Source organism: Rhizobium glycinendophyticum, assembly GCF_006443685.1.
Taxonomy (GTDB): Bacteria; Pseudomonadota; Alphaproteobacteria; order Rhizobiales; family Rhizobiaceae; genus Allorhizobium; species Allorhizobium glycinendophyticum.
The window spans coordinates 1,461,195-1,574,108 of record NZ_VFYP01000001.1; the positions used below are offsets into that span (position 1 = coordinate 1,461,195).

General features: G+C 61.3%; 106 protein-coding genes, 1 tRNA gene and 1 riboswitch (2 of these 108 running past the window's edge). Of the genes, 55 read left to right on the plus strand and 52 right to left on the minus strand.

Features of this window, described 5'->3' with window-relative positions:
- Nucleotides 1-878, plus strand: partial view of a branched-chain amino acid ABC transporter permease gene (locus FJQ55_RS07115; protein WP_140826941.1) — the 3' portion only. Its footprint begins 19 nt before the window's first position; 878 of the gene's 897 nt are visible here — the last part of the coding sequence; the start codon falls outside the window, past its left edge; the stop codon is at nt 876-878.
- On the opposite strand, the gene FJQ55_RS07120 is transcribed toward FJQ55_RS07115, so the two are convergent.
- The 5 genes from FJQ55_RS07120 to FJQ55_RS07140 form a co-directional block, all read right to left on the minus strand.
- The gene (locus tag FJQ55_RS07120) at nt 868-1,341 is read right to left on the minus strand and encodes a molybdenum cofactor biosynthesis protein MoaE (RefSeq protein WP_140826942.1); all 474 of its coding nucleotides are present in this window, start codon (nt 1,339-1,341) and stop codon (nt 868-870) included. The two genes, FJQ55_RS07115 and FJQ55_RS07120, sit on opposite strands and share 11 nt — an antisense overlap.
- A gap of 36 nt (nt 1,342-1,377) precedes the next feature.
- Nucleotides 1,378-1,632 (minus strand): molybdopterin converting factor subunit 1, encoded by a 255-nt coding sequence (gene moaD, locus FJQ55_RS07125; RefSeq protein WP_140826943.1) that lies wholly within the window; start codon nt 1,630-1,632, stop codon nt 1,378-1,380.
- Between the two features lies 1 nt (nt 1,633).
- Complete coding sequence (gene pgsA / locus FJQ55_RS07130) at nt 1,634-2,215, minus strand: CDP-diacylglycerol--glycerol-3-phosphate 3-phosphatidyltransferase (RefSeq protein WP_140826944.1); 582 nt, start codon at nt 2,213-2,215, stop codon at nt 1,634-1,636.
- A 118-nt stretch (nt 2,216-2,333) separates the two neighbouring features.
- Complete coding sequence (uvrC, locus tag FJQ55_RS07135; RefSeq protein ID WP_140826945.1) at nt 2,334-4,361, minus strand: excinuclease ABC subunit UvrC; 2,028 nt, start codon at nt 4,359-4,361, stop codon at nt 2,334-2,336.
- Nucleotides 4,358-5,116: an SDR family oxidoreductase gene (locus tag FJQ55_RS07140; RefSeq protein ID WP_140826946.1), complete on the minus strand. Its 759-nt coding sequence runs from the start codon at nt 5,114-5,116 to the stop codon at nt 4,358-4,360. The genes uvrC and FJQ55_RS07140 overlap by 4 nt, the downstream gene beginning before the upstream one ends.
- A gap of 367 nt (nt 5,117-5,483) precedes the next feature.
- Here FJQ55_RS07140 and FJQ55_RS07145 point away from each other — a divergent pair, with 367 nt between their 5' ends.
- The gene (locus FJQ55_RS07145) at nt 5,484-6,146 is read left to right on the plus strand and encodes an outer membrane protein (RefSeq protein WP_140826947.1); all 663 of its coding nucleotides are present in this window, start codon (nt 5,484-5,486) and stop codon (nt 6,144-6,146) included.
- A gap of 74 nt (nt 6,147-6,220) precedes the next feature.
- Here FJQ55_RS07145 and FJQ55_RS07150 read toward each other — a convergent pair whose 3' ends face one another.
- A complete protein-coding gene (locus FJQ55_RS07150; RefSeq protein WP_140826948.1) occupies nt 6,221-6,817 on the minus strand; it encodes a glutathione S-transferase in 597 nt (198 codons plus the stop codon).
- A 28-nt stretch (nt 6,818-6,845) separates the two neighbouring features.
- Nucleotides 6,846-7,619 carry a ribonuclease T2 family protein gene (locus FJQ55_RS07155; RefSeq protein ID WP_246085046.1) on the minus strand — a complete coding sequence of 258 codons (774 nt, stop codon included), beginning with the start codon at nt 7,617-7,619 and terminating at the stop codon, nt 6,846-6,848.
- A gap of 204 nt (nt 7,620-7,823) precedes the next feature.
- Between FJQ55_RS07155 and FJQ55_RS07160 the strand changes: the two genes are divergently transcribed.
- Complete coding sequence (locus tag FJQ55_RS07160) at nt 7,824-8,762, plus strand: lysylphosphatidylglycerol synthase domain-containing protein (RefSeq protein ID WP_140826949.1); 939 nt, start codon at nt 7,824-7,826, stop codon at nt 8,760-8,762.
- Between the two features lie 30 nt (nt 8,763-8,792).
- Here the strand turns inward: FJQ55_RS07160 and FJQ55_RS07165 are convergent, their stop codons facing one another.
- Nucleotides 8,793-9,656 carry a 23S rRNA (adenine(2030)-N(6))-methyltransferase RlmJ gene (locus tag FJQ55_RS07165; RefSeq protein ID WP_140826950.1) on the minus strand — a complete coding sequence of 288 codons (864 nt, stop codon included), beginning with the start codon at nt 9,654-9,656 and terminating at the stop codon, nt 8,793-8,795.
- 75 nt (nt 9,657-9,731) lie between these two features.
- Here FJQ55_RS07165 and FJQ55_RS07170 point away from each other — a divergent pair, with 75 nt between their 5' ends.
- On the plus strand, nt 9,732-11,846 hold the full coding sequence (locus tag FJQ55_RS07170) for a molybdopterin-containing oxidoreductase family protein (RefSeq protein WP_246085047.1): 2,115 nt from the start codon (nt 9,732-9,734) through the stop codon (nt 11,844-11,846).
- 2 nt (nt 11,847-11,848) lie between these two features.
- Nucleotides 11,849-12,433: an NUDIX domain-containing protein gene (locus FJQ55_RS07175; protein ID WP_140826952.1), complete on the plus strand. Its 585-nt coding sequence runs from the start codon at nt 11,849-11,851 to the stop codon at nt 12,431-12,433.
- Here FJQ55_RS07175 and purN read toward each other — a convergent pair.
- Together purN and purM are read right to left on the minus strand one after the other, a co-directional pair.
- The gene (gene purN, locus FJQ55_RS07180; protein WP_140826953.1) at nt 12,430-13,086 is read right to left on the minus strand and encodes a phosphoribosylglycinamide formyltransferase; all 657 of its coding nucleotides are present in this window, start codon (nt 13,084-13,086) and stop codon (nt 12,430-12,432) included. The two genes, FJQ55_RS07175 and purN, sit on opposite strands and share 4 nt — an antisense overlap.
- A complete protein-coding gene (gene purM / locus FJQ55_RS07185; RefSeq protein WP_140826954.1) occupies nt 13,083-14,156 on the minus strand; it encodes a phosphoribosylformylglycinamidine cyclo-ligase in 1,074 nt (357 codons plus the stop codon). The genes purN and purM overlap by 4 nt, the downstream gene beginning before the upstream one ends.
- Nucleotides 14,157-14,373: 217 nt before the next feature.
- On the opposite strand from purM, the gene FJQ55_RS07190 reads away from it, so the two are divergent.
- The 4 genes from FJQ55_RS07190 to ppx all read left to right on the plus strand — a co-directional run bounded on the left by FJQ55_RS07190 (nt 14,374) and on the right by ppx (nt 20,032).
- Nucleotides 14,374-15,531 carry an AI-2E family transporter gene (locus FJQ55_RS07190; protein ID WP_140826955.1) on the plus strand — a complete coding sequence of 386 codons (1,158 nt, stop codon included), beginning with the start codon at nt 14,374-14,376 and terminating at the stop codon, nt 15,529-15,531.
- On the plus strand, nt 15,532-16,245 hold the full coding sequence (gene hdaA, locus FJQ55_RS07195; RefSeq protein WP_140826956.1) for a DnaA regulatory inactivator HdaA: 714 nt from the start codon (nt 15,532-15,534) through the stop codon (nt 16,243-16,245). It abuts the gene before it with no gap.
- A gap of 61 nt (nt 16,246-16,306) precedes the next feature.
- Nucleotides 16,307-18,499 (plus strand): RNA degradosome polyphosphate kinase, encoded by a 2,193-nt coding sequence (locus FJQ55_RS07200; protein ID WP_140826957.1) that lies wholly within the window; start codon nt 16,307-16,309, stop codon nt 18,497-18,499.
- A gap of 12 nt (nt 18,500-18,511) precedes the next feature.
- Nucleotides 18,512-20,032: an exopolyphosphatase gene (ppx, locus tag FJQ55_RS07205; protein ID WP_140826958.1), complete on the plus strand. Its 1,521-nt coding sequence runs from the start codon at nt 18,512-18,514 to the stop codon at nt 20,030-20,032.
- A gap of 70 nt (nt 20,033-20,102) precedes the next feature.
- Here the strand turns inward: ppx and FJQ55_RS07210 are convergent, their stop codons facing one another.
- From FJQ55_RS07210 to FJQ55_RS07265, 12 genes are all read right to left on the minus strand, one after another.
- Nucleotides 20,103-21,461, minus strand: a complete 1,359-nt coding sequence (locus tag FJQ55_RS07210) for an esterase-like activity of phytase family protein (RefSeq protein ID WP_140826959.1) — start codon at nt 21,459-21,461, stop codon at nt 20,103-20,105.
- Between the two features lie 113 nt (nt 21,462-21,574).
- Nucleotides 21,575-22,639, minus strand: coding sequence for an adenylate/guanylate cyclase domain-containing protein (locus tag FJQ55_RS07215; protein WP_140826960.1), 1,065 nt, complete (start codon nt 22,637-22,639; stop codon nt 21,575-21,577).
- A gap of 165 nt (nt 22,640-22,804) precedes the next feature.
- Nucleotides 22,805-24,487, minus strand: a complete 1,683-nt coding sequence (gene lhpI, locus FJQ55_RS07220; RefSeq protein WP_140826961.1) for a cis-3-hydroxy-L-proline dehydratase — start codon at nt 24,485-24,487, stop codon at nt 22,805-22,807.
- Nucleotides 24,477-25,499: a DUF2891 domain-containing protein gene (locus FJQ55_RS07225; protein WP_140826962.1), complete on the minus strand. Its 1,023-nt coding sequence runs from the start codon at nt 25,497-25,499 to the stop codon at nt 24,477-24,479. The genes lhpI and FJQ55_RS07225 overlap by 11 nt, the downstream gene beginning before the upstream one ends.
- A complete protein-coding gene (locus FJQ55_RS07230; protein WP_140826963.1) occupies nt 25,496-26,473 on the minus strand; it encodes a small ribosomal subunit Rsm22 family protein in 978 nt (325 codons plus the stop codon). Before FJQ55_RS07230 ends, FJQ55_RS07225 begins: the two co-directional genes overlap by 4 nt.
- A 9-nt stretch (nt 26,474-26,482) precedes the next feature.
- On the minus strand, nt 26,483-26,965 hold the full coding sequence (locus FJQ55_RS07235; RefSeq protein ID WP_140826964.1) for a GNAT family N-acetyltransferase: 483 nt from the start codon (nt 26,963-26,965) through the stop codon (nt 26,483-26,485).
- A 3-nt stretch (nt 26,966-26,968) separates the two neighbouring features.
- The gene (rnd, locus tag FJQ55_RS07240; RefSeq protein ID WP_140826965.1) at nt 26,969-28,114 is read right to left on the minus strand and encodes a ribonuclease D; all 1,146 of its coding nucleotides are present in this window, start codon (nt 28,112-28,114) and stop codon (nt 26,969-26,971) included.
- Between the two features lie 117 nt (nt 28,115-28,231).
- On the minus strand, nt 28,232-29,119 hold the full coding sequence (locus FJQ55_RS07245) for an MBL fold metallo-hydrolase (protein WP_140826966.1): 888 nt from the start codon (nt 29,117-29,119) through the stop codon (nt 28,232-28,234).
- Nucleotide 29,120: 1 nt separating this feature from the next.
- On the minus strand, nt 29,121-30,530 hold the full coding sequence (locus FJQ55_RS07250; RefSeq protein WP_140826967.1) for a multicopper oxidase family protein: 1,410 nt from the start codon (nt 30,528-30,530) through the stop codon (nt 29,121-29,123).
- A gap of 101 nt (nt 30,531-30,631) precedes the next feature.
- A complete protein-coding gene (locus FJQ55_RS07255) occupies nt 30,632-31,870 on the minus strand; it encodes an MFS transporter (protein ID WP_140826968.1) in 1,239 nt (412 codons plus the stop codon).
- Nucleotides 31,871-32,024: 154 nt separating this feature from the next.
- Nucleotides 32,025-32,873 (minus strand): hypothetical protein, encoded by an 849-nt coding sequence (locus tag FJQ55_RS07260; protein ID WP_140826969.1) that lies wholly within the window; start codon nt 32,871-32,873, stop codon nt 32,025-32,027.
- Nucleotides 32,874-32,876: 3 nt separating this feature from the next.
- Entirely contained in the window at nt 32,877-33,308 is a 432-nt protein-coding gene (locus tag FJQ55_RS07265) for an ABA4-like family protein (protein WP_140826970.1), read from the minus strand.
- Nucleotides 33,309-33,422: 114 nt separating this feature from the next.
- Between FJQ55_RS07265 and FJQ55_RS07270 the strand changes: the two genes are divergently transcribed.
- A complete protein-coding gene (locus FJQ55_RS07270; RefSeq protein WP_140826971.1) occupies nt 33,423-34,025 on the plus strand; it encodes a TetR/AcrR family transcriptional regulator in 603 nt (200 codons plus the stop codon).
- 108 nt (nt 34,026-34,133) lie between these two features.
- On the opposite strand, the gene FJQ55_RS07275 is transcribed toward FJQ55_RS07270, so the two are convergent.
- A complete protein-coding gene (locus tag FJQ55_RS07275; protein ID WP_140826972.1) occupies nt 34,134-34,871 on the minus strand; it encodes an SDR family oxidoreductase in 738 nt (245 codons plus the stop codon).
- Nucleotides 34,872-34,943: 72 nt separating this feature from the next.
- On the opposite strand from FJQ55_RS07275, the gene FJQ55_RS07280 reads away from it, so the two are divergent.
- Together FJQ55_RS07280 and aspS are read left to right on the plus strand one after the other, a co-directional pair.
- Nucleotides 34,944-35,861 carry an AraC family transcriptional regulator gene (locus FJQ55_RS07280; protein ID WP_281285494.1) on the plus strand — a complete coding sequence of 306 codons (918 nt, stop codon included), beginning with the start codon at nt 34,944-34,946 and terminating at the stop codon, nt 35,859-35,861.
- Nucleotides 35,862-36,186: 325 nt separating this feature from the next.
- Nucleotides 36,187-37,977 carry an aspartate--tRNA ligase gene (aspS, locus tag FJQ55_RS07285; protein WP_140826974.1) on the plus strand — a complete coding sequence of 597 codons (1,791 nt, stop codon included), beginning with the start codon at nt 36,187-36,189 and terminating at the stop codon, nt 37,975-37,977.
- A gap of 136 nt (nt 37,978-38,113) precedes the next feature.
- Here aspS and FJQ55_RS07290 read toward each other — a convergent pair whose 3' ends face one another.
- Nucleotides 38,114-39,310 (minus strand): hypothetical protein, encoded by a 1,197-nt coding sequence (locus tag FJQ55_RS07290; RefSeq protein WP_140826975.1) that lies wholly within the window; start codon nt 39,308-39,310, stop codon nt 38,114-38,116.
- Between the two features lie 209 nt (nt 39,311-39,519).
- Here FJQ55_RS07290 and parC point away from each other — a divergent pair, with 209 nt between their 5' ends.
- Nucleotides 39,520-41,796 carry a DNA topoisomerase IV subunit A gene (gene parC / locus FJQ55_RS07295; RefSeq protein WP_140826976.1) on the plus strand — a complete coding sequence of 759 codons (2,277 nt, stop codon included), beginning with the start codon at nt 39,520-39,522 and terminating at the stop codon, nt 41,794-41,796.
- A 62-nt stretch (nt 41,797-41,858) separates the two neighbouring features.
- Here the strand turns inward: parC and FJQ55_RS07300 are convergent, their stop codons facing one another.
- Both FJQ55_RS07300 and FJQ55_RS07305 read right to left on the minus strand, forming a co-directional pair.
- A complete protein-coding gene (locus tag FJQ55_RS07300) occupies nt 41,859-43,001 on the minus strand; it encodes a cyclic nucleotide-binding domain-containing protein (RefSeq protein WP_140826977.1) in 1,143 nt (380 codons plus the stop codon).
- A gap of 100 nt (nt 43,002-43,101) precedes the next feature.
- Complete coding sequence (locus FJQ55_RS07305; protein WP_246085049.1) at nt 43,102-45,120, minus strand: putative bifunctional diguanylate cyclase/phosphodiesterase; 2,019 nt, start codon at nt 45,118-45,120, stop codon at nt 43,102-43,104.
- Between the two features lie 210 nt (nt 45,121-45,330).
- On the opposite strand from FJQ55_RS07305, the gene FJQ55_RS07310 reads away from it, so the two are divergent.
- Complete coding sequence (locus tag FJQ55_RS07310; protein WP_140826978.1) at nt 45,331-46,374, plus strand: class I SAM-dependent methyltransferase; 1,044 nt, start codon at nt 45,331-45,333, stop codon at nt 46,372-46,374.
- An 89-nt stretch (nt 46,375-46,463) separates the two neighbouring features.
- On the opposite strand, the gene FJQ55_RS07315 is transcribed toward FJQ55_RS07310, so the two are convergent.
- The 3 genes from FJQ55_RS07315 to hemB form a co-directional block, all read right to left on the minus strand.
- Nucleotides 46,464-47,225: an arginyltransferase gene (locus FJQ55_RS07315; protein ID WP_140826979.1), complete on the minus strand. Its 762-nt coding sequence runs from the start codon at nt 47,223-47,225 to the stop codon at nt 46,464-46,466.
- Nucleotides 47,226-47,349: 124 nt separating this feature from the next.
- The gene (locus FJQ55_RS07320) at nt 47,350-47,808 is read right to left on the minus strand and encodes an RDD family protein (RefSeq protein ID WP_140826980.1); all 459 of its coding nucleotides are present in this window, start codon (nt 47,806-47,808) and stop codon (nt 47,350-47,352) included.
- Nucleotides 47,809-47,874: 66 nt separating this feature from the next.
- Nucleotides 47,875-48,891 carry a porphobilinogen synthase gene (hemB, locus tag FJQ55_RS07325; protein WP_140826981.1) on the minus strand — a complete coding sequence of 339 codons (1,017 nt, stop codon included), beginning with the start codon at nt 48,889-48,891 and terminating at the stop codon, nt 47,875-47,877.
- 147 nt (nt 48,892-49,038) lie between these two features.
- On the opposite strand from hemB, the gene FJQ55_RS07330 reads away from it, so the two are divergent.
- Nucleotides 49,039-49,476 (plus strand): DUF6163 family protein, encoded by a 438-nt coding sequence (locus tag FJQ55_RS07330; protein WP_140829155.1) that lies wholly within the window; start codon nt 49,039-49,041, stop codon nt 49,474-49,476.
- Nucleotides 49,477-49,608: 132 nt separating this feature from the next.
- Complete coding sequence (ldtR, locus tag FJQ55_RS07335) at nt 49,609-50,118, plus strand: transcriptional regulator LdtR (protein WP_140826982.1); 510 nt, start codon at nt 49,609-49,611, stop codon at nt 50,116-50,118.
- Nucleotides 50,119-50,997: 879 nt separating this feature from the next.
- Here ldtR and FJQ55_RS07340 read toward each other — a convergent pair.
- Entirely contained in the window at nt 50,998-52,071 is a 1,074-nt protein-coding gene (locus FJQ55_RS07340; RefSeq protein WP_140826983.1) for a DUF4062 domain-containing protein, read from the minus strand.
- Nucleotides 52,072-52,561: 490 nt separating this feature from the next.
- Between FJQ55_RS07340 and FJQ55_RS07345 the strand changes: the two genes are divergently transcribed.
- The 4 genes from FJQ55_RS07345 to ribD all read left to right on the plus strand — a co-directional run bounded on the left by FJQ55_RS07345 (nt 52,562) and on the right by ribD (nt 56,945).
- Nucleotides 52,562-53,890: a L,D-transpeptidase family protein gene (locus tag FJQ55_RS07345; protein ID WP_140826984.1), complete on the plus strand. Its 1,329-nt coding sequence runs from the start codon at nt 52,562-52,564 to the stop codon at nt 53,888-53,890.
- A 184-nt stretch (nt 53,891-54,074) separates the two neighbouring features.
- Complete coding sequence (glyA, locus tag FJQ55_RS07350; RefSeq protein ID WP_140826985.1) at nt 54,075-55,364, plus strand: serine hydroxymethyltransferase; 1,290 nt, start codon at nt 54,075-54,077, stop codon at nt 55,362-55,364.
- A gap of 12 nt (nt 55,365-55,376) precedes the next feature.
- On the plus strand, nt 55,377-55,853 hold the full coding sequence (gene nrdR, locus FJQ55_RS07355) for a transcriptional regulator NrdR (protein WP_062274768.1): 477 nt from the start codon (nt 55,377-55,379) through the stop codon (nt 55,851-55,853).
- A gap of 3 nt (nt 55,854-55,856) precedes the next feature.
- A complete protein-coding gene (ribD, locus tag FJQ55_RS07360) occupies nt 55,857-56,945 on the plus strand; it encodes a bifunctional diaminohydroxyphosphoribosylaminopyrimidine deaminase/5-amino-6-(5-phosphoribosylamino)uracil reductase RibD (RefSeq protein WP_140826986.1) in 1,089 nt (362 codons plus the stop codon).
- 225 nt (nt 56,946-57,170) lie between these two features.
- Here ribD and FJQ55_RS07370 read toward each other — a convergent pair whose 3' ends face one another.
- Complete coding sequence (locus FJQ55_RS07370; protein WP_140826988.1) at nt 57,171-57,530, minus strand: hypothetical protein; 360 nt, start codon at nt 57,528-57,530, stop codon at nt 57,171-57,173.
- A gap of 327 nt (nt 57,531-57,857) precedes the next feature.
- Here FJQ55_RS07370 and ribH point away from each other — a divergent pair, with 327 nt between their 5' ends.
- The 4 genes from ribH to FJQ55_RS07390 all read left to right on the plus strand — a co-directional run bounded on the left by ribH (nt 57,858) and on the right by FJQ55_RS07390 (nt 62,328).
- A complete protein-coding gene (gene ribH, locus FJQ55_RS07375) occupies nt 57,858-58,316 on the plus strand; it encodes a 6,7-dimethyl-8-ribityllumazine synthase (RefSeq protein WP_140826989.1) in 459 nt (152 codons plus the stop codon).
- Between the two features lie 3 nt (nt 58,317-58,319).
- Nucleotides 58,320-58,799 carry a transcription antitermination factor NusB gene (gene nusB / locus FJQ55_RS07380; protein WP_062274760.1) on the plus strand — a complete coding sequence of 160 codons (480 nt, stop codon included), beginning with the start codon at nt 58,320-58,322 and terminating at the stop codon, nt 58,797-58,799.
- 10 nt (nt 58,800-58,809) lie between these two features.
- On the plus strand, nt 58,810-60,036 hold the full coding sequence (locus tag FJQ55_RS07385) for an MFS transporter (RefSeq protein WP_140826990.1): 1,227 nt from the start codon (nt 58,810-58,812) through the stop codon (nt 60,034-60,036).
- A 153-nt stretch (nt 60,037-60,189) separates the two neighbouring features.
- A complete protein-coding gene (locus FJQ55_RS07390) occupies nt 60,190-62,328 on the plus strand; it encodes a sodium-translocating pyrophosphatase (RefSeq protein ID WP_140826991.1) in 2,139 nt (712 codons plus the stop codon).
- A 79-nt stretch (nt 62,329-62,407) separates the two neighbouring features.
- Here the strand turns inward: FJQ55_RS07390 and FJQ55_RS07395 are convergent, their stop codons facing one another.
- Entirely contained in the window at nt 62,408-62,926 is a 519-nt protein-coding gene (locus FJQ55_RS07395) for an outer membrane protein assembly factor BamE (protein ID WP_140829156.1), read from the minus strand.
- A 244-nt stretch (nt 62,927-63,170) separates the two neighbouring features.
- On the opposite strand from FJQ55_RS07395, the gene FJQ55_RS07400 reads away from it, so the two are divergent.
- The 9 genes from FJQ55_RS07400 to FJQ55_RS07440 all read left to right on the plus strand — a co-directional run bounded on the left by FJQ55_RS07400 (nt 63,171) and on the right by FJQ55_RS07440 (nt 69,416).
- A complete protein-coding gene (locus FJQ55_RS07400; protein WP_140826992.1) occupies nt 63,171-63,707 on the plus strand; it encodes a ubiquinol-cytochrome C chaperone family protein in 537 nt (178 codons plus the stop codon).
- A 66-nt stretch (nt 63,708-63,773) separates the two neighbouring features.
- Nucleotides 63,774-64,334: a YceD family protein gene (locus FJQ55_RS07405; RefSeq protein ID WP_140826993.1), complete on the plus strand. Its 561-nt coding sequence runs from the start codon at nt 63,774-63,776 to the stop codon at nt 64,332-64,334.
- A 100-nt stretch (nt 64,335-64,434) separates the two neighbouring features.
- Nucleotides 64,435-65,481, plus strand: coding sequence for a phosphate acyltransferase PlsX (gene plsX, locus FJQ55_RS07410; RefSeq protein WP_140826994.1), 1,047 nt, complete (start codon nt 64,435-64,437; stop codon nt 65,479-65,481).
- Between the two features lie 19 nt (nt 65,482-65,500).
- Complete coding sequence (locus FJQ55_RS07415; protein WP_140826995.1) at nt 65,501-66,472, plus strand: beta-ketoacyl-ACP synthase III; 972 nt, start codon at nt 65,501-65,503, stop codon at nt 66,470-66,472.
- Between the two features lie 108 nt (nt 66,473-66,580).
- Complete coding sequence (locus FJQ55_RS07420) at nt 66,581-66,919, plus strand: integration host factor subunit alpha (RefSeq protein ID WP_006727522.1); 339 nt, start codon at nt 66,581-66,583, stop codon at nt 66,917-66,919.
- A 128-nt stretch (nt 66,920-67,047) separates the two neighbouring features.
- On the plus strand, nt 67,048-67,578 hold the full coding sequence (locus FJQ55_RS07425; RefSeq protein WP_140829157.1) for a MerR family transcriptional regulator: 531 nt from the start codon (nt 67,048-67,050) through the stop codon (nt 67,576-67,578).
- Nucleotides 67,579-67,680: 102 nt separating this feature from the next.
- Nucleotides 67,681-68,088 (plus strand): hypothetical protein, encoded by a 408-nt coding sequence (locus FJQ55_RS07430; protein WP_140826996.1) that lies wholly within the window; start codon nt 67,681-67,683, stop codon nt 68,086-68,088.
- Between the two features lie 85 nt (nt 68,089-68,173).
- Nucleotides 68,174-68,250 (plus strand) — tRNA-Pro (locus FJQ55_RS07435).
- Nucleotides 68,251-68,384: 134 nt separating this feature from the next.
- Complete coding sequence (locus FJQ55_RS07440) at nt 68,385-69,416, plus strand: extracellular catalytic domain type 1 short-chain-length polyhydroxyalkanoate depolymerase (protein ID WP_140826997.1); 1,032 nt, start codon at nt 68,385-68,387, stop codon at nt 69,414-69,416.
- A gap of 13 nt (nt 69,417-69,429) precedes the next feature.
- On the opposite strand, the gene FJQ55_RS23415 is transcribed toward FJQ55_RS07440, so the two are convergent.
- From FJQ55_RS23415 to FJQ55_RS07465, 6 genes are all read right to left on the minus strand, one after another.
- The gene (locus tag FJQ55_RS23415) at nt 69,430-69,579 is read right to left on the minus strand and encodes a hypothetical protein (protein ID WP_167507693.1); all 150 of its coding nucleotides are present in this window, start codon (nt 69,577-69,579) and stop codon (nt 69,430-69,432) included.
- A 76-nt stretch (nt 69,580-69,655) separates the two neighbouring features.
- Nucleotides 69,656-69,949 (minus strand): helix-turn-helix domain-containing protein, encoded by a 294-nt coding sequence (locus FJQ55_RS07445; protein ID WP_140826998.1) that lies wholly within the window; start codon nt 69,947-69,949, stop codon nt 69,656-69,658.
- A gap of 64 nt (nt 69,950-70,013) precedes the next feature.
- On the minus strand, nt 70,014-71,294 hold the full coding sequence (locus FJQ55_RS07450; protein ID WP_425467508.1) for an O-antigen ligase family protein: 1,281 nt from the start codon (nt 71,292-71,294) through the stop codon (nt 70,014-70,016).
- Nucleotides 71,291-72,841: an undecaprenyl-phosphate glucose phosphotransferase gene (locus FJQ55_RS07455; RefSeq protein ID WP_140826999.1), complete on the minus strand. Its 1,551-nt coding sequence runs from the start codon at nt 72,839-72,841 to the stop codon at nt 71,291-71,293. The genes FJQ55_RS07450 and FJQ55_RS07455 overlap by 4 nt, the downstream gene beginning before the upstream one ends.
- A gap of 135 nt (nt 72,842-72,976) precedes the next feature.
- On the minus strand, nt 72,977-74,113 hold the full coding sequence (locus FJQ55_RS07460) for a glycosyltransferase family 4 protein (RefSeq protein ID WP_140827000.1): 1,137 nt from the start codon (nt 74,111-74,113) through the stop codon (nt 72,977-72,979).
- Between the two features lie 3 nt (nt 74,114-74,116).
- Nucleotides 74,117-74,692, minus strand: a complete 576-nt coding sequence (locus tag FJQ55_RS07465; RefSeq protein ID WP_140827001.1) for a polysaccharide biosynthesis/export family protein — start codon at nt 74,690-74,692, stop codon at nt 74,117-74,119.
- A gap of 196 nt (nt 74,693-74,888) precedes the next feature.
- On the opposite strand from FJQ55_RS07465, the gene FJQ55_RS07470 reads away from it, so the two are divergent.
- The gene (locus tag FJQ55_RS07470; protein WP_140827002.1) at nt 74,889-77,147 is read left to right on the plus strand and encodes an exopolysaccharide transport family protein; all 2,259 of its coding nucleotides are present in this window, start codon (nt 74,889-74,891) and stop codon (nt 77,145-77,147) included.
- A gap of 12 nt (nt 77,148-77,159) precedes the next feature.
- Here FJQ55_RS07470 and FJQ55_RS07475 read toward each other — a convergent pair whose 3' ends face one another.
- Together FJQ55_RS07475 and FJQ55_RS07480 are read right to left on the minus strand one after the other, a co-directional pair.
- Complete coding sequence (locus tag FJQ55_RS07475) at nt 77,160-78,443, minus strand: GNAT family N-acetyltransferase (RefSeq protein ID WP_246085050.1); 1,284 nt, start codon at nt 78,441-78,443, stop codon at nt 77,160-77,162.
- 127 nt (nt 78,444-78,570) lie between these two features.
- The gene (locus FJQ55_RS07480; RefSeq protein ID WP_140827003.1) at nt 78,571-78,780 is read right to left on the minus strand and encodes a DUF2842 domain-containing protein; all 210 of its coding nucleotides are present in this window, start codon (nt 78,778-78,780) and stop codon (nt 78,571-78,573) included.
- A 120-nt stretch (nt 78,781-78,900) separates the two neighbouring features.
- Between FJQ55_RS07480 and FJQ55_RS07485 the strand changes: the two genes are divergently transcribed.
- Nucleotides 78,901-80,004: a COX15/CtaA family protein gene (locus FJQ55_RS07485; protein WP_140827004.1), complete on the plus strand. Its 1,104-nt coding sequence runs from the start codon at nt 78,901-78,903 to the stop codon at nt 80,002-80,004.
- A gap of 1 nt (nt 80,005) precedes the next feature.
- Here the strand turns inward: FJQ55_RS07485 and FJQ55_RS07490 are convergent, their stop codons facing one another.
- The 6 genes from FJQ55_RS07490 to rplM form a co-directional block, all read right to left on the minus strand.
- Nucleotides 80,006-80,836 (minus strand): DODA-type extradiol aromatic ring-opening family dioxygenase, encoded by an 831-nt coding sequence (locus FJQ55_RS07490; RefSeq protein WP_140827005.1) that lies wholly within the window; start codon nt 80,834-80,836, stop codon nt 80,006-80,008.
- A 105-nt stretch (nt 80,837-80,941) separates the two neighbouring features.
- Nucleotides 80,942-81,331 carry a VOC family protein gene (locus FJQ55_RS07495; RefSeq protein ID WP_140827006.1) on the minus strand — a complete coding sequence of 130 codons (390 nt, stop codon included), beginning with the start codon at nt 81,329-81,331 and terminating at the stop codon, nt 80,942-80,944.
- A gap of 25 nt (nt 81,332-81,356) precedes the next feature.
- Nucleotides 81,357-82,289 (minus strand): N-acetyl-gamma-glutamyl-phosphate reductase, encoded by a 933-nt coding sequence (gene argC, locus FJQ55_RS07500; RefSeq protein ID WP_140827007.1) that lies wholly within the window; start codon nt 82,287-82,289, stop codon nt 81,357-81,359.
- Nucleotides 82,290-82,336: 47 nt separating this feature from the next.
- Entirely contained in the window at nt 82,337-83,314 is a 978-nt protein-coding gene (gene speB / locus FJQ55_RS07505) for an agmatinase (protein ID WP_140827008.1), read from the minus strand.
- Nucleotides 83,315-83,445: 131 nt separating this feature from the next.
- A complete protein-coding gene (gene rpsI, locus FJQ55_RS07510) occupies nt 83,446-83,910 on the minus strand; it encodes a 30S ribosomal protein S9 (RefSeq protein ID WP_113378149.1) in 465 nt (154 codons plus the stop codon).
- Nucleotides 83,911-83,912: 2 nt separating this feature from the next.
- The gene (gene rplM / locus FJQ55_RS07515; RefSeq protein WP_062274693.1) at nt 83,913-84,377 is read right to left on the minus strand and encodes a 50S ribosomal protein L13; all 465 of its coding nucleotides are present in this window, start codon (nt 84,375-84,377) and stop codon (nt 83,913-83,915) included.
- 444 nt (nt 84,378-84,821) lie between these two features.
- Between rplM and FJQ55_RS07520 the strand changes: the two genes are divergently transcribed.
- On the plus strand, nt 84,822-85,253 hold the full coding sequence (locus FJQ55_RS07520; RefSeq protein WP_140827009.1) for a VOC family protein: 432 nt from the start codon (nt 84,822-84,824) through the stop codon (nt 85,251-85,253).
- A gap of 111 nt (nt 85,254-85,364) precedes the next feature.
- Nucleotides 85,365-85,826 carry a CoA-binding protein gene (locus FJQ55_RS07525; RefSeq protein WP_140827010.1) on the plus strand — a complete coding sequence of 154 codons (462 nt, stop codon included), beginning with the start codon at nt 85,365-85,367 and terminating at the stop codon, nt 85,824-85,826.
- A 6-nt stretch (nt 85,827-85,832) separates the two neighbouring features.
- Here FJQ55_RS07525 and FJQ55_RS07530 read toward each other — a convergent pair whose 3' ends face one another.
- Nucleotides 85,833-86,168 (minus strand): hypothetical protein, encoded by a 336-nt coding sequence (locus tag FJQ55_RS07530; protein WP_140827011.1) that lies wholly within the window; start codon nt 86,166-86,168, stop codon nt 85,833-85,835.
- 163 nt (nt 86,169-86,331) lie between these two features.
- Between FJQ55_RS07530 and FJQ55_RS07535 the strand changes: the two genes are divergently transcribed.
- Nucleotides 86,332-86,763: a CoA-binding protein gene (locus tag FJQ55_RS07535; RefSeq protein ID WP_140827012.1), complete on the plus strand. Its 432-nt coding sequence runs from the start codon at nt 86,332-86,334 to the stop codon at nt 86,761-86,763.
- A 4-nt stretch (nt 86,764-86,767) separates the two neighbouring features.
- Here FJQ55_RS07535 and FJQ55_RS07540 read toward each other — a convergent pair whose 3' ends face one another.
- Nucleotides 86,768-87,199, minus strand: coding sequence for a DUF6455 family protein (locus FJQ55_RS07540; RefSeq protein WP_140827013.1), 432 nt, complete (start codon nt 87,197-87,199; stop codon nt 86,768-86,770).
- A 171-nt stretch (nt 87,200-87,370) separates the two neighbouring features.
- Between FJQ55_RS07540 and FJQ55_RS07545 the strand changes: the two genes are divergently transcribed.
- A complete protein-coding gene (locus FJQ55_RS07545) occupies nt 87,371-88,657 on the plus strand; it encodes an O-acetylhomoserine aminocarboxypropyltransferase (RefSeq protein ID WP_140827014.1) in 1,287 nt (428 codons plus the stop codon).
- Nucleotides 88,658-88,713: 56 nt separating this feature from the next.
- Nucleotides 88,714-89,058, plus strand: coding sequence for a cupin domain-containing protein (locus tag FJQ55_RS07550; protein WP_140827015.1), 345 nt, complete (start codon nt 88,714-88,716; stop codon nt 89,056-89,058).
- Here the strand turns inward: FJQ55_RS07550 and FJQ55_RS07555 are convergent.
- Nucleotides 89,055-89,714, minus strand: a complete 660-nt coding sequence (locus FJQ55_RS07555) for a glutathione S-transferase family protein (RefSeq protein WP_140827016.1) — start codon at nt 89,712-89,714, stop codon at nt 89,055-89,057. The two genes, FJQ55_RS07550 and FJQ55_RS07555, sit on opposite strands and share 4 nt — an antisense overlap.
- Nucleotides 89,715-89,830: 116 nt before the next feature.
- Here FJQ55_RS07555 and FJQ55_RS07560 point away from each other — a divergent pair, with 116 nt between their 5' ends.
- Nucleotides 89,831-90,814 (plus strand): helix-turn-helix transcriptional regulator, encoded by a 984-nt coding sequence (locus FJQ55_RS07560; RefSeq protein WP_140827017.1) that lies wholly within the window; start codon nt 89,831-89,833, stop codon nt 90,812-90,814.
- On the opposite strand, the gene FJQ55_RS07565 is transcribed toward FJQ55_RS07560, so the two are convergent.
- Nucleotides 90,804-92,048 (minus strand): cytochrome P450, encoded by a 1,245-nt coding sequence (locus FJQ55_RS07565; protein WP_140827018.1) that lies wholly within the window; start codon nt 92,046-92,048, stop codon nt 90,804-90,806. The two genes, FJQ55_RS07560 and FJQ55_RS07565, sit on opposite strands and share 11 nt — an antisense overlap.
- Before the next feature lie 50 nt (nt 92,049-92,098).
- On the minus strand, nt 92,099-93,352 hold the full coding sequence (locus FJQ55_RS07570; RefSeq protein WP_140827019.1) for a GGDEF domain-containing protein: 1,254 nt from the start codon (nt 93,350-93,352) through the stop codon (nt 92,099-92,101).
- A gap of 359 nt (nt 93,353-93,711) precedes the next feature.
- Here FJQ55_RS07570 and FJQ55_RS07575 point away from each other — a divergent pair, with 359 nt between their 5' ends.
- The 6 genes from FJQ55_RS07575 (at nt 93,712) to FJQ55_RS07600 (ending at nt 102,845) form a co-directional block, all read left to right on the plus strand.
- A complete protein-coding gene (locus tag FJQ55_RS07575) occupies nt 93,712-94,347 on the plus strand; it encodes an ATP-dependent Clp protease proteolytic subunit (protein ID WP_113378159.1) in 636 nt (211 codons plus the stop codon).
- 287 nt (nt 94,348-94,634) lie between these two features.
- On the plus strand, nt 94,635-95,912 hold the full coding sequence (clpX, locus tag FJQ55_RS07580) for an ATP-dependent Clp protease ATP-binding subunit ClpX (protein WP_062274658.1): 1,278 nt from the start codon (nt 94,635-94,637) through the stop codon (nt 95,910-95,912).
- Between the two features lie 426 nt (nt 95,913-96,338).
- Complete coding sequence (gene lon / locus FJQ55_RS07585; RefSeq protein ID WP_140827020.1) at nt 96,339-98,756, plus strand: endopeptidase La; 2,418 nt, start codon at nt 96,339-96,341, stop codon at nt 98,754-98,756.
- A gap of 206 nt (nt 98,757-98,962) precedes the next feature.
- Nucleotides 98,963-99,238 carry a DNA-binding protein HupB gene (gene hupB, locus FJQ55_RS07590; RefSeq protein WP_006727558.1) on the plus strand — a complete coding sequence of 92 codons (276 nt, stop codon included), beginning with the start codon at nt 98,963-98,965 and terminating at the stop codon, nt 99,236-99,238.
- Between the two features lie 135 nt (nt 99,239-99,373).
- Nucleotides 99,374-99,532, plus strand: a riboswitch (FMN riboswitch).
- 133 nt (nt 99,533-99,665) lie between these two features.
- Nucleotides 99,666-100,565, plus strand: a complete 900-nt coding sequence (locus tag FJQ55_RS07595) for a DMT family transporter (RefSeq protein ID WP_140827021.1) — start codon at nt 99,666-99,668, stop codon at nt 100,563-100,565.
- Nucleotides 100,566-100,646: 81 nt separating this feature from the next.
- On the plus strand, nt 100,647-102,845 hold the full coding sequence (locus FJQ55_RS07600) for an esterase-like activity of phytase family protein (protein WP_140827022.1): 2,199 nt from the start codon (nt 100,647-100,649) through the stop codon (nt 102,843-102,845).
- A gap of 78 nt (nt 102,846-102,923) precedes the next feature.
- On the opposite strand, the gene FJQ55_RS07605 is transcribed toward FJQ55_RS07600, so the two are convergent.
- On the minus strand, nt 102,924-103,910 hold the full coding sequence (locus FJQ55_RS07605) for an aldo/keto reductase (protein WP_140827023.1): 987 nt from the start codon (nt 103,908-103,910) through the stop codon (nt 102,924-102,926).
- A 140-nt stretch (nt 103,911-104,050) separates the two neighbouring features.
- Here FJQ55_RS07605 and FJQ55_RS07610 point away from each other — a divergent pair, with 140 nt between their 5' ends.
- The 8 genes from FJQ55_RS07610 to FJQ55_RS07645 all read left to right on the plus strand — a co-directional run.
- Complete coding sequence (locus tag FJQ55_RS07610) at nt 104,051-104,206, plus strand: DUF2256 domain-containing protein (protein ID WP_425467509.1); 156 nt, start codon at nt 104,051-104,053, stop codon at nt 104,204-104,206.
- Nucleotides 104,207-104,246: 40 nt separating this feature from the next.
- Nucleotides 104,247-105,575, plus strand: a complete 1,329-nt coding sequence (locus FJQ55_RS07615; RefSeq protein ID WP_140827025.1) for an MFS transporter — start codon at nt 104,247-104,249, stop codon at nt 105,573-105,575.
- Between the two features lie 215 nt (nt 105,576-105,790).
- Nucleotides 105,791-107,107, plus strand: a complete 1,317-nt coding sequence (locus FJQ55_RS07620) for a UDP-glucose dehydrogenase family protein (protein ID WP_140827026.1) — start codon at nt 105,791-105,793, stop codon at nt 107,105-107,107.
- A gap of 1 nt (nt 107,108) precedes the next feature.
- A complete protein-coding gene (locus tag FJQ55_RS07625; RefSeq protein WP_140827027.1) occupies nt 107,109-108,122 on the plus strand; it encodes an NAD-dependent epimerase/dehydratase family protein in 1,014 nt (337 codons plus the stop codon).
- Nucleotides 108,123-108,224: 102 nt separating this feature from the next.
- Nucleotides 108,225-108,941, plus strand: coding sequence for a GntR family transcriptional regulator (locus FJQ55_RS07630; protein ID WP_140827028.1), 717 nt, complete (start codon nt 108,225-108,227; stop codon nt 108,939-108,941).
- A gap of 69 nt (nt 108,942-109,010) precedes the next feature.
- Nucleotides 109,011-110,153 carry a M24 family metallopeptidase gene (locus FJQ55_RS07635; RefSeq protein WP_140827029.1) on the plus strand — a complete coding sequence of 381 codons (1,143 nt, stop codon included), beginning with the start codon at nt 109,011-109,013 and terminating at the stop codon, nt 110,151-110,153.
- A 119-nt stretch (nt 110,154-110,272) separates the two neighbouring features.
- The gene (locus FJQ55_RS07640; RefSeq protein WP_140827030.1) at nt 110,273-111,175 is read left to right on the plus strand and encodes a dihydrodipicolinate synthase family protein; all 903 of its coding nucleotides are present in this window, start codon (nt 110,273-110,275) and stop codon (nt 111,173-111,175) included.
- A 235-nt stretch (nt 111,176-111,410) separates the two neighbouring features.
- Nucleotides 111,411-112,914, plus strand: partial view of a CASTOR/POLLUX-related putative ion channel gene (locus FJQ55_RS07645; protein WP_140827031.1) — the 5' portion only. Its footprint extends 398 nt past the window's final position; the window shows 1,504 of its 1,902 coding nt (coding positions 1-1,504); its start codon is at nt 111,411-111,413; the stop codon falls past the right edge of the window.

Below are 112,914 nucleotides of genomic sequence, written 5' to 3' on the forward strand. Positions count from 1 at the left end.
AGATTCTGAACGCGGTGCCGGTGGCGAGCCTTTATGCCTGCCTCGCCTTCGGGTATGCTCTCGCCTTCGGAGTGACCCGCCGCCCGGACATCACTTTCGGTGCGCTGGTGGCGCTCGCCGGTCAGATGTGCCTGCTCTTTGTCGATTACGGTTGGAGCCGGCTCTATCTCATCTTGCCGGCAAGCCTTCTGCTCGGTTTCATTGGAGGCTGCGCCTATGCGCTTCTCGCCGGCTGGACGAGCGCCCGTTACATCATGCTGCCGTTACACCGACGTTCGGCCAACAGCGTCATCGTTGCCTCACTTGGCTTGGTAATCCTGCTCTCGGAGGGCGCGCGGCTGGCCCTCGATACCCGCAGCCTGTGGCTGCCACCGCTCGGGCAAAAGCAGATCGTGCTGGCCGAAATCGACGGGTTCACGGTGGGGCTGACGCCGGTTCAACTCGTCCATTCCACGCTGATGGTCGGGCTGATCTTGATGGGGCATCTCCTGCTGACGCGCAGCCGCGCTGGACGTCTCTGGCAGTCGGTCTGTCAGGATCCCTTCGCCGCACGGCTGCTCGGGGTAGACGCCGACCGGGTCTTTGCCTTGGCGCTCATGGCCTCCGCCACGCTCGCCGCCATTGCCGGCCTTTCGGCCACGGCGCTCTATGGCACCATGGATTTCGGGGCAGGCCTGATGTTCGGGCTGAAGGTGGTCCTGATCGCGGCCGCCGGCGGCTATTTTCGTCCGCTGCACTCCGCCATCGGGGCGGCCGGGATCGGCTTGGCCGAAACCCTGTGGAGTGCCTATGGCCCGATGATCTGGCGCGATGCGGTAATCATCGCCTCACTCGTCTTCCTGCTGGTGCTGAGCCGGCGGGAACGCGTTATTCCCTGATGCCGTCCTGCCAGCGCGCCTGGGCGGCATCGTCCGCATCCTTCGCGGCCACCCATTCCCTGACCTGGCCGTCCTTGCCATGCTCCTTCTTCCAGAAAGGGGCGGAGGTCTTGAGGAAATCCATCACGAAATTTGCCCCGTCGAAGGCGGCCTGCCGATGCGGCGCAGCAGCGATGACAAGCACAATCTGCCCTCCGGCTTCAATCCGGCCATGACGATGGATGGCGGTCAAGCCGATGAGTGAGAAGCGCTCGATGGCAAGCGAGGCGATCCTGGTCATCTCCGCCTCGGCCATACCCGGATAATGCTCGAGTTCGAGCGCCGCCAGCGTGCCGGCTTCGTCGCGGCACAAGCCGACGAAAGAGACTACGGCGCCGATATCGGCCCGTCCTGCGGTCAGTAATGCGCTTTCAGCAGCAGCGTCAAAATCATCGCGCTGGACCCGGATTGTGGGTTGGGGCATTGGCGGCATCCTCCGGCCAGCAGAAGGGAGGCGACATCAACCGCCGGTCATCGGCGGAAATATGCCGATCTCACGGGCGCCGGCAATCGATTCGTCATGCTCGACATGCTCCTGGTTCACCGCAACGCGGATCGCTTCCGGAAAGCGTAACGCTTCGGCATACTCGTCTCCCAGACTGGCGAGATGGGCGATGAGATCGCCCGCCGTCTTCACGTCGTCCGGCAGGGCGATGTCTTCCTCGCCTTTGCCGATCCGCTCGCGGACCCAGGCGAAATAGACGAGCTTGACCATCTCAATCCACCATGTGCTTCGCACCGGCGCGGAAGTAGTCGTAGCCGGTATAAATTGTCAGGATCGCGGCGATCCACAGCAGGGTGATGCCCATCTCGGTTGTATAGGGCAGGACCTTGTCGCCGGCCGGGCCGGCCAGCAGGAAGGCGAGCGCAAACATCTGTGCCGTCGTTTTCCACTTGGCGATCCGCGTCACCGGCACGCTGACTTTCAGGGCCGCCAGATATTCGCGCAGACCGGAAACGAGAATTTCGCGGCAGAGGATGGTGATGGCCGCCCAGAGCGACCAGCCGGCGATGGTGCCGTCGGCCGCCATCAACAGCAGCACCGAGGCGATCAGCAGTTTGTCGGCGATCGGGTCGAGCATCTTGCCAATATTCGATGTCTGGTTCCAGATGCGGGCCAGATAGCCGTCGAGATAGTCGGTGATCGAGGCGAGGATGAAGATCGCAAGTGCCGCCCAGCGGGCGAAGTCGGAGCTTTGCAGCTTCCCCTCGATGAAGAAGAATAGCACGATCAGCGGCACGGCCAGGATGCGGGCGTAAGTCAGGAGATTGGGTATGTTGTATGCGCGCGAAGCCATGATGCCCTGTCTTTGGATGGTATTGCGTCGACAGTTGAGGGCTTTCAACGAGAGCCGTCAACTCAAGATTTCTGAACGCCTTTTAACATGAAAGCGCCAGTGGGTACGTCGTTTCCGGTCAATCGCCGCCGCTTTCGTGAAAATGATTGTAGACCAGCCGCGCCACAGCCTCGGAAATGCCCTCGACCGCCATCAGGTCGCTGACCGCTGCCCGTGAAACCGCTTTCGCCGTGCCGAAATGTTGCAGCAGCGCCCGCTTGCGGGTAGGGCCGATACCGCCGATCTCGTCCAGCGGGTTCTTGACCATTTCCTTCTTGCGCCGCGCCCGGTGCGAGCCGATGGCGAAGCGGTGTGCCTCGTCACGCATGCGCTGGATGAAATAGAGGACCGGATCGCGCGGCGGCAGCGTGAAGTCCGGCTTGCCCTTCACGAAGAAGCGCTCGCGCCCCGCATCGCGGTCGACACCCTTGGCAACGCCGATGGCGATGACGCTCTCGGCAATATCGAGTTCGTCGAGGATTTTACGCACCGCCGTCATCTGCCCCTGGCCACCATCGATCAGGATCACGTCCGGCCAGGCGGGGAAGGGGGTGTCGGCGCTATCTTCGGGGGGAGTGCTCCGGTCCGGCTTGCCCTCTTCCTTAAGCAGCCGCGAGAAGCGCCGCGTCATCACCTCGCGCATCATGCCAAAGTCGTCGCCGGGCGTGATGTCGGTCGATTTGATGTTGAACTTGCGATACTGCCCCTTCACGAAGCCTTCCGGCCCCGCGACCACCATGCCGCCCACGGCATTGGTGCCCATGATGTGCGAATTGTCGTAGATCTCGATGCGGCGCGGCACGTATGGCAGCTGGAAGGTCTCGGCGAGCCCCGCCAACAGCCGCGACTGGGAGGCGGTCTCGGCCAATTTTCGGCCATGCGCTTCCCGCGCATTGGCGGCCACATGGTCGACCAGATCCTTTTTCTCCCCGCGCTGCGGAACCGAGATCGCCACCTTGTGACCGGCCCGCTCAGCAAGCGCTGTGGCCAGCAGTTCCTGTTCCTCAATCGTCTCGGACAAAAGCACGAGGCGCGGGCAGGGACGATCATCATAGAATTGCGCCAGGAAGGAATTGAGCACTTCGGCTCCGGTCAACTGTGGGTCGGCCTTGGGAAAATAGGCCTGGTTGCCCCAGTTCTGCCCGGCGCGGAAGAAGAAGACCTGGATGCAGGACAGCCCGCCCTCGTGATGGATGGCGAAGATGTCGGCCTCCTCGACGCCGGCCGGATTGATGCCTTGGTGGCTCTGCACGTGGCTTAGGCCTGCAAGTCGATCACGGAACACGGCGGCGCGCTCGAAATCCAGATCTTCGGCCGCTTCGTTCATCGCCCGCGCAATTGATTCCTTGACGTTCTGGCTGCGCCCGGAGAGGAAGTCCTTGGCCTGACGGACGAGCTCACCATAGCCCTCATCGCTGATCTCGTGCGTGCAGGGGCCGGAACAGCGCTTGATTTGATAGAGCAGGCAGGGGCGCGTCCGGCTCTCGAAGACGCTGTCGGTGCAGGTACGCAACAGGAAGGCACGCTGCAGCGAGTTGATCGTGCGGCCCACCGCGCTCGCCGAGGCGAAAGGGCCGAAATAGTCGCCCTTTCTGGCGCGGGCCCCGCGATGTTTGTAGAGCGCAGGCGCCCGGCTGTCGCCGGTGATCAGGATATAGGGAAAGCTCTTGTCGTCGCGCAGCAAGACGTTGAAGCGCGGCCGCAGGCGTTTGATCAGATTGGCTTCGAGCAGCAGCGCCTCGACCTCGGTGCGGGTCGTGACGAATTCCATATGCACGGTCTCGCGCACCATGCGGGTCAAGCGGTTTGAATGCAGACGGCCTTGCGCGTAATTGCTGACACGCTTCTTCAGACTGCGCGCCTTGCCGACATACATGACGTCGCCGTCCTTGTTGAGCATGCGGTAGACGCCGGGCGAATTGGGCAGACGCTTGACGAATTCGCCGATCAGGTCGGCGCCGGTCAGGCCCGTCTCGTCCAGGCCGTCGACATGCCAGTCGATTTCGATCCCGGCGCGCGCAGGTTCCGCCTCGACGACGATGCCTTCATCGTCGTCTTCCGTTCCATCATAGAGAACGCCGCCATCGGGCAGCTTTCCTCCACTCATTCATTGATCTCCGTGCCGTGCCAAATCAGATGTTGGCCCCCATCCAGGGCGATCATTTGGCCGGTGATGGACGGCGTGTCAAAAAGAAACCGGATGGTGCGGCCGAATTCGGTGAGGGAAGGGCCGCGCTTCAGCGGCAGGCTGTCGACCTGTGCCTGGAAATCCTCCGGCCGTTGCCGTTCCGAAATCAGTGTCGGCCCAGGGCCAATGGCGTTGACGCGGACCCGCGGGGCATAGGCCTGTGCCATGGTCTGCGTCGCGGTCCAAAGTGTCGCCTTGGACAGCGTGTAGGAAAAAAAGGTCGGCTTGAGTGCCAGCACGCGCTGGTCGATGATGTTGACGATCAGGCCTGACCGATTCTCGGGGAGGGCCTGGACCAGTGCCGCACTCAAAATGGCTGGTGCCCGCACGTGGAGGTCAAAGTGCCGGCTGAATGTCTCCGCCTTAAAGTCGAGAGCCGTGTCATCCTCGAAGATCGATGCATTGTTGACCAGCACGCCGATGGGCCCCAGCTTCGCTTCGGCGCGCTCCATCAGCGTGCTGCTCTCGGAAATGTTACCCAGATCCGCTTTCAGGGCGATCGCCTGTTTTCCCCCGGCGCGCAACGCGCTTGCAACTGCTTCCGCTTCGGCGAGTGACCCATTCGCATGCAACGCGACGGCAAAGCCTTGGGCCGCCAAGTCTTCCGCGATTGCCCTGCCAAGTCGTTTGGCCGATCCGGTGACGAGAGCGGTCCTGGGTATGCCGGTTTGCATGCGTTCTAACCTTGTTCAGCAGCGGTGACGCGCTGCATATATGGCGCCATCGTGATATTTAAACCGCCTCTTCTTGATTCAATGTCCTGCATCATTTTTGAATCGGCGAAGTAAAATCCGAGCGCAGACTCCATTATACTTATGCCTTTCGCGTAAACTATTTGTTATGGTTAACGAATCGTTTGTGTCATTCAAGCAACATCCCAATTATGCCGCCCAAGTGCCACAATAAATTCACATTTCGGCTCTTTCTATTCCTCAATTGATCGCCATTTGTACATTCGGAACGGGCAGGGAATACCCAATAACGTTCAGGCCGCCGTTGGTTCTGAGTGAAGCGCGGCCCGGAACTGTAAAGGAGACTAGTATGCGTAACCTCAAGATCATCCTTCTGGCATCTGCCACCACTTTCGCCGCTTTCCAGGCCGCCCAGGCTGCGGATGCGATCTACCAGGCTCCGGAAGCTCCGCCGATGGCAAACGACGTTGCTGCTCCCGGCGGCAACTGGGCTGGTGCCTATCTCGGTGGCGCAGCCACCTACGAATTCGGCAAGTTCACCGGCTCTAACGACGGCCGCGATGCAAACGGCCTCGGCGGTACGGTCTATGGCGGCTACAACATGCAGAGCGGCTCGATCGTGTACGGCGCTGAAGCCGACCTCAGCTACGCTGGTGAAGACGGCTCTGCTGGCTCGACCGGTGGCGGCGCCTCGCTCAAGGGCACCCAGGGCGTCAACGGCTCGGTTCGCGGCCGCGTCGGCTACGACCTGAACCCCTTCATGGTCTACGGCACCGCCGGTGTGGCTGTTGCCAATCATGAACTGAAGGGCGCAGGCGACAGCGATGAGCGTCTGGCTGCCGGTTACACGGTTGGCGCCGGTGTCGAAACCTTCGTCACCGACAACATCACCGCCCGCGTCGAATACCGCTACAGCGACTACCAGAAGCGTGACTTCGACATTGGTGGTACGACCGTCTCGCGCGGCTTCGACGACCATTCGGTTAAAGTCGGTATGGGCGTGAAGTTCTGATCCACCGATCAGTTGAAACAAGAAGAAGCCGGGTTCGCCCGGCTTTTTTTATTGTGCCAGTATGAAGCGGCCGATCACGCTTTCGGGCGCAGCGCCGGGTAAGGCTCGAACCGCTTGGCGAAAATGGCCGGCCATTCGGCCAGCGCCGCTCGACCATTTTCCCATTCGCCAGGAAAGCGCAGCATGAGATAGCCGAGTGTGGCGGCGAGGGCAAAATGGCCGCCATGCAGCTTCTTGCCGGTCTTCGGAAGGGTCTTGTCCAGATAATCGAGGCTGCGATTGATCTTCGCCCATTGTCGGTCGATGACATCCTGGCTCACCAGCTCCGGCGGCCGGTAGCGACGCTCGTAGACGATTGCCAGCAGGCAATCGCTGATCCCGTCGCAGAGCGCCTCCAGCACTTCCGCGTCAGTCCGCTTCGCCTTGTCTTTGGGATAGAGCCGCTTTTCGGCGGTCCGATGCAGAAAATGCATGATGGCGCGGCTGTCGAAGATCGCTTCGCCCCTGTCGGTAATCAGTGTCGGGATCTTGCCGAGCGGGTTTTTCTCGACAAGTTCCGGTGGGTTGTCGGCCGTATTCACCCTGACATCCTCAAGCGCGATACCCAGGTAGCGGGCTGCCATACGGACTTTCGAGGAATAGGGCGAGGCGGGCGCGAAGAGCAGCTTCATGATGGTTTCCTGTGGCTCTTGTTGCGAGTTAGGGCTGAGGCGGGATGATAAGGTCCGACCGCTCGCACGAGCGTTGGTCCACCTCCCGGCAGGTGCGGAAATTGAGCGACGTATCGAGGCAGATCCGCACTTCATCGACTCCCTGACTATCACAGGTGATTGCAACTGCCGAGGCGGTCAGTCCCCGATTGCTGCGGATAAATGCCTGTTCGAGGGCGGTCGGTGATGTCTGTAGCGGTTGGCGCACGGATGAGAACTGCGGCGGCACCAGAATTTTGTCATGTGCTTTTCTGACGAGGGCGAAGTAATCTTCCATCGAAAGCCCCGAGCAACTGCCATGCTTGCGCCATTGATGGCCGATCAGGCCTAGGCCGGGCATGATGTCCATGATCCCGCGCGCGATGCTGTCCGGCACCCGACTGCCTTGTGTGCTGTCGCAGTCCTGCGGATAGCCATGTTCGTTCTGCGGCCATAGCCCATGCACCACCCAGCCGAAGCGCTTTCCGGTGCCGCACTGCACACGGTTGTCCCGGCCCGCCTCGCTGTCGCAGTAGGTCGGCGACCATGAGAGTGAGAGGACATAGAAGTCGAAACCGCCGCGATTTGCGTTCCGGCTTGTCGTGCTGGTCTGCTTTGCAGCCGGAGTCGATGGCCTGTCGCTTGTGACAGGACGCGAGTCTTCCACGACCGGAGCATTGCCGTCCATCACCCAGGAGGCAGCAGCGACAGCAAGCGTGACGAGAGCTGCGGCAATGGGGGCAAACCTGCGCATCTCAAGCCTGTTGCGGGATTTGCCGGACAAGGAGCCGCCGAGCGGGCGAGACGGAACCGGATGCCCCTGACGAGATTTTGATCTTCACAGTGCCCTCCCGTGTCGCATATCGCTCACAGTGGCGATAAGAGTGCCGAACGGTCAAGCCGTTAACGGCTGTGTGGCAATCTTGTTCGGGGGATGAGATGGGACGCGGGTGCGTCGGAAGAGGGGGGACGACCGGGACATGGGAATATGAAACTGAAGAGACTGTTCTGGCCGCTTGTCGGCTTTGTCACGATCGCATTTTCCGTCTGGTTGCTGCAAGGCGAGGTGCGTGGGTTGTCTCTCGACGAGATCGGCGACAGTCTCTCGCGCATTGGCTCGACGAACTGGCTGCTGGCAGTGCTGTCGACCCTGCTCGCTTATGCCGCCCTTGCCGGCTACGATCGCATTGCGCTGCAAAACATTGGCCGCTCCGTCGGCGGGCTGTTCATCACCATGACGTCCTTCACCGCATATGCGCTTTCGCACAATGTCGGCGCCTCTGTCCTTTCCGGTGCTGTCGTGCGCTACCGCGCCTATTCCTCGCAAGCGCTGAGCGGCGCCGAGGTCGGCAGCCTCGTAGCCATCTGTTCGTTCACCTTTGCGCTCGGAACTGTGCTTCTCATGGGCTTGGTTCTCGTTTTCCAGCCCGACATTACCGAACGCTTTGTTGATGTTCTGCCGGTGGGCGCGTCGAAGACGACAGGCTTCGTGCTCCTCGGCTTGGTAGGCCTCTATGTGCTCGGCAGCATGCTCCGCCTTCGGCCCCTCAAGATCCGGTCTTTTTCGCTGGCCTATCCACGTCCGAACCTGGTGACCCAGCAATTGATCATTGGACCACTGGAATTGCTCGGTGCAGCCGGCATTATCTATTTCGCGCTGCCGCAGTTGGGAAATCCCGGTTTCGTTGTGGTGCTCGGGATATTTCTGGTGTCGTTCTCGGCGGCGCTGATCTCCCACGCGCCGGGTGGCCTTGGCGTGCTGGAGCTGCTCTTCGTGACCGGAATGCCGGACATGGACCCCGCCGACGTGCTTGCGGCCCTATTGGTCTTTCGGCTGTTTTACCTGATCGTGCCCTTCGCTCTGGCCCTGCTTGTGATCCTGCTGTTCGAGCGATCTCAACTGTCCCGCGCCGGTCCTGAGGCCTGACCGCAGTCCCGTCACGTTGCAGAAAGGGCCTCAGTCCTCGCCGCGCAGCCAGAAGCAACGATGCGAGGCATAACGATCCTGCGCCATCAACCGCTTCAGTTCCGGCAGCACCAGATGCATCTCGTCCTTCAGCGTGAAAGGCGGGTTGACGATCACGAGCCCGGTGCCGGAAAGGCCAGTCTGGTCGCGATCGCTTTTCACATGCAATTCCGCACAGAGCATCTTGGGGATCTCGAGCGCCTGCAGCGCCTCGTGAAACTCCTTGATCGGCGCGCCCTTCTTGATGGGGTACCATAGGCAATAGACCCCATTCGCAAAGCGACGATGCGCCTTGGCAAGACCATCCACCAGCCGCTCGTATTCGCCCTCCTTTTCGAAGGGCGGATCGACCAACACGATACCGCGCTTCTCCTTCGGCGGCAGATGCGCATTCAGCGTCAGCCAGCCGTCGAGTTCGGTGACCCGCACCTGAAAATCGCCCTCGAACAGGCGAGCGAGCACACGCGAATCCTCGGGGTGTAGCTCCATCGCCGACAGCCGGTCCTGCGGGCGAAAGAGATCGCGGGCGAGTTTCGGCGAACCCGGATACCTCTGCAACGGACCGCCTGCGTCTCGACCCGGATTGAGTGCCTTCACCGCATCGAGATAGGGCGCCATGATCTCAGCCACCTTCGCCGGCATCTCGGCATCGATCACCTTGCCGATGCCTTCGAGCCATTCGCCGGTCTTCTGCGCCTCTTCGCAGGAGAGATCGTAGAGCCCGATCCCGGCATGGGTGTCGAGCACGCGAAACGCCTTGTCCTTCTGCTGCAGATAGACGATCAGTCGCGACAGAACGAGATGCTTCAAGACATCGGCAAAATTGCCCGCGTGATAGATGTGGCGATAATTCATTGATCGTTCCGATGGCACTGATGATTTGTTCGAAGGGGGCTTTTGAGCGTTCGGGCCTTGGCCTATAACCGGCCCATGAACATCCAGAGCCCCATTCGAAACCGGTCGCTCGGTCATACGGCCTGTCCGCATGACTGTCCATCCACCTGCGCCCTCGACGTCGATTTGACCGAGGACGGCCGCATCGGCCGCGTGCGCGGGGCTGCCGACAACAGCTACACCGCCGGCGTCATCTGCGCCAAGGTCGCCCGTTACGCCGAGCGGCTCTACCATCCAGACCGCCTGATGAAGCCGGTGCGCCGGGCAGGGGCTAAGGGGGCAGGGCAGTGGCAGGACGTCACCTGGGAAGCCGCTCTCGACGAGATCGCCAACGCCTTCGTCAAGGCCGAGCAGCGCCATGGCTCGGAAGCCGTCTGGCCATACTTCTATGCCGGCACCATGGGTCTCGTGCAGCGCGATTCCATTGAGCGTCTGCGTCATGCGAAGAAATACTCCGGCTTCTTCGGCACGATCTGCACCAACATGGCCTGGACGGGCTATGTCATGGGCACGGGCACACTGCGCGGCCCGGACCCTCGCGAAATGGCGGTCTCCGATTGCGTGGTCATCTGGGGCACCAATGCGGTCGCCACCCAGGTCAATGTGATGACCCATGCGATCAAGGCGCGGAAAGACCGTGGCGCCAAGATCGTCGTCGTCGACATCTACGACAATCCCACGATGAAGCAGGCCGATATGGCCCTCATCCTGAAGCCCGGCACGGATGCAGCGCTCGCCTGCGCCGCCATGCATGTCGCCTTCCGCGACGGCTATGCCGACCGCGCCTATATGGCGAAATTCGCCGATGATCCGGCAGGACTGGAAACGCATCTCAAGGACAAGACGCCGGAATGGGCCTCCGCCATCACCGGCCTCTCGGTTGATGAGATCGAGGCCTTTGCCCGCCTCGTCGGCCAGACGCAGAAAACCTTCTTCCGCCTCGGCTACGGCTTCACCCGCAGCCGCAATGGCGCGGTCTCCATGCATGCGGCCCTATCGCTCGCCACCGTGCTCGGTTCCTGGCAATACGAGGGCGGTGGCGCCTTCCATTCGAACAGCGACATCTTCCGGCTCAACAAGGCGGAGCTGATGGGCACGGCCATGGTCGACCCCGAGATCCGCATGCTCGACCAGTCGCAGATCGGTCGTGTTCTGACAGGGGACGCTGAGGCGCTACGCCATCGCGGCCCGGTCGATGCGCTGATCATCCAGAACACCAACCCGGTGAATGTCGCGCCCGAACAGCGGCTGGTGAAGCAGGGCTTCCTGCGCGATGACCTCTTCGTTGCCGTGCACGAGCAGTTCATGACCGAGACGGCGGAACTCGCCGATATCGTGCTGCCCGCCACCATGTTCGTCGAGCATGACGACATCTATCGCGGCGGTGGCCAGAGCCATATCCTGCTCGGACCGAAGCTCGTCGATGCGCCACCGCTGGTGCGCACCAATCTCTTCGTCATCGAGGAACTGGCAAAACGTCTCGGCGTGGCCGATCGCCCCGGTTTCGGCAAGACCGAGCGGGAGCACATCGAGCACATGCTCGCGGTCAGCGGCAAGCCGGACTTCGACACGCTGCTTGAAGACAAATGGCTCGACTGCCAGCCGGCCTTCGAGGACGCGCATTACCTGAACGGCTTTGCCCATCCCGACGGCAAGTTCCGCTTCAAGCCGGACTGGGAAAACACACCCGCACCGAACAAGCCGCCGGCAAGGCTAGGCTCGCTCGGGCCGGTGAAATCTCTGCCTGTCTATCCCGATCAGGTCGACCTGATCGAGGTGGCGGATGCCGAACATCCCTTCCGGCTTGCCACGTCCCCGGCGCGCAACTTCCTGAATTCCACCTTCGCCGAAACGAAAACCTCGCGCGACAAGGAAGGTCGCCCGGAGGTCATGGTGAACCCCGTCGATGCTCTGAGCCTCGGTCTTGCCGATGGCGATATCGTGCGCCTCGGCAATGTCAGGGGAGAGCTGCGCATCCACGCCAAAATCTCCGATGCCGTGAAGCCGGGCGTGCTGGTGGCCGAGGGCCTGTGGCCGAACAAGGCACATTTGGACGGTGAAGGCATCAACGTCCTGACCGGTGGAGATCCGGCCGCCCCGCATGGCGGTGCCGCCTTCCACGACAACAAGGTCTGGATGAGAAAAGCATAAATATGAGCATTTTCGACAAAGCCCGGATTGCGATCCTGGAAGACAAGACGCTATGGAAGGGCTGGAGCCATCTGCGCGGCATCACCTTCGATTTCTTCCGCGAGGGTAGAGCGCCGCACAGGCTCTCCTGGGAGGTCTTCGACCGCCGTAATGCCTCGGCCATCCTTCTGCACAACGTCGAGCGTGATACTGTTACCCTGGTCCGGCAGATGCGGATTGCCGCGCATGTAAGTGGCGATCATGCCTTCCTGCTCGAAGTGCCTGCCGGTTTCATCGACGACAATGAAACGCCACTGCAGGCGGCGCTGCGCGAGGCTTTGGAAGAAACCGGGTACAGGATCTCGAAAGCCACCCCCGCCTTCGCCGCCTACATGTCGCCCGGCTCCGTCACCGAGAAGCTCCACGGCTTCTACGCCGCCGTCACCGACGAGGACCGCGTGTCTGACGGTGGCGGGCTGGACGATGAGCATGAGGATATCGAGGTTCTCGAACTCCCCTTCGCCGAGGCCATGGAGATGGTCGAGGCCGGGGAAATCGTCGATGCAAAGACGATCATGCTTCTGCAATGGGCGGCGTTGAGGCGCTAAGCGCTAATCAGCTTGGCCGTCGCATCCGTTTCGGAGGATAACCGCTCGACGCTGCCGTCAGCGTGCACGGAAACACCACCCGATGCCACCAACTTCAGCGCGGTCGCATAGGTCTGATGCTCGACCGTGAGAACCCGTGCAGCCAGCGTCTCTGCGGTATCATCGATCAGGATCGGAACAACCGCCTGCGCAATAACAGGGCCTTCGTCCATGCCTTCGGTGACGAAGTGCACCGTGCAGCCGGCAACCTTCATGCCGGCATCAATGGCCCGCTGATGGGTGTGAAGTCCAGGGAAGAGCGGCAAAAGCGACGGGTGGATGTTGAGGATCTTGCCTTCATGCGGGCGAATGAAATCGCCCGAGAGCAGGCGCATATAGCCGGCAAGGCAGATCAGGTCCGGGCCGATTTCGGCAAGGGCCGAGAGGATCGCCGCCTCGTGTTCGGGCTTGGAGCCGTAGGCCTTGCGCTCGAAAACCCGCGTCGGAATGCCGAGTACTTCCGCCTTTGCAAGCCCCCCGGCCTCCGGTTTGTCGGAGAAGACAGCGACGATGTCGGCCGGGAAGTCTGGCGCCTCGCAGGCTTTCGCCAGCGCCAGCATGTTCGACCCGCCGCCGGAGATGAAGGCGACGACGCGTTTGCGTGGTCCGCTCATAGGGCGAGCGTACCCTTGTAGGTCACGCCATGCGCGCCCTCTTCGCGGGCGATCATGCGGCCGAGACGGGCGACGGTTTCACCCTCGGCTTCCAGAACCTTCGTGACGTCGTCCACCCTGTCGGCGGAAACGACGACGATCATGCCGATGCCGCAGTTGAAGGTGCGCAGCATTTCGTTCTGCTCGACGCCGCCGGTCTTGGCGAGCCAAGAGAAGACGGCCGGAACCTGGAAAGACGAAAGATCGATCTCGGCAGCGAGATGCTTCGGCAGCACGCGCGGGATGTTTTCCGGGAAGCCGCCGCCTGTGATATGGGCGAGCGCCTTGAGCGCCTTGGTGTCCTTGATCGCCTTCAGGAGCGGCTTCACATAGATGCGGGTTGGGGTCAGAAGTGCTGCGCCCAGCGACTTGCCCTCGGCGAAGGGCGCCGGCGCATCCCAGGCAAGGCCCGAGAGTTCGACGATCTTGCGCACCAGCGAGAAGCCGTTGGAATGCACGCCCGAGGAGGAGAGGCCGAGGATCACGTCACCTGCGGCGATATCGCCGGCCGGAAGCAGTTCGCCGCGCTCGGCAGCGCCGACGGCAAAGCCGGCGAGATCGTAGTCGCCCTTGGAATACATGCCGGGCATTTCGGCGGTCTCACCGCCGATCAGCGCACAGCCCGCCTCGAGGCAGCCTGCGGCAATGCCCTGCACGATCGCAGCACCCTGGTCGGGATCGAGCTTGCCGGTGGCGAAATAATCGAGGAAGAGCAGGGGCTCGGCGCCCTGGACGACGAGATCGTTGACGCACATGGCGACAAGATCGATGCCCACGGTGTCGTGGATATCGGCGTCGATGGCGATCTTCAGCTTGGTCCCAACGCCATCATTGGCGGCGACCAGGATCGGGTCCTTGAAGCCTGCTGCCTTGAGGTCGAACAGCCCGCCGAAACCGCCGATCTCACCATCGGCGCCCGGACGGCGGGTCGACTTTACCGCCGGCTTGATCTTCTCGACCATCAGGTTGCCGGCATCAATGTCCACGCCCGCATCGCTATAGGTCAACCCGTTCTTGCCAGCCTGGCTCATGCCTGCCTCCGATCTGAAGAGAATTGGGCTGGCCATGGCATGAAGTGCCCCCGGATGCAAGCCGCGAGCCGGATAAGTGCACGATTTCCCGGCCCTCTCGGCGCCACGCGCTTGCGAGTTCTTGACCAGGGGTTCCGCGCTGACCTATCTCCTTGAGACGAATTGCTGCTATGCCACAGAGATGGGGCCGGCACGCCATCCGCAAGGAGTTGAGGACATGCATCGCAACATCAGCGCAATCGGCCTTCGCCGCCAAGCCTTCTTCTGGCTCGGCACGCTGGCCGTCTTCGTCGTCTTTCTGATGATGTTCTCGTCGATCCTCCTGCCGTTCATCGCCGGCATGGCGCTCGCCTATTTCCTGGATCCGGTCGCCGACCGTCTGGAGCGCATTGGTTTGAGCCGGCTGATGGCGACGGTGGTCATCCTCGTCTCCTTCGTCGTCGTCTTCATCCTTTCGCTGATGATCATCATTCCGATCCTGGCCAGCCAGTTGAACGACTTCATCCAGCGCGTGCCCGAATATGTGTCGCAGCTGCAGAGCTTCATCGCGAGCTCGAATGCCGCCTGGCTGCCCGATTGGGTCGACGGGCAGATGGAAACGATCCGGCAGAATTTCTCCCGCTACCTGACAGAGGGCGTCGGCTTCATCGGAACCCTGATCGGCCAGATCTGGAACTCCGGCAAGGCGCTGGTCGACATCGCTTCGCTGCTGGTGGTGACCCCGGTCGTCGCCTTCTACCTGCTGCTCGACTGGGATCGCATGATCGCCAAGGTCGACAGCTGGGTACCGCGCAGCCAGCTCGCCACGGTCCGGCAGCTGGCGCGTGAACTCGACAGCACGATCGCCGGATTTGTCCGCGGCCAGGGATCGCTCTGCCTGATCCTCGGCATCTTCTATGCCGTCGGCCTGTCGTTGGCGGGTCTCAATTTCGGGCTTCTGATCGGCTTCTTCACCGGGCTCATCAGCTTCATCCCCTATGTCGGCTCGACGGTCGGCCTGCTGCTGGCGCTCGGCGTGGCCCTCGTGCAGTTCTGGCCTGATTTCATCTGGATCGGCGTCATCGCCGGCATCTTTTTCCTCGGCCAGTTCATCGAGGGCAATATCCTGCAGCCGAAGCTGGTCGGCAAAAGCGTCGGCCTTCACCCGGTTTGGCTGATGTTTGCCCTCTTTGCCTTCGGTGCCCTGTTCGGCTTCGTCGGCGTCCTGGTCGCAGTACCGGCGGCCGCAGCCGTCGGCGTGCTTGTCCGTTTCGCGCTGTCGCGGTATCTTGAAAGCGATCTCTATTATGGTTCGGCGATCGATCTTTCGCTCACCGCATCACCAACCGTTGGCGAAATCGGCGGCGAGATCCAGCCTCAGGCCACAGAGAAGTGAATGACTGACGTCAAGAGGGCACCGGAGCGGCACGGGCCCGGCGAACAGCTGCCGCTCGTCTTCGATCATGGCTCCGCGACAGGTCGCGACGACCTTCTGGTGTCCGAGCGTCTCGCGGCGGCCGTGTCGCTGGTCGATGCCTGGCCCGCATGGCCCTCGCCAGTCGTAATCCTGCAGGGGCCGGAAGGCTCGGGCAAATCCCACCTCGCGCAGATTTTCCGTGATGTGAGCGGCGCGGCTGATATCGATGCCAGGGCAGGACAGGGCGCTTCCAGCCTCGCCGCTGCCGGACCGGTCGTCCTTGAAGATGCCGAGCGCAAGGGCTTCGACGAGGTCGAGCTTTTCCATGTCATCAATGCGGTGCGCCAGCACGGCACCTCGCTGTTGATCACCTCGCGCAGTTTCCCGCCGTCCTGGAACGTCGCTCTGCCGGACCTCGCCTCGCGGCTGAAGGCGGCGACCGTGGTCGAGATCGGTGCGCCGGACGAGGATCTTCTGGGCCAGCTCATCATGAAGCTGTTTGCCGATCGCCAGCTTTACATTGATGACAAGATCGTTGGGTATATCGTGAAGCGGATGGAACGATCCTTCACCGCTGCCCAGCAGGTGGTCGACCGGTTGGACAAGGTGGCGCTCGCCCGCCGCACCCGGATCAGCCGCAGCCTTGCCGCAGAAGTGCTGGAGACCCTGGAACAGCCGCAGAGCGGGGACTAGGCGTCACAGATCTGTCGTCATACTGTTATAGTGGCCCAAGGGGCAACAAAGGGACGAAGGCATGGACAGCGCGGTAAACGACACGGTTGGCACAAATGGCGAGGACGCGGTCCAGACGGATGACATCCGCACCAGTCCCTTGCGCTTCATCAATCGGGAATTCTCCTGGCTGCAGTTCAACCGCCGCGTCCTTGAGGAAACCCTGAACACCGCTCACCCGCTTCTCGAGCGGGTCCGCTTCCTCTCGATCTCTGCGGCCAATCTCGACGAATTTTTTATGGTCCGCGTGGCCGGCCTCGAAGGTCAGGTGCGCCAGAGCATCGTGGTGCGCAGTCCCGACGGCAAGACGCCCGCCGAACAGCTCGATGATATCCTGAAGGAAATCGACAACCTTCAGATGGAACAGCAGGCTTCGCTTGCGGTCCTTCAGCAGTATCTCGCCAATGAGGAAATCCTCATTGTACGCCCGGCGGCCCTGTCCGAAGAGGACCGCCGCTGGCTGGAAAACACCTTCGAAGACTCGATCTTCCCGGTTCTGACGCCGCTGTCTATCGACCCGGCGCATCCCTTTCCCTTCATCCCCAATCTCGGCTTCTCCATGGGGCTGCAGCTCTGCTCCAGCCGCACCGGCGAACCGATGACGGCCCTGCTTCGCCTGCCGCCGACGCTCGACCGTTTCATCCGCTTGCAGGATATCGGGCAGACGATCCGCTTCATCACATTGGAGGACGTGGTCGGCCTGTTCATCAACCGGCTTTACCCGGGTTACGAGGTGAAGGGCTTCGGCACCTTCCGCATCATCCGCGATAGCGATATCGAAGTTGAGGAAGAGGCCGAGGATCTGGTCCGTTTCTTCGAGACCGCACTGAAGCGCCGCCGCCGCGGCTCGGTCATTCGCATCGAAGTGGATTCTGAAATGCCGGTGGCCCTGCGCCAGTTCGTCGTGCACGAGCTGAACGTGCCCGACAACCGTGTGGCCGTGCTGCCCGGACTGCTCGCTCTCAACACGATTTCGGAAATCTGCAAGGCACCGCGCGACGACCTGCGCTTCGAGCCCTACAATGCGCGCTTTCCGGAGCGCGTTCGCGAACATGCCGGTGACTGTCTGGCGGCAATCCGCGAAAAGGACATGATCGTCCACCACCCCTATGAAAGCTTTGACGTCGTCGTGCAGTTCCTGCTGCAGGCGGCCCGCGATCCCGACGTGCTCGCGATCAAGCAGACGCTTTACCGCACCTCCAACGACAGCCCGATTGTGCGCGCCCTGATCGACGCGGCCGAAGCCGGCAAGTCGGTCACGGCGCTGGTGGAACTGAAGGCCCGTTTCGACGAAGAGGCGAACATCCGCTGGGCCCGCGATCTGGAGCGCGCCGGCGTCCAGGTCGTCTTCGGCTTCATCGAACTCAAGACCCACGCCAAGATGTCGATGGTCGTGCGCCGTGAAGACGGCAAGCTCAGAACCTACTGCCATCTCGGCACCGGCAATTATCACCCGGTTACGGCGAAGATCTACACGGACCTGTCCTTCTTCACCTGCAACCCGAAGATCGCCCATGATATGGCGAATGTCTTCAACTTCATTACCGGTTACGGCGAGCCGGAAGAGGGCATGAAGCTCGCGGTTTCGCCCTATACGCTGCGCCCGCGCATACTGCGCCACATCAACGAGGAGATCGAGCACGCCAAGGCCGGTCGCCCGGCGCAGATCTGGATGAAGATGAACTCGCTGGTCGATCCCGAGATTATCGACGCGTTGTATGAGGCTAGCAGCGCCGGCGTCGAAATCGACCTGGTCATCCGCGGCATCTGCTGCCTGCGGCCGCGAGTAGCCGGGCTTTCGGACAATATTAGGGTCAAGTCGATCGTCGGTCGCTTCCTCGAACACAGCCGCATCTTCTGTTTCGGCAACGGCCACCGGCTGCCGTCCGACAAGGCGCTCGTCTATATCGGCTCGGCCGACATGATGCCGCGCAACCTCGACCGCCGCGTCGAGACTCTGGTGCCGCTGATCAACCCGACGGTGCATGAGCAGGTTCTGTCACAGATCATGCTGGGCAACCTGATTGACAACCAGCAGAGCTACGAGATATTGGCCGACGGAACGTCACGCCGCATCGAGGTGCGACAGGGTGAGGAACCTTTCAACGCCCAGCACTATTTCATGACCAATCCTAGCCTGTCGGGCCGGGGTGAAGCCTTGAAATCGAGTGCACCGAAACTGATCGCCGGCCTGATTTCCGGCAGGAAACGCTAACACTGGTACCTCATGACACGATCTGAAGCGCAGGGGCGTCTTCCCGGGATTGCCCCTGTCTCCGTTGTTGACATCGGCTCGAACTCGATCCGCCTGGTGATCTATGAGGGGCTGTCGCGCGCACCGACGGTCTTGTTCAACGAGAAGGTCCTTTGCGGACTGGGCAAGGGTGTCGCAACGAGCGGGCGCATGGACGAGGAGGGCGTCGAGCGTGCGCTGGCCGCGCTTCGGCGATTCCGTGCCTTGTCCCAGCAGGCTCAGGCGACGCGGATGTATGTCCTCGCCACGGCTGCCGCCCGCGAAGCCTCCAACGGCCCTGATTTCATTGCACGCGCCGAAGAGATCCTGGGGCAGGAAATCCTTGTTCTGACCGGCGAGGAAGAGGCGAAGTATTCCGCGCTCGGCATCATCAGCGGCTTCCACGAGGCCGATGGCATTGCGGGCGATCTCGGAGGCGGCTCGCTTGAATTGATCGATATCAGCGGCAAGACCTTCGGCAAGGGCATCACCCTTCCGCTTGGCGGCCTGCGGCTTTCGGAAGCCGTCGATGGTTCGCTGCCCAAGGCCCGCGCGCTGGCCAAGAAGCTGCTCCTCGGTGCCAAGTTTCTTTCGAAAGGCACGGGCCGGACCTTCTATGCGGTGGGTGGCACCTGGCGCAACATTGCCAAGCTGCACATGGAGATCCGCAAATATCCGCTGCACATGATGCAGGGGTATGAGCTGCCCTATGACGAGATCGCCTTCTTCCTCGACGAGATCATTTCCGGCGCCAATGCCCGAGATCCTGCCTGGTCGTCCATCTCCAAGAACCGCCGCAACCTGATTCCCTTCGGTGCGATTGCGCTGCGCGAGGTGATCGAGGTCATGCAGCCGCGCACGGTCTGCTTCTCCGCCCAGGGTGTGCGCGAAGGTTATCTCTATTCGCTGCTGCTGGAAGAGGAGCAGGCGCTCGATCCCCTCATCGAAGCGGCCGATGAACTGGCAATCCTGCGCGCCCGCTCGCCGGAACATGCCCGCGAACTCGCCGACTGGACCGGTCGGATGATGCCTTTCTTCGACATCGAGGAAACCGAAGAGGAAAGCCGCTATCGCCAGGCCGCCTGCCTGCTCGCCGACATCAGCTGGCGCGCTCATCCTGACTATCGCGGCCTGCAGGCGCTGAACGTGATCGCCCACTCGTCCTTCGTCGGCATCACGCATCCCGGCCGCGCCTTCATCGCGCTCACCAATTACTACCGCTTTGAAGGTCTGCACGACGACGGCCAGACCGGCCCGCTGGCGGCGATCGCCACGGAACGCCTGCTCGACCGGGCAAAGCTGGTGGGTGGGATGCTGCGCGTCGTCTATCTCTTCTCTGCCTCGATGCCGGGCGTGGTGCACAACTTGACCTTCCGACGCTCGAGCAATCCCGAACTCGACCTCGAATTTGTCGTGCCCAAGGCCTATGAGGTCTTCGCCGGCGAACGGCTGGACGGTCGTCTGACGCAGTTGTCGAAGCTTACGGGCAAGCGGCTCGCATTCGTGTACGAATAAGCCCAAGCCGCAAATCCTGATCAGATTGAGAGCGGGCCGGGCCCCGCTCTCGTCGTTTAAAGTGCGTTTTTCACTTCGCCGCGAGGAAATCGCCCACCTCGAGCAGAACGAATTCGGTATCGTCTGCCTTATCGAGCGCGCGGCCGGCCGAAAAGGGCAGGTTGTTGTCGTTGCCCACGACGATATGGGTCGGATCGACCACATCGACATTCTCGATGGTGACAAAGGGCATGTCGTAGAAACCGTCACCGCCGCCCTGACGCTTCTTGTTGTCCGGGTCTTCGATCTTCATCAGGTCGATATAACCGATCTTGCGCACGGCCTTGCCGGCATTCTCGTCTGTCATTTCGATCTTGTAGATCCGCTTGTGCCTGGCCGGAACGGCGAAGCAGTCGTCGGCCGGTGCCTTCGGATCGGCGCAAGCCTTTTCGGCAACGCCGGCGCCATTGTCGCGCTCGATGACGAGCGCCGTCGTCTCGTCGATCATGTTGAAGTCACCGATCGCCTCGCCGCCTTCGGAGAGTGGATAAAGCCAGGTCTTGCCTGTCCAGGCCTTGGAGGCGGCGTCGAGTTCGATGATGCGCAGTGCCGTCAGGCCGTCGGCCTTCTCGACCGAACCGTCTTCGAGATAGAGCGGGCCTTCCAGCAGACCGTAGAGTTTGCTGCCGTCCTTCGACATCGCCATCCCCTCATAGCCGCCCGAGCGCTTGAGGTTGAAGACCGGCATCTTGGCAGCCGGATTGGCCGGGACGACGAGGGTCGGATTGTCGGGCGACTTGACGTCGGTCTCGCCGGCATTGGTGGCGATGACCTCGGTCAGCACGCCCTCGGTGGAGAACTTCAGCACATAGGGGCCGAACTCCTCGCCGACCCAGAAGCCATCGGCGACAGGCTGGATGGATTCGACGTCGAAGTCCGCGCCCGTCAGATAGCGCTTCTCCGAGCCTTCCATGGCGATCGGGAAGGGGGCCTTCTTGTCGGAATCGGTCAGGAAGAGGGTGTTTTCGACCTTCACCGTGCCGGCATCCCAATCAAAAGTCAGATGATGTAGCATCAGCATGGCGTCGGTTGAATTGATCTTCGAGCCGAAGCCGTTGTCCGACAGGCTCCAGAACGAGCCGTCCGGCATGGCCTTGATGCCGGAGAAGCCCTGGAGCGGCTGCCCGTCGAAGGGAAGCGAAAGACCGGTCGGCCGCACCCCGTCTTTGCCGGGCACGCTGCCGAGCTCTTCGGCGCGCTTGCGATCGGCGGTGGTGAACTTGCCGGAGGTCTTGAGATAGGCGGGCGCATCGTCCGGCGCAGCGATGATCGTGTTTGCCGGCAGGATGGCGTGGTTCACCAACCTGGCAGTGAACACTGTCTCGTCGGCAAGCGCAGACGAGGCGCAGATGAGGAAAAGGGATACGGAAGCGAGAAGGGATTTTTTCATCGACGTCACCTTGGTTGATGAGGATAACGACGAGAGGGGTTACGGCCTTTAGATATCAGAGGAATTACGGGCGTACGAAGCTTTGATGACGGCGCAACGGCGATCGTCGAAGATCACTCGGCAGCGCCCGCCGCAAGGCGAGGCGCAGCGGAGGTCGACATTGGTTTCGCTTGGCGCGCCAGGGCGATGACGCCGATCGGCTGGCCACGGCCGCGCAGCCCGTGCTCGCCCAGATAATCTGCATGGATGGTGGCCGGCATGGTCATGCGTTGCGCCAGATCCTGCGAGATCAATACGGGGCGCCCAAGCGTACGGCACAGGCTCTCGAGGCGCGCCGTCGTGTTCACCGTGTCGCCGAAATAGGCAATCTTGTGGTGGTCGACGCCGATCTCGGCCGTGATGATCTCGCCGCCATGTAGGGCGGCCCGCAGGCGCGGCATCTGGCCGAACTGGCTCATCCACCGGTCGGAATTGGCTTCGATCTGGTCGATGATATCGAACACACAGCAGATGCATCGCGCATCCCTAATGCCACGCTCCAGAGGCCAGGTGATGATGACAGCGTCTCCGATATAGTCATCGATCGTGCCGTGATGCCGCCGGACCGGCTCGGCCAGCGCAGTGAAAAGGGCTCCAAGAAACTCCTGTGTTCGCAGGTCGCCATGTTTCTCGGCAAAAGAGGTCGATCCCACCAGGTCGATGAAGAGGAAGACGCGCTCCTCTCGGACCGGCTTGCGGTAGCGGCCGGTGAGCAGGCTGGTGAAGATGTCGCTGCCCAGAAGATCGCGGACGCGGAGCACGAAGACGATAGAACCCGTGACCGCGAAGGTGTAGAAGACGACATTCCAGGGCAGGATGAAGATCTGATGCCAAGTCTCTTCAATGGTGCCCGAAATCTTGAGCAGATATCCGCCGGTGACATAGCCAGCGACCATCAGTCCGTAGTAGGTCGCAAGCGAAAAGACGAGGAAGGATGGTGTTGCAAGCCCATGCAGCCAGTTCCGGTAGTGCGATAGAAAGAGACGCCGCTCGAAGGCGATGATCGGCATGGCGATGAAGACGGAAAATATCGCGCCGATATGAGCCCGGCCGCCATAGACGAACAAGCTGTAAGCAACCCCACTCAAGGCAACGGCTGTTACCACCAGGCCCCAGAATAACAAGCTGTGCCGTGTCATGAGCCGTCCACCATTCTCGCTTGCAGCAAAGACTGCACCTCGTTGCGATATAGTGGCTTGTTCCACCTTGTGCCAGACATGCGCTTGCCGGAATTCGAGGCAGGGTGGCGCCAAAATTGATAGCTAGCCAACTTGCCAGGAACGGTGGCCTTCAAGCCGCGACAATTACGGCAACCAGACAGGCAGCCCATCTGTGTCCATGCCTTGCACAGCCGCCTCCACACAGGCGGAAAGCGAACCGAACCGCATCTCGCGACCGGACAGGCCCGGCCCGTAATGGGCATATTTGCCGGAATTGGTCATGATCACCTTGGTCGAGGGTGGGATCAGCGGCTCTGTGATCATGCACCAGCAGGTATCCGTGACGAAAGTGACCCCAAAGCTTCGGAGCGGCTCGACATCGCCCGAGACCCTTGCCTGCTCCAAAACATGCCGACTGCAGGTGACGATTAGAGCAACAGCCGGATGCTTGATCCGGCCGCGACAGAGGCGCCCAAGTGCCGCGATCTCTTCGACGGAGAAGTGAGGATTGCCGAGCGAAACCAGTTGCACGGGACCGGCCGGGGCACCGTTCAGCTCCGCCCAGGCCTGGCGCAATTGATCCAGGGTCAACGTGACGACGGGCAGGTCGAGGAGAGCATAGCCGCCACCCGTGATCGCCTCGGGCGTTACGCCGGCGATATGAAACATCGGCGCAGCAGACGTCGTGGCAAAGGCGGCGCCGAAAGCCTTGAGGTCGTTGAGATCGGGTGCAAACTCAGCGAGCCCCTCGATAACGGGGATTTCATCCGGCGCCAACGTGCCGATGAGGTAGCCGAGGAGCGGATACAGGCTATCGTCAATATCCCGGAGAGCCGGTAGCCGGATGCGCAATGCGGGTAAACGTGCGCTGTCGAGGTGGCAGCCGGCCTTTGGCGCGCGGCCGGTAAGCGCCACGCAGATGTCCAGATAGTCTGGATATTTCATCGTCCGCGCGCCCAGAACGCTGTTTGCGAAGACGACCGCATTGGATTCCGCCCAGACGATCTGCTCATCGCGCTGAGGTTTGTCGTCGAGCAGATAGGGCGCGCAGGTGAAGGTCGGCTTGGCGCCCATCGCCACATAGGCGTCCGCCAGCCGGCTCGCCGGCTCCCCGAATTCCGGCGCAATCCCCTGCGCGCGCCACTGGCGTTGGTCAACGGAAATGGCATTGAGCGTGGTAGGGACTTGCACGCACCCGCCGAGGTCTCTCAATTTTTCCGCAAAGGCGAGGCCACCGGCGCCGGTATAGATACAGCCGTCGATATGGGCGCGAGTGATGTCGATGAGTTCTGTGGCACCTTCGATCTCCGCCATGCGCAGCACGATCCGCATGGCAACCGCTGCAGCCTCGCCCTGTGCACCGGCCAGAATCCCCTCGTCTTCAGGGGACAGCCGAAGCGTGGCAGGCCGCGCCCCACGATCCATTGCAGCGATGCGGACATCGCTTCTATCCCGAAGAGTTGCGAAATTTTTCTCGCCGACGCAGAGGACGGGGATCGAGCAGCCGAACAACGCCTCCGCCACGATCACGCCGAGTGTAATGATCGATTCCGGACGTTCGAGCAGGATCGCCGCCGGCCCTTTGTCGTTGAGCAACAATTCGAGGACTACGCCGCTGCCGGAGCAGGACCCCCGGCTGGTCGGAATGGCGAGGATGCGACCACGGAGCGACTGCCCGCTTAAGGGATGACGCCGATCGATGACCTCGCCGGTCACCGCATCCACGCCACCCCAGAAGCTGAGGCCCACATCGCTGAACAGGATTTTGCCTTCCGCAAGACCGGGCACCAGAACCCGGCCACTGATCGTCACGGTGTCATCGGTCATGGGTCACCTCGGTGAGCGCGAGAACAGCGAAGCTGGCGAGCCAGTGTTCGCCCATGTAATCCCCGGCCACGTGCTCCAGTCCGGCAACGAGATGACGGTCTGCGGCATCTCTCAATATGGTCCGGCGTGGATCGTCCGCAGGCAGCGCTGCAGCAAGCGACCGGAAACACCAGGCGCGACTGAGGTTCAGCCCGTCGAGATGCGCGATCTTGCCATCGGAGCGATCGGAGACCTCGGGCAGGCAAAATAGCGTCGCTGGATCCTTCGCGGCGATCTTCGGCAGGAAGCGGTCGAACCAGGCTGCGAAGCCTTGCGCCGGCATCAGGCGGCGCAGACATTCGGCCTCGATCAATGCCGGCGAGAGAAAGTCGTCGCCGGAAGGCTCGCCCCAGGCCGGACATGCTTCGTCAGCGCCGTACCAGCGAAACGCCGTATGTTGCAGCAGATCAAGAAGACCATGGTCTGCCATCGCCTCCGCATAGTCGGCGGCGAGCCGAAGCGCGAATGCCGTGTTGTAATGCGTCCCCGTTCGCACGGGGTAAGAGGCAATCGGCAGGAAGGCATGGAATCGCTGGACGATGCGCTCTGTCAGCGGTTGCAAGGTCGTTCGCCAGGCGGCGTGCTCGTGTCCGACGAGCTCCGCTGAAAGCTTCAACAGCCAGCCCCAGCCGTATGGCCTTTCATAACCGCGCGCCGAGGGGCGGTCGAAATAGGCGCCTTCGCCAGCAACCTTGTCATCAACGATCGTCCAGTCGAAGAGACTGCGGATCGCCTCGGCTTCGGGCAGGTTCGGGAACAGCCGCAAAAGCCGCGCCAGCATCCAGTAGCCGTGCACGCAGGAGTGCCAGTCATAACTGCCGAAGAACAATGGATGCAGCTCCGACGGTGTGCCGATGTCTTCAGGCCCTTCCAGTCCGTGCACGATGTGGTTCGGATATTCTCGCGTCACATGCGAGAGTGCAATCCGGGCAAAGCGCGAAGCGAGATCGGCGGTGAGCGCAGCACCCGTCATCCCTGCTTCTCCTCCTGCAGCAGATCGCCCCAATCGGCGCGGCGCAATTCCTTGAACGCGTCGCCGTCGCGTTTGCTGAGCATGAGTTCAGCAACATTGCCGTTGGGGCGACAGAGCTTGACCCGGCCGACCCCGCCATTGACGCGCGGCGGCACGAGAATGCGCGAAGCCGTCCGCTCGACCGGCTCACGCGAGGCGGCGATGAAGATATATTTCTCGTCCTCCCACGGCACCTCTGCTCCCTTCGCAAGCCTGTGCACGCGTGAGCGCGCCACCCGCCTTGAGAAATGGCACCAGTCCGGCGCCACGATCGGACAGTTTTCCGAATGGGCGCAAGGGGCGACCAGATGCGCGCTGGTAGCCCTTAGAGTGTCGCGGGCAATAAGGATGCGCTGCCAGCCGGCTGGTGTGCCCGGCTCGATGATCACAAGCATGCCCTTGGTCAGCGACCACAGTGTCTGCGTGACGCTGGCGATGGTTGTCGGAGGCAATTCATCGAGCACATAAGCGAGCGTGACGAGGTCTGCGGGGGCGAGTGAGGGGATCTTGGCCGTTATGTCACCCGCCTGCCAATGGCTGGTGACCTGCGAACTGCGGGAGAGCTTTTCCCCTACGCTGCGAATGGCGCCTGACGCCTCGACCATCTCGGCCGTGCCGAGCGAGGCCCAGGTGTCTGCTGCCGCCCAAAGGGCAGTGCCGGGTCCACAGCCGAGGTCGATCAGCGAGGTGGGTGCGAAGTCCGGCGCAACCTCCTCGATCATGCCGAGCGCCGCCCGCACGGCGGCAAAGGTGGCGGGCATCCGGGTCGCGAGATAGGCCTTGGCGGCGAGAGCATCGTCAATGTGAAAGCGCCCGTCGCGCACCTCGCGCCGATAGCGATCGGAGAGAATGGCGCTGGCTTTGGCAAGCTTCTCCAACGGCTCGCCCGAAAGCATCTGGTCGACGGCCGAGCGCAGGGCGGCGGGCAGTTCCATGAGGGCTCCTCAGCCGCAGCGCGATGCCCATTCCGGGCGGAGAATTGAGAGATTGACGAGATCGAAGCGGCTTCCGTCGGGGCGCAGGCCTGCTTCGCGTTCAACGCCCTCGTGCAGAAAACCGAAGCGCGCGTAAAGTCGTGCGGCTTTCGTGTTGTCCTTGACGTGGTGCAGCCACAGCCGATGCGTGGAGGTTTCATTGAACACGTGGCTCAGGACCAGGGGCAGAAGAGCGCTTCCAAATCCATTTGAAGTTTTCGTCACAATGAACCGCCGCAGACACAAATTGCCTTCCCGACCACCGACGCCGTGCAGCAAAGCCAGCCCCATCTCCGGATGGACGAGATAAAGCCATGCCGGATCGGCGAGATGGTTGCTGTGTTCGTCTTCCTCGAACCGTCCGACCGTCAGCTCATACCCTGGCAGACGCTCCGTCTCCATGATGAACGGAATGTCGGCCTCCGTTGCACGGCGCAGGCCGAGCGCCGGCACGGCTCAGAACTCCACGGCTTCGACGCGCTTGTCGACGAAGCGCAAGCCAACGCCGCCGGAGATCAGCTTGAGCGCCAGATCGCCGAAAAGCTCGCGGCGCCAGCCCTGCAGAGCAGCCACCTCGGCCTTTTCCCCTTCGGCGGCGATCTTTTCCAGATCGTCGCTATTGGCGATCACCTTGGAGGCGACGCCGTGCTTTTCGGAGGTGAGGCGGAGCAGCACCTTAAGAAGCTCGACGGCCGACTGAGTGCCCTCGGGCGCATGGGTGTGGCGCTGCAGATGCGGCATTTCCGATTTGGGCAAGGCAAGCGCGATGTTCACCTGTTCAATGATGGCTGCACCCGAGGTCGAACGCTCCCAGCCCTTGGGGATGGTACGCAGGCGGCCGAGCGCTTCCACGTCCTTCGGCTGCTGCTGAGCAATTTCATAGATGGCATCGTCCTTCAGCACGCGCGAGCGCGGCACATTGCGCGAGCGTGCCTCGCGCTCGCGCCAGGCAGTGACATATTGCATCACGGCAAGTTCGGTCGGCTTGCGGAGCCGCATCTTCAGCCGCTGCCAGGCCTGGTCGGGATGCAGGTCATAGGTGTCACGGGATTCGAGGATCGCCATTTCCTCGGTCAGCCATTCGGCGCGGCCTTCCGCCTCCAGTTGGCCCTTCAGCTTCAGATAGACGTCGCGCAGATGGGTAACGTCGGCCAGCGCATAGTCGAGCTGCTTCTCCGACAGCGGCCGACGGCTCCAGTCGGTAAAGCGCGAGGTCTTGTCGATATGGACGTTCTTCACCTTCTGCACGAGTTGGTCATAGGAGACCGAATCGCCGAAGCCGCAGACCATCGCCGCGACCTGCGTGTCGAAGATCGGATGCGGGATCAGGTTGCCGAGGTGGAAGATGATTTCGATGTCCTGCCGGGCAGCGTGAAAAACCTTCACGACTGCCGAATTGGCCATCAGTTCGAAAAAGGGCGCGAGATCGAGGCCCTTGGCCATCGGGTCGATGATGTATTCGTGATCCGGGCTTGCCATCTGGATCAGGCAAAGTTCTGGCCAGAAGGTCGTTTCGCGGAGGAATTCCGTGTCGATCGTGATGAAATCGGATTGGGCGAGAAGACGGCAGGCCTCCTCGAGCGCGGCAGTGGTATCGATCATTTCGGCTCGGTCATGGAAAACTAAAGGATCAACCTTAGTTTCCCTTCTGGCCCTGGATGTCAATATGAACGGGTGGCAAAGGGCCGTGAACAGCCTGTTTGCCGCGGTCGTCCAGCACTATTCGTCGGCAGGCGCTCCCCGCAGGACGACAATGTTCTGCCGGTGCACCTCTTCATAGGGCGCGAAGTAAAGCGCCGATCCATTGGCGATCTCCGGGGCGATGAAGGATTCCAAGCTCTCGCTATCGAGGCTGGGGTCGTTGATCCGGGCCGTCAGTCGGATCAGGTAGTCTCTGTTCGAAGCAATCAGCGACGGCGGATAACCACCGGCGGCGATCACCTCTTCGGCGCCGTGATTGGGCAGGATGCGGCGGATCGGCAGTGTCGCCAGCCGGTCGAGCTCGACGATGTGGCGGGCGACATGCTCCGGCTCAGAGATATAGGTGACGCTGTCCTCCAGCGTATCGCCGGCAAACAGCAGGCCGAGCGAGGGAAGGAAAAGCACGGTGCCATCGGCGCTGTGGATATCGAACTGCAACAGCTGCACCTCGATATCGCCGACATGCAGAACCGTCTCACCTTCGAAGGTCTCGGTCGGCATGACCACCGGATTGATCGGCGGGTTCTTGGCGGCCAGAACCTTGCGCTTTTCGATCAGTGTGTCTTTCGTCAGCCGGTTGGACAGGATCGGACAGTCGAGGAATCCGGCATTGCCTGCGACATGATCGGTGTGCCAGTGGCTCATGACGACCTGAATCGATGTCACGCCGAGCGATTTGAGATGAGCCCGGATTGCGGCAGCATGGTCGAAGGAGATATGTGTATCATAGACCAGCGCCTGCGCGCCGGAGACTATCGCAAAGCTCGCGACGCCGAGGCTGTAGGCACCGTCATCTAGCCAGTTTGGCTCCGCCGAATGGAGCCGTTTTCCGGCGATGCGGCCGTCGTAATAAGCGAAGATGCCTGGATAGGGCTCGTGGATGCGCATCGTTGCGGCAAGGCTCATGTCATGTCACCCTGAAATAGCCGGTCATGCCGGTCTTCTGATGTTCGATCACGTGGCAGTGGAAGACCCAGTCGCCGGGATTGTCGGCGACCAGCGCCAGCTGCACCTTCTCGTCCGGCAGCACGAGATAGGTATCCGAGACCTGCGCTGTCACGTCATGTTTATTCGAGCTCACCGCCTTGAAATTCATTCCGTGCAGATGGATCGGATGGGCATGCGGCGTGACGTTCTCGACATTGAGAATATAGCTCTGGCCAAGCTTCAGCTCAGCAATCGGTGCCGTCGGATCAGCCGTGTCGCCCGGATAGGGCACCTTGTTGATCGCCCAGAAGGAATAGCCGAGCGTACCGCAGATCGAATCCTTTGCGGCGTTTTCCGCCGTCGCACTTAAAAGCAGCGGCACTTCCGTCGCGTTCTTCAGATCGACTTCGACGCCGGCGTTTTCGGCAAGGGCCCCGAGATCGCCGAGATTGCGTTTGAGGGTGGCGCCGACCGCCCGGAACTGCGTTACCACCTTCGGCGTCGAGGGACGGATGTCCTGGAGCGAAACGAGCGCGCCTTCGCTGTCGGGCACCCGAAGCGCCAGATCCAGCCGCTGCCCGGGCGCCAGGACCGCCATGTCCAGCAACGTGCGTTCAGGCACGGGGTGGCCGTCGATGGCAATGATCATAGCCTCGGCGCCCTCCAGCGTCAGGTTATAGATCCGGGTCACGTCGGAGGCGAGGACCCGTAGCCGCACCAGCCCACCCGCCGGCACGTCGTAAATCGGCTCCGGCTGCCAGTTGGCCGTGCGCACGGTTCCGAATGTGCCGGTCTTAGCCGCATCCCGCGGCTTGAACTGGGCGATGAACTGGCTGTCGCTGCCAAGGCGAAAATCGCGCAGGTTGAGCGCCACCTCGCCGTCGAAGACGGGATCGCTGTCGTCTTCGACCACGAGAACGCCGGTCAGCCCCCGACCCATCTGGGTGAGCGTGTTGCAATGGGGATGGTACCAGAAGGTCCCGGCATCCGGCGGCGTGAAGGCATAGTCGAAGTGGTCGCCCGGATAGACGTAAGGCTGGGTGACGAAGGGCACTCCATCCTGGGCATTGGGGATGCGCAAGCCATGCCAATGGATGGTGGTCGGTTCGTCGAGGCTGTTGGTGAGCCTTGCTGCAAAGGGTTTGCCCCGCTTGAGCCGCAGCACCGGCGGCGAAGGATCAGCGGATGGTGCGCCCGCCAGCCCGTAGCTCATCACCTTGTGCGTCGCCGCCTGCCCGTCGAGGGTGGCGTCAATGATCCGCGCTTCGATGTCAAGCGGTGAGGGGGCGGCGAAGGCCTGCGAGAGGCGCGGCAGCACGGCGACGCCTGCGCCATAGGCGCCGGCAACTGCGGCGGATTTCAGGAGAGTGCGACGGGAAAGCTGAAACACGACAAGGGCTCCATTCAATATCCCGGTTCTTAAAGTTGATCCTGACCTTCAGCAATAGCTCGGGGCCGTCCATGCTGTCGCAGGAGAGGCAGGCGCAGTTCTCAGCCGCCGTCTTTTTCGGAGGGCGGTGTGGCAAGCTTGCTGAAGAAGGTCGATGTGCGCAGCAGGCTCCGGAAGCGCATGCGCCGCCGCTCCGTCGGCACGGCTTCGCGGGCGAAGATGCGCGCAACCGTATAGGCGACGAAGAAGGTCAGAACGACGATCATGTAGAGAAACAGCGCATGCGGGCCGAAGGCGTCGATCAGGAAGGAGGCAAACAGTGGCCCGATGACCGCGCCGACCGACCAGAAGAACAGAGTGCCGGCGGAGATCAGCGCGTGTTGGCCGGGCGCCGCATGGTCATTGGCATGGGCCGAGCACAGGGAATAGAGCGGCATGGCGAAGGCGCCAAAAGCGAAGATGCCGACGAAGTTCGCCAACTCGCTCTCACCAGCGAAGAAGGCGAGATAGGCGCAGGCGAGCAGCGCCCCGAGCGCCGAGACGAGGATGATCACGCGCCGGTCGAGCTTGTCGGAATAATGGCCGAGCGGATATTGCAGCACGATGCCGGCAAAAATGCCGACGCTCATGAAGGTGGCGATCGATGTCACCGACATGCCGATGCCATCGGCGTAAATCGGCCCGAGCGAACGGAAGCTGGAATTGGTGAGACCGATCACGATACAGCCGACGGTGGCGAGCGGCGAGACCGACCACAGCACCTTGATGTCGAATTTGACATCTTCCGGCGGGGCGGGGCTGGTGCGGTCGGCAAAGGAGATCGGCACCAACGAGAGCGTAAGGGCCATGGATATGATCGCGAACAAATCAAAGCCGCGGACGCCGAAAAGCGGGATGAGATACTGCGCCGCCGTCACCGAGCCGAGGTCGACGAAGCGATAGACGGACAGTGTGCGGGCTCGCGTGGCGTTGGTGACACGGGCGTTCAGCCAGCTTTCGACGACGGCAAACAGCCCGGCGAAACAGATGCCCTGGATGAGGCGCATCAGGAACCACGAAACCGGATCGATGACCAGCACCATCATGATCGAGGCAGCAGAGGCGATGGCCGCCAGCGCTGAGAAGGCGCGGATATGGCCGATCGCCCGCATGATCTTGGTGACATAGACGCAGCCGATGACGAAGCCGATGAAATAGCCGGTGCCGATCATGCCGACGACGGAGGCGCTGAAACCTTCGTTGAGGGCGCGCAGCGAGATGAAAGTGCCCTGCAGCCCGTTGCCGCCGATCAGAATGCCGGCAGTGACGAGAAGGGGGATCAGCGGTCGAATGTCATTCATCGGGGAAACCTGCCCGCCGCAACGGAGGGGGACGAGTCGATGGTGCGGCAGTGAAAAATACCTAGCGCCGATTGTCCGGTAGCGACAGGCTTAAAATGACGGCATCTGTCGTCTTGTGACACGTGCCGAGCATACGAACGTCAGAGGACTGGCCTCAAAGAAACGGCATGGCTCTCACAGCCTGCACGAAGGTGGCGGTGACCACGGCGAACGAGGCGAGCACGCCGGCGGCAATCCCGATCCGCACCTGTCCGGGCAGGTAGCGATCGAGCACGAAGCCGAGGATCGGCAAAGCCTGCATGATGTGGGTGGCGAAGAAATGTGGCACGCGCAGATCGCCGCCGGTCTGCGACCAGCCGAAGAGTGGCAGCCCGCCGACATCGGTCCTCACGCCGCCAACCCAGTGGCCAGGTCCTCCGATCTGACCGCTGCCGAGTGCGAAGGCGGTGATCAGCGTCAGGATCGCACCGAGGATCAGCCCCCAGCCGCCGCCAAGCCGCAGGCCCGTCGGAGCGAATGGGGAAGGGCGCGTGAGAAGATAGATCCCGATCACCAGCGCCGAGAGCACTAGCAGAGCCGCGCCTATGCCCATGATGCCGTACATCGTGGCTTCGATTGGCGTGGAATTGTTGAAATGCGAAGCCCGTCCGCGCGCCGCCTGAAGCGTGATATAGGCGATCTCGCCGATGGCCGTGGCGGCCGCGGTGAAGGCAGCGAGCCAGATACCGCGGCTCGCAAGGGTCCTGGCATCGATCAGCGGCAGGAGCCACAGCAGTGTTGCCATCATCACCACCAGCGACAGCTGGAATTTCAGCGGCTTGATCCAGACGCTGATGCCGTTGAGCAGCCGATCGTCGATGCCGAACGCGATCAGCGAGGGAACGGCAAGGGCGATCTGAAAACCGAGCGCGAGCAGCAACAGGCGCTCCGCGGAGGCCGCGCGGAGGAGCGACGCCGGAGATAAGCCGGCAAGCGGTGTGGTCTGGTCGAAGATCATCGTCATGGCTTATGCCTTTGCCGTTGTCAGGGCGGATTGGCTCGCCCGCATGATGAAGAACAGGAGAAGGCCGATCGGCCCGAACATGAAGGTGACGACAAGAATCGGCGCCTGAACCACCCGGTTCCAGCCGAGCCTGTCGGCCTCTAAGGCGATCCAGGTGCCGACGAAGAGGTCGAAGGCAAGGTAATGGATCCAGCCGGCGACCAGCACGCCGTCATTGAGGAAGAGTGTGCGGACCTCCGCAAGCGAGCCGAAGCCGCCGCCCTCGACGCGGAAGAAATAGACGAAGATCAGCACGGCATAGGTGAGCGACAGCAAGCCGATCAGCCCGAGGCGCAGGCTCTGCATGACGATCGGGCGGCGCGGGGCTAGGATGAGGACGAGCCATCCCAGCATGGCCGCAGAGCTCGCGGACGGAAACAACTGCGTGAAATCCATGACGCGCTCCCTTCGAGTTCCCGATCTTGGCAATGACAAGATAGAGATGTCGGATTAACTTGTCACTGTCAAGATGGCTTTGACAGAACGCCAAGGGCAGAGTTAGACAAGGGCATGGCAAGAGAGAAATCCTATCACCACGGCGACCTGCGCCAGGCCCTGATCGAAACTGGCCTTGATATGCTGGAGGAGCATGGCCTCGAAGGCCTGACGCTGCGCAAGCTAGCCGCCCGCGTCGGCGTCTCCCATGCCGCCCCCGAACATCATTTCCCGACCCTCAGGCACCTGCTGACCGCCTTTGCCACGGAGGGGTTCCGCCTGTTTGCCGCCTCGATGCGATCAGCCATGGCGCAGGCCCCCGACGATCCGGCCGAACAACTGCGCGCCGCCGCCCGCGGCTATCTTGCCTTTGCGACCACGCGCCCGCATCTCTTCCGCCTGATGTTCAACTCCAACCGCCTCGACTGGGAAGACCCGGCGCTCGGCCCCCCGGCAAACGCGGCCCACGCCGTGCTCGAGGAAATCTCGTTGCCGGTGGCAAAACGCCTGAACCGCGACACGCCGGAGGGCAGGGCGGCGGTCGAACAGCTGGTCTGGTCGCAGATCCACGGCCACGCGCATCTGATGATCGATGGTAAGCTGCAGCAGGAGAGCGGCACGGGCTGCGAGCCGTTTGCGGCGCCGCTGGATCTCGCGAGTGTGCTTTTGCCGGAGTGAGGGGGTAATCTCACGCCGGGCCCGTTGCGAGCCTCCGGTGGGGGGGCGGCAGTCGTTTCAGATCCAGCGGAGAGCTCTATGCGCCAAAACCGAGAGGCTCACACAGTGTCAATCCTGCGCGGTCGGGCGCACGACGATGCTGCCGATTTCCACGTCATTGGGTTGCTCGATTGCGAAAGCGATCGCACGTGCGATCGCTACCGGGGAAATGGCGAGCTCTTGCTTGCGTCTCAGAATAGCCGCTTTAATGTCAGGATCGGCGATGGCGGCATCCGCGAAGGTTGTGTCGATGAAACCCGGTGATATCTCTGTCACGCGCAGGTTTTTGACCGACTCCTGCCGCAGGGCTTCGGTGGCTGTCCGTAGTGCATTCTTGGTCGCTGCGTAGACGCCCATCGTCGGCACAATCTTGAGGCCAGCGGTTGATACGACGTTGATGACGTGCCCGCCATCTTGGCGCGTAAACACGGGCAGAGCTGCAGCGATACCGTAGAGCGCGCCCTTCAGGTTTACGTCGATCATGGCGTTCCAGTCATCGACCTTCAGCGCGTCGAAACGGGAGAGCGGACCAATACCCGCATTGTTGATGATGACATCAAGCCGCCCGAAACGTTCGCAAGCAAGCTTGACCAGACCCTCCAGATCCACAGGTCTGGTAACGTCAATGGCCCGGTAGACGGCTTGGCCGCCCGCCGTCTCGATTTCTCCCGCTACACTGGCGATTTCCGCTTCGCTTCGTGAGCCGAGTACAAGACGCGCGCGTCGCGCTGCAAGGTGAATAGCTGTCGCCCGGCCAATGCCGCGTCCGGCTCCGGTGATGGCGACGATCTTGTTCTCTATGGTCATTGTAGTCTCCATTTGCTGCTTGAGAGGCAAGATCTAGGCACCGGAGGCGGTATGATCTATGCTCGAAAGTCCATGCTTTTGTCGCGATCCGCCAAACCATTAGCCGATCCGTTCTCCGAGGTTCTTACGGCCTTGGGTGCGCGGAGCGTGCGTGGGACCGGGCTTGAAGCGGCGGGAGACTGGGCACTCGCCTTCGACGGGCGGGCGCGGTTGAAGTTCATCGCTGTCACACGAGGCCGCTGCTGGCTTCTCCTTCCGGATCATTCGCCGGAAGCACTTGTGGAAGGCGATCTCGTTCTCATCAGCGACACGCGCTATACGGTGGCGAGTGACCCGGCCGTCCAACCGATGGATGGAATGCCGCTCTACGCCGCGCCGGGACAGGACTTGGTCCGCTTGGGCGCTGCAAACGAAACGGCGCTGATAGGCGGTGGCAGCGGTTTTGCCGATGGCAGCGCCGCCTTCGTTCTCGATGCGCTCCCGAATTTCCTGCGCATCGATGCGAGATCGGCCACCGCCAATGCTGTCGCGAGAACGCTGGATGCTCTGAGGATAGAGGTTGTCCAAGGGGAACTGGGTGGTACGCTGGTCGCGGAACGGCTGGCGGAAATCCTCGTCGTCGCGGCCGTTCGCGCTTTCGTGGCCACCAACCCTAAGAACAGTGTCGGTTGGATCAGCGCGCTGTCGGACCTGAGGATCGGCAAGGCGCTCAGATTGATGCATGCAGATGTCGCGTACCGCTGGACAGTGCCGATGCTGGCGTCGGAGGTCGGCATGTCACGCTCGGCCTTCACGAAACGGTTCACCGAGCGTGTCGGTCGGCCGCCTCTCGAATACCTTACCCACTGGCGCATGGTCCTGGCGCAGCAAAAAATGAATGCGGGCGAGACAGTCGCAGCAGTTGCTTCCGCGGTCGGCTACAACTCCCAAAGCGCCTTTGCTCATGCCTTTAAGCGGACTATGGGACGGACGCCACGATCGGACCGATGATCACAGCGTCTAGGCTTCTCACCGCACCTTCCTGTTAGATCCGGGACTTCTTCAATGTCCGCCATGGACCCAACCCGGACAGCTGCACCAGATAATCGAATGTCCGCTCTCGCCGTTCGGCGGCCCAACATCGATAAGTCTCCTCCCGGCGCACCGCCGCTAAAGGTCATCGGCCGCCGCGTGGCAATTCCGGGTAGGAGCAACGCCCAACACCACGCAGCCTTGACAAATCAGCCACACCATGCGCTTTTCCGCCCGATTTTCTATCGGTCGCGCGCCTCATTGGATGGTGCCTTTTCGACCGTCACATTCGGGATACCTGATCATGCATCGTTACCGCAGCCACACCTGTGCCGCTCTTCGCAAGTCCGACGTCGGATCGACCGTTCGCCTGTCGGGCTGGGTCCATCGCGTCCGTGACCATGGCGGCGTGCTCTTCATCGACCTGCGCGATCACTATGGCATCACCCAGGTCGTGGCCGATCCGGATAGCCCGGCCTTCAAGCTGGCCGAAACCGTGCGCGGCGAATGGGTCATCCGCATCGACGGCCTGGTCAAGGCCCGTACGGAAGACACCGTCAACAAGAACATGCCGACCGGCGAGATCGAGCTTTACGCTCAGGAAATCGAGGTTCTCTCGGCCGCCAAGGAACTGCCGCTGCCGGTCTTCGGCGAGCCGGACTATCCGGAAGACGTGCGCCTGAAGTATCGCTTCCTCGATCTGCGCCGCGATACGCTGCACAAGAACATCGTCAAGCGCACCCAGATCATCTCCGCCATGCGCACCGGCATGGCCGAAGCCGGCTTTGCCGAGTACACGACCCCGATCCTGACGGCCTCTTCGCCGGAAGGCGCGCGCGACTTCCTGGTGCCGAGCCGCATCCATGAAGGCAAGTTCTTCGCGCTGCCCCAGGCGCCGCAGCAGTATAAGCAGCTTTTAATGGTCGCCGGTTTCGACCGCTATTTCCAGATCGCGCCGTGCTTCCGCGACGAAGACCCGCGCGCCGACCGTCTGCCGGGCGAATTCTACCAGCTCGACGTCGAAATGAGCTTCGTCACCCAGGAAGATGTGTGGGGCACGATGGAGCCGATGATGACCAAGGTCTTCGAGCAGTTCGCCGAAGGCAAGCCGGTCACGAAGCAGTGGCCGCGCATCCCCTATGACGAGGCGATCCGCAAATACGGTTCCGACAAGCCGGACCTGCGCAACCCGATCGTCATGCAGGCCGTCACCGACCACTTCCGCGATTCCGGCTTCAAGGTCTTCGCCGGCATGATCGCGTCCAACCCGAAAGTCGAAATCTGGGCGATCCCGGCCAAGACCGGTGGCTCCAGAGCATTCTGCGATCGCATGAACGCCTGGGCGCAATCGACCGGCCAGCCGGGCCTCGGCTACATCTTCTGGAAGGAAGAGGACGGCAAGATCGGCGGCTCCGGCCCGCTCGCCAAGAACATTGGCGAAGAGCGCACGGAAGCGATCCGCCAGCAGCTCGGTCTCGATGCGGGCGACGCCGCCTTCTTCGTCGCGGGCGATCCGGCCAAGTTCTACAAGTTTGCCGGCGAAGCCCGCACCCGCGCCGGCGAGGAGTTGAACCTCGTCGATCGCGACCGTTTTGAGATGTGCTGGATCGTCGACTTCCCGTTCTACGAATACAACGAGGACGAAAAGAAGATCGACTTCGCCCACAACCCCTTCTCGATGCCGCAGGGTGGTCTGGAAGCGCTGGAAAGCCAGGATCCGCTGTCGCTGAAGGCCTATCAGTATGACGCCGTCTGCAACGGCTTCGAAATCGCTTCGGGCTCGATCCGTAACCAGTCGCCGGAACTGATGGTCAAGGCGTTCGAACTGGTCGGCCTGTCGAAGGACGATGTCGAGGAACGCTTCGGCGGCATGTACCGTGCCTTCCAGTACGGCGCGCCGCCGCATGGCGGCTGCGCCTTCGGTATCGACCGCGTGGTCATGCTGCTCGTCGGCGCGAAGAACCTGCGCGAAATCTCGCTCTTCCCGATGAACCAGCAGGCCCAGGACTTGCTGATGAACGCCCCGTCGCCGGCCACCCCGACGCAGCTGCGCGAACTCGCGCTGCGCGTCGTGCCGCAGCCGAAGAAGGACTAATCGGCTCGGAAGACCTGAATGACGAAGGCCGGGAGCGATCCCGGCCTTTTCTTTTGCCTGGAGCCGAGAAGTTAGATGGAATGAAAAAAGCCCGGCTGCTTTCGCAACCGGGCTTTGATCTTCACCGGAAAAACGATCAGTCGTTCGCCGTCACCTTGACGCCGATCAGGGCCGGGATGGTTTCCGGCGCCCCCATGGCCGCACCCATGATCATCGGGAAGGCGACCGGATTGGCAGGGGCGGCGACGATCGTCAGCGCCTTCGGATTGTCGATGTAGGAGTTGACTGCCGTCGACACTTCGTTCTGCAGCGCGCCGAGCTTCGCCTGGGCGAGAAGCAGCGGCACCATGCCCTTGACCATCTGGCCCATCTGCGCGCCGTCGGTGCCCTGGCTCTTGCCGGCATAATCGAGGCCGCGCTTAGTGATACCGGCATCCTCGAAGCGGATCTTGGCGTCGATCAGCGACAGCTGCTGGACGAGGCCGAGCATGGCGAGACCGGCAGCCTGCTGGGCCTGCTCGTTCTGCGGTTGGGCCTGCATGGCCTTGGCCTGTTCCTGCATCTGCTTGACGAGGTCGAGTGTGTACCCGGAAATGCCGAACGACATGGAGAGCTTGCCGATATTGGCGAAATCGATCGAATAATCTTCGACGTCGATCGTGCCCGTTTCGACTTCCCAGCTGCCCGAGGTGCTGAAGCCGCCGTCGAGCGTGGTCAGGCCCAGCGCCTGGATGGCTTCCTTTGCCTTGGGATCTTCGACCGTGCTGAGATCGGCCTTTACGCCGGAGGCGGAGCCTTCGAAGGTGATGGTCTTCTCGTCTTCCGACAGTCCCATCGTGCCCGTGGCTTCGGCCATGGAGAAGACCGACTTGCCGTCGACCGTGACGTCGATCGGGCCGCTATGGGCCTCCTCGTAGAACATCAGCGAATCGATGCCTTCCGCATTCGTGTCACCGGGAACATAGACGCCGGCGAGATAGAGCTCCTTCACCGAGAAGCTGGACTTCTCTTCCTTCACGTCGACTTCCGGAAAATCGACGCGCTCGATGTAATAGGCTCCACCGTCTTCCTCGGTGACGCCCTGCAGCGTCAGTTCGGCAAGGGTGAGGGGCTTCTCGGTCTTTTCGCCGTTGATCTCCAGCGTGACGTTCTTCAGCACGACGTCCTCGCCGTCCACCTCGACGCTGTCCGCCTTGATGACGGTGCCGCCACCGGCGAAGGAGGCATTGATCTTGTTGAGCAAATCCTGCCCGTCCAGCGCAAGCGCCGGGCCGGACAAGGCGCAGAGCGCGGCACCGGCGAGCAGGATCCGGGTGAAACGGTACAAGGTCATGGTGAAGTCCTCTTTGTGGCTTTGGCCCGCAGCAGACTGCGGGAAGATAATCGGCGTCTGTTATAAGTAGGATTGAAAAAACGTCCACCGAATTTCGCCGCGAAGGGCCATCGCGACGACAGGGCGTGATGAAGGTCACAGCCCCTTAATCCACAGGCAGAAATCCCGGATTCCTTGCCGTTTCGGGTCATCTCGGTTAGGCAGGGCCCATGGGGACAAATCAGCTTCCGCCCGAAGAGGGTGGCGACAACATTCTTCCGGTCGACCTGAAGGCGGCGCTCGAAGAGCGATACCTTGCCTATGCCTTGTCGACGATCATGCACCGCGCGCTGCCGGATGTGCGCGACGGGTTGAAGCCGGTTCACCGGCGCATCATTCACGCGATGAGCGAGATGGGCATTCGCCCGAACTCTGCTTTCAAGAAATGCGCCCGTATCGTCGGTGACGTCATCGGTAAGTTCCACCCGCATGGCGACCAGTCGGTCTATGATGCGCTGGTGCGTCTCGCCCAGGACTTCTCGCAGCGTTACCCGGTCGTGGACGGGCAGGGGAACTTCGGCAATATCGATGGCGATAGTGCGGCCGCCTATCGTTACACAGAAGCCCGCATGACCGATGTGGCAGCCCTGCTGCTCGAAGGCATTGATCAGGACGCCGTCGATTTCCGCCCGACCTATAACGAGGAAGACGACGAACCGACGGTTCTGCCGGGCGCCTTCCCGAACCTGCTCGCCAATGGCGCCTCGGGCATCGCGGTGGGCATGGCGACCTCCATCCCGCCGCACAATGCCCATGAGCTCTGCGACGCGGCCCTCTATCTGATCAAGAACCCCGGCGCGCCCGTCGAGGAGTTGCTGGCCGATCCCGCCCATCCCGAACGCGGCGGCATCGAAGGCCCCGACTTCCCGACCGGCGGCGTGGTCATCGAAAGCCGCGCCTCCATGCTCGAGACCTACCGCACCGGTCGCGGCGGCTTTCGTGTGCGTGCCAAGTGGGAGATCGAGGATCTCGGCCGGGGCGGTTACCAGATCATCGTCACCCAGATCCCGTTCCAGGTCCAGAAGTCACGGTTGATCGAAAAGATCGCCGAACTGCTGATTGCGCGTCGCCTGCCGCTGCTCGAAGATGTGCGCGACGAGAGCGCCGAGGACATCCGCCTGGTGCTCGTGCCGAAGAGCCGCACGGTGGACGCCACCCTGCTGATGGAATCGCTTTTCAAGCTGACGGAGCTCGAAAGCCGCATTCCGCTCAACATGAACGTCTTGTCCCAAGGCAAGGTGCCGAAGGTCATGGCCCTCAACGAGGTGCTGACCGAATGGCTCGACCACCGCAAGGATGTTCTCGTCCGCCGTTCGAAATTCCGCCTGGCGGCTATCGACCGGCGCCTGGAAATCCTCGGCGGCCTGCTGATCGCCTATCTCAACCTCGACGAGGTGATCCGCATCATCCGCGAGGAGGATGAGCCGAAGCCGGTGATGATCGCCAAATGGGATCTGACCGACGTCCAGGCCGAAGCCATCCTCAACATGCGCCTCAGAAACCTGCGCAAGCTCGAGGAATTCGAGATCCGCAAGGAGCACGAGGAACTGTCGGCTGAAAAGGCCGAGATCGAATCCCTGCTCGCCTCCACCGACAAGCAGTGGCAGACCGTCGCCTGGGAAATCGGCGAGGTGAAGAAGAAATACGCCAAGGCAACCGAGCTTGGCCGTCGCCGGACCCTGTTTGCCGATGCGCCGGACGCCGATGTCGAGGCGATCCAGCAGGCGATGATCGAAAAGGAACCGATCACCGTCGTCATCTCGGAAAAGGGCTGGATCCGCGCGCTGAAGGGCCACATTTCCGATACCTCCTCGCTCACCTTCAAGGAAGGCGACGGGTTGAAGGTGGCCTTCCCAGCCCAGACGACCGACAAGATCTTGCTGGTGACGACAGGCGGTAAGGTCTACACGCTGGGCGGCGACAAGCTGCCCGGTGGCCGCGGCCACGGTGAGCCGCTGCGCATCATCGTCGATATGGAAAACGACCAGGATGTGCTGACCGCCTTCGTCCATGACGCGACCCGCAAACTCCTCGTCGTCTCGACCGCCGGCAACGGCTTCGTCGTGCCGGAAGGGGAGGTGGTCGCCAATACGCGCAAGGGCAAGCAGGTGATGAATGTTGGCATGCCGGACGAAGCCAAGCTGGTGGTGCCGGTCAGCGGCGATCACGTCGCCGTGGTCGGCGAAAACCGCAAGATGCTGGCCTTCCCGCTCGCCCAGATCCCCGAAATGACGCGTGGCAAGGGCGTCCGCCTGCAGCGCTACAAGGACGGCGGCATTTCCGACGTGAAGTGCTTTGCGATTGCCGATGGCCTGACCTGGGCGGACTCGGCGGGCCGCACCTTCACCAAGACCAAGGAAGAACTGATCGAGTGGCTGGGCGACCGTGCGACCGCCGGCCGAGCCGTCCCGAAGGGCTTCCCCCGCAGTGGCAAGTTTGCCGGCTGAGCCGCGTTGACAGATCGATCGCGAAAGCCGGTCGCGCAAGCGGTCGGCTTTTTCATGGCCGCTCAGCCGCCTTGCCAGATCGCCCAGATCCCCATCAGCGTCGCGGCATTGCCCAAAATGAAATGCGAAACGACGGGGCCGGCGAGATTGCGATAGGTGAGGAACAGCGTGCCCCACACGATACCCGTCAGAAGGGCGACGACGGCGAGTGACGACGAATAGTGCAGATGCAGCGTCGAGAAAACCAATGAGGAGATCAGCACAGCTGCTGCCGGCCTCATCCGCCCCGGCATGAGCTTGGCGATCGAGGTCAGGAACACGCCCCGGCAGATCCACTCCTGCAAGGCGGCGATCAGGATATAGGTGTAGACGCTGAGCGTGAGCTGGGCCGGATCGATGAGAGGTGTTCCGGCAAGTTGCGGATAAAGCCGCGTGCGAAAATAGATCATGGCCGCGAGTGCGGGAAGGCTGATCAAGAGGCCCATCAGGATCGATCGCCCGAGATTGGTCCGCCGGATACCCATGTCATGGCGGGTGAGACCGCAGCGCACGGTTAGCCCCCACAGGATGAAGCCGCCCCAGAGTTCCATGGCGCGTGAGGTCCAGAAGATCATCGCATCGTGGTGGGTGGCCCGCAGGCTTCCGAGCAGCAGGCCGTTGACCAGCGCATAGGCGTTCACCATCAGGACGATGGTGACGAACATGAAGGCCAGCGCATGATACCGCCGGTCGGCATCCTCGAGCGCCACGAACTGCTCCCGAAGCTTGCCGTAGCTCGCCGACAGTTGGGCGTAGATCTTGCGGAAGAAGAGGGTGGCGAGTTCCGGCCTGTCGCTGAGAAACTCGCGGTAGTCTGTCCGGTCGATCACCCAGCCACGCACGGCCGATCGCGCTTTGGCCGAGGCACTGCGCGGATCGCCGCTGATCATGCCGAGCTCGCCGACCAGTGCCCCGTCGCCGGCAACCGCCAGCGTGTCGCCGGTATCGGGCGCAAACACTTCGACCTCGCCTTCGGCGATCAGGATCGCGAAGCTGCTGTCATCGCCTTTGTTGAAGATGATCTCGCCCGCCGCATAGCGGACCGGATCGACGTGCTGACGGAAGGCTTCGAGATAGCTGTCGCTGACGCGGATATCCGTATGCTTGAGAAGCTTCTCGGAAAACGCCTGGGCTCCCCGCAGGATATCGGTTTGCGCAATGGTCATGAGTAAGGCCCCGAACCGGTATGGACGTCTCCATCATACTGGGTTCGGAACCCGATTTCGTGCCGGGCGATCGGCCAAATCTGGCAGGAATTTCCGATGCCTAGAGGCTGACGACCGTGGCGAGCCGCGGCACGGCTTTGATCCGCACTTCCTCGATCGGAACCGGCCGGCCGAGATAGTAGCCCTGGCCGAGTTCGATGCCGAGTTCGTGCATCAGGTCCACGTGATCTGCTGTTTCCAGGCCCTCGATCAGGATCTTCAAGCCGCGGTTGCGGATCAGGCGAATGATGTCTTCGAGCATGGCGCGACCGGCTGGGCGGCGGGCATCCTGCAGGAACGAGCGGTCGATCTTAACCGTATCGAACGGGAAGAGGCGAAGCCATGAGAGGCCGGCAAAGCCGGTGCCGAAGTCGTCGAGCCAGATGCGAATGCCGAGCGCCTGCAGATCGGTGATGCAGCGGATGACATCCGACTGCCCCTCCATGTCGATGCCCTCGGTAATCTCGAAGGCGAGCTGCGAACCGGAGACGCCGGTTTCTTCGAGGATCGTCGAGACCGCGAGCGCAAAGCCGCGCGACTTCAGCTGGATGGCCGAGACGTTGACGCTGGCGAGCGGCACGAGGCCGGGTGCCAGCACTTCGGTGCAGGCGCGGCGGATGGCCCAGAGGCCGAGTTCGAGGATCGCGCCGGTGCGCTCGGCCACGGGGATGAACTGGCCGGGCGAAAGCGGCGTTCCATCGATCATCTTCAGACGCATCAGCGACTCGACACCCTCGACCCGGCCTGTCCGCATGTTCTGGATCGGCTGGTAGACGAGGTGGACGAGATCGTTGCGGATCGCCATGCGTAGCGTGGCCGCGATGTTTTCGTTGTCATCGCTGCTCAGCGGATCGTTCGGGTCGAACAGGCGAACGCAGTTGCGGCCGTTGGCCTTGGCCGAATAGAGCGCCCGGTCGGCCTCGTTGATGATGCGCTCGAGCTTCGGTCCGGTCTGCGCCCGCGTGTAGGCAGCGCCGACGCTGACCGTCACGACCGCCTGGCCGTCGCGACGCTGGTCGTGCACGAGAGCCAGATCTTCAACGGTGGCACGAATGACCTCGGCGAGCGCCGTGACCTGTTCGCGACCCGTCACGCGCGACAGCACGATGAACTCTTCACCGCCGTAGCGTCCGACAGTGGCATTAAGCGGCTTCAACATGTCGCTGAGCGCAGACGCCACCATCACAAGGCATCGGTCGCCGGCTTGATGGCCATAGAAGTCGTTGTACTTCTTGAAGAAGTCTACATCGACGAGCATGACCGCGAAGCTGGTGCCCGCATTTTGCCAGTTGCTCCAGTAGTCGCGGAGCCGCTTGTCGACCGCGCGCCTGTTTTCCACACCGGTCAGATAGTCGGTGTTGGACAGGCGTTCGAGGGCAGCCCCGCGCTTCTCCGATTCCTCATGCTGCTGGGCTGCTTCCCGCGCGTTGAGAAAGACGTTGTAGCGTTCTTCGTTCAGCTTCCAGTTCACATAAGAAGTGAAGACGAAGCAAGACAGGTAAAACAGCACGAGGACCAGCTGCTGGTGCGGCTCGAGCGGCGGCACGAAGGCAAGGCTGGTGAAGAAGATCAGCAGTATGATAGCCGACGTTGCGACCGACAGGCGAAAGAACAGATTGAAGAAAAGGTTGGCACTCATCATGAAGATCGTGCCGAAGAGCATATAGAAGCGGAAGGTCTCAACGGCTTGAGTTTCCATCGAGGGCAACAGCCAGCCGATGTAACCGGCCACCACGGTTACGGAACACGTGACGTCGAACCACTTCGAAGAGGCGTCCGCCGCCACGAGTATCTCAAGAACCGTCATCGAAAGGATGGCAACGATGAAACGGGCCGTAATGGCCTGGACTGCCACATCCGGGATGAGCAGCGCATCGGCTATGCCAAAGAGGAGATAGACAATGACGGCGAGCCAAAGGCCACGACGCGTCTCTCGCACCTGGGCTTCACTGCGCGCCCTCATGTAAAGGCGCTTGAGATCATTGGCGGATCCGCCCGGAGACGGCGATGAGGATGGCAGGTCGCCACGTTCGGGATCAACGCCGGAAGGGGCCGCAGTGACGCCTGCCGAAAGGGGCATCGGCGATCGAAGCCGTTCAGGGTGTTCGTTGCCCCGGTCCATCATGTGCTCCAGTTACCGCGCCATACACACAGTCGCGCTCCCTGATCATAACTGGCACAGGCGTTAACTACGTTTTAAGATCTAGACGAATTGAGGGTGTACGTCCGCCTAAATCAGACTATGGTTTCTGAAGTATTAATATCAAGTTTGACTAAAATGGAGCGCAGGATGAGCGATTTAGAGATGGCATTTGACGGCGAGAGCCTGATCACCCCGGACTCTATTGCGTCGCAGGTATTTTCGTCGACGAGCCCCATGCGCGACGGGGAACTCGCCGAAGCCAAAGCCGAGCTGGCGCTTCACCTGCGCGTCGCCGAGCAGCAGTTCGAGAGCAACACGGATGTTGGACAGATCATGCTGCGCCTGTTGACGGGTCTGCATAACGTCCGCAATCGATATTCGCCGAAGATTTGGGAACAACTGATTCCGATTGCCCAGACCCATGCCATTGCCCGTCATTTCCACGAGGATCCGTTCACCCGCTGGTCCTTCGAGAAACCGCGCGGCTATTCCGGGGACGCCGGTCTGCTTGATTTCATCTATCGCCACCCGAGCAAGCAGCCGATGCTTGATGCAGCAAGCCCGATGGGCAAAGCCGTCAACGCCTTCACCAGCGAGTCTCCAGCCTGCGTGGCTGTGCGCGAGCGTCGTGACCTGCTGGCTCAGTATGTCGACGACGTTGCTTCATCTAGGGGAGGTGAGGCCGAAATCCTGACCATCGCCGCTGGCCATCTTCGCGAAGGTAAAATGTCTCAGGGCCTCAAAAACGGCCAGATCAAGCGCTGGCTCGCACTCGACCAGGACCCGTTGAGTGTCGGCGCGGTCGCGAGCGAGTATGCCGGCACAGCCGTTGAAGCGGTGGACGGTTCCGTTCGCACGGTGTTGATGCGCTCGCAGACGCTGGGCACCTTCGACTTCATCTACGCCGCCGGTCTCTATGACTATTTGGCCGATGAAGTCGCCATCAAGCTGTCGCAGCGATGCCTGCAGATGCTGAAGCCGCACGGCACCTTCCTCTTCGCCAACTTCGCCGACGAAATCCCGGATGACGGCTATATGGAAACCTTCATGAACTGGGCATTGCTGCTGCGTTCTGAAGAGGACATGTGGCGGATCATGCGCGCCACGACCGAAGGCCTCGATGTCGAATGCAGCCTCCGCTACGGCGCCAACAAGAACATCGTCTACGGCATCATCCGCAAGCTGTCCTAGGGCGAAAACGCATCTCCCCGCATCCGTTCGGAAGCGGGGAGATCAGGTCTCTCGCGTTATCTCTATATGAGGCGCAGCACGGGTCCGCGTCATTCTTCCATGTCAGCCGAGAATCGCATCCAGCCCTGATTCATCAGGTGCTCCTGCGGCTGAAAGCGGGTCTTGTAGTCCATCTTTTGCGATCCCCGCACCCAATAGCCAAGATAGACATGCGGCAGGCCCAGCGCCTGGGCGCGGCGGATATGGTCAAGCACCATCATAGTGCCGAGCGAGCGCTTTTCCATCTCCGGATTGTAGAACGAATAGACCATCGAAAGCCCGTCGCTCATCAGGTCGGAGAGGGCAACCGCAACGAGTTCGCCGCGCGGCTGCGCCGAAACACCGTCGCCAGGGCTGCGCAGCCGGTATTCGATGATCCTTGTCTGCACATGGCTGTCCTCGACCATGATCGCATAATCGAGCGCAGACATGTCCGACATGCCGCCCTGCTGGTGTCTGGCATCGAGATAGCGGCGGAAGAGAGAAAACTGTTCGGTAGAAGGCTGAGCCGGGAAAACCGTGGAGACGAGATCGCGATTCGCCGCGTCCACGCGCCGGAACGCCCGGCTCGCTTGGAATTCCTTGACCAACACCCGCACCGAGACGCAGGCACGACAGGCCTCGCAAGCGGGGCGGTAAGCGATGTTCTGCGACCGGCGAAAGCCGCCCTGGGTGAGGAGATCGTTCATTTCGGTGGCCCGGGGGCCTACCATATGGGTGAAGACCTTCCGCTCCAATTCGTCCGGCAGATAGGGGCACGGCGCTGCGGCCGTGAGATAGAATTGCGGAGAGGGGGAGGTCTGGGTATTCATCTGTCGCCGAAGAGAATCCTCTGTCACGTCATCTCTGGGACTAGGATGGCGCAAGAATGCAAAACGTCAACACTCCGGTTGGATCCCGGAGTGTTTTCTTAAAGACGCTGGACGACGAAAAGTTTCAGTAGGTGCGTACGGTTGCCGTCCCGACCAGCAGGTCGTGCACCAGGCGAGAGCGCTCGATGAACAGACCGGCCAGCAGCACCAGCGGCGTCAGCACCGAGTTGAGGATCCAGAACAGGGCCAGATGGGCGATGGCGGTGACGAAGTCGAGCTTGCGACCGTCGAGCCTAACCATGGCGATCCCCATCATTCGCATGCCCGGTGTTGCCTGAGAAGGACCCGCGAGCGACATGCCGAAGTAAAGACCGGCAACGACGAAGAACAGGATCGGATACAGCAGCCAGCCGAGCCCGAGCGTCAGTATGCCGAGGAAAAACACGATCACGGCTGCCGGTATCCACAGGAGCCCGATGAACAGGTAGTCGACGATAAACGCAAAAACCCGACGCGACAGCACGCCGCTATAGGCGCGCCAGTCTTCGGGGGCGGCATAGGACGAATTGTTGTCGAGGCTCATGGCGGGCTCCTTTGGTTGTTCCTCAGATATGGGAACGCCCGGCCGGAATACAATAATCCGTGATGATCACCCTTTGCGGGCGAGGTGACGGGCCACCTCCACGGCGAAATAGGTCAGGATTCCGTCGCATCCGGCGCGCTTGAACGACAGCAGCGTTTCGAGCATAGCCCGTTCGCCGTCGATCCAGCCATTGGCGGCGGCCGCCTTGATCTGGCTGTATTCGCCCGAGACCTGATAGGCGAAGACCGGCAGGCCGAATGCCTCCTTCATGCGCCAGCAAATGTCGAGATAGGGAAGACCCGGCTTGACCATCAGCATGTCGGCACCTTCCTCGACATCGAGCGCCGCATCGCGGATCGCTTCGGTGCCATTGGCCGGATCGATGTAATAGGTCTTCTTGTCGCCCTTCAACAGGCCGCTGGTGGAGATCGCCTCGCGATAGGGACCATAGTAGCAGGAGGCGAACTTGGTGGCGTAAGACATGATGCCGACGGCCTGATGCCCTGCGGCATCGAGTCCACGGCGGATCGCGCCGATGCGGCCGTCCATCATGTCCGAAGGTGCAATGATGTCGGACCCGGCATCGGCTTGGGCGACGGCTGCGCGCACCAGCTGATCGACGGTCTCGTCATTGACGATCTCGCCTTCGCGCAAAATCCCATCATGGCCATGGCTTGTGAAAGGATCGAGCGCCACATCGGTAATGATGCCGACATTGGGCACCGCCTTCTTGATGGCTGCCGTCGTCTGGTTGATCAGGTTGTCGGCGACCAGGATGTGCGAGCCGGTTTCGTCGCGCAGGCCCATATCGACATTTGGGAACGTGGCGATCGCCGGAATGCCGAGATCGGCGGCCTCCTTTGCCGCCTCCACCGCCTTGTCGATACTCATCCGGAAGACGCCGGGCATGGCGGCGATCGGGTCCATGATGTCGGAGCCGGGCACGACGAAGATCGGCCAGATCAGGTCGTCGACGGTCAGCCGGTTTTCCTGCACCATGCGTCGCTGCCAGTCTGCCTTGCGCAGGCGCCGCATGCGCCGATGGCCGGTTACGTCATCCACGGAATGGGTCCTGTCCGTCATCGTCTGATCCTTCGTCTTTTGCCGTCTTTGGTTGCTGCTGATAACATGACGCCTGCCGCTTGCAAAACGACCGTGTGTCGCAAGCGGCAGGGGAGGCTGCACTGCCGCTGCTGGCAGTCGCCAGGGGGAGGCCCTATCGTGGATGTCATGGAAGCTGATTCGCCGACCACCTCTCTCCGCAGCCTGACGGAGTTCATCTATATCCTGTTCCTGCGGCTCGTGGCGCTCGCCTGCCTGTGGTTCGGCCTGCAATACTGGGGCATGCTCGTCGGCTACAGCCATGGCGGCCTGGGACGCTTTGATCTTCTCTCCCTGCCGTGGCGCGTTGCAGCGGCTGGGCTTGCCGTCGTCTTCCCGGTGGCCGCCCTCGGCCTCTGGCTCGCCGGCTCCTGGGGGCCGGTCATGTGGCTGATCGCAGCCGGCGGTCAGGTCCTGATGTTTTCCGTCTGGCCCGACATCTTCGGAAGCAATATGCTGGCCATCGTCATGCATGTTTCCGTTGCGGTGCTGTATCTGGCGTTCCGCCTGGCGTTGTGGCTCGAAAGCCGCCACAAGCGGCAGACGATAACGGTTGATTTACCGTGATCGCACGACCGGCTTTGGTAAGCCTCTGTTAAGCCTGCGTTTTAAATAGAATTTTATGCGCATTGGATACTGTCCTCATCAAGGCGGGAGAAAAAACCAACACCGCCAAACAAAACAGTGAGGCAGATCGATATGAACACGAAGCTCAAGCCGCAGGCCGCCCCCCTTGATCCGCAGGAAGAAGCGATCCGCTCGCTTTACCTGGAATCCCTGCACCTGGTGGAACGTCTCCACCGCCGCCTTCTCGATGTCATCAAGGACGAATTCGACCGCAAGGGTCGCTCGGACGTCAACGCCATTCAGGCGCTGCTCCTGTTCAACATCGGCAATGCCGAACTGACCGCCGGCGAACTGCGCTCGCGTGGCTACTACCTCGGCTCGAACGTCTCCTACAACGTCAAGAAGCTCGTGGACCTCGGCTTCATCAACCATCAGCGCTCGCGTGTCGACCGTCGCTCGGTCCGCATCAGCCTGACGGATGCCGGCCAGGAAATCGCCGAAACCGTCGCAAAGCTCTACGAGCGCCACATCGGCTCGATCCAGAAGGTCGGCGGCATCGGCACGGACGAGTTCACCCAGATGAACAAGCTCCTGCAGCGCCTCGACCGCTTCTGGAACGACCAGATCCTCTACCGTCTCTAATCCACGAGAGGCTTCGACACCCACGCATTTCCTCCAGTCATGCGGTGGCACGAGAAGGCGCTAGGTCGCGGTTCATTCCGCACCGTAGCGCCTTGTCTCGTTTGGGCTTCGTGCCACCCTCAGCGGCCCGTGACGCGAAGGGATAACCCCGCGCCCCTGTGACCTGCCTGAGACTGCAACAGCGCCACGGGCACAACGGCAGGAGGATGCGGAAGGGCCGCTGTGCGGCGGGGCAGTAACACTTGCAGAGAAAACTAAGTATTCCTATATTCTGGTTGTTGATTTCAAGGCTCGATGCCGTTCATCCCAACCATCCTTGTTCTCATCACTTACTGGGCCCCTTTGGCCCCCATTAACAGGCTCTGCAAAGAAGTACTCATGGCCCTTGCGGTCGATTACCTTAAGGAGGCTCTAATGGAAGTTAGCATGCAGACGGTAATTTCAATCGCGGCACTGCGGGGCCTGTTAAAGGTGGATTGAAGAGGCCGAGTAAGTGGGAAAGAATTTTGAGGGACGATAAGGTGTCAGAGATGCCGTGAGGCCGTGAAACTCGGCCACCCCGCACCAGATTGAAAGGCTCCGGTTACGCCGGAGCCTTTTCGTTATTTTGAGACCTCCCTGACCTCGTAGCCGGAATGGATGATTTCAACAGTCTGCCATTCATCCGACTTTGCGTGGTCAGTTTCCGGTTGCCGGCGTCGATCCAAGCATCGGTTTGCGTCTCGTGCGTCTGGCCGATCGGCTTGCCGCTGTGATTGTCGTATATAGCGTACAGCAGGCATCTTGTCCCTCAACTCATTGCCAATCGGGAGCCCAAGCACCTTCCTGCCGCTTGCGCCGACGACAAACAGCGTTTTTCGACTGAAATTTTGTGGAAGTTCACACTTCGGTTGCCTGTTGTTCGGCAAGGTGCTGCGCGTACATCACTAAGTCTTTCCCATAGCTTGTTAACGTATAGATTTTTGCGGTAGTATTCTGCCGAGTTTGGAAACGGGTTACTTCAAGCAAGTTGTGGGCGGCGAGTTCTGCAGCGATGGCCTCCACAGCGTAATAACCATCAGCGATGAACTCGTAACTCCTCAGTAGTCGCTCGCCGACCTCCCAATTCTCGGAGCCTTTCGACAAGACAACATTCAATTCAAGAAGGGTTTGTAGCAAGTTGGGGACCGTTTGATCGGGGGGCTCCACAATGTCAACGATCTCCGTCAAGAGACGTTGTTTGAGCGCATCAATGCGGATGCGTACGTCAGCAGGTATTTTCAGCGTGTTAGCCGACAGCACCTGTTCAAGCTTAGCTTGCAAGGTACGCTTTTCTTCTGAAAGCGCCGCCAGTTCATCCATGACCTTGAAGCTTGGTACGATATCGGCACGAACCCACCCCGTGCGTGGTTTTTGGCGCATAAGCTCGTTCAATGCCATCGCCACTCGAGCAGCAAGGTCGTCGGGATTTTTCCAAAATTTTACAAGCTTCTGTTGGCAAAGGGCCCTGAAGTTCTCAACCTTGTCCTTCTTCTCGTACTCAACTCTGTCGGAAGGCCATGACTTACGTGCCAAAGGGTCAAGAAGAAAGCCGGCGACTGGAACACCTTGAGCTACAGCATATTCATATTCCATCTGTGTATAGCTCGTCCCGTCCTGTTCGGAGCCATAGCGTTCACCGACGATCACTACGTAATAGTCACTCTCGTCAATCCGCCGCTTGATGTAGTCCCACTGAGTATCATCGCTAGCTTGGAACGCCTCCATCCCGACCGGAATGTGACCTATGTTCAATATTGCCTCGATAGTGGCGCGCCGCTCATCTTGCAAATCAATGAACGTTGAACTTACAAAGATTTGATATTTCACGTCCACCGGGAAAATCCTTAAGATATAGATTTGCATACAATAGTATATTTTCTGATTGGGGGTAGCTTTTGGTTGCTGCAATCCACAACCAGAACCGATGCGCATGAAAGTCGCTTGCTTCAGGGTAAGTCCGCCTCGTTGCTGGATAAACTGCTTCGCGCCAACATTCTTATCAATGCACCTCAATTCCGTAGCGGATGGGTAAGCGATTTTCGTGCCAACAAGATTTCAATGTCCAGCAATTCTGGCTGTAGGCCGCTTCTGGAACGACCAGATCCTCTACCGTCTCTGAGCCTTGCCGCTCAACGACCTCCAGACAGCGATCCACCGCGCCAAACCGGACGCTTCCTTGCGAAGCGGCCGGTTTAGTCGTTGTTCGGTCACAACCCTTTCGCACTCGCACACGCTCTCGTGACACAACCTCTTGGTGACACGAATTGGCCATATTGATATGGGACCGCCGGGCGAGCGGAGTGTGCGGCAGTGTCGCCTCCCAAACACCCAACAACGAGCTGGCACGCCCTTTTTGGCGGCGCTTTGTTAACCATGAAGCGGTATGCGTCTGGTTCTGGTTCAGGATGAAACGGTAGGGAATATGTCGAAGAAAACGGGAATCGTTGATCTTTCACGGCGGTCGTTGCTGCGCGGTGCTGCTGCAATGAGTGTCGCGGCTATCGCCGGTCAGGCCGCTGCACAGACGGCGGTGGATGAATTGATCAATGCTCCGCGCCGCGGCAACTGGGACGATCAGTTCGATGCGCAGGCTTCGCGCACGACCGCGGCGGTTGTTTCCAACACCGCGATGCTCAGCCCCACCAGCCTGATGAACATTCAGCAGGCCATCGGCCAGTATCAGATGATCGTGTCGAATGGCGGCTGGCCGCAGGTCAATCCGTCGGTCAAGCTGCAGCTTGGTGTGATGGACCCGTCGGTCCAGGCCCTGCGCCAGCGCCTGATGGTCGCCGGCGACCTACCGCAGGAAGCCGGTATGTCGAACTCCTTCGACAGCTATGTCGACGGCGCCGTCAAGCGTTTCCAGGCCCGTCACGGTCTGCCGGAAGACGGCGTGATCGGCGAATTCACGCTGAAGGCGCTTAACATTCCGGCCGACATGCGGCTCAACCAGCTGAACGTGAACTTCCAGCGCCTGCAGGACACGCTCGCAAAGCCGCTTGAGAACCGCTACATCGTTGTCAATATTCCGGCGGCCTATGTGGAGGCTGTCGAGAGTGACCAGGTCGCTTTGCGCAACACCGCGATCGTTGGCCGCATCAGCCGCCCGTCGCCGCTGGTCAGCTCCAAGGTGTCGGACATCATCCTCAATCCCTACTGGACCGCGCCGCGCTCGATTGTCGAAAAGGACATCGTGCCGCTCATGCAGAAGGATCCGACCTATCTGACGCGCAACGCCATCCGCCTGATCGACGGCAATGGCAATGAGGTAGCTCCAGAGAGCGTCGACTGGTTCGCGCCCAAGGCCCCGAACCTCACGTTCCGCCAGGATCCGGGCAAGATCAACGCGATGTCGTCGACGAAGATCAACTTCCCGAGCCCCGACGGCGTCTACATGCACGACACACCGACGCAAGGCCTGTTCAACAAGCTGATGCGCTTCGAATCCTCGGGCTGCGTGCGTATCCAGAACGTCCGCGACGTCGTCGTCTGGGTTCTCAAGAACACCCCCGGTTGGAACCGCCAGCAGATCGAGCGTGTCATCGCCAGCCGCGTCAACACCCCCATCAAGGTCGCTGACGAGATCGGCGTGCACTGGGTCTACCTCACCGCCTGGTCGCCCAAGCAGGGCGTTGTGCAGTTCCGCGACGATATCTACCAGTTGGATGGCGATGCTCAGTTGGCGCTGCAGACCAATATCGGTCAGGAGCAGGCAAGCGGCTCCATCGACGACGACATCCTGCCGCAATAAGCAGGACCCTTTGCTAGCAGAGATTGCACAGCCGCGTCCCCCGGGCGCGGCTTTGCCTATTTGTCGCAGGTCCCGACCCCATGGCCGCGCCAATTGATCCGCAAATGTCGTTCTCCGTATTGCTCTCGTGACTGCGGAAGTTTAAGACCCCACAGCATCAAACGCTTTTGAGGAGCCAGCGATCATGTCGAACAACGATGCCTTCTTTTCTCGTTCTCTCGCCGATACCGACCCGGACATTTTCGGTGCGATCGAGAAGGAACTCGGTCGTCAACGTCATGAGATCGAGCTGATCGCCTCTGAAAACATCGTCTCCCGCGCCGTGCTCGAAGCCCAGGGCTCGATCATGACGAACAAGTATGCGGAAGGCTATCCGGGCAAGCGCTACTATGGCGGCTGCCAGTTCGTCGACATCGCGGAAGAACTCGCCATCGAACGCGCCAAAAAGCTCTTCGGCGTCAACTTCGCCAACGTTCAGCCGAACTCCGGTTCGCAGATGAACCAGGCGGTCTTCCTGGCGCTCCTGCAGCCGGGCGACACCTTCATGGGCCTCGACCTGAACTCGGGCGGTCACCTGACCCATGGTTCGCCGGTCAACATGTCCGGCAAGTGGTTCAACGTCGTCTCGTACGGTGTTCGCGAAGACGATCACCAGCTCGACATGGACGACGTTGCCGAAAAGGCCCGCACCCACAAGCCGAAGCTGATCATTGCCGGCGGCACCGCTTACTCCCGCATCTGGGACTGGAAGCGTTTCCGCGAGATCGCCGACGAAGTCGGCGCTTACCTGATGGTGGACATGGCCCATATCGCCGGCCTCGTCGCCGGTGGCCAGCATCCGTCGCCGTTCCCGCACTGCCATGTCGCGACCTCCACGACCCACAAGTCGCTGCGCGGCCCGCGTGGCGGCATGATCCTCACCAACGACGAGGATCTGGCGAAGAAGTTCAATTCGGCCGTCTTCCCGGGTCTCCAGGGTGGTCCGCTGATGCATGTCATCGCCGCCAAGGCCGTCGCCTTCGGCGAAGCGCTGAAGCCCGAGTTTAAGGACTATGCCGCCCAGGTCGTCAAGAACGCCAAGACCCTGGCCGAAACGCTGATCAGCCACAATCTCGATATCGTCTCCGGCGGTACCGACAACCACCTGATGCTGGTCGACCTGCGCAAGAAGAATGCGACGGGCAAGCGTGCGGAAGCCGGCCTCGGCCGCGCCTACATCACCTGCAACAAGAACGGCATCCCCTTCGACCCGGAAAAGCCCTTCGTCACCTCGGGTATCCGTCTCGGCACGCCGGCTGGAACCACCCGCGGCTTCAAGGAAGCGGAGTTCAAGGAAATCGGCAACCTGATCGTCGAAGTGCTGGATGGTCTGAAGGTCGCCAATTCCGACGAAGGCAATGCTTCGGTTGAAGCCGCCGTTCGTGACAAGGTTGTGGCCCTGACGGACCGCTTCCCCATGTACCCCTACATGTAAGGTCGACGGCTGATGCGCTGCCCTTTTTGTGGCTCGGACGAGACTCAGGTCAAGGATTCGCGACCGGCGGAGGACAACACCTCCATTCGCCGGCGGCGGATCTGCCCCGATTGCGGCGGTCGCTTCACCACCTTCGAACGGGTCCAACTGCGCGAGCTGATGGTCCTGAAGAAGACGGGCCGCAAGGCCCCCTTCGCCCGAGACAAGCTGGTGCGCTCGTTCCAGATAGCGCTGCGCAAGCGGCCGGTCGACAACGAGCGCATCGAGCGAGCCGTGTCCGGCATCGTCCGGCGCCTCGAAAGCTCGGGCGAGACCGAAATCTCCTCCGAGGAAATCGGCCTGCAGGTTCTGGAAGCGCTGAAGACGCTCGACGACGTCGCTTTCGTGCGCTACGCCTCTGTCTACCGCGACTTCTCGCATGCAGAAGACTTCGAAAACGTGATTGCAGAGATCAACGCCAAGATCTCGCGCGACAGCGTCGCGGACTAGGTCGTGTCGATCACGGCGATCGACGAAGCCTTCATGCGCGAAGCGATTGCGCTGTCTCTCACGCATGTCGGGCGCACCGGCTCCAATCCCTCCGTCGGTTGCCTGATCGTGAAGGACGGCCGCATTGTCGGTCGCGGTGTTACGGCGCCGGGAGGACGACCTCATGCGGAGCCGCAGGCGTTGGCCGAAGCCGGCGACGAAGCGCGCGGCGCGACCGCCTATGTCACCCTCGAACCCTGTTCCCACCACGGCAAAACGCCACCCTGTGCAAACGCCATCGTTGCGGCCGGCATTGCGCGGGTGGTGGTCGCCGTGGCCGATCCGGATCCCCGCGTCTCGGGGCAGGGTCTGAAGATCCTCGCCGATGCCGACATCGAAGTGACGATCGGCATTCTCCAGAAGGAAGCGCGTCGCGCCATGGGAGGTTACCTCACGCGCCAGACGAAGGGACGTCCGCAAGTGACCCTGAAACTTGCGGTATCCTCCGATGGCATGCTGGGCAAACTGGGTGCGGGACAGATTGCCATCACGGGCTTTGAATCCAAAGAGGAGGTGCACAGGCTGCGTGCCGCAAGCGATGCCATTCTCGTTGGTATCGGTACCGCTTTGGCCGACGATCCGGAGCTGACGGTTCGGTTGCCCGGCATGGAGGGAGCCTCTCCGATCAGGATCGTGCTCGACCGCCGCGCCGAACTTCCAGCCTCATCGAAGCTGGCCAAATCAGCCAGAGACGTGCCGGTGCTGCTGGCGGTCGCACCTTCGGCCATCGGTAACCGCAAGGCGCTGGAAGGGCTGGGGGTAGAGATCGTGGAGACCACGGGACTCGAAGACCTTCTGCATATCCTCGCGGAACGGGGGATATCCTCACTGATGGTGGAAGGTGGAGCGCGTGTTGCGGGCGATCTGCTGGCGCAAGGCCTGGTCGACCGCATCCATCTTTACACGGGAGACGCCGTCGTCGGGGAGGGGGGCATCGCATCCCCCATCACCCGAGAATTTCGCCCGGCGGGCTTCGTGCTTCTGGAAGAGAAAACCTTTGGCCGGGATAGCCGGCAGATTCTGGAGCGACTGCCGGTGTCTGCCTGGCTTTAGCGCCAGAATAGCATGATCAGAATGATGATCGGGATCGGCACGCCGACCAGCCACATAAGAATACCACGACCCATGGGAGCCTCCTTTATCCGGTGAGTGAAAGAGCGCCTGGGCCTCTTTCGTAGATCGGAAACACGAATGGTCGTGAAATTGTTCCGCCCTCGCTTCAGCGGCCAGGCCCCACGCTGGGCTCGCACGGGGTCTGTGCCAAACTGGGGGTTCGGATTAGCGGAGATAGAAGGTAACACTTCCGTCTGCCGCAGTTTCGGCCCCGACGATATTGTCGAGCTCGACATTCTGAGCCTGCAGCTTCCGCGACAGCGCCGGATTGGCAATGACTGAGGCCTGGACGAGGCGTGCCTCATGGGATTGCGGCGTGACATTGGCGAACGGAGGTTCGCTATGGTCGTCCCGGAGCGACTCGATCAGGACCACGTTATACGCGCTGGGAGAAAGCCTTGTGATCGTGGTCTCGAGTTGCTGCTCGGGCTCTGTGCCCGGGTGCGGCATGGCAGCGTAGCTGTCTGCACCAAAGGCGATCGTCGAGAGAGCGGAGGCACTGAAGAGTGTTGCAAAGCGGTTCATGGTCTTGATCCTTTCGAGCATGAGCGATGGCGGGGGATTCCGTCGCGCGCTTGCAGAGAAAGAAATTGGTGTTGAAGGAAACCCGTTTCCAGATCTTAACTCATTGAATTCCATTAAACTTTCTTCATCATGCACGCCCGATTTCTGCCTGCATTAGAGAGGCTGGAATAACAGCTGCGGCGCTGGCTGGCCTTCTGTCGGTATAGCCGTGCGTGTCAGGCGCAGCTGTCGTGACGGAAAAATGCTTGCCTTCCTCCGGACGGCATGGTTTGACCGCGTTTCTGGCGTCCACAGCGCCGCAATCACATTCAGGATCAGGATCTGACCATGGTAAACAAGACGGCTTCGCCGCATTTGCTGATCGTTGAGGCGCGCTTCTATGACGACATGTCGGACGCTCTGCTGGACGGTGCCAAATATGCTTTGGAAGAGGCCGGTGCGACCTACGACGTCATCACCGTGCCGGGCGCGCTGGAAATCCCGCCGGCCATCGCCATGGCGCTTGATGCGGCCGATGATGATGGCACCCAGTATGACGGTTTCGTCGCCCTTGGAATGGTCATTCGCGGCGAGACCTATCACTTCGATATCGTCGCCAATGAATCTTCGCGTGCGCTGATGGATCTGGCGGTTTCGGAATCGCTGGCGATCGGCAACGGCATCATGACCGTCGAGAATGACGATCAGGCCTGGGCACGTGTCCGTCGTTCCGACAAGGACAAGGGCGGCTTTGCCGCGCGCGCGGCGCTCTCGATGATCGCCTTGAAGAAGAAGCTGGGTGGCTGAGTGATGTCGGACGAAGACAAGCATCCGGTGAAACCGGCAAACCAGCGCGGTGCAGCGCGCCTTGCAGCTGTGCAGGCACTCTACCAGATGGACATTGCCGGATCGGGTGTTCTCGAAGTGGTGGCCGAATACGAAATCCACAGACTCGGCCAGGAAGTCGACGGGGAGACCTATCTGAAGGCGGATGCCTCCTGGTTCCGGTCTATCGTCGCCGGCGTTGTGCGCGATCAGACCAAGATCGATCCCCTGATCCGTCAGTCCCTGCAGGACGACTGGTCGCTGTCGCGTATGGATAGCACGGTCCGCGCCATCCTGCGCGCCGGCGCCTTCGAACTGATCGAGCGCAAGGATGTGCCCATCGCGGTCATCGTGACGGAATATGTCGAGATCGCGCAGGCCTTTTTTCCGGACGACGAGCCGAGACTGGTCAACGCCGTTCTCGACCGCATTGCGAAGCAGGTTCGCGCTCCGGCGCAGAAATAAGGTGGGTGACATGAGCGGAGCGGCGCTGGCAGGGCTCGATGGGCAATTGTCGACAGCCAGGCGAAATGTCGGTCTGCTCGCCGTCGCCCAGGCGATCCTTGGCTCTGCCCCGCCACTAGCCTTTTCAGTCGGAGGTCTCGCAGGCTTCCAGATGCTTGGCGCTGACAAGTCGCTGGCAACAGCGCCGCTGACCGGCTTCAACATCGGCGTGGCCGTCGGCGCCATTGCCGTGGCGACCGCTTCACGCTTTCTCGGTCGTCGCGAAAGCTTCATGGTCGGCGCTCTTGCGGGCGCGCTGGGCAGCGCGCTTGCCGCCTTCGCGTTGGTCCGCTCGGATTTCTGGCTCTTTGCCTTTTCTCTGGTCTTGATGGGACTTTCGGGCGGCTTCACCCAAAAGATCCGCTTTGCGGCCGCCGATGCCTCGCCGAGCTTCTACAAGGGCAAGGCGATTTCCTGGATCCTGGCGGCTGGCATCGTCTCGGCAATTGTCGGGCCGCAGATCGCTATCTGGCTCAAGGATGCGCTTCAACCCGTCACCTTCGCCGGCGCCTTTCTCGGCCTCGTGCCGCTCTTGCTCTGCGCGATTGCCGTATTGTTCTTCCTCAAGCTGCCACCGCTTGTCAGCAAGGCAGGCACGCTCAGCGAACCGACCCGTCCGCTGCGCGAGATCGTCATGACGCAGCGGTTCATGACAGGCATGGTCTGCGGCATCGGGACCTATGCGCTGATGACCTTCATGATGACGGGCGCACCGCTCGCCATGGTCGTTGGCTGCGGCTTCTCGTCCGATCTCGCCACCCTCGGCATCCAGTGGCACGTCATTGCCATGTTCGCCCCGAGCTTCTTCACCGGTGTGTTGATCAGCCGTTTCGGACCGGAAAAGATCGTGGCCATGGGCCTCCTGATCCTGATGGCTTGCGCCGTCGTCGCCCATTGGGGCATCGCGCTGTGGAACTTCTGGGGCGCTTTGGTGCTGCTCGGGATTGGCTGGAATTTCGGCTTCATCGGTGCAACCGCGATCGTTGCCTCCAGTTACCGTCCGTCGGAGGCGGACAAGGTGCAGGGTTTCCACGACATCATCCTCTTCTCGACAGTGGCGCTCTCCTCCTTCTCCTCTGGCAAGGTCTTCACCGCCTATGGCTGGTCGGTCATGAATCTTCTGATCTGGCCCGTGACTCTGCTCTGCCTCGTGCTCATTCTGCTACAGCTGCGCGCAGTCTCCCGCCGCGCTGCCTAAGTTCCCTTCGCGACGCAAAATTTGCGCTCTTGACGCAACGATAACCGCGACGCAATCTCGCCTCGCGTCGACGGGTCTCGGAGGAGGGGGCCCGAGTCTGCGTGACACCGCCCGCGATGAGTGAGGCGCGGGCAATACGGGAGGGTATTGCGAATGACGGTTCTTCTAGGCGTAATTTTATGCGGGCTTCTGTCCGTGGTCTACGCGGGCTGGGCGACACGCTCGGTTCTGGCGTCGGATCAAGGCAATGCCCGAATGCAGGAAATTGCAGGCTATATTCGCGAGGGTGCTCAGGCTTACCTCACTCGGCAATACCTGAACATTGCGATCGTCGGCGCCGTCGTTTTCGTCGGCACATGGTTTCTCCTGTCCGGCTCAGCGGCCATCGGCTTCCTGATCGGCGCAGTTCTGTCCGGTGCGGCCGGCTTCATCGGCATGCATGTCTCCGTCCGCGCCAACGTGCGCACAGCTCAGGCCGCATCACACAGCCTTTCGGCGGGTCTCGACATCGCGTTCAAGTCGGGCGCGATCACCGGCATGCTGGTGGCTGGCCTCGCGCTTCTCGGCGTCTCCATCTATTTCTACGTGCTGACGGCCATTCTCGGCCATGAAAGCGGTTCGCGCGAAGTCATCGATGCACTGGTTGCCCTCGGTTTCGGCGCGTCGCTGATCTCGATCTTCGCCCGTCTGGGCGGCGGTATCTTCACCAAGGGAGCAGACGTCGGCGGGGACCTCGTCGGCAAGGTCGAAGCCGGTATTCCGGAAGACGATCCGCGTAACCCGGCCACCATTGCAGATAACGTTGGCGACAATGTCGGCGACTGCGCGGGCATGGCGGCCGACCTGTTCGAGACCTATGCCGTCTCGGTCGTTGCAACCATGGTGCTTGCTGCGATCTTCTTTGCCGGCTCCGCAGCTCTCGACATCACCATGGTCTATCCGCTCGCGATCTGCGGCGCCTGCATCATCACCTCGATCATCGGCACCTTCTTCGTCAAGCTCGGCACAAACGGTTCGATCATGGGCGCCCTCTACAAGGGCCTGATCGTCACCGGTCTTTTGTCGATCGCCGGGCTGGCGCTCGCCACCTCGCTCACGGTCGGTTGGGGAACCATCGGCACCGTGGCGGGCACGGAAATCACCGGTCTCAACCTGTTCTTCTGCGGCATTCTCGGTCTGGTCGTCACCGCCCTGATCGTCGTCATCACCGAATACTACACCGGCACCAACAAGCGCCCGGTCAATTCGATCGCCCAGGCCTCGGTCACCGGTCATGGCACAAACGTCATCCAGGGCCTTGCGGTCTCGCTGGAATCGACGGCATTGCCCGCCATCGTCATCGTCGGCGGCATCGTCTCGACCTACCAGCTCGCCGGTCTCTTCGGAACGGCCATCGCCGTCACCACCATGCTCGGCCTCGCCGGCATGATCGTGGCGCTTGATGCCTTCGGCCCGGTCACCGACAATGCCGGCGGCATTGCTGAGATGGCCCATCTGCCGCCGGAGGTTCGCAAGTCCACTGATGCGCTCGATGCGGTCGGCAACACCACCAAGGCCGTCACCAAGGGCTACGCGATCGGCTCCGCCGGGCTCGGCGCGCTGGTTCTCTTCGCGGCGTATTCGAACGATCTCGCCTACTTCGCAGCCAACAGCGCACAGTATCCGTATTTCGCCGACATGGGCGCGATCTCCTTTGATCTCTCCAACCCTTACGTCGTCGCGGGCCTGATCTTCGGTGGCCTCATCCCCTATCTTTTCGGGGGTATCGCCATGACGGCCGTTGGCCGTGCTGCCGGCTCAATCGTCGAGGAGGTGCGCCAGCAGTTCCGCAACAAGCCGGGGATCATGCAAGGGACGGAGAAGCCGGACTACGGCCGCGCCGTCGACATCCTGACCAGGGCGGCAATCAAGGAGATGGTCATCCCGTCACTTCTGCCGGTTCTGGCCCCGCTCGTTGTCTATTTCGGCGTACTCCTCATCTCCGGCTCCAAGGCTTCCGCCTTCGCAGCGCTCGGAGCCTCGCTGCTCGGCGTTATCGTCAATGGCTTGTTCGTCGCCATTTCCATGACGTCGGGTGGCGGTGCCTGGGACAATGCGAAGAAGAGCTTCGAAGACGGTTTCATCGACAAGGACGGAGTGAAGCATCTGAAGGGATCGGACGCGCACAAGGCCTCCGTGACCGGCGACACCGTCGGTGATCCCTACAAGGATACCGCGGGACCTGCGGTGAACCCGGCGATCAAGATCACCAACATCGTGGCCCTGCTGCTGCTCGCAGTCCTCGCGCACTGAGCGCCAGCGATCTCCAGAAAAAAAGAAACCGCGGAAGGCAACTTCCGCGGTTTCTTTGTATTCGGATCTGCGCTGCGGCTTAGTTGCCGAAGCCGCCGCCGCCGAGAATGTTCTTGACGCTGTTGGCGGCTCCGCCGCCGCCCGAAAGCAGCTGCTGCAGGAAAGTGAGGTCGCGGCCGCCGGTCGGCGTGGTACGGGAAATCGTGTCGAAGACCTTGCCGTCCTGGAGCGTGTAGTTCGCCTCCTGGGTGACGATGCCGTCCTTGTCGAAATAGATGGCCAGGATCTGCTGCTCGACCAGCTTCTGCTTCATGAAGGCAACCGAGCGGACGCGCTTCTGCGAGATGTAATAAAACACTTCGCCGTCGAAGGTCGCGGTGGTCGAGGGCGTGCCGAGTGACAGCAGCACCTGCTCGCGGCTGGAACCGACCGGCACCAGATCAAGAGCTGCCTGGTCCACCACATAGCCGTTGTGGAACACTTCGGACGTCGTGCAGCCGGAAAGACCGGCAAGGGCAAGAGCGAGAGCCACGGCCGTGGAGTTCATCAGCTTCCTGTCCGCTTTAAAAATCCGAATGTTCACGCACGACTCTCCCATGACTGTCGACGGCAACCGGAAGGATGCCGGGTCGCTTCTGCGCATAGCATTGTGGCCTTTCCGGGGAAGGGCCGTCCAATCGCCAACGCTGCCTTCTTTCCCGCCACTTTGCCGATGGAAGCGGCAGGGTGAGGGGAGAACGGCATTGCAATTCACGTCTGCTTCGGTAAACCAGCTTTCGCAATCATGCAACATGAGCACGACCGGGCCCGGGCCATCGGCCGTCTCTTTTTGGTGGAATTGAATGGTATTCGGTTTCTTCCGTCAGAAAAGAAACAATCAGGCAATCGTCGAGCGGCAATACGCCGCCTTGACGTCGGCCGCGCGTACGCCTGCCTTCTATCTCGACATGAATGCTCCCGACACCGTCATGGGTCGGTTCGAAATGCTGACGATCATGCTGATTCTCTATTTCCGCCGCACCGCCCGGTCGGACCGGAGCGGACAGGAGATCGCGCAGAACATCATCGACGCCTTTTTTGAGGATGTCGATCATTCGATCCGCGAACTCGGTGTCGGCGATCCGGGCGTGCCTAAACGCATGAAGAAGCTTGCCAGCATGTATTACGGTCGGCTTGAATCCTATGCTGGCGCACTCGACAAGGGTGACCATGAGGCGCTGGCAGCGGCACTGGCGCGCAATCTTCACCCTGAAGTCATCCCGGCGCCCGAAATGAGGGCACTGGCAGACTGGATGTTTACCGCAGAAGAGGCGCTCTCCCTGGTGGAAGAGCCGGAGATCGAGACGGGCATGGCGCGAATCGCCGTGCCTGTCAGCTAAGACCTCCGCAGGTGGTACCAGCGCGGGGCTGCCGCAGGCTGCCTGCAACGGACAGAGGAATACCCGATGAGCAACAGACAATCCGACGAGCCCGCCGAATTCACCTACCGCGTCAAGGTCGGACATGTTTCGGCAAATCCTGTGCAGGTTCGCGTTGAAGCCGATGCGCGTGAACGCGCCGGTCTGGCAGAACTTTGGGAAGTGGAGGCGGTTAACCGCCTGGCGGCCGAATTGCAGATCGCACGCTGGAAAAAGGATGGTGTCCGCATCAAGGGTCACGTCTCAGGCGAGATCGTTCAATCCTGTGTGGTGACGCTTGAGCCTGTCGTTTCAGCCATCGAACAGGAGATCGATCAGATCTTCGTGCCGGAGGGGTCGAAACTCGCCCGCATCGTGCTGGACGGCGCCGGCGAAATGGTGCTCGATCCCGATGGACCGGATCTGCCTGAGACCTTTGTTGGTGATACCATCGACGCCGGAGCGCTGATCGCCGAATTCGCCGCCCTAGACATCGATCCTTATCCCAAGAAGCCCGGCGTCCAGTTCGCCGGCCATATCGAAAGTGAGCCGGAAGAAGAGAAGAAACCATCTCCCTTTGCCGTTCTCAAGGACTGGAAAAAGGATTGATGATCCCCCATCTGCGCCCGTGGGTGGGTTGTGCCGTCATTGAAAAGCGGTATTTTGACCGAAATTTCGCTGGCCAGCGATCAACAAGGGTCAGGTTTAAGTGATCAGAATTTCTCTCGACGTCATGGGCGGCGACTTCGGTCCCGAAGTCACGATACCAGGAGCGGCCAAGGCGCTGGAACGTCACCCGGAGGTCACCTTCCTCCTGTTCGGCCAGCAGGAGCGCTGCTTGCCGATTCTGGCGCAGTTCCCCAAGCTTAAGGACAAGTCTGTCTTTCACCACTGCGAAGTGTCGGTCGGCATGGACGAGAAGCCGAGCCAGGCGCTGCGCCGTGGCCGCTATGTCTCTAGCATGTGGCGCTCGATCGAGGCGGTGAAGACCGGCCAGGCGGACGTTGCCGTCTCCGCTGGCAATACCGGCGCACTGATGGCCATGGCCAAGTTCTGCCTGCGCACCATGGCGACCATCGAGCGCCCGGCGATTGCCGCCATCTGGCCAACACTCTCGGGCGAAAGCATCGTCCTGGACGTCGGTGCCGGCATCGGCGCCGATGCGCAGCAATTGCTCGATTTCGCCGTAATGGGCGGCGCCATGGCCCGTGCGCTGTTCGAGCTGGAGAAGCCGCTCGTCGGTCTGCTTAATGTGGGCGTCGAGGAAATCAAGGGACAGGAAGAGGTCAAGGAAGCGGGTCGCCTCATCCGCGAGGCCGGCCTCGACACAATCGACTATTACGGCTTCGTTGAAGGCGACGATCTGGGCAAGGGTACGGTTGACGTCGTGGTGACCGAAGGCTTTACCGGCAATATCGCACTGAAGACGGCGGAAGGCACGGCCAAGCAGATCGCTGAATATCTGCGCGCGGCCATGTCCCGCACCTGGATGGCCAAGCTTGGCTACATCCTCGCCAAGGGTGCCTTCGACCGCGTTCGCGAGAAGTTGGACCCGCGCAAGGTCAATGGCGGCGTTTTCCTCGGCCTGAACGGCATCGTCATCAAGAGCCACGGTGGCACCGATGCGGAAGGTTTTGCCGCAGCCGTCGATGTCGGTTATGACATGGCCCGCAACGGCCTGACGCAGAAGATCGAAAACGACTTGAAGAAATATCACGCGCGGCAGCCGGCTCCGGCAAGCCCTGAAAATGCGTGACGACAAGGCAGGAAACACGATGATCCGTTCAGTAGTTCGCGGGTTCGGAGCTTCGCTCCCGAAGCGGGTGGTCACCAATCGCGACCTCGAAGACATGGTCGAGACGTCGGACGAATGGATCGTCCAGCGCACCGGCATCCGCCAGCGTTATATCGCAGGCGAGGGGGAAACCACCGCGTCGCTGGGAGCGGCCGCCGCCGAGCAGGCACTGCAGCGTTCGGGCCTTACCGCTGATGACATCGACCTCATCATCTGTGCGACTTCGACACCCGACAACACCTTTCCGGCAACGGCCGTCAACATCCAGAACCGTCTGGGAATGACCCATGGCTTTGCCTTTGACGTCCAGGCCGTCTGTTCGGGTTTCGTCTACGCCATGGCGACGGCCGATCTCTACATCAAAGGCGGCATGGCAAAGCGCGTGCTGGTCATCGGCGCGGAGACCTTCTCGCGTATCCTAGACTGGACGGACCGCACCACCTGCGTGCTGTTCGGCGATGGCGCGGGCGCGGTCGTTCTGGAAGGCCAGGAGGGCGAGGGCACGCTCGCCGACCGCGGCATCCTGACGTCCAACCTGCGATCCGATGGCACCCATCGGGAGAAGCTCTACGTTGATGGCGGTCCCTCGACCACCGGCACGGTCGGCCATCTGCGCATGGAAGGCCGGGAAGTCTTCAAGCATGCCGTCGGCATGATCACCGACGTCATCGAAGCTGCCTTCGACGCCACCGGCACGACCGCCGCCGACATCGACTGGCTGGTGCCGCATCAGGCCAACAAGCGCATCATCGACGGCTCGGCGAAGAAACTGGGCATCCCGGACGAGAAGGTCGTGATCACCGTCGACCAGCACGGAAACACCTCTGCGGCCTCTATTCCGCTTGCTCTCGCGGTTGCGGCCGGCGATGGTCGCATCAAGCCCGGCGATCTCGTGATGCTGGAAGCCATGGGCGGTGGTTTCACCTGGGGCGCGGTCCTGCTGCGCTGGTAGTTCCAAAAAGAGTAAATATTGCGCACCAACAAGAGCTTGACCGTCGCCGTTAAGGACAATAGGTTCTTCCGAATTCAACAAGATCATTGATTTAGGCGGGCGAGAACTATGGCCGGGAAGACAGTGACACGTGCGGATCTGGCAGAATCAGTCTTTCGCAAGGTCGGTCTTTCGCGGACGGAGTCTGCGGAGCTGGTCGAAACGGTAATCGACGAGATCTGCAACGCCATCGTGCGTGGCGAATCCGTAAAATTGTCCTCCTTCGCAACCTTCCAGGTTCGCAGCAAAAACGAGCGCATCGGTCGCAACCCGAAGACCGGCGAGGAAGTGCCGATCTCGCCGCGCCGGGTCATGACCTTCAAGGCCTCCAACGTCTTGAAGCAGCGCATACTGCGCGCCCACATCGCCCGCAAGGCCAAGCAGAAGCCGGCCAATCCGGCGGCATGATACGGCCAAAATCGGTGGAGTATCGCTCCATCCGTCATAGATCGCTTGAAAAATCTGTCCCAAATCGTTGAAATAACGGGCGAGTCGCGCAGGCCCTTGCGCATCGCCCGTGGAGCATGGTCATGCAGTTGGACAAGAGCCCCGATGCCTTCCGCACCATCAGCGAAGTCGCGGACGATCTCGACCTGCCGCAGCATGTCCTTCGCTTCTGGGAGACCCGTTTTCCCCAGATCAAGCCGCTGAAACGCGGCGGCGGGCGTCGCTATTATCGGCCTGACGATGTCGAACTGCTGAAGGGCATTCGCCATCTGCTGTATGATCAGGGCTATACGATCAAGGGCGTCCAGAAGCTCCTCAAGACCAACGGCAACAAGTTCGTCATGGCGGTCGCGACCGGTGATGTCGCGACCATGGAAGCGCTTGTGGCCGCGAGTTCGGCCAAGACGGAAGATCCGCGCGTGGCCCTCGACGACGATCAGGTTGTCGGCCGCCCGAAGGTGCGCGCGAGCGGCCGCTTCTTCGGCTTCGGCGGATCAACTGATGACGCGTCGGAGATTTCCCTCGGCAAGGGCTCGATCGCCAAGGAGGACCGCGCTTTGCTGCAGGAAGCCCTGTTCGATCTCTTGGAATGCAAGCGCCTGCTCGATCAGGTGCGCTGATCTTTGTCCGCCGCTTGGCGATCACGGTGTGCCTGGAGTTCCCCAAGGGAACAGAGGCAGCCGAAAGACGTTGAGGGAACATCACGAACCGTGAGAGGTCCCATGAAACGTTTCATCGCCGCCGCCCTTCTCGTCGCCACGCCTGCATTTGCCCAGACACCGTCTCCCGCACCCCGCGCCACGGAAACCGCAGCTCGACCGCAGACGGTCGAGGATGCTTGCATCTTCGTGGCAAAAAGCGTGCTGATGGTGAAGGAGCTGAAGGTTGGCGTTGTTCAGGCCTTCCCGGATCTGACACCGCCCGGCGCGCGCCTGACTTACTCCACCCGAATGGACGCAGGCGAGGGTGACATCACCGACGAGATCGAATGCCAGTTCGACACGGGGACCAATCCCAAACAGGTCACGCGCTTTTGCATGGACTCGACCTGCTATGCCTCCGACAGCGAAGATCCGGAAGATCGCCGCCGCTTCGAAGAGGTACAGGCGCTGATGCAGCGGTTGAAGTAAGGCGGAGGAAATTTTCAGCACCCGCGACTTTCCCCTTGCACCCGCATGTCTGACTATCTAAAGGGAACGTGCCGTTTAGGCAGGTCGGGGCGTAGCGCAGCCCGGTAGCGCACTTGACTGGGGGTCAAGGGGTCGTGGGTTCAAATCCCGCCGCCCCGACCAATCTCTTCCTTGATATCCCAGCAAATTTCTCTTCATATCTTACCGGAAAGACGGGTTTGTCATCCGGGCGTCCTAGTAATGCTGCACCGCAGCATTACATCCGATCTTCACGCCAGTCGAAAGAGATCGCCACCATGCGTTTCAAGACCCCCCTGTCTCCGCTGTCAGCCCTTCTCAAGGGGCAGCGTCGTTGGCGCAAGCTGGTGAAGGACGCCTTCCCGGCAATTGGATTGGCGAAGCCCCCGAGGACCGCGCCCAAAGCGAAGGCGCGTCCCGCAGCCTCCCGCGCAGCGCTGGTCGAAGTCCACGCTTTCGGCAGCAATCCCGGGCGCCTGCGGATGTTCGAGTTCGTGCCGGCTCTTAAGCGCGACCCACCGACTTTGGTGGTGGTTCTCCACGGCTGTCTGCAGACGGCGCAGCAGTTCGACAAGGGCAGCGGCTGGAGCCGCATGGCTCGTGACAAGGGCTTCGTGCTGCTCTATCCGGAGCAGACCAGGGAGAACAACCACAACCTCTGCTTCAACTGGTTCCGGCCAAGTTCCGTGGCGCGTGACCGCGGAGAACTGATGTCGATTCGCCAGATGGTGGACAACTGCGCCCGTCGCCACAACATTCCCTCCAGCCGCATCTTTGTTCAGGGGCTTTCTGCCGGTGGCGCCATGGCCGGGGCGCTCCTCGCGACTTATCCGGAGGCCTTCGCTGCAGGACAAATTGTCGGAGGCCTGCCCTATGGGGCAGCGCGCGATGCGATGTCGGCCCTGCATGTGATGAGATCAGGGGCCAGTCGCTCGCCGAAGGAATGGGGCGATCTCGTGCGTTCCGTCCGCGCCGAAGGCGCGGAGGGGCGCCTAGCCGTGTCCATCTGGCACGGGCGTGCCGACAGCGTCGTGGCGGTTGCCAATGCCGAGGCGACCCTTGCGCAATGGCTGGATGTATACGGTCTTGAGCGCGAGGCAGGGACGGAGATATCCGTTGCTGACGGAAGCTGGATCGTCTGGAAGGATGAGAAAGGCAAGGTGCTGGTCGAATACCGGATCATCGATGATCTCGACCACGGTCTGCCGGTTCCGCTCAAGCGTGGTACGTCCGGGCGGCAGCCCTATATGCTTGAGGGCGCAAACAGCGCCCCCAAGCAATTCTATGAAAGTTTCATACGCCGCGTCTGACGCAGTCGCACGGTCAGTTCTGCTCAACCGAAACGCCGTTCTCGCCGATGCGGAGTTCCACGCCATCCGGCTTGCGCTCCTCCTGATAGACGTAGATGCCCAGTCCGATGACGGCGACGATGAGGGCACCGATGATCAAGTAGAGGCCATTGTTCCGGCTCATGAAATTCTCCTGTCTGGTTATGTCAGGCAGGAAAGTGTTTAACCGGGATATTGTTCCACCAGCTTATGAGAAATAGTCAATCATTGTTGGTGGAGTTGAGTTCTTCCGGACGCATGCCTTCCTGGTGGTCAGCGGCAGCGAGCCTTAAACCGGCGCCGCCGGGACCGGCTTCACCTGAGGAAAGGAACAACACGCCAAGCCGCTCCAGTGCCTGTCTGAGGGCGAGGTGATCGGACGGGCCTGCTTCGTATCCATTGCCGGATTCGATCTGCAGGATCAGCAACGCCGAAATCCCACTCTCCTGGGAAAGCCGTTCGATCGTCAGGTCGAGCATTGCGCGGGCAGCGCGTATCTGGGCTGGTGTGATCATAGATCGAATATGGCGCAGCCGGCTGCAGGATCAAGGCTTCGATGGGAGCGCCTGGCTTGGCAGATCAACGCCGGCCGATAGCTTGAGGCGGCATCGTTCCGCCAGCGCGGCGGCGCACGATCTGTTTCTGATAGCGGTGTTCGAGTGCACAGCAGCCCCAGACGATGCCCAGCACGAGATAGAAGTGTCGCCAGTGGTCGGTGTCGATGACATTGCCAATCAACATGTGTCCGACAAGCACGATCCAGGCGATCATCAGATAGGGTTGCCAGGGCCGGTCGCGCAACAGGTAGCGGAAGCCCATGCAGAACGTCCAGGCGATCAGCGAGATGTAGGAAACGAAGCCGACCCAGCCATAGGTCATCAGCGATTTCAGCCAGATATTGTGTTCGTCCTCGGGAAAGATCTTGCCGAACATCATCGGCCCGATGCCGAGCGGACGCTCCATCGCCATCTGGAAGCCGAGGCGATGACGTTCGAAGCGACCGAGATGACCGCCGTCGTAGTCTTGGACGAGCTGGGTGCGCGCCAGGAACAGATCGCGTACCTTTTCGAACTGCAATGCCACGACCAGCGCCATCACCATAACGCCGACAGCAGCGACCGACAGCATCAGGATCTTCAGGCGGAAGGCGTTGCTCCGCTCCTTCAGCAGCATGATGAAGATTAGTGCCATGGCGGAAAACAGGAAGAGCCCCCAGGCCGCACGGGAAAACGACAGGAACACGGCAAAGGCGATGATCAGAATGCCCGCAAGGCGCAGCGGCGACTGCGAAAGCTTGCCCTTCAGCAGGCCGTAGAGGAGGTAGAGCATGGGCGCGACGAGGAAGGGGCCGAAGACGTTCGGATCCTGAAAGGCGCCCATCGCCCGGTCGTAGCGGGTAAAGACTTCCGCGCCCGGAAAGGCGTGGAAGTAGCCGAGGATACCAAGCATGCCGGTCAGGATGGCGGCCACCACCCAAGCGCGGAAGATCAGCACCAGCCGCTGGTGGCGGTCCTCGATGACGGCGGCATAAAACACCGCTGTCAGCGCGAGAAAGATCGAAACGAAGATATAGAGGAACTGCTCCGTCAGGATGTCCTGCATCACGGTCAGCGCCAGCATGCCGCCGATGTTGAAGGTCAGGAGCAGGGCGAGCAGCGGCGCAACGGTCCGAGAGATGCGCAGCCCGAACAGAAACCAAAGCGCCACCTGTCCGACCATCAGCAGTTCATAGGGTGCCGGCTCGGAAATGACGAAGCCGGAGAGGAAGACACCGAACCCCAGCACCCAGGACACGACCATCTGCAGGGCCGCGACCTGCATCCGGGGAAGGGCAGGGCTCTGGTCGACGATCGCGCTCAATAGGCATTTTCCGTATTGAGAAGCTTGATCGGGGTGAGGAACAGGATCTTCAGGTCGAACCAGAGCGACCAGTTCTCGATGTAGTAGAGGTCGAAGGCGGTACGGAACTTGATTTTCTCGTCCGTGTCGATCTCGCCGCGCCAGCCATTGATCTGGGCCCAGCCGGTGACGCCTGGTTTCACCCGGTGGCGGGCGAAATAACCCTCAACGATCTCGCCATAGGTCTTGTCGCGCGTCTGGCCGAGCACGGCATGCGGGCGGGGGCCCACAAGCGAGAGGTCGCCACGCAGCACGTTGAAGATCTGCGGCAGCTCGTCGATCGAGGTCTTGCGGATGAAGCGCCCGACCTTCGTCACGCGCGGATCGTTTTTCGTCACGGCGTTCTTCGCCGTCGGGTCGCTCATCTCGGTATACATCGAGCGGAACTTCAGGACGTTGATGACTTCGTTGTTGAAGCCGTGCCGCTTCTGGACAAAGAAGACCGGCCCCTTGGACGTCGTCTTCACGGCGATCGCCGTGCCGATGAAGACCGGCCACAGAAGCACGAGGGCAAGCAGACTGAACACGATGTCGAAGGCGCGTTTGGCAACCGAATCCCAGTCGCGGATCGGCTTGTCGAGGATGTCGAGCAGCGGAACCGCGCCGACATGGGAATAGGAACGGGGGCGAAAGCGCAGGTTGTTGGAATGGGCGGCCAGACGCACATCGACCGGCAGGACCCAGAGCATGCGCAAGAGCTCCATGATGCGCGCTTCGGCGCTGAGCGGGAGCGAGATGATCAGCATGTCGATATGCGCGAGCCGGGCGAATTCTACGAGCTCCGCCACCGTGCCGAGCTTGGGATAGCCGGCAACGACGTCCGGCGAGCGCTGCGAATTACGGTCGTCGAAGATACCGCAAATGCGGATGTCGTTTTCCGGCTGCTGTTCGAGCGCCCGGATCAGATCCTTGGCCGGCTTGCCGCCACCGACGATCACGGCTCGACGTTCCATCACGCCGTTACGGCCCCAGCGACGAATGGCAAAACCGATCAGGTTGCGTTCGATGACGAGGAAGGCGCCACCGACGACGAACCAGACGGTGAGGGTACTCGGATATTTGACGTCGAAATCGCCGAATAGCAGAGTGGCGAGCGAGGTGAGCGCAACAGCCACGGTCCAGCTTATGAGAACGCGCGCAATCGAGCGCATCGGCGTGCGCAGAATGGAGACATGGTAGCAGTCGCTTGCCTGCATGAATGCCAGGGCCAGCAAGGCACCGCCAAAACCGCTGACTGCGCTCAGGACGAAATGAGGGCCGGGTTCAAGCGCCATGAAATAATTGGCTGCAAGCGCGATGGCAAAAAGGCTGAAGAATTCCAGGAAGCGCAACTGGCCGATGACGATCGACGGCGAATAGTTGGCAACGGCATATTGCGAGGCGATCTGGCGCGCCAGGGCGCTCACTTCTGCTTTTGGTTCGCTGGATGTCGTGCCATCGGCATTCAATGCCGGCTTGCGGCGGAGCGCCTCGAGATCGAAAGCGTCCGGTTTGTCGACCTTGTTCATCGGGATCCCTCGCACACCTCGCACATGGGTGCGCACAAGGATTAGCGACAAGGTCCTAAGAAACGCTTTAGCGCCGTCTGAAATCGAGGTGAAACATGTGCCGCGACGGCACATCATCTGCGTGTCTGTCAGGGCTTACGGGAGATGGCGCTGATAAAGGTCTTCGACCTGTGCGGCCATAACGGAGGCGGAAAAGCGCCTGCGGAAGCCTTCGCGCTCAGGCATGGTTCGCCGCGACCAGTCCGCCGAGGTGAGGGCAGTTGCCATCACGGCGGCCAGGGCTGCCGGATTGCCGGGTTCCACCAGGGCCGCACTGTCGCTGCCGAGGATTTCCGGGATACCGCCGACCCGTGACGCAATAACCGTCTTCTCCGCCGCGAGCGCTTCCAGCACGATATAGGGCATTGCTTCGGCGCGCGAGGGAATGACGACGATATCGGCCATCGCAAACGCGTCTCTGACAGGCATGGCAGGAAGCATCGTTATGCGGTCCGACAAGCCTCTTTCGTTGAGCATGCGCCTGTATTTCTGTTCGTCCGGACCGTCGCCGATAATGCGGGCGCTGAGGGGCCTGCCCAGTCGCCGTTCCATCTGATCAAAGGCTTCGATGAAGACATCAGGTCCCTTCATGTCGCGCAACATGCCGATATAGACGAAGTCCGCGCCATTGGCCGACCGGGGCACCGCGCCGAAGTCACGGTCGCTGATTCCGTTATAGATGCGGACGGCATCGCAATGGGGCTTGCCGATCTTCGTCTCATAGGTGGCGCGCTCGTAGTCACAGACGAAGGAGATCGCCTCCGTGCCGCGCTCCAGAATGCGCTCTGCCATGAAGACGGTTTCGCCTGACAGCGTGCGGGAGCGGAAATGCAGGCTTCCGCCATGCGGGGAATAGAGGCGGGCCACGCGATACCTTTGAACCCGCAGGATCGAGCCGATGACCCGCGCGATCACGCCGCCCTTGGCGCCGTGTCCGTGCAAGATGTCAGGCTGCAATGCCTTGATATGGTTGTAGCAGTCTTTCAGTGCCGCCAGATCGCTCAGGCTGACTGAGCGCTGGATGGGCAGGCGCTCCAGCCCGAGCGACAGATAGGGCATGATTTGCACGAAAAGCTTGTCTTCGTGCTCGCTTCCGGTGGAGCTGTCGCAGACGATGCCGACTTGATGGCCAGCCTGGCTGTGATGTTCGGCGAGATCGCGGACATGGCGAAAGATGCCGCCCACGGGTGATCGAAAGCAATGGACGATGCGCAAAGGCCGCTTGTCTGACATCGATCAGAAAAGCCGTTCGCGCACGTAAATGGTGTCGCCTGCAAGGATGGGGTCGGTGATCGGCACGCGGCCGGTGATGATCTGACCGTTGATCTTGCGCGTCACGTCCACGTCACGCTGGTTCGAACGGCCTGTGAAACCGCCGGACACGGCGATGGCGTTGAGAATGGTCATGCCCGGGACGTAAGCATACTGGCCCGGCTGTCCGACTTCACCCATGACGAAGATCGAACGATAGCGGTCGATCTCGATGGTAACGTCTGGATCGCGCAGATAGCCTTGCTTCAGCTTCTGGGCGAGCACGCCCTCAAGCTGGGTCAGTGTTGCGCCGCGGGCGGCGACCTGGCCGACGAGCGGGAAAGCGATGTAGCCCGCCTGGTCAACGGTGTAGGTGTTGGTCAGGCTCGGCTGCTCGAATACGGTGACGCGCAACCGGTCGCCGCTATCGAGGCGATAGGGCTGGATCGTGGCCTCGTGAAAGACCTTCGGCGCAGGGCGATAACCGGCGCAACCAGCCAGGCTGGCGGACAGAAGTGCGCCTGCGACCAGAAGTACCGCGTGTTTCCCCACCATGGCCATGCGCAGTCGCGCCCCCGATTGAACCCGTTTCGTTGTCTCGTTATCGAACGGTTAGGGTTAATGCCCGGTAAACGGCAGACCGCGCATTTCACCCTGAGGTGAGATGAGGGAAGGCGTTAGGTTGCACCACTTGCGATTAACCCTTGAGTTACCATGATCCTTTACGATTGCACGGACAAAGCCCCGGGAGTGTGTGATGCCGAGTTTGGACCGTGATCAGCAGGACGTCGATATCGACCTGGCGCAGTTTTTCCGTGCCGTGTGGCAACGGAAAGGGATCATCCTCACCACGACGGCACTCGTCGGCGTGCTGGCTTTCGTCGGCGCGCACGCGATCGCGCCCACTTACAAAAGCAATGCGATGCTGCTGATCGAGCCGCGCGAGCCGAGTTTTTCAGCATCCGGCCCGAACGCATCGACGGTCGAACCGATGCCCGACGAACTGAATGTGGTCAGCCAGGTTCAGCTCCTGCAGTCGGTCGACCTGATCAAGCAGGTGGCCCGTGACCTCAATTTGCACGAGCGGCCTGAGTTCGACCCTGAATCCAGCCCCTCTGCCATCACCGATTTTCTAGTTCTGTTCGGTCTTACAAAGAATCCTCTCGACCTTCCGCCGGAAGAGCGGGTGCTGAAGGCGTTCAAGGAAAAGCTTTCCGTCTATCAGGTCGAAAAATCCCGTGTGATTGGGATCGAATTCGCGTCCAAAGACCCGCAACTTGCCGCCGACGTGCCCAATGCGATCACTGACGTCTATCGCTCCTTGCAGAGCGGCGCCAAGCTTGACAGCAATTCCGAAGCAGTCCGCTGGCTGGAAACCGAAATCGCCAACCTGCGGGAGAAGGTCCGGGAGGCAGAGCAGAAGGTGGCGGAGTATCGCTCCAATGCCGGCTTGATGTCGCTCGGCTCCGACCAATCCTTCAGCAGCAAGCAGTTGTCCGACATCTCCACCGAACTCGCTCGCGTCCGCGGCGAACGGGCCAATGCCGAAGCGACTGCCGAGAACCTCAAGGCCGCAATCAAGGCAGGAAGGTCGACCGACACCATCGACGCAGTCAGTCGCTCGGAATCGATCCAGCGCCTGCGTACGGCTGAATCGCAGATCCAGGCACAGATATCCGATCTTTCGACACGGCTGCTCGACGGGCACCCGCAGATGAAATCGCTGCGTGCGCAACTGGCCAGTCTACGTGACCAGATCCGTGTCGAAGCCTTGAAGGTTGCCGCCGGTCTTGAGAACGAAGCGGCTGTTGCCCGCGAGCGCGAAACGCAGCTGATTTCCCAGATGAACAGCGTCAAGGCCGACACTGCCCGCGCCGGTGAGGATGAAGTCGGCCTGAAGTCGCTGGAGCGCGAAGCGGCCGCCCAGCGTCAGCTGCTGGAAACCTATCTGGCGCGCTACCGCGAGGCTTCATCACGCCTCGACAAGGATTCGAGCCCGGCCGACGCCCGCGTTATCTCGCGCGCCGTCCCGCCGCAGGAGGCGAGCTTCCCCAAGATCCTTCCGATGACCATCGTCTCAGCTGTTGCCACCTTGATCCTGTCCTGCGTGATCGTCATGCTGATGGAACTGTTCAGCGGTCGCGCCCTGCGCCCCGCTGCCGGTTCTTACGCGCGCGACCATGAACGCGACGTGGAATTTGAGGATGAGGATATGCACGCCGCCGCCGAGGCGGATCTCGCTGATGATGTCGCACCGGCCGCGGTCCTCGCTCCTGCCCCGGCACTGGCCGTTGCAACAGCTCCAGCAAAGCCGGCAAGCCTGCTGGATCTGACCGAAGAGGCAGAGCAGGCTCCTGTCGTCGGGCAAGAAACAGATGAGGACGTTGCCGGTCCGGTTGAGGCCAGCGAAACGGCTGACGAAGGCGAAGACGACTTCTCCGCCACATCCGTTGCCGATTACCTGCTGGAGCAGGGGACCCGCGCGGCGTTCGCGATTTCTCCCTCGGGTGACGATGGTTCCGCTGGCACTGTCGCGCTGGCACGAGAAGTGGCGGGCCGCGGGCGGCGCGTTGTCTTGATCGATATGACGGGCTCCGCCTGGCCGAGCCAGATGATGACTGCCTGGGCCGATCTGCCCGGCATCACCGATCTCTTGACCGGCGAAGCGGCCTTTGCCGATTGCATCCACCCTGACCGTAGCTCGACCGCCGACATCATTCCGCAAGGCAACGCGGACGTGCGCCAGGCCATGCGGGGCGCCGACCGCCTCTCGATGATCGTCGACGCTCTGGCGGATGCCTATGATCTCGTACTGGTCGAATGCGGTCCGGCGGAAGCCAATGGTCTCGCTCGGCTCAGCCGCAACGGCAAACACGAGATCATTCTATCGGCACCTGAACCGGATGCCCGTGAACTGGCGGATATAATGCGCGCCTTCCAGGAGGTCGGTTATGATGATCTGGTCTTGATGTCGGTTCGGCCGAAGGTCAATGGTCCGCGCCGCAGGGCGGCCTAAGAGCCCCAGCGGTTACTGCTCGTCGCTGATAGGGACTACGGCGGCAGGGTTCTTCGAGCCAAGAGCCCGGATGCGCTGGAGGGTGGAATAAAGCGTGGCGTTGTTCTTGATCCCGGCTTTCGCACGAGTCATTCCCTTGAATAGCCATTCCGCGAGCCGGCCGACCGGCGTGATGGCTATCATCAAGTCGTGATGCTCCGTCGGGTTTCGGCACCAGCGCCGCTTGTAGTCCTGGTCGCCGATGCCGAAATCGAAGACGGCGGCACCTGTAAGCGCCGCCCGCTCGATCATCAGCCAGAAAAGCAACTCGCCCGGGCTCGCTTCGGGCATGAAGGTGTCATCGATCGAGCCGAACTGGCATATGACGTGATCGCCCTTGCGCGACAGACCTGCTATCGCTGCGATCTTGCCGGAATGCTCACCTTTGAGCCGCAGCGCGTGCATTTCAAGCGGCACGTCGTTCCCGCCTCGATCCATTTCGAGCGCCATATGGAAAAAGGCTTGCGTCTCGGCAGCCTGGAAGACATTCGGCAATCCTTGCGCCGCGAAACGGGCTGCCTTCTGACGAAAGAAGGTGTCGAGAAGCGCGGTCTTGTCGCCCGGACTGGTGGCACGCACATGCTCGAACCCGCCTACGGCGTCCATCTTGCGGACCTGGGAGCGAAATTTCTTCCGGCGTGCCTTGGCGTTGAGCGGTGCGATCGTCGCTTCCATGTCCGTCCCGAGCCGGACCTGGAAGGCGGAGTTCGGGTTCCTGACCGAGTTGAAGTCGCTGAAGGGGTGGCGCTCGTCACGCCAGTCGAGCGGCACATGGGTGAGCCGGACTAGGTCGGCTCGGCCGGTAAGGGCTTGCGCCAGCTGGTGGCTGAGGGTTGACATCGGCAGGTGCCGGGCTTGGCGACGAAAATCGGCGGTGAAAAGTCCGCTGTTGTAATTGGTGAAGGCGCTGCCGATGAATTGCGCCGTGCGCACCATGGCATGGCTTTCGATCTCGAGCGGCAGGATGAAGGCGGGAACGCCGTCGATCTTGCCCTCGACGATCGCGACCGGGCTGTCATGCGTCTGGACCCAGGCATAGCACCAGTTGAAAGCCTGGTGCATCGAGTTCCAGGGATCGGCCTCCAGCTGGCGCCAGACACGCTCCACCGCCTTCATGTCGTTGTGGACGGTGATGGAAAGGCGCGGGGCGCCACTGATGCTTGCAAGCACGTCGGTGGAACGGCCCGGCACGACAGAGTCGGGAATGGCCATCTGCCCTGCAAAGACAGTCATGGTCTTCGATGTCAGTTCCCGCATGCGGGTCTCCCGTCCGTTTTGCCTGCGCGCGAGCCGAAGCTAGTGCCGGCTTCTGCAAGAAACGGTTATCGGAAGGCCATTTCCGGTCGATCGAACCGGAACGCGGTAAACAGCTGGTAAAGGTGCCCTACTTGCGCGCCGGTCCCGCCATCCACTTGATGATCAGCATGGCCGGCACGATCCACAAGACGCCGGACAGGACGAAGTAAAGGAGGTGACCCCACCAGGGAGCCTCAGCCAGTGTGGCAGACGCAATCGTTGTCGCCAGCAGCGCATAGAGCAAAACGATGATGATAATCGCGATCGTTCCGATGAAGGAGCGCAGGGATGGCCGCATGGCACGCCTCTCTTTTAGGACTGGCCCGTCATCTTGCGACGCGACCGCTTGCCGCAAACCGGCGGGCTTGTTTTGCACACCGGAGTGATGCAAATCAACGGGCGAAAAGAGGATTGACGAATGACAGCTGCGACGATCGGAACCGAAACCCAAATCCGGACCCAGATTGCCAAGGTGGATAGCGACCGTCGCGCCATCCGCGTCTGGCTCGGCGTCGTCGTCTTCACGCTGTTCTGTCTCGTATTGGTGGGCGGCGCAACGCGCCTCACCGATTCTGGGCTGTCGATTACCGAATGGAAGCCGGTTCACGGTGTCATCCCGCCGCTCTCTGTCGAGGAGTGGGAACAAGAACTTGAGCTCTACCGCCAGATTCCGGAATATCAGCAGATCAACAAGGGCATGAGCCTCGACGAGTTCAAGCACATTTTCTGGTGGGAATGGGCGCATCGCCTGCTCGCTCGCATGATCGGCTTGATCTTCGCGCTGCCGCTCTTCTATTTCTGGATCAGGGGTCGTATCGAGCCGGGCCTGCGCCTGCCGCTGGTCGGTGTTCTCGCGCTCGGCGCTCTCCAGGGCTTCATCGGCTGGTGGATGGTGTCGTCCGGCCTCAGCGAACGTGTCGACGTCAGCCAGTATCGACTGGCCACCCACCTGATGATGGCCTGCTTCATCTTTGCCAGCTGTGTCTGGATCATGCGCAGCCTCAGCCCCCACAGCGAAGATGCCTCGCCGACGCCAAAAGCACGAATGGTGGCCGGCATCCTGGTCGCGATGACCTTTTTGCAGATCTATCTCGGCGCACTCGTCGCCGGCCTCGACGCCGGCTTCAGCTACAATACCTGGCCGTTGATGGATGGCTCGATCGTGCCGCAGGGTCTGTTCGTGCAGGCGCCGGCATGGATCAACCTGTTCGAAAACCCGAAGACGGTGCAGTTCGTCCACCGGCTGGGCGCCTATGTGCTGTTTGCCATCGCGCTGTTCCACATGATCCAGTGTCTGCGGGCAGCGCCCCAGTCCACTCATGCCCGCCGCAGCGTGCTGATGTTCGCCCTGGTCTGTCTGCAGGCGACGATTGGTATCGTGACGCTTCTGAGCCAAGTACAGCTGCATGCGGGCCTGACGCATCAGGGCATGGCGCTGATCGTGCTCGCCTTCGCCGTGGCGCATCTGCGCGGCTTCTACGGTGAGCGTCCGCGCCCGATCGCTATGGAAGTCCGCGACTAATTCAACCGAACCTGAAGCCCGAATAGGGCTTGCCGAGGAAATGCCCCTGGAAGACCTGCCGTCCGGCGTCATCGCCGGCGGCGCCGGCCGCGACGAACAACGGCACCAGGTGGTCGTGATCCGGCACATGGCAGGCACGCGCGTCCGGGTTCTGGTCCCACGTCGCCAGACGCGAAACCCGTTCTTCCAGGCTTTCGCTCTCCACGGTCTCTTTCAGCCAGGCATCAAAACGGATCGCCTCCTGCACGTGACCGGGTTCAGCCTGCCGGAACTGCCGCATGTTGTGATAGCTCATGCCGGAGGCGATGATCAGCACGTCCTCGTCGCGCAGCGGCTCCAGCGCCTTGCCGATCGCCACATGGCTTGCCACGTCGAGCGTATTCTTCAGCGACATTACGGTTACCGGTACGTCCGCATCCGGATAAGCGAGCATGAGCGGAATGAAGACGCCATGGTCGTAGCCGCGCTCCGCATTCTCCGCGCTATCGATGCCGGCAGCGGCAAGCAGGGCGCGGGCTCGGACAGCAAGGGCGGGAGAGCCGGGTGCCGGGTAAGACAGCTCGTAAGTGTGCGGCGGGAAGTTATAGTAGTCGTAGAGCATACCCGGCCGCTCGGCGCTGCTCAGCGTCGGCACCGGTTCCGTTTCCCAGTGACCAGACACAACCAGGATCGCCTTCGGCCTGCGCCCGACCGCGTCGGCCAGACCGCGCAGAAAGCTGCCAAGGTCGTCCCACGGCCCGCGACCCTGTTCGTCCTTGGCGAATTCCATGAACGGCCACGGGCCACCGCCATGGGGAATGAAATAGACGGGAAAACGTTGCTGCTCTGTCATGGCACCTCTCTTTGGGTGCACTATAGCCGTCTCTGGAAGAGCAGACGATATCACGTCTGCCTGACGAAGCGTTCAGCAGCCGGCGACAGTCAGCCCCAGGCGACCTCAGGCAGGCTTGTGACAGACGGCTTCTACGTTGTGACCGTCGGGATCGAGGACGAAGGCGCCGTAGTAATTCGGATGGTAATGGGCGCGGATACCGGGAGGACCGTTGTCCGTTGCACCAGCCGCCATTGCAGCCGCGTAGAACGCGTCTACCGCCGCCCGGCTTTCAGCGACGAAGGCGACATGCATTGACCCTCGGGTGTGCCCGCCCGTGCCGATCCAGAAGGAGGGCTTACCTTGTAAACCATAGCCGGCACCTTCATAAGTTCCGCCGGTCTCTTCAGCCGTCACAACCATGCAGCAGGCGGCGCCGATTGTCGGCATCACCGCGTCATAGAATGTCTTGGACTTCGCATAGTCAGTCACGGACAGACCGATATGATCGAGCATCACGCTCTCCCCAGATAACGCAGCCTTAGGCCGACAGCATCAGATCCATGTTCTGGACGGCCGCACCCGACGCGCCCTTGCCGAGATTGTCGAGTGTGGCGACGAGATTGACGTGGGGACCACCTTCGGTGCCGAACACGTACAGCTTCATCGTGTCTTGCCCGACCAGTTCTTCGGCATCCACGCGTGGCAGCTTGCCGCTCTCGGCGAGCGGCACAACGGTGACGATGTCCTGACCCGCATAATGCGCAACGAGGGCATCGTGGATGCTCTCAATCGTCGTGCCGGATGCGAGGTCGTCGAGGAACAGCGGGACCTGCACGATCATGCCCTGTGCGAAGCGACCGACGGAGGGCGAGAACAGCGGCGCCCGGTCAAGCCGCCCGTGGATCTTCATCTCCGGCACGTGCTTATGCTTGAGCGGCAGTCCGTAGAGAAAGTTGTTGGCACTCAGATGCTCCGGATGAGCGGCGTCTTCCATCTGGGCGATCAGCTGTTTGCCGCCGCCGGTATAGCCGGAGACAGCATTGATGCTGACCGGATAGCCGTCCGGCAGGATGCCGGCATCGCGCAGCGGCCGGATCAAACCGATCGCCCCCGTCGGATAGCAACCGGGATTGGCCACGTGCCGGGCGGCCTTGATCTTGGCACCCTGTGCCTTGTCCATTTCGGCAAAGCCATAGGCCCAGTCTTCGGCGACGCGGTAGGCGGTCGAGGTGTCGATGATCCGAACCTTGTTGTTGCCCGAGAGCATGGTGACGGCCTCTTTCGAGGCATCGTCCGGCAAGCATAAAATGGCGATGTCGGCGCTGTTCAGCAGGTCCTCGCGCATCGCGGCATTGCGCCGCTCGGCTTCGGGGATCGACAGGAGCGTGACATCGCGGCGGCCGGCCATGCGGGTGCGGATCTGCAGCCCCGTGGTTCCGTGTTCGCCATCGATGAAGATTTTCGCGCTCATGTTTTAGTCCACAAATTCAGAAGGTTACGAAGCTCGGCGGAATCACTTTATCCGCTCTGTGATTCAGTTTGTTGACGCGAGGCGGAGAGCCGCTCGGCCTTGAGCCCCAGCATATACATCGCGACAGTTGCACCGGCAATGGCAGTGATATCGGCATGGTCATAAGCGGGCGCAACCTCGACCACGTCGGAGCCGCGGATGTCGAGGGGACCGAGCTTGCGCAAGACCGACAGCATCTTAGCAGAGGAGGGGCCGCCTGCGACCGGCGTGCCGGTTCCTGGTGCAAAGGCCGGATCGAGACAGTCGATATCGAAGGTGAGGTAGCAGGGACGGTTGCCGACATGGGAGAGGATCTGGTCGGCGATTGCTTGGGCGCTCATGTCCTCCACCTCGTAGCCCGGAATAATCTTGATTCCAAAATCCTCCGGCGCCTCGGTCCGGATGCCAATCTGGATCGAGGCAGAGGGATCGATGACCCCTTCGCGAACCGCCCGGCAGACGAAGGAGCCGTGGTCGATCCGCTGGCCGTCGTCGTCCCAGGTGTCCTGATGCGCATCGAAATGGACGAGCGCCAGCGGCCCGTGTTTTGCGGCATGTGCCTTCAGAAGTGGCCACGTGACGAAATGGTCGCCGCCGAGCCCGAGCAGATAGGCGCCGGAAGCAATGATTTCAGCCGCCTGCGCCTCGATCCGCGCGGGTGTCTCCTGGTGATTGCCGTAGTCGAGCAGCACGTCGCCATAGTCGATGGCAGCCATCTGCTCGAAGAGATCGCGGGCGAACGGATATTGCGGATCATTGTCGAAGATCGCCGAGGCCCGCCGGATCGCCTGCGGCCCGAAGCGCGCGCCCGGGCGGTTGGAGACGGCCGCATCGAAGGGAATGCCGAGCACCACGGCATCGACGCCGTCGAGCGCCTTCGAATATTTGCGCCGCATGAAAGAGAGCACACCGGCGTAGGTCGGATCAGTCGCCGCGCCACGAAGAGCGGTGGCGGTAAAGGCGTTGTCGATCGATTTGCTGGCCATGATCATTCCTGGGCTTAATTTGATCAAATTATCGGACGCTTCTCCGCGGTCAAGCGGTGGCGTCGGTCTCAAGAGACAAAAAAAGGCGGAGCCGAAGCCCCGCCTTGATTCCGTTTCCGGTTGTCCAGCGATTAACGCTTGGAGAACTGGAACGAACGGCGGGCCTTGGCCTTGCCGTACTTCTTACGCTCGACAACGCGGCTGTCGCGGGTCAGGAAGCCACCCTTCTTCAGGACCGAGCGCAGGCCCGGTTCGAAGTAGGTGAGGGCCTTCGAGAGACCGTGACGAACAGCACCGGCCTGGCCGGAAAGGCCGCCGCCGTGAACGGTCGCGACGATGTCGAACTGGCCATCACGGGCAGCTGCGACGATCGGCTGCTGCAGGATCATCTGCAGGACCGGACGGGCGAAGTAGGTGCGGAATTCGCGGCCGTTGATCGTGATCTTGCCGGTGCCCGGCTTGACCCAGACGCGGGCAACGGCGTTCTTGCGCTTGCCGGTGGCATAGGAGCGACCCAGCGAGTCGACCTTGCGGACGTGAGCCGGAGCTGCGTCCTGTGCCGGGGCAAGGTCCTTCAGGGAAGAAAGATCGGCCATACTTAGGCGCTCCTTGTGTTCTTGCTGTTCAGCTTGGCAACGTCGAGAACGACGGGCTGCTGAGCTTCATGCGGATGGTTCGAGCCGGCATAGACGCGCAGGTTCTTCATCTGGCGACGGCCGAGCGGGCCGCGCGGGATCATGCGCTCGACAGCCTTCTCGAGAACGCGCTCCGGGAAGCGGCCTTCGATGATCTGGCGGGCAGTACGTTCCTTGATGCCACCCGGATAACCGGTGTGCCAGTAGTAGGTCTTGTCCGAATACTTCTTGCCGGTGAGGACAACCTTCTCGGCGTTGATCACGATGACATTGTCACCATCGTCAACGTGAGGGGTGTAGGTGGCCTTGTGCTTGCCGCGAAGATACGTGGCGATGATGGTGGCGAGGCGGCCGACAACGAGCCCTTCGGCATCGATGACGATCCACTTCTTCTCCACCTCTGCAGGCTTCTGAACGAAGGTAGACATTGAGGTCTCTTTCCGTGTGATCCTGGCAAACCCTGATATGGGCCAGCAGGCGTTTTTTGTTGCTTGTTTCGCGCCGTGTTCGACACAAAAAAGAAAGCGGTCCCGAGGGGCCGCGTCCTTGTGCGCTGTATAATCAGAGGTGCCGGATTGGTCAAGATGATGTTGGCCGATCAGCGCGCCGGAAAATATAGCAGAATCAAGGGATTAGATATGAGGTATTATTTTACCGCATATCCTGCAGGTGCCGGTCGCCGTAATCGCCACAGAATGTGCCTGTAGCGACTTATCCATCCTTCGCGAAAAGGTCAGGCTATCCGATCCATTGACTGCGAAGGGAGGGATTGCAGGCAAAACATGAGCGCAACTCATGATGCTAATATTTGCATGAACATAATGAAAACATAAACCGAACGTATCGGCAGGCGCCCAAGATGGAGGTAATTTATGTCCCTGGAGCGTCGCATTTCCTTGATCACGCTGGGCGTTGCAGATGTCGCACGCAGCACCGATTTCTATGAGCGGCTCGGCTGGAGCAGATCCTCGGCCTCTAATGACGACGTCACCTTCATTCAGCTCAAGGGAATAGTGCTCGGGCTGTTTTCCCGGGCGCATCTGGCGCAGGATGCCCGCGTTGACAATACGTCGCCCGGTTTCTCCGGCGTCACCCTTGCCTACAACGTGCCGAGCGAAATCGGTGTGGATGCGGTCGTCAAATTCGTCGTCTCTTGCGGAGCGACTCTGGTCAAGGCGCCGGAAAAGGTCTTTTGGGGAGGCTATTCCGGCTACGTCGCGGATCCTGATGGCCACCTTTGGGAAATCGCCCACAATCCGTTCTTCCCGCTGGACGAGCACGGTCATGTGGTCCTGCCGGACTGATGTTAGGCATTTGAGCGATCGAACAAAATGGCTGTTAACGGGCAGGGCGTATAACAGTATCGGGGATACAGGACGGTTTACTCAACGGCCCGAAAGGGCAGGAGAAAGTCCATGAACCACGACACCTATCTGAACAGCTATCTCGCGGAGATCCTCAAAGGTGCGCGCACGGTCGCGGTGGTCGGCGCCTCCACCAATGATCACCGACCAAGCCACTGGATCTCCGGTTTTCTGCTTGGCAAGGGCTATCGCGTCTTTCCGGTGAACCCGCTGCATGCGGGTTCCACGATCCTTGGCCAGCCCGTTTATGCCTCACTTGCCGACATCAAAGAGTCGATCGATCTGGTCGACGTCTTCCGCCAGTCGGATCATCTTGATGCGATCGTCGATGAAGTCCTGGCCATGAAACCCATGCCGAAAGCCATCTGGTGCCAGCTCGGCGTCCGCAACGACGGGGCCGCAGCAAAGGCCGAGGCTGCGGGGATTAAGGTCGTGATGAACCGCGCACTCGTCTCAGAATACCCGCTGGTATACGAGTTGACCCATGCCCACGGACCGGCGCACGCGGCCTGACCACGCTTAGAAGCGGATGACCGGTTTGAAGAACTGATCCGGCAGGGGACTGACGGGTTCGCAGCTGAGCACCGGGCAACGTGGCTCGTCGCGCGTTGGAACATAAGCACGTTCGGCATATTCGTTGGCGTCGCACTGGGCGTTGCGCGTGACGTAGCGATCGTAGAGCGTCATGCCCGGGACCCGTTTCGACGGGTAGCGCAGAATGACCGCGCCCTCGTCGATCACCCGCTGGCGGGCCTCGGCGCAGGTCAGGCTTTGTGAGTTGTAGCGTGAAATGGCGGCGGCCGGCGATGCCGCGCCAATGGCCGCCACCAGAATGATCATATGGTTCAGACGCATGATGGTCCTCCTTGAATGCGGTTCAACGCTGGGCTCTGTCAGCGGGTTCCGGTCTGAGCGACAAGCTTTTCACCTGACCACACATCGCGCAGCTGGCCTTGTTGTCGACGTGCTATATCCCATCTAGTTCTGCTATGTGAAGCACGCGGCAAAGGAGATCGGGATGGCGGAACATACCCATTATTCGAACGACTACCTCAGGGAGATCCTTGGCAGCGTCAAGACCATCGCGCTCCTCGGTGCCTCACCCAAGGCCGATCGCCCGAGTTTCGGCGTCATGCGCTTCCTGATGTCGAAAGGCTTCCGAGTCTTCCCCGTCAATCCCGGTCAGGCCGGCAAGGAAATTCTCGGCCGGACCGTCTATGCGACGATGGCCGATATTCCCGAGCCTATCGACATGATTGACGTGTTTCGGGCACCCGAATACCTCGGCGAGGTGGTTGCTGAAGCGCTGGCTTTGCCCGAACGGCCCAAGGTGATCTGGGGTCAGTTGACGGTGCGTGACGACGAGGCCGTGAAGCCGGCTGAGGCAGCCGGTATTAAGGTCGTCATGAACCGCTGCCCGGCAATCGAGATGCCGCGTCTGGGGCTTTGAGCGACTAGCGCTCCATCAACAGATCCGGGTTGGCGCGCAGACTGTTGAGGCTCTCGGCATTGTTGCAATAGTCGACAAAAGTCTTGCCGATTGTGCCGGCTTCCAGGTCGTGTCGACACTGATCTTTGGACTGGCAGCTCGAGCAGGCGATTTGCATGTCGCGAAACAATTTCCGCATCTGGTAGTCGACTTCGTCTGGATCGATGTTGAGGGCGCGCATCACCTGCGGCATCTCGTCGGCGGCATGCGGCCCGGCCTTGACCAGCCCCAGCAACTGGTGCGGGCTGAGGCCGCAGTCTTCCGCCAGCGCTTCGATCTGCGCCTGATCGAGATTGGCCAGAACGTCGGTCTCGGTCGATGCTTCAAAGCCCTGCGCGAACCAGGACAGGATCTGCTGCATGGTGTGGCGTACCGGGTCTGCGATGTTCAGGGTCATGATATCTCTCCGTCAATGAGGAGGAGAATGCCATGCCATGCGCTACGTGCATTGACCTCGATCAAGGACGTTTATGCTCATCCGACAGTTGAGATTGGAATATTGCAGGCTGACAACCGCCCCCGACTGACTATGATCCGCAGCAGTCCAGCTTAAGGGAGGATCCATAACATGTCGGACACGAATCCGGGTTTTGCCACGCTTGCCGTTCACGCCGGCGCCCAGCCTGATCCTACGACCGGCGCGCGCATCACGCCGATCTACCAGACGACCGCCTTCGTCTTCAACGATTCGGACCATGCCGCAGCCCTCTTCGGCCTCAAGCAATTTGGCAATATCTATACCCGCATCATGAACCCGACGCAGGCCGTTCTCGAAGAGCGCGTGGCAGCCCTCGAAGGGGGCACTGCAGCGCTCGCCGTTGCCTCCGGCCATGCCGCGCAGCTCCTCGTCTTCCACACGCTGATGCAACCGGGCGACAATTTCGTCGCGGCGAGGAAACTCTATGGCGGTTCGATCAACCAGTTCGGCCATGCCTTCAAGAATTTCGACTGGCACGTTCGCTGGGCCGATCCCGCCGACGTCGCAAGCTTCGAAGGGCAGATCGACGATCGCACCAAGGCCGTCTACATCGAGAGCCTCGCCAATCCGGGCGGCACCTTCGTCGATATCGAGGCAATCGCCGAGGTTGCCCATCGCCACGGCCTGCCGTTGATCGTCGACAACACGATGGCCAGCCCCTACCTGATCCGCCCGCTACAGCATGGCGCTGACATCATCGTCCATTCCGCCACCAAGTTTCTCGGCGGCCATGGCAACTCCATGGGCGGTGTCATCGTCGACGGCGGTACCTTCGATTGGTCGGCCAAGGAGGGCAAGTATCCGATGCTTTCCACGCCGCGCCCGGAATATTCCGGTGTCGTCCTGCACCAGACCTTCGGCAACTTTGCCTTTGCCATCGCCTGCCGCGTGCTCGGTCTGCGCGACCTCGGTCCGGCGATCGCGCCGATGAACGCTTTCCTGCTCCTGACCGGCATCGAGACCCTGCCGCTGCGCATGCAGCGCCACTGCGACAATGCGCTGAAGGTGGCGACCTGGCTAAAGAACCACCCGAAAATCGCCTGGGTCAATTATGCGGGTCTTGCCGACGATCCCAACAATGCCCTGCAGAAGCGCTATTCGCCCAAGGGCGCAGGCTCGGTCTTCACCTTCGGCATCAAGGGCGGTTTGGAAGCCGGGAAGGCACTGGTCGGGGGGCTGCAGCTCTTCTCGCATCTGGCCAATATCGGCGACACGCGCTCGCTGATCATTCATCCGGCCTCGACCACCCATGCCCAGCTTTCCGAGGAGCAACAGATTGCTGCCGGTGCAGGTCCCGATGTCGTGCGCCTGTCGATCGGGATCGAGGATCCGGAAGACATCATCGCCGATCTCGAGCAGTCGCTCGCCAAGGCCTGACGCCGCATCTGATGGCGGCGCGATCTGCGCCGCCTCCTTTTTTCAGGGAAGCCGTGATGAACCATTCCTTGCCTTTCGACCCGACGACCGTCACCCCGGAAGAGGGCGCACCCGCGCCCGACCGTTTGATCTCCGGCGACCCCCGCTTCACCACCTGGAACATCGAGGAGGCGGAGGGCGGCGTTTATGCCGGGATCTGGCAGTCGACGCCCGGCAAGTGGCGGATTCTCTACGATGAATGGGAGTATTTCCATATTCTCGAAGGCCATTCGGTTGTCACCGAAGAGGGCGGAGCGCCGATCCACCTCCGGGCCGGCGACCGCCTGATCCTCAGGCCCGGCTTCAAGGGAACCTGGGAAGTGCTTGAAACGACTCGCAAGGACTATGTGATCCGGCTCTAGCTCGCAGCCTTCATCCGGGCCGCTGCCGCCTCGTGCTCGGCCGCCAAGGTGATGTCCTCTGTCGAGACCTTCTGGATGCTCGCCCGGCTGTTGATCCGCTCCATGTAGGCCTGGAAGGCGGGGCGGGACTCAACGAGACCGAACATTGTGGTCCAGTGCAGTGCGATTCCCCACAGGAGGTCCGCTGCGGTGAAGCGGTCGCCGAGAAGGTATGGGCCCTTCTTCAAGGCGTCCTCCAGCATGTCGATCAGCAGGTCATAACTGGCATAGGGGGTCTCGTTGAAAGAAGCCGGCTCCCGCTTCATGTATCGATCGACGACCGCGGGTTCGAAACAGCTACCATAGATGAACAGCCAGCGGACATAGGCGCCGCGGTCTGCATCTGTCAGTGCAGGAGCAAGACCCGCTTCGGGGAAAAGATCGGCAAGATAAAGATAGATCGCGCCCTGTTCGGTGACGAGCGTGCTCTCAACCTCGACCGCCGGCACCTTGCCGAGTGGATTGATCGCAAGATAGGCCGGCTGTCGCTGTTCGCCGGCCTTCATGTTGAGCACATGCAGCGTATAGGGGATGCCCAGTTCCTCAAGCAAGACGCGCGCGCCTGTGGCTCTGGTCTGTGGCGAATAGAAGAGGGTGATCTGGTAGTCATTGCGCATTGAAGTCTCCCTTTCGAAATGATGCCGCCATGTGGCGATGAAGCGAGACTATGCGACCGTACCTGTCAGTCTGTGTCAGGTTGGTTTAGGGTGCTCGACCAGACGAGGATTTTCTTATGCGCGCAAGCCGGCTGATCAACATCCTGACGACCCTGCAGGCGAAGGGCCTGGTGAAGGCGGAAGCGCTCGCTGCCGAGAACGAAGTTTCGGTCCGCACCATTTATCGAGACATCGACGCCCTCTCGCTCTCCGGCATCCCGGTCTACAGCGAGCGCGGTTCGGATGGCGGTTACAAGCTTCTCGACGGTTACCGTGTCCGCCTCAATGGGCTGTCGCCTGCCGAAGCTGAGGCGATGTTCCTCTCCGCTATTCCCGGCGCCGCAGCCGATCTCGGTCTCGGATCGCTGATGGCCGGCGCTCAGAAGAAATTGACGGCGGCCTTGCCCGAGGATCTGAGAGAGAGTGCGAGGCGCACGCAATCGAAGTTCCACCTTGATGCACCGACCTGGCTCGCTGAGGGCGAACAGCCGGTCTACCTTCAGGCCATTGCCGATGCCGTCTGGAACTCCAAGCGGATCCGCATGCGCTACCGTTCGTGGAAGGCGGAGAAGAACAGGGTGGCAGAACCGCTCGGGATCGTCATGAAGGGCGGCGCCTGGTATCTCGTCGCCCGCGTTGACGACACACCGCGCACCTACCGCATTTCGCGTGTCCTCGATCTGATCGTCACCGATGAACACTTCGACTGGCCGAAAACTTTCGACCTCGCAGCCTACTGGGACGAAAACACCCGACGGCTCGAACGCGAACTCTACCCCAATTCGGCAATTGTCCGGCTATCCGGCTGGGGGCTGAGGGAGGTAGAGCACATGTCTCCTCCTTACGTTCGCTCCAATCTTGAGCTTCTGGGGGAACCTGACGAACAGGGCTGGCACACTGTCCGCCTGCCGGTGGCGCAGGAACGCATGGCCGTCTCCGAGATGCTGAAGCTTGGAACGGAGGTCGAGATCATCGACCCGCCGGAATTGCGCGCCGCCATGCATCGTGCCGTTGGAATCCTGATGGCCCGTTACAGCGAGGCGTCCGACCTCACCAGCTGAGGTCGAGCCGTTCCAGCCCATGGAAATGGTAGACATCCTTGACCTTGGGCGTTTCGGCGATCTTTAGCCCCGGCAGACGCTTGAACAAGAGCGGCAGAACAATGTTGAGTTCGAGCCTTGCCAGCGGCGCCCCGATGCAGAAATGGATGCCGGCACCGAAGGAGAGGTTCGCCCCTTCGTCGCGCTCCGGCTTGAAAGTCAGCGCATCCGGGAATTTCTGCGGATCAAGATTGGCGGCTGCCAGAATGAGGCTTACCTTGTCCCCGCGCTGGAAGGACACGCCGTCGATCTCGCAGGGCTCCAGGCACCAGCGCTGGAAGATATGCACGGGCGCGCAGATGCGGAGCGTCTCCTCGACCGTCCGTTCGGTGGTCTTCTCGTCAGCAAACAGCGTCGCCGGATCGATCCCGCTATCGAGGATGACCCGAACCGAATTACCGATCTGGTGCACGGTCGCCTCGTGGCCGGCATTGAGGAGCACGATCGTCGTCGAGATCAACTCGTCCTCAGTCAGGAACTGGCCCTTGTGCTCGGTATGGATCATGTGGCTCAGAAGATCATCGCGCGGCTCGGCCCGCCGCTCCGCGATCACCTGACGCACGTAGTCGGCAAACTCCTTGGCTGAGCGATCGGCCGCCTCTTCGTCGGCGCGTGTCCGTTTGAACATGTACATGCCGACATAGTCGTGGCTCCATTTCAGAAGCTGCGGCCCCATCTCCTCGGGAATGCCGATCATCCGGGCGATCATCGTGACCGGGATGATGTCGGCGAATGTCGACAGAAGCTCCGTCCTTCCATCCTTTTCGAAGCTGTCGATCAATCGGTTCGCCAGTTCCTCGATCTCCGGCGTCATCTTCTCGACATGTCGGGACACGAATGCACGGTTCACCAGTGTCCGCAGCCGCGTGTGCTCCGGCGGCTCGATCTCGAGCAGCGAATGCTCCTCTGCCTTATCGAAGTGGCTGGTATGCGCTGCGGGCTCTGGCATCCCGAGTTCTTCGCGCGTTGCGATATGCAGGATCTGCCGGCCGAAGCGGCGGTCGCGCAAAAGCGCGTTCACATGGTCATAACCGGTGAAGAACCACTGCTTCTGTTCCTCCCAATAGAAGGTCGGACAGCTTGCGTGCAAAGCCGCGTAGGCCCGGTTCGGATCGCCGTAGAAAGCGGGATCACGGGCGTCGAGAGAGACGCGACGGCTGGCTGGATCGATGGTGAGGAAGGAAAGCTCGGTCATGATAACCTGTTTATGCGATGGTGACTGTTCCGCCAATGCCTTGGCGAAGGTCAGCTGTCCAGTGAGGTTGCGACGGCGGCGATCCTTTTCAGGATCGCGACCTGGCGGTCAACCTGTTCATCAACCGCGACGCCCGTCTCCAAACGCGCCGTTGGCACAGTGACAATACGCGCGCCGGCCTTCACCGACGTCCGGTTGCGGCCCTGGCTCTTCGAAACATAGAGCGCGCTGTCAGCGTCCGACATCAGTTGCTCCAGCTTTGCACCGGCAAGAGGGCTGACGGCAATGCCGATGCTGGTTGTGATGCTGAGGGGCTTGAGCTCTGTTGATATTGGCTTCTCGGCCAGTGCCATCCTCACCGTCTCGGCAAAGAGAGCGGCATCGCGGGGTTCGGAAATGGCCAGGACGGCAGCAAACTCTTCACCGCCGGTGCGCCCGAAGGCGGCCCGCTGCGGCAGGAGCGATCGGCAGAGTGCGGAGAATTCCAGCAGCACCTGATCGCCCGCCTGATGCCCATGTTCGTCGTTCACCTGCTTGAAGTGGTCCAGATCGAAGATCAGCAGCGCAAGAGCCGGCGAGGGGGCTTCGTCATGAATGCGCTGATAGGCTTCGGAGAAGCCGCGGCGATTGAGGACGCCCGTCAAGGGATCCGTTCGCACGAGCGCCTGCAGGCGCTCCTCAGAGCGGTCCATCAGCATCTTGGCGAGGATCACGATTGCCGTGATGAAGCCGACCAGGGCGACTGTTCCCATCCATAGTCCAAGGATGTTGTCCTGGAACCCTTTGGGTTGCCGGAAGATCACAAAGATCCCGAACGTGAGGCTCGACATCGCCTGAGTGGCCCAAATCGCCGACAGCATGATGCGGTAGCGGCGTGAACTGAAGCTTGCCTTGGTGATCAGCACCGCCAGGGATAAGAAACCGATGGCCGCAGCGAGGTTATAGGTCGATACCCTCAGGGCAAAGGTTTCGCGGACCTGGGGCAGAAGATTTCCGACAATCCAGATCAGGGGCGGCAGCCATGCGGCAAACGGCGCGCGCCGTCGATCCAGAGCCGAGATGGCAGTGATCCATGCGCTGAAGGCGAAAAGCGAGGTGATGTTGGCCACGTGAATAGACACGAAATCGGGAATGTTGCCACGCGCGCCGACGAGGCCGAGCCCCGTAGCGTGCGCGGCAAAACCTATGCCGAACCAAAGGAAATGCCGCTGATCCCGCCCATGCAGCCAAATGGCAAGAAGGAGAATCGCAAGCGTGCCCGCCTGGATCACCCAGAGCAGAAACGCCGTCTTCACGTCGATCACGATCAATATCCCAAATAATGGAGTCTGGGCCTACGCGCTCCACAATGGCGCAGCCGGGTTAAGCACTTCCTACGGTGACCTTGTGGATTGCAGCAAGTGCAGCTGTTCTTGGCTGCAAGGAAAAAGAGAATTTTCACCATGTTAGAGGTTTCTTGTGCGTCGTGGGCAAGTCTCAGGAGCAAGAACCTCGCGGGTCGGGCAAAACAGCCGGAGCAGGGCCGTTAGGTCGCTTGCAGGCATTAAGGATATCCCTTGCTCGTGTCTTGAATGTCAGGGTCCGGACACTCTATGTAGGGGTTGACAGATTTTACGTGATTCCCGGTGCTGACGTGCCGGGGTGAGGCTGGAAAAGGACCGATATGAGAAATCCCGTTGATACCGCCCTGGCTCTGGTGCCGATGGTCGTGGAGCAGACCAATCGCGGCGAGCGCTCCTACGATATCTTCTCCCGCCTGCTGAAGGAGCGGATCATCTTCCTGACGGGTCCGGTCGAGGATACCATGGCCTCGCTGGTCTGCGCTCAGCTTCTTTTCCTGGAAGCCGAGAACCCGAAGAAGGAAATCGCCCTCTACATCAATTCGCCGGGCGGCGTCGTGACCTCCGGCATGGCAATCTACGACACGATGCAGTTCATTCGTCCGGCCGTGTCGACGCTGTGCATCGGCCAGGCAGCCTCCATGGGCTCGCTGTTGCTTGCCGCCGGCGAGAAGGGGATGCGTTTCGCCACCCCGAACGCACGGATTATGGTCCACCAGCCATCCGGCGGCTTCCAGGGCCAGGCGTCTGACATCGAGCGCCATGCTCGTGACATTATTAAGATGAAGCGTCGCTTGAACGAGGTCTATGTCAAGCACACCGGCCGCACCTATGAGGAAGTCGAGACCACGCTTGATCGCGACCACTTCATGGAATCGAGCGAAGCTAAGGACTGGGGTCTGATCGACCGTATTCTGACGTCTCGCGCCGAAATTGAGGGCGCGGCTCCGTCGGCTTGACGGCATCCGGCCGGGCGGCGCCTTTGCGGGCGCCGCAGGAAGTGAAGGCGCCGGGGGTTTAAAGTCGCCGCGAAAGCGCTAATAGTATGGATTAAGGCTATGTTGAACGTTTGTGACATAGTCTGCCGAGACTGGGAGTTTTCGTTGCCGCCGATCCGTGTTGTGCTGATCGGCTAGTAGCTCCAGATCGGAAGAGGTTTTCACCAAAGGCGGCGGTGGGAACTGGACAGTGTGAGTGACCGCCCTGCCGTGACTGCGGTGGCGCGGCGTGCTGGAAGGATAAAGACATGAGCAAGGTCAGCGGAAGCAACGGCGGTGACTCCAAGAATACCCTTTATTGTTCCTTCTGCGGCAAGAGCCAGCACGAGGTCCGCAAGCTGATTGCCGGACCGACTGTGTTCATCTGCGATGAATGCGTCGAACTCTGCATGGATATCATCCGCGAAGAGAACAAGTCTTCGATGGTCAAGTCCCGTGATGGCGTCCCCACGCCGCAGGACATCATCAAGATCCTCGACGAATACGTGATCGGCCAGAAGCAGGCGAAGAAGATCCTGTCGGTGGCCGTGCACAACCACTACAAGCGCCTGTCGCATGCCTCGAAGGGCGGCGACGTGGAACTGGCGAAGTCGAACATCATGCTTGTCGGCCCGACCGGCTGCGGTAAGACCTATCTTGCCCAGACGCTCGCCCGGATCATCGACGTGCCCTTCACCATGGCGGACGCCACGACCCTGACCGAAGCCGGTTATGTCGGTGAAGACGTCGAAAACATCATCCTGAAGCTGCTTCAGTCTGCGGATTACAATGTCGAGCGCGCCCAGCGCGGCATCGTCTATATCGACGAAGTCGACAAGATCTCCCGCAAGTCGGACAATCCTTCGATCACCCGCGACGTGTCGGGGGAGGGCGTCCAGCAGGCGCTTCTGAAGATCATGGAAGGCACGGTTGCTTCCGTTCCGCCGCAGGGTGGCCGCAAGCATCCGCAGCAGGAATTCCTGCAGGTCGACACGACGAACATCCTGTTCATCTGCGGCGGTGCCTTTGCCGGCCTCGACAAGATCATTTCTGCCCGTGGCGAGAAGACCTCGATCGGTTTTGGCGCAACGGTGAAGGCGGAAGATGATCGTCGCGTTGGCGAAGTGCTGCGCGAACTGGAGCCGGAAGATCTGGTCAAGTTCGGCCTTATCCCGGAATTCATCGGTCGTCTGCCGGTTCTGGCAACGCTCGAAGACCTGGACGAGGATGCGCTGATCCAGATCCTGTCGGAGCCGAAGAACGCGCTCGTCAAGCAGTACCAGCGCCTGTTCGAAATGGAAGACGTCGAACTGACCTTCCACGAGGACGCACTGCGCGAGATTGCCCGTAAGGCGATCACCCGCAAGACCGGTGCCCGCGGACTTCGCTCGATCATGGAAAAGATCCTGCTCGACACGATGTTCGAACTGCCGGAACTCGATGGCGTGCGCGAAGTCGTCATTTCCGACGACGTCGTCAACGGCAATTCCCGTCCGCTGTACATCTATGCGGATCGCCAGGAAGAAAAAGCCAACGCTTCGGCGTGATTTCACCCACGAGTCACAAATGCAGTTGGAGCCCGCCCTTGGCGGGCTCTTTCGTTTTAGGGTGATCTTTTCTGATTTTACCGTGTCTGCTGTTGTCTCTGTTGACGGTTGGAGTAGAACAGATCGGGTGACATGCCGCCTGGATTCTGTTGCGTATCGGTATCTGCGTATCGTTCGTCCCTTCATGCGATGGCTGTAGTGACCGCTTTGCCGGTCGCAGCCACACACGCCTCGCTTCAGGTCCGCGTTCTAGGATGCGGGTCGAGGGAAAGCGTCATGTTCCCGTCACAGATTTGCGACGGACCAGCCAGGCAGGCTTGAATTGACGGTTTCGCGACTCCACTTGTTGGAGGAGCAAGAACATGACCGATGCCTTTGGGTCGGTCATCAGGTCCCGGTTCCCCGGGATGTTTGAAAGGAATTGAAATGACGAATACGTCATCGACAAACGAGGCGAACACCTATCCGGTGCTTCCGCTGCGCGACATCGTTGTGTTCCCGCACATGATCGTCCCCTTGTTTGTGGGCCGTGAGAAATCCATTCGCGCTCTGGAAGAGGTAATGGGTTCCGACAAGCAGATCATGCTGGCCACGCAGATCAATGCGAGCGACGATGATCCGGCCGCGACGGCCATCTATGAAGTCGGCACCGTTGCCAACGTCCTGCAGCTCCTGAAGCTGCCCGACGGCACCGTGAAGGTCCTCATAGAAGGCCGCGCCCGTGCACGGATCGATAGCTACACCGGCCGCGAAGATTACTATGAAGCCAAGGCTCGCATCCTTGCAGAACCCGACGAAGATGCCGTCGAGATCGAGGCCCTGTCGCGCTCGGTGGTTTCGGAGTTCGAAAACTACGTCAAGCTGAACAAGAAGATCTCTCCCGAGGTCGTCGGCGCCGCAAGCCAGATCGAGGACTACTCGAAGCTGGCCGACACGGTTGCCTCGCACCTTTCTATCAAGATCACCGAGAAGCAGGAAATGCTGGAGACGGTGAGCGTGAAGACGCGCCTTGAAAAGGCGCTCGGCTTCATGGAAGGCGAGATTTCAGTCCTGCAGGTCGAAAAGCGCATCCGCTCGCGCGTCAAGCGCCAGATGGAGAAGACCCAGCGCGAATACTACCTCAATGAACAGATGAAGGCGATCCAGAAGGAGCTCGGTGACGGCGAAGATGGCCGTGACGAGATGGCCGAGCTGGAAGAGCGCATCGCCAAGACCAAGCTTTCCAAGGAAGCCAAGGAAAAGGCCGATGCAGAGCTGAAGAAGCTGCGCCATATGAGCCCGATGTCGGCGGAAGCCACCGTCGTGCGCAATTATCTCGACTGGCTGCTGGGCCTGCCCTGGAACAAGAAGTCCAAGGTCAAGATCGACCTGAACGCTGCCGAGAAAATCCTCGACGAGGACCACTTCGGCCTCGACAAGGTCAAGGAGCGCATCGTCGAGTATCTGGCCGTTCAGGCCCGTGCAACGAAGATCAAAGGCCCGATCCTCTGCCTCGTCGGCCCTCCGGGCGTCGGTAAGACCTCGCTCGCCAAGTCGATCGCCAAGGCGACCGGCCGTGAATACGTACGCATGGCCCTCGGGGGCGTCCGTGACGAAGCCGAAATTCGCGGTCACCGCCGCACCTATATCGGCTCGATGCCCGGCAAGATCGTCCAGTCGATGAAGAAGGCCAAGAAGTCCAACCCGCTCTTCCTGCTGGACGAGATCGACAAGATGGGCATGGATTTCCGCGGCGACCCGTCTTCGGCCCTGCTCGAGGTCTTGGACCCGGAACAGAACTCGACCTTCATGGACCACTATCTCGAAGTGGAATATGACCTGTCGAACGTCATGTTCGTGACGACCGCCAACACGCTGAACATCCCCGGTCCGCTGATGGACCGCATGGAGATCATCCGCATCGCCGGTTACACCGAGGATGAGAAGCTCGAAATCGCCAAGCGTCACCTGCTGCCGAAGGCGATCAAGGAACATGCCCTGCGTCCGGAAGAGTTCTCCGTGACGGACGGCGCGATCCTGGCGATCATTCAGCAGTATACCCGCGAAGCCGGCGTTCGCTCCTTCGAGCGCGAATTGATGAAGCTCGCCCGCAAGGCGGTGACCGAGATCATCAAGGGCAAGGTCAAGTCGGTGGCGGTTACGGCCGAGAACATCAACGAATATCTGGGCATCCCGCGCTTCCGCCACGGCGAAGCCGAGGGTGAGGACCAGGTAGGCGTTGTCACGGGTCTCGCCTGGACCGAGGTCGGCGGCGAATTGCTGACGATCGAAGGCGTCATGATGCCCGGCAAGGGCCGCATGACGGTGACGGGCAACCTGAAGGAAGTGATGAAGGAATCGATTTCGGCAGCGGCGTCCTATGTCCGCTCGCGCGCCGTCGATTTCGGCGTCGAGCCGCCGCGTTTCGACAAGTCGGACATTCACGTGCACGTTCCGGAAGGCGCGACCCCGAAGGACGGCCCGTCTGCCGGTATCGCCATGGCGACTGCCATCGTCTCCATCATGACCGGCATCCCGGTGTCGAAGGACATCGCCATGACCGGTGAGGTGACGCTGCGCGGCCGTGTTCTCCCCATCGGTGGCCTGAAGGAAAAGCTCCTCGCGGCTCTCCGTGGCGGCATCAAGAAGGTGCTCATTCCGGAAGAAAACGCCAAGGACCTGGCCGACATTCCGGACAACGTGAAGAACAACATGGAGATCGTACCGGTGTCGCGGATGGGCGAGGTCATCAGACACGCCCTGATCCGTGTGCCGGAGCCGATCGAGTGGGACGGTACCGTCGAGACCCCGGCAATCGGGACGGTTGAAAGCACCGACGAGACCGGGGCAACCATCGCACATTGATGCGATTTTGCCATGGTTGAGCCATAAAGCTCCAAATCAGAAAAAAAGGCTGGCAAATATGCCAGCCTTTTTTGTGAAAACACGCTTAAACGGCTTGTTTTCCGGGGCTTTCGGGTGCTTTTGAGTTGCGAAGGGCAGAAGCATTCGTATTCTCCGCCCGACTTAATCATTTGAGTCGTTTCATACCAATCAGAAAGGGTGGAAACATGAACAAGAACGAACTCGTATCCGCGGTCGCCGAGAAGGCTGGCCTGACCAAGGCTGACGCCGCCTCTGCCGTTGATGCCGTTTTTGAAACGGTCCAGGCCGAGCTGAAGAACGGCGGCGACATCCGTCTCGCTGGCTTCGGCGCCTTCACCGTCGCCCGTCGCGAAGCCTCCAAAGGCCGCAACCCGTCCACCGGCGCTGAAGTCGACATCCCGGCTCGCAACGTTCCGAAGTTCACGGCCGGCAAGGGCCTGAAGGACGCTGTCAACAGCTGATCTGTCGTGACCGTCGCCACCCTACGGTGCGATGGTCAGCTGACGCCTCTGAAGCCCGGCCTCGTGCCGGGCTTTTTTGTTGTCTTGCACTGCAGCAAACTCTGCCTTATCTCTGTCATGTCGGGTCTTCCGGCAATTCGTTCTCAGGGCGGGGTGCAATTCCCCACCGGCGGTAAGGGGAAACTCGAGCCCGCGAGCGCCTGTCATTCTTGCCGGTAACGGAGGAGGGCAGGGTCAGCAGATCCGGTGTAAATCCGGAGCCGACGGTCATAGTCCGGATGAAAGAGAATGAGGTCAGGTAGCGACGCGTCACCCGGATTTCCGGTCGGCGTCACTGCTGCGTGTGGCTTAATCCCGTCCGGGGAAGGCCTCGTCGTCCTCGTCTGTCCTGATTTGTGTTGGTCCTTTTGGAAAAAGGAAAAGAGACATGAATCAGAGTTCCGCAACGCTGCTGCGTTCCCGCGCCGTGATCGGCGCCGGTTATATGGTTCTCGCCGGCATCGCCTTTGCCGCCCTCAACGTCGTGACCCAGTGGCTGGCCATGACGCTACACTTCCCACCCGCCTCCACGGCCTTTTGGCAATATGGCTTTGCGCTGATCCTCTCGCTGCCTCTGCTTGTTCGCCTCGGCCTGCGCGCCATGAGGACGGCCTATCCTGTCCGCCACATCCTGCGCGTCCTGCTCGCCGCCTTCGGTGTCCAGGCCTGGGTGACCGGGCTTGCAACCGTCCCGATCTGGCAGGCCATCGCGCTCGTCATGACCTCGCCCTTCTTCATAATCATCGGCGCGCGTCTCTTCCTCGGGGAAACCGTCGGTCGCGACCGCTGGCTGGCGACGCTCGCAGGCTTCACCGGCGCGATGATCATCCTGCAGCCCTGGTCGGACACGTTCACGCTAGCAGCTCTGCTGCCCATCCTCTCGGCGCTCCTGTGGGGCGGCTCCTCCCTGATCATGAAGAACCTGACCCATTACGAAGCGCCCGAAACGGTGACGGTCTGGCTGCTCGTCCTGCTGACGCCGATCAATGCAGGCCTGGCCGCTGCCTCAGGCTTTTCTGTGCCGGAAGGTCTAGCACTCTGGCTGCTACTCGCAGCCGGCCTGCTGACGGCCATTGGCCAGTATCTCCTGACGCTCGCCTACAACGCCGCCGATGCCGCTTACGTCCAGCCTTTCGATGATCTGAAGCTGCCGCTCAACGTCTTTGCCGGCTGGCTGGTCTTCGGTTATGCCCCGAGCGGCTATCTCTGGCTCGGCGCGGTGCTCATCCTCGGCGCTTCGCTCTTCCTCATGCTCCGGGAAGCAAGGCGAGAAACAACTCCGGGCTGAATTGGATGATTGTCATGCGCCTGTAATCCGGGTGACGCAAAAGCCTCCTGTTCCATTCTTCGGCAACAGGAGGTTTCCCCAATGACGTTTGGCTTCACACGCGCGGCCTTGACCGCAGCACTTCTGGCATCGGTCGCCATGCCGGCCGCAGCCGAGCAGGTCTTCAACCGCATCGCCGCCTTCCCAGTCGCCACCAATCTACCGGCCGACAAGGACAAACTGTCGACGACCTCGGCGGAAATCGTCACGGCAACCGAAGACGGCACGACGCTCGTTTATTCCGATAGCCCACTCGGCGCGATCGGCTTCGTCGACATCACCGACGCCAAGGGGCCGAAGGCCGGCGGCGCGCTGATGATGGGCGGCGAACCCACCTCCGTTGCCGTTGCCGGCACCAAGGTTCTGGCCGGCATCAACACCTCCGAGAGCAAGGCGAACCCGTCCGGCAAGCTCGTCGTCGTCGATATCGCCACCAAGGCGATAGAAGCGAGCTGCGATCTCGGCGGCCAGCCGGATTCGGTCGCCGTCTCCAAGGACAAGAGCTTCGTCGCAGTCGCCATCGAGAACGAGCGCGACGAAGACGTCAATGACGGCGACCTGTCGCAGATGCCCGCCGGTGACCTCGTCATCGCATCACTGAAAGACGGCGTCGTCGATTGCAGCTCAATCAAGCACGTCGCGCTGACCGGCCTTTCCGAGATCGCCCCTGAAGATCCGGAGCCGGAATTCGTTGCGATCAACAGCCTCGGCGAAATCGCCGTGACGCTGCAGGAAAACAACCACATCGCCATCGTCGACGGCAAGACCGGCGAAGTGAAGGCGCATTTCTCCGCCGGTCAGGTGGATCTCGCCGGTATCGATACGAAGTCGGACGGTGCCTTGAAGTTCACCGGCAGCAAGGAAGGCGTTCTTCGCGAGCCGGATGCGGTGAAGTGGCTGGACGACGACCGGATCGTGATCGCCAACGAAGGCGACTGGAAGGGCGGTTCGCGCAGCTTCACCATCTTCGACAAGAGCGGCAAGGAACTCTACGAATCCGGTCCGTCGCTCGAGCTCGCCACCGCCCAGATCGGCCATTTCCCCGACAAGCGCGCCAAGTCCAAGGGCGTTGAACTCGAGGGCCTGGAGGCAGCGACCTTTGGTGACCAGAAGTACGTCTTCGTGCTCTCCGAGCGCGCCTCGATCGTTGGCGTCTACAAGGACACCGGTGCCGAGCCGGAACTGGTGCAGCTCCTGCCGTCCGGCGTCTCGCCGGAAGGGGCCGTCGCCATCCCCGGTCGCAATCTGCTCGCCACCGCCAACGAAATGGACCTCGGGAAAGACGGCGGCGTGCGCTCGCATGTGATGCTGTATGAACTGGCGGAAGGCGCGCCTGCCTACCCGATGCTCCGCTCGGAGATCGTCGACGGCGCGCCGATCGGCTGGGGTGCTCTGTCCGGCCTCGTCGGCGACGCCGAGAAGGCCGGCCAGCTCTATGCCGTTAATGACAGCTTCTATTCGGCACAGCCGACGATCTTCACGATCGACGCGACGCAGAAGCCGGCCGTCATCACCAAGGCCCTGCCGGTCACCCGTGGTGGTCAGGCTGCCCAGAAGCTCGACATCGAAGGTATCACGCTGGATGGCAAGGGCGGCTTCTGGCTCGCGTCTGAAGGTGATCCGGCCAAGCTCGTCGGCCATGGCATCTACAATGTCGACGACAAGGGCGAGATCAAGTCGGAGATCGGCTTCCCCACGGAACTGCTCGCTGGCCAGACCCGCTTCGGTCTGGAAGGCATCACCAGCGTCGGCGAAGGCGACGACATGACGCTGTGGATGGCCGTGCAGCGCGAATGGGGGGACGACGACAAGGGGCTCGTCAAACTCCTGTCCTACAATCCGAAGTCCAAGGAATGGGGCGCTGTGCATTACCCGCTGGAAAAGGCGGGCGAAGGCTGGGTCGGCCTCTCCGAGATCACCGCCCGTGACGGCAAGCTCTACATCGTCGAGCGCGACAACCAGGTGGGCGACAACGCCAAGCTGAAGAAGCTCTATTCAGTTGACATCGCCGACCTGAAGCCCGCCAAGATCGGTGCAGAACTGCCTGTTGTTACCAAGCAGGAAGTGCACGACTTCCTGCCCGACCTGAAGGCTGCGACCAACGGCTATGTCGTCGACAAGCTCGAAGGCTTCACCTTTGACGCATCAGGTAAGGCTTTCGCCGTCACCGACAATGACGGTGTCGACGATAGTTCGGGCGAAACCCTGTTCTGGGAAGTGAACCTGCAGGGCACCAACTGATCGGCAGATCGTCATGCGGAAACGAGAGAGGCCGGGTGATCGCTCACCCGGCCTCTTCCTTTTCAGCATTGCTGTGTCTTACCAGCGGTGATGCACATGCGGTGCGATCAGACGCTCATAGGTGTCCTTGGCTGCCGCCATCACATCCGCCGAGATTGCCGGAAGATCGGACGCGGCGGCATTGGCCTTGGCCTGCTCGCCGTTGCGCGCGCCGGGGATGACCACGGTGACCGCCTCATGCATCAGGATCCAGCGCAGCGCGAACTGCGCCATGGACGCGCCGGCCGGAACGAGCTTGCGGATTTCCTCGACGGCTGCGAGCCCCGTCTCGAACGGCACGCCGGCAAAGGTTTCACCGACGTCGAAGGCTTCACCGTTGCGATTGAAGTTGCGGTGATCTTCCGCCGCAAACTGGGTGTTCGCCGTGATCTTCCCCGACAGCAGACCGCTCGCCAGCGGAACGCGGGCGATGACGGCGACATTGCGGCGCTTCGCTTCCTGGAAGAACAGCGAGGCGGCGCGCTGGCGGAACATGTTGAAGATGATCTGGACCGAGACCACACCGGGATATTCAATCGCCTTCAGCGCTTCCTCGACCTTTTCCACCGAGACGCCGTAATGCTTGATTTTGCCTGCATTGCGGAGCTCCTCCAGCCCCTCGAACATCTCCGGGCGATAATAGACCTCGGTCGGAGGGCAGTGCAGTTGCACGAGATCGAGTGTCTCGACGCCGAGGTTCTGCAGCGACCTGTCGATGAAGGCCTCGATATTCGACTTCGTGTAACCATCGGCCACATGCGGATTGAGCCGGCGCCCGGCCTTTGTCGCCACCATCGGACGTGCCCCGCCGCGCGCCTTCAGAACGTCAGCAATGATCTTCTCCGAGCGTCCGTCGCCATAGACATCGGCCGTGTCGACAAAAGTCATGCCCGCGTCGAGGGCGGCATTGAGGGCTGCCCGGCCATCGGCCTCCGATACCTCGCCCCAGGATCCACCAATTTGCCAGGCGCCGAAGCCGATGTCGCTGACGGTGAATTCCGTGCGGCCGAAGGAATGCTGTCTCATGTAAAAGTCTCTCCCGTGATTGTCGCTGTGAGCTAGCAAGTGGGGCAGGGGGTGGCAAGCTTCAACGGGGGAATTGTGATCCGATTGCCCCTGCCGCGCGAATTGGGGAGGAGAAACCGGACAAAGCCGCGATGCCGAAAATGATCCGCAAAAGCGAACTGCCCGCCAAGACCTGTCCCGCCTGCAACCGGCCCTTTGCCTGGCGCAAGAAATGGGAGCGGGATTGGGACCGGGTCGTCTATTGCTCCGAACGCTGCCGGCGTGTTGGCAAGTCCCAGGTTTCTCCCGCCTCCTGACCGTGGCGCTCAGAGACCGGAACATCAAACAGGAGCAGGCATGACCCATCATGACGAACCAGGAAGCGGCCGTCTGGCGCTCTACGCTCTGCCGGCCCTACCGCTCGCCGCGATCGCGCTTCCCTTCTATATCGTCGTGCCCAGCTTCTATGCCGACAATTTCGACATCTCGCTCGCCGCGATCGGTGCCTTGTTGCTGGCGATCCGGATGGTCGACGCGGTCACCGACCCCCTGATCGGCTGGCTCTCCGACCGTGTGCGCTCGCGGTATGGCCGTCGCCGCTTCTTCTTTGCCGTTTCGATACCGTTGACTGCGCTGTCGGCCTTTATGCTGTTCTGGCCACCGTCCGATGCCGGCATCCTGTACCTCGCTTTGTGGGGGACTGCCCTCTCACTCGGTGCCACCTGGTCTCTTTTGCCCTACACCGCCTGGGGGGCGGAACTCGCAACCGGCTATCAGGCGCGCGTGCGACTGTCGGGCTGGCGCGAGAGCGCGACGCTCATTGGCTCACTCTTGGCGATCACGCTGCCCTTTCTCGGTGGGTTGGGTTCACCATCCGGCTTCCACGGACTTGCCTGGCTGGCCGTCTTCATCGTCATTGCCCTGCCGATGGCCGCGATAATAGCCGTGACCATGGTGCCGGAACCTTCCGACCTGTCGACGCGGCGCCTGTCAATGAGAGAGGGAGCGGCCCATCTCCGCCGAAACGGACCGTTCCTGCGTCTAGTCTCCGCCTTTCTCCTCAACAGTTTTGCTAATGCCGTGCCGGCCTCGCTCTTCATCTACTTCGTTGGCCAGCGTCTGGGTGCTCCGGAGCTGCAAGGGCCTTTGCTATTTACCTATTTCCTATGCGCTGTAGCCGGAGTGCCGCTCGCCGTGGCGACTGCCCGCCGGATCGGCAAACACCGAGCATGGTGCCTCGCGATGCTTGCGGCCTGCGCCATCTTTTCCATCGCCGGATTCCTTGGGGAAGGGGATGTGATCGCCTTTGCCGTCGTCTGTGTTGCGACCGGTCTTTTGCTCGGCTTCGATCTCACTCTGCCGCCGGCCATTCAGGCCGATGTGGTGGATAACGACACGGTTGCGTCGGGTGAGCAGCGGTCCGGCCTCTATTTCGCAGCCTGGAGCTTTGTCACGAAGTTCTCCGTGGCGCTCTCGGCCGGCATTGTATTTCCATTGCTCGATCTCGCGGGCTTCAGCGGTGATCAGGGCGTGACCCAGACGCCTCAGGCGATCGAGGCACTGGCCGTGCTCTACGCCTTCCTGCCGATCCTGCCAAAGCTCGCCGCAATCGCCATCATGTGGAATTTCTCGCTCGATGAGGCGGAGCATAGGAGACTGCGGGAGAACCTGTCCGCAGCAGCCTGATTTCTGCGCGCATTTTCTTTGACTGTCGCCGCAGCCAAGGGTAGTTCCCTCTTTGCAGCAGCGGCAGGTTTCTCCCTGGCTGTGCAAGTTTATCTCCGTGCCCGGCGAACCGGGCGCCCGCTCGGCGGTTCGTCATCTTCGTGTCGCATCCGGTGTTCCATGTGGGAACCGGGAAGAGGTGGCTTGATGAGTGACGCTAGAACGATAGGTGTTGAATGCGCATTGTGATGATTGGTTCGGGCTATGTTGGCTTGGTCTCGGGAGCCTGCCTGGCGGATTTTGGCCATCAGGTTATCTGCGTGGATAAGTCCGCCGAGAAGATCGAGGCACTGGAACGGGGCGAAGTCCCGATATTCGAGCCTGGCCTCGATGCAATCATTGCCCATAACCGGCAGGCCGGACGTCTGAGCTTCTCGCTGGATCTTGCACAGCCGGTCGCCGATGCCGACGTCGTCTTCATCGCGGTTGGAACGCCCTCGCGTCGTGGTGATGGCCATGCAGACCTATCTTATGTCTATGCCGCAGCTCGCGAGATTGCCGCCGCCGTCACCGGCTTTACCGTGGTCGTCACCAAGTCCACGGTGCCCGTCGGCACCGGCGACGAGATCGAGCGCATCTTCCGCGAAGAATTCCCGGACAAGGACATCAAAGTCGTCTCCAACCCGGAATTCCTACGCGAAGGCGCTGCCATCTCGGACTTCAAGCGGCCGGACCGTATCGTCATCGGCTCCGAAGACGAACGCGCCATCGACATCATGCGCGAAGTCTATCGCCCGCTCTATCTCAACGAAGCGCCGCTCTACTTCTGCGAACGCCGCACCTCCGAGCTGATCAAATACGCCGCCAATGCCTTCCTGGCGATGAAGATCACCTTCATCAACGAGATCGCCGACCTTTGCGAGCAGATCGGTGCCGACGTCCAGAAGGTGGCCAAGGGCATCGGCATGGACAAGCGCATCGGCGACAAGTTCCTCCATGCCGGACCCGGTTACGGCGGCTCCTGCTTCCCCAAGGACACGCTGGCGCTGGTCAAGACCGCCCAGGATTTCGACAGCCCGCTGCGCCTGATCGAGACGACCGTTGCCATCAACGACAACCGCAAACGGGCCATGGGCCGCAAGGTGATCGCTGCCTGCGGTGGTTCTGTCCGCGGCAAGAAGATCGCGGTTCTGGGCCTGACCTTCAAACCGAACACCGATGACATGCGTGACGCGCCCTCGATCACCATCGTCCAGGCTTTGCTCGACGGAGGCGCCGATGTGCACGTCTTCGATCCGGAAGGTATGGAAGCCGCACGGTCTATGCTCGGCCCTGTCGTCTATGGCAAGAACCCCTACGAGGTCGCGGCCGGTGCCGAGGCGATCGTCGTCGTGACCGAATGGGACGAGTTCCGGGCGCTGGACTTCCGCCGCCTGAAGACGGAGATGAAGGTTCCGGTCATCGTCGACCTGCGCAACATCTACAAGCCGGAGGAAATGGCGAAATACGGCTTTGCCCATTTCCCGATCGGCAAGCGGAAGACGAAGGCCTGACATGCGCTATTTCATCACCGGTACGGCCGGCTTTATCGGCTTTCATCTGGCCCGCCGCCTTCTGGCGGAGGGTCACGAGGTCACAGGCTTCGATGGCGTGACGCCCTATTACAACGTCAAGCTCAAGCATATGCGCCATGCGGCGCTCGCCCAGTATCCCGCCTTCACGCCCGTGATAGCCATGCTGGAAGACCGCGCCGCTCTGGAGGAGGCAGTCGCCAAGGCCAATCCCGAGATCATCGTGCATCTCGCCGCCCAGGCCGGCGTTCGCTACAGCATCGAGAACCCTCAATCCTATCTGAGTTCCAACGTCCAGGGCTCATGGAACATCATCGATCTCGCCGAACGCCACAAGGTGAAGCACCTGATGCTCGCCTCCACCTCGTCGATCTACGGTGCGAGCCCGACCGTGCCGTTCCACGAGACCGACCGAACGGATGAGCCCCTGACCATCTATGCGGCAACCAAGAAGTCGATGGAACTGATCGCCCACAGCCACGCCCATCTCCACAAGACCCCGACCACCGCCTTCCGCTTCTTTACCGTCTACGGTCCCTGGGGGCGCCCGGACATGGCGCTGTTCAAGTTCGTCGATAGGATCCTCAACGATCAGCCGATCGAGATCTATGGCGAAGGCCAGATGAGCCGCGACTTCACCTATGTCGAGGATCTGGTCGAGGCGATCATCCGCCTGTCGCATGTGGCCCCGGACGAATCCAATCGCGTCGCCGATGAACGCGTCGAGACCCTGTCACGTCAGGCGCCGTTCCGCGTCGTCAACATCGGCGGCGGCCAACCCGAGAACCTGCTCGATTTTGTCGACATCGTCGAAAAGGCGATCGGCCGGCCCGCCAAGCGCCAGATGCTGCCGATGCAGCAGGGCGACGTGCCGCGCACCTTCGCCAGCCCGGCGCTCCTCCAGGCTCTGACCGGCTATACGCCGTCTACGAGATTGGAAGAGGGGGTGAAGGCCTTCGTCGAATGGTATATCGAGGCACGTCCCGAGCTCGGATAAGCGAGGCGTCGGGATGTTGCTGCCTTGACTTCCCCGCCATTCGACGGTGTCTTGCATGCAGATTGCACACGCGTGTGCGGACGGCGATGCAGGGATGAGGGAATGAGCACATTGAAGGACGGCCAGGACGAGGGACCGCGCGTGAGGGGTTCCGGCACCGAGAGCGTCTATCGGGCGCTGCGGCACGAGATCCTGTCGATGGAGCGTTCTCCCGGCAGCCCGCTGGACGAGACGCGCTTGTCGGAGCGATTCGGGATGTCGCGTACACCGATCCGTGAGGCTCTGTTGCGCCTCACATCCGATGGCCTCGTCACTACGCTGCCCAACCGCAACACGATCGTCGCGACGATCGATTTCTCCAGCCTCCCCACCTATTTCGAAGCGCTCTGCCTGATGTACCGAGTGACCACGCGCGGGGCGGCACTCCGGCAGGGGGACGCCTGGATTCAGGCGATCGTCGAGCGGCAACGCGAATTCGCCGCAGCCGTCGAGGCCCAGAATGCCTTTGCCATGATCGAGGCGAACCGTGAATTCCACGTCGCCATCGCCGAGCGCGCCGCCAATGCCTATTACACCGCCTTCTTCGCCCGCCTGCTCGACGAAGGCCGTCGGATTCTCCGCCTCTACTACTCAACCTTCGACGACCGCCTGCCGAAGCGCTACGTCGAAGAGCACGAGGCGATGATTGCAGCGATCCGGGCCGGCGATGCTGATGAGGCCGATCGGCTGGCGATTGCCCATGGCGAACAGATCGTCCGCCAGATTCAGGACTATGTCGCCCGCGATTTCGCGAAGGCGACCGCCATCTCAGGTCTTTGACTTCAGCCCGGCTCCCGATCTTTCCGGTTCCCCTCAAGATGGGGCGCCTCTTCCCTGTAAGGACAAGCCATGACTACCACAACGCAACCGCCGCTGATCACGACCGCCGAGCGCCAACAGCGTTTGTCAGCGCTGCGCCGGGCCATGGCCGAGGCGAATGTCGAGGCCGTGCTTCTCGGCTCCACCGAGAGCCTCCGCTATTTCACCGGCCTCGTTTGGCATCAAAGTGAGCGCTTGGTCGGCGCGGTCGTGCTGCCCGACCGGCTGGTTTACATCGTGCCCGGCTTCGAGCAGAGCCGCGTCGAGACCCTGCCGCGTCTGGAAGGCGAGGTCGCCGTTTGGCAGGAGGACGAGGACAGCGCGGCCCTGGTCGCCTCGCTTCTGTCGGACGGTGCGCGGCTCGCGCTCGACGACGCCCTGCCGCTCTTCGTCTATCACGCGCTCACCCGCGCGATCGGGGCAGGGCGGCTCGTCGACGGCACCCGCCTGCTGCGCGACATCAGGCTCTGCAAATCGCCGGCCGAGATCGCCCTGATCCAATACGCCATGGGTTTGACGCTCGAAGTCCATCGTCGAGCCCATGCCTTCATCCGCCCGGGCATTGCCGCTTCGGAGGTCGTCCGCTTCATCGATGCCGAACACAAGGCATTGGGAGCCGCCGGCGGGTCGAGCTTTTGCATCGTCTCCTTCGGGGTTGCCACCTCGCTTCCGCATGGCGCCGAGGGCGAGCAGCATTACAGGGCCGGCGACGTGATCCTCGTCGATACCGGCTGCCGCATCGACGGCTACCATTCGGATCTCACCCGCACCTATGTGCTCGACGAACCGACGCCGGACTTTGCCCGCCATTGGGCGATCGAGCGTCAGGCTCAGCAGGCGGTCTTCGACGCCGCCCGCTGGGGCGCAACCTGCGGCAGCCTCGACGATGCCGCGCGTGCCGAGATTGCCCGCCATGGCCTTGGCGCGGATTATCAGCTGCCGGGCCTGCCGCATCGCGCCGGCCATGGCCTGGGTCTGGAGATCCATGAAGAGCCCTACATCGTCCGCGCGAACCAGACCCGCCTGAAGCCCGGAATGTGTTTCTCCAACGAGCCGATGATTGTCTTCCCAGATCGCTACGGCATCCGGCTGGAGGATCATATCCACATGACGGAGGAGGGGCCGCAATGGTTCACCCTGCCGGCGAGGGGGCCGGCGGAACCCTTCGCCTGAGCCGCCACTCGCCGTCAAAGACGATGGATGTCTCGCCTGACTGGCGAGCGTGAAACCCGCCCTTGCTTCTTGTCGACAATTTGTATATTTGAAATGCACCCACTCAAGAGGAGCATCCCATGACCACCGGCTGGCACGGCGTTTTCCCCGCCGCAACGACTCAATTCCATGAAGACCTGTCCGTCGATATCGACGCCACGCAGCGCGTGCTCGATGCACTGGTTAACGACGGCGTCAACGGCCTGATCGTCATGGGCACCTGCGGCGAGAACAACTCGCTCGACCCGGAAGAAAAGCGGACCATCCTGAAGGCCGCCGTCGAAGTGGTAAACGGCCGCGTACCGGTCGTGACAGGCGTCTCGGAATTCGACACCCGCCGGGCCGCCGCCTATGCCCGCGATGCGGAAAAGATCGGCGCCGATGGCCTGATGGTCTTGCCGGCCATGGTCTATGTGCCGAAGCCGCATGAACTGGTCGCCCATTTCAAGACGGTCGCAGAAGCAACCGGCCTGCCGATCATGCTCTACAACAACCCGCCGGCCTACCGCGTCAACATCGGTTCGGAAGTGCTCGAAGCGCTCGATGGCGTGAAGAACATCAAGGCCGTCAAGGAAAGCGCGCCCGATCCGCGCCGCTTCACCGACCTGATCAACGCCTTCGGTGATCGCTATGACATCTTCGCCGGTCTCGACGACGTGGCTCTCGAAGGCCTGATGCTCGGCGCCAAGGGCTGGGTTTCCGGCCTCACCAGCGCCTTCCCCGCCGAATCGGTGGCGCTCGTCGCCGCTGCCGACCGTGGCGACTGGATGGAAGCGCGCCGCATCTATCGCTGGTTTATGCCGCTCCTGCATCTCGACGCGGAACATGACCTCGTTCAGTCAATCAAGCTCTCGGAACAGATCATGGGCCGTGGCTCCGAGCGCGTCCGCATGCCCCGCATGCCGCTCGAAGGTGCGCGCCGAGCCGAGGTGACCGCCATGGTCGAGAAGGCCGCTGCAACCCGCCCGATCGGCGGCAAGTAAGCTTTCCTTACGGCTAAAAACAGAAGGCCCGCGCCCCTCCGGTTGCGGGCCTTTTCGTATGCGAACGCGAGGGGAGGGCGGACCATGACAACCATGTTCTAATCCATCCCGGCGTCTCTGCGACTTTTATAGGGGCAACCCTGTTGGGCCTCTTGCGATTCCGTTGAATGTTAACGGAAGCCTTGCCATTGCGAGGCACTGTTTCCTTTCCTGCGACTGTTCGAAAGCATCCTTCATGAAGACCCACTCCCCTTGGCGCGCGCGGCTGCGCTACGAGTTCGACAAGAGCATGGCCGGCGGCGCAATTGCGCTGATCGGCTGGCTGAGCCTCATCTCGCTTGTCGTGATTATCCTCGCTGCTCTGTTTCTCGCCATCACCGGCATCGCACCCGAAGGCGGTGAACCGGTCGGCTTCATCGAAGGCGCCTGGGAATCGCTGATGCGCACGATGGATGCCGGCACGATGGGCGGTGATATGGGCTGGTCCTTCCGCACGGTTTCCCTCGTGGTCACCATCGCCGGCATCTTCGTCTTCTCCGCACTGATCGGTGTCATCAGTTCTGGCCTGGAAAACAAGCTGGACGAATTGCGCAAGGGCCGTTCCCGCGTGCTCGAAAGCGACCACACCATCATCCTCAACTGGTCATCCTCGATCTTCGACGTGATTTCCGAATTGGTCATCGCCAATCAGAGCCGCCGTCGTCCGCGAATCGTCATCATGGCGAACAAGGACAAGGTCGAGATGGAAGACGAGATCGCCACCAAGGTGGGCGACCTGAAGAATACCAAGATCATCTGCCGGAGCGGCGATCCGACCGATCTCTACGACCTCGCCATCGTTAATCCGCATGCGTCGCGCTCGATCATTGTTCTCTCGCCGGAGGAAGAGGATCCTGATTCGCAGGTGATCAAGTCGGTCCTGGCACTGGTCAACGACCCCGGCCGCCGACCTGAGCCCTACAAGATCGCGGCCGAAATCCGCGAGGCTCAGAATACGGAGGTCGCCCGCATCGTCGGCGGCAAGGAAATGCAGCTTGTCCTCGCCGACGACCTGATCTCGCGTATCGTCGTCCATACCAGCCGCCAGTCGGGCCTGTCGGCTGTCTACACGGAGCTCCTCGATTTCGACGGCTGCGAGATCTATACGCTTCCTCAGCCGCAGCTGGAAGGCAAGCCCTTTGGCACGGCGGTTATGTCTTACGAGACGAGCACGCTGATCGGCGTCTGTGACGTCGACGGGAGGATCCACCTCAACCCTTCGCCGAATCGCGTCATTGCGGCCGGTGAACGCCTCGTCATCATCGCCGAAGACGATGCCTCCATCCAGACTTCGTCAGGCGCCCCGCAATTCGCCCAGTCCGCCATCCGTCCACCTGTCCGGCATGATCTCCAGCCGGAACGAACTCTGGTTCTGGGCTGGAACCGCCGGGGACCCGTGATTGCGACCGAGCTCGGCCGCTACGTGGCGCCAGGGTCGGTACTGATGATCGCGGCCAATACACCGGAATTCGAGGCGGACATTGCGGAGTTGACGCTGCCCAACGACCACATGACGGTTCAGCATCGGGTGATCGACACCAGCAGCAAGGCGGCACTGGAGGCGCTGGATATTCCGTCCTACGACCACGTGCTGGTGTTGGGCTACAGCGATCACATGGCGATGCAGTCGGCCGACACGCGCACGCTGATTACGCTGCTGCACCTGCGCAAGATCGCCGAAAGTGCCGGTCTGCACATCA

Bases quoted from the DNA above. Each gene is read 5' to 3' on its own strand.
- FJQ55_RS07120 (WP_140826942.1), bottom strand. From the start codon at position 1,341: ATGCCCCAACCCACAATCCGGGTCCAGCGCGATGATTTTGACGCTGCT.
- moaD (WP_140826943.1), bottom strand. From the start codon at position 1,632: ATGGTCAAGCTCGTCTATTTCGCCTGGGTCCGCGAGCGGATCGGCAAA.
- pgsA (WP_140826944.1), bottom strand. From the start codon at position 2,215: ATGGCTTCGCGCGCATACAACATACCCAATCTCCTGACTTACGCCCGC.
- uvrC (WP_140826945.1), bottom strand. From the start codon at position 4,361: ATGAGTGGAGGAAAGCTGCCCGATGGCGGCGTTCTCTATGATGGAACG.
- FJQ55_RS07140 (WP_140826946.1), bottom strand. From the start codon at position 5,116: ATGCAAACCGGCATACCCAGGACCGCTCTCGTCACCGGATCGGCCAAA.
- FJQ55_RS07145 (WP_140826947.1), top strand. From the start codon at position 5,484: ATGCGTAACCTCAAGATCATCCTTCTGGCATCTGCCACCACTTTCGCC.
- FJQ55_RS07150 (WP_140826948.1), bottom strand. From the start codon at position 6,817: ATGAAGCTGCTCTTCGCGCCCGCCTCGCCCTATTCCTCGAAAGTCCGT.
- FJQ55_RS07160 (WP_140826949.1), top strand. From the start codon at position 7,824: ATGAAACTGAAGAGACTGTTCTGGCCGCTTGTCGGCTTTGTCACGATC.
- FJQ55_RS07165 (WP_140826950.1), bottom strand. From the start codon at position 9,656: ATGAATTATCGCCACATCTATCACGCGGGCAATTTTGCCGATGTCTTG.
- FJQ55_RS07170 (WP_246085047.1), top strand. From the start codon at position 9,732: ATGAACATCCAGAGCCCCATTCGAAACCGGTCGCTCGGTCATACGGCC.
- FJQ55_RS07175 (WP_140826952.1), top strand. From the start codon at position 11,849: ATGAGCATTTTCGACAAAGCCCGGATTGCGATCCTGGAAGACAAGACG.
- purN (WP_140826953.1), bottom strand. From the start codon at position 13,086: ATGAGCGGACCACGCAAACGCGTCGTCGCCTTCATCTCCGGCGGCGGG.
- purM (WP_140826954.1), bottom strand. From the start codon at position 14,156: ATGAGCCAGGCTGGCAAGAACGGGTTGACCTATAGCGATGCGGGCGTG.
- FJQ55_RS07190 (WP_140826955.1), top strand. From the start codon at position 14,374: ATGCATCGCAACATCAGCGCAATCGGCCTTCGCCGCCAAGCCTTCTTC.
- hdaA (WP_140826956.1), top strand. From the start codon at position 15,532: ATGACTGACGTCAAGAGGGCACCGGAGCGGCACGGGCCCGGCGAACAG.
- FJQ55_RS07200 (WP_140826957.1), top strand. From the start codon at position 16,307: ATGGACAGCGCGGTAAACGACACGGTTGGCACAAATGGCGAGGACGCG.
- ppx (WP_140826958.1), top strand. From the start codon at position 18,512: ATGACACGATCTGAAGCGCAGGGGCGTCTTCCCGGGATTGCCCCTGTC.
- FJQ55_RS07210 (WP_140826959.1), bottom strand. From the start codon at position 21,461: ATGAAAAAATCCCTTCTCGCTTCCGTATCCCTTTTCCTCATCTGCGCC.
- FJQ55_RS07215 (WP_140826960.1), bottom strand. From the start codon at position 22,639: ATGACACGGCACAGCTTGTTATTCTGGGGCCTGGTGGTAACAGCCGTT.
- lhpI (WP_140826961.1), bottom strand. From the start codon at position 24,487: ATGACCGATGACACCGTGACGATCAGTGGCCGGGTTCTGGTGCCCGGT.
- FJQ55_RS07225 (WP_140826962.1), bottom strand. From the start codon at position 25,499: ATGACGGGTGCTGCGCTCACCGCCGATCTCGCTTCGCGCTTTGCCCGG.
- FJQ55_RS07230 (WP_140826963.1), bottom strand. From the start codon at position 26,473: ATGGAACTGCCCGCCGCCCTGCGCTCGGCCGTCGACCAGATGCTTTCG.
- rnd (WP_140826965.1), bottom strand. From the start codon at position 28,114: ATGATCGATACCACTGCCGCGCTCGAGGAGGCCTGCCGTCTTCTCGCC.
- FJQ55_RS07245 (WP_140826966.1), bottom strand. From the start codon at position 29,119: ATGAGCCTTGCCGCAACGATGCGCATCCACGAGCCCTATCCAGGCATC.
- FJQ55_RS07255 (WP_140826968.1), bottom strand. From the start codon at position 31,870: ATGAATGACATTCGACCGCTGATCCCCCTTCTCGTCACTGCCGGCATT.
- FJQ55_RS07260 (WP_140826969.1), bottom strand. From the start codon at position 32,873: ATGACGATGATCTTCGACCAGACCACACCGCTTGCCGGCTTATCTCCG.
- FJQ55_RS07265 (WP_140826970.1), bottom strand. From the start codon at position 33,308: ATGGATTTCACGCAGTTGTTTCCGTCCGCGAGCTCTGCGGCCATGCTG.
- FJQ55_RS07270 (WP_140826971.1), top strand. From the start codon at position 33,423: ATGGCAAGAGAGAAATCCTATCACCACGGCGACCTGCGCCAGGCCCTG.
- FJQ55_RS07275 (WP_140826972.1), bottom strand. From the start codon at position 34,871: ATGACCATAGAGAACAAGATCGTCGCCATCACCGGAGCCGGACGCGGC.
- FJQ55_RS07280 (WP_281285494.1), top strand. From the start codon at position 34,944: ATGCTTTTGTCGCGATCCGCCAAACCATTAGCCGATCCGTTCTCCGAG.
- aspS (WP_140826974.1), top strand. From the start codon at position 36,187: ATGCATCGTTACCGCAGCCACACCTGTGCCGCTCTTCGCAAGTCCGAC.
- FJQ55_RS07290 (WP_140826975.1), bottom strand. From the start codon at position 39,310: ATGACCTTGTACCGTTTCACCCGGATCCTGCTCGCCGGTGCCGCGCTC.
- parC (WP_140826976.1), top strand. From the start codon at position 39,520: ATGGGGACAAATCAGCTTCCGCCCGAAGAGGGTGGCGACAACATTCTT.
- FJQ55_RS07300 (WP_140826977.1), bottom strand. From the start codon at position 43,001: ATGACCATTGCGCAAACCGATATCCTGCGGGGAGCCCAGGCGTTTTCC.
- FJQ55_RS07305 (WP_246085049.1), bottom strand. From the start codon at position 45,120: ATGCCCCTTTCGGCAGGCGTCACTGCGGCCCCTTCCGGCGTTGATCCC.
- FJQ55_RS07310 (WP_140826978.1), top strand. From the start codon at position 45,331: ATGAGCGATTTAGAGATGGCATTTGACGGCGAGAGCCTGATCACCCCG.
- FJQ55_RS07315 (WP_140826979.1), bottom strand. From the start codon at position 47,225: ATGAATACCCAGACCTCCCCCTCTCCGCAATTCTATCTCACGGCCGCA.
- FJQ55_RS07320 (WP_140826980.1), bottom strand. From the start codon at position 47,808: ATGAGCCTCGACAACAATTCGTCCTATGCCGCCCCCGAAGACTGGCGC.
- hemB (WP_140826981.1), bottom strand. From the start codon at position 48,891: ATGACGGACAGGACCCATTCCGTGGATGACGTAACCGGCCATCGGCGC.
- FJQ55_RS07330 (WP_140829155.1), top strand. From the start codon at position 49,039: ATGGAAGCTGATTCGCCGACCACCTCTCTCCGCAGCCTGACGGAGTTC.
- ldtR (WP_140826982.1), top strand. From the start codon at position 49,609: ATGAACACGAAGCTCAAGCCGCAGGCCGCCCCCCTTGATCCGCAGGAA.
- FJQ55_RS07340 (WP_140826983.1), bottom strand. From the start codon at position 52,071: ATGCGCATCGGTTCTGGTTGTGGATTGCAGCAACCAAAAGCTACCCCC.
- FJQ55_RS07345 (WP_140826984.1), top strand. From the start codon at position 52,562: ATGTCGAAGAAAACGGGAATCGTTGATCTTTCACGGCGGTCGTTGCTG.
- glyA (WP_140826985.1), top strand. From the start codon at position 54,075: ATGTCGAACAACGATGCCTTCTTTTCTCGTTCTCTCGCCGATACCGAC.
- nrdR (WP_062274768.1), top strand. From the start codon at position 55,377: ATGCGCTGCCCTTTTTGTGGCTCGGACGAGACTCAGGTCAAGGATTCG.
- FJQ55_RS07370 (WP_140826988.1), bottom strand. From the start codon at position 57,530: ATGAACCGCTTTGCAACACTCTTCAGTGCCTCCGCTCTCTCGACGATC.
- ribH (WP_140826989.1), top strand. From the start codon at position 57,858: ATGGTAAACAAGACGGCTTCGCCGCATTTGCTGATCGTTGAGGCGCGC.
- nusB (WP_062274760.1), top strand. From the start codon at position 58,320: ATGTCGGACGAAGACAAGCATCCGGTGAAACCGGCAAACCAGCGCGGT.
- FJQ55_RS07385 (WP_140826990.1), top strand. From the start codon at position 58,810: ATGAGCGGAGCGGCGCTGGCAGGGCTCGATGGGCAATTGTCGACAGCC.
- FJQ55_RS07390 (WP_140826991.1), top strand. From the start codon at position 60,190: ATGACGGTTCTTCTAGGCGTAATTTTATGCGGGCTTCTGTCCGTGGTC.
- FJQ55_RS07395 (WP_140829156.1), bottom strand. From the start codon at position 62,926: ATGGGAGAGTCGTGCGTGAACATTCGGATTTTTAAAGCGGACAGGAAG.
- FJQ55_RS07400 (WP_140826992.1), top strand. From the start codon at position 63,171: ATGGTATTCGGTTTCTTCCGTCAGAAAAGAAACAATCAGGCAATCGTC.
- FJQ55_RS07405 (WP_140826993.1), top strand. From the start codon at position 63,774: ATGAGCAACAGACAATCCGACGAGCCCGCCGAATTCACCTACCGCGTC.
- FJQ55_RS07415 (WP_140826995.1), top strand. From the start codon at position 65,501: ATGATCCGTTCAGTAGTTCGCGGGTTCGGAGCTTCGCTCCCGAAGCGG.
- FJQ55_RS07420 (WP_006727522.1), top strand. From the start codon at position 66,581: ATGGCCGGGAAGACAGTGACACGTGCGGATCTGGCAGAATCAGTCTTT.
- FJQ55_RS07430 (WP_140826996.1), top strand. From the start codon at position 67,681: ATGAAACGTTTCATCGCCGCCGCCCTTCTCGTCGCCACGCCTGCATTT.
- FJQ55_RS07440 (WP_140826997.1), top strand. From the start codon at position 68,385: ATGCGTTTCAAGACCCCCCTGTCTCCGCTGTCAGCCCTTCTCAAGGGG.
- FJQ55_RS23415 (WP_167507693.1), bottom strand. From the start codon at position 69,579: ATGAGCCGGAACAATGGCCTCTACTTGATCATCGGTGCCCTCATCGTC.
- FJQ55_RS07445 (WP_140826998.1), bottom strand. From the start codon at position 69,949: ATGATCACACCAGCCCAGATACGCGCTGCCCGCGCAATGCTCGACCTG.
- FJQ55_RS07455 (WP_140826999.1), bottom strand. From the start codon at position 72,841: ATGAACAAGGTCGACAAACCGGACGCTTTCGATCTCGAGGCGCTCCGC.
- FJQ55_RS07460 (WP_140827000.1), bottom strand. From the start codon at position 74,113: ATGTCAGACAAGCGGCCTTTGCGCATCGTCCATTGCTTTCGATCACCC.
- FJQ55_RS07465 (WP_140827001.1), bottom strand. From the start codon at position 74,692: ATGGCCATGGTGGGGAAACACGCGGTACTTCTGGTCGCAGGCGCACTT.
- FJQ55_RS07470 (WP_140827002.1), top strand. From the start codon at position 74,889: ATGCCGAGTTTGGACCGTGATCAGCAGGACGTCGATATCGACCTGGCG.
- FJQ55_RS07475 (WP_246085050.1), bottom strand. From the start codon at position 78,443: ATGCGGGAACTGACATCGAAGACCATGACTGTCTTTGCAGGGCAGATG.
- FJQ55_RS07480 (WP_140827003.1), bottom strand. From the start codon at position 78,780: ATGCGGCCATCCCTGCGCTCCTTCATCGGAACGATCGCGATTATCATC.
- FJQ55_RS07485 (WP_140827004.1), top strand. From the start codon at position 78,901: ATGACAGCTGCGACGATCGGAACCGAAACCCAAATCCGGACCCAGATT.
- FJQ55_RS07490 (WP_140827005.1), bottom strand. From the start codon at position 80,836: ATGACAGAGCAGCAACGTTTTCCCGTCTATTTCATTCCCCATGGCGGT.
- FJQ55_RS07495 (WP_140827006.1), bottom strand. From the start codon at position 81,331: ATGCTCGATCATATCGGTCTGTCCGTGACTGACTATGCGAAGTCCAAG.
- argC (WP_140827007.1), bottom strand. From the start codon at position 82,289: ATGAGCGCGAAAATCTTCATCGATGGCGAACACGGAACCACGGGGCTG.
- speB (WP_140827008.1), bottom strand. From the start codon at position 83,314: ATGGCCAGCAAATCGATCGACAACGCCTTTACCGCCACCGCTCTTCGT.
- rpsI (WP_113378149.1), bottom strand. From the start codon at position 83,910: ATGGCCGATCTTTCTTCCCTGAAGGACCTTGCCCCGGCACAGGACGCA.
- rplM (WP_062274693.1), bottom strand. From the start codon at position 84,377: ATGTCTACCTTCGTTCAGAAGCCTGCAGAGGTGGAGAAGAAGTGGATC.
- FJQ55_RS07520 (WP_140827009.1), top strand. From the start codon at position 84,822: ATGTCCCTGGAGCGTCGCATTTCCTTGATCACGCTGGGCGTTGCAGAT.
- FJQ55_RS07525 (WP_140827010.1), top strand. From the start codon at position 85,365: ATGAACCACGACACCTATCTGAACAGCTATCTCGCGGAGATCCTCAAA.
- FJQ55_RS07530 (WP_140827011.1), bottom strand. From the start codon at position 86,168: ATGCGTCTGAACCATATGATCATTCTGGTGGCGGCCATTGGCGCGGCA.
- FJQ55_RS07535 (WP_140827012.1), top strand. From the start codon at position 86,332: ATGGCGGAACATACCCATTATTCGAACGACTACCTCAGGGAGATCCTT.
- FJQ55_RS07540 (WP_140827013.1), bottom strand. From the start codon at position 87,199: ATGACCCTGAACATCGCAGACCCGGTACGCCACACCATGCAGCAGATC.
- FJQ55_RS07545 (WP_140827014.1), top strand. From the start codon at position 87,371: ATGTCGGACACGAATCCGGGTTTTGCCACGCTTGCCGTTCACGCCGGC.
- FJQ55_RS07550 (WP_140827015.1), top strand. From the start codon at position 88,714: ATGAACCATTCCTTGCCTTTCGACCCGACGACCGTCACCCCGGAAGAG.
- FJQ55_RS07555 (WP_140827016.1), bottom strand. From the start codon at position 89,714: ATGCGCAATGACTACCAGATCACCCTCTTCTATTCGCCACAGACCAGA.
- FJQ55_RS07560 (WP_140827017.1), top strand. From the start codon at position 89,831: ATGCGCGCAAGCCGGCTGATCAACATCCTGACGACCCTGCAGGCGAAG.
- FJQ55_RS07565 (WP_140827018.1), bottom strand. From the start codon at position 92,048: ATGACCGAGCTTTCCTTCCTCACCATCGATCCAGCCAGCCGTCGCGTC.
- FJQ55_RS07575 (WP_113378159.1), top strand. From the start codon at position 93,712: ATGAGAAATCCCGTTGATACCGCCCTGGCTCTGGTGCCGATGGTCGTG.
- clpX (WP_062274658.1), top strand. From the start codon at position 94,635: ATGAGCAAGGTCAGCGGAAGCAACGGCGGTGACTCCAAGAATACCCTT.
- lon (WP_140827020.1), top strand. From the start codon at position 96,339: ATGACGAATACGTCATCGACAAACGAGGCGAACACCTATCCGGTGCTT.
- hupB (WP_006727558.1), top strand. From the start codon at position 98,963: ATGAACAAGAACGAACTCGTATCCGCGGTCGCCGAGAAGGCTGGCCTG.
- FJQ55_RS07595 (WP_140827021.1), top strand. From the start codon at position 99,666: ATGAATCAGAGTTCCGCAACGCTGCTGCGTTCCCGCGCCGTGATCGGC.
- FJQ55_RS07600 (WP_140827022.1), top strand. From the start codon at position 100,647: ATGACGTTTGGCTTCACACGCGCGGCCTTGACCGCAGCACTTCTGGCA.
- FJQ55_RS07605 (WP_140827023.1), bottom strand. From the start codon at position 103,910: ATGAGACAGCATTCCTTCGGCCGCACGGAATTCACCGTCAGCGACATC.
- FJQ55_RS07610 (WP_425467509.1), top strand. From the start codon at position 104,051: ATGATCCGCAAAAGCGAACTGCCCGCCAAGACCTGTCCCGCCTGCAAC.
- FJQ55_RS07615 (WP_140827025.1), top strand. From the start codon at position 104,247: ATGACCCATCATGACGAACCAGGAAGCGGCCGTCTGGCGCTCTACGCT.
- FJQ55_RS07620 (WP_140827026.1), top strand. From the start codon at position 105,791: ATGCGCATTGTGATGATTGGTTCGGGCTATGTTGGCTTGGTCTCGGGA.
- FJQ55_RS07625 (WP_140827027.1), top strand. From the start codon at position 107,109: ATGCGCTATTTCATCACCGGTACGGCCGGCTTTATCGGCTTTCATCTG.
- FJQ55_RS07630 (WP_140827028.1), top strand. From the start codon at position 108,225: ATGAGCACATTGAAGGACGGCCAGGACGAGGGACCGCGCGTGAGGGGT.
- FJQ55_RS07635 (WP_140827029.1), top strand. From the start codon at position 109,011: ATGACTACCACAACGCAACCGCCGCTGATCACGACCGCCGAGCGCCAA.
- FJQ55_RS07640 (WP_140827030.1), top strand. From the start codon at position 110,273: ATGACCACCGGCTGGCACGGCGTTTTCCCCGCCGCAACGACTCAATTC.